This is a genomic window from Rubellimicrobium arenae, from assembly GCF_017916275.1.
Classification (GTDB): Bacteria; Pseudomonadota; Alphaproteobacteria; order Rhodobacterales; family Rhodobacteraceae; genus Rubellimicrobium; species Rubellimicrobium arenae.
Map to the genome: position 1 here is coordinate 1 of NZ_JAFMST010000002.1, position 115,343 is coordinate 115,343.

Here is a 115,343-nt window from a genome sequence, read left to right on the forward strand (position 1 = left end):
GGCCGGGACATGGGACCGCAGTCGAAGGGGACACCGTTCGCATCACCCTGCCACCCCACTCCTGGCAGATGCTGAGGGTCAGCGTCTGATCTGTCATGAGGAGGTTGACCGGCGCGTGACGCGTCGGTCAACCGCAGTCGTTTCGGGCGCTGGTGGCTGCCGGTCTCTGCGCCGCTTGGATCAGGGTGCTTTGATACAGAACCAGTTCGCACTCCCATCAGGCGAATGCGAACTCGTCGCTGATCCGGCGCAGAGGTCACCATGTCCGGTGACGGCGCCCCGGCGAGCATCCGAAACAAGCTCCAGGATCTGGAGAGCAATAAGATTCGGCTCGGGGTCGAGTTGGCCGGCATTGATGCGGCCGCTACCTGGCCGAGTCGATGCCAACCCGGTGTGGCCGGTCTCCACTGCCCCCAAAATGACCAGTCTCGCCTTCTCGCAGATGGAGAATGATAGTCCTACTCAGGCAACGAACATCGACCGCAACCCCATCGATCGCAGCAGGGTCGGCCCCGCTGGGCGACGAGGTAGGCCCGTGCATGGTGACGCTCATCGGCGCTCTGGCTTCAGTGCTCGTCTTCGTGCCCGGACACAAGGGCAGACAAGGCACAAGGGCACTGTCGGAGGAAACAGATCAGGCCGCCCCTTGTCGCCCTGCCCTTCTTTCGTCTGGGCACAGGATCAATGTCATGCGCGCGAGGGTAGCGGGTCCCTGCCCCGCTCAACACGTCCTTCTGACACCGCCTAGACAAGTTCTTTTGTGCAGCATCGCCGCCTGCGCCACCATGTCACTGATGATCGTATCGATCTCCTCGGGTGAGAACGGGAGTTATGACGACACGCTCGTCCTCGACCGCATATTCGCGAAGTCCAGCAAAGGAGATGCCGTTCCGATCCAATAGCTCCAGCGCCCCCGCGGCCATACCCCTCGGGACATAGACAAACAGGTTCTTTACCCCGGTCTCGTTCATGGTGTCAGCGGCGGCGGCGCATGCTGCCCATCGGGTGACGGCGGCCTCGCTCAGGTCCGTCTCGACCTCGCCAAATCGGCAAGGCTGGCCCTTCTCGTTGAGAATCACGATATCGGGCCAGTGTGGCCCGTCCGTCCCTTCAATGCTGTGAAGCTGCCTGTCCCCGTTGACCAGGGTGACGTACCCTACCGGCCAGTCCGTCTGCCCGGGAAAGGGGAAGCGGTTCTCCGCAATGAAGCGGATGACGCGCTGATGATCCTGATCGGTCATTGTTTCAGCCTCCAATGCTCGCGGTGCCTCGGCAGTCACACGGAGTCCCGGATGAGTGGCGCCGTCGAGCAATGCGGACCGCCTCCCCCAGAGCACATCAGGTCGTATGGGATCGGGATGACCTCGACGCCCCGAGCCGTCAGCCGATCGAGGGTGTAGTTCGACGCACCTTCCGTGATGATGACCCGTCGCGGCGCGACCGCCAGACCGTTGATGATCCAGGGATTGTCCTCGTGATGGACTTCGATGGTCTCGATTCCGAGAGCCTTCAGCTTTTCCAGAAAGGGGAAGGGTAGCTGCGCAGGGTTGATCAGGGCGAGATTAGGAGCAATCATCAGGAAGATGCCATCGATGTGCAGCCGATACCCGGTCAGGTGGATCCGTATCAGTTCCACGCCCTGGCTGCGCAGAACCTCCTCGATCTGCCGAGCGCCTTCCTCGTTGCCGCGTGAGGACAAGGCGAAGACCGCCGTTCTCTCGTTCAGCCAAGCGAAGCTGCCTCCCTCCGCCACAGCGGTCCCCGACAGCGTCCTGAGGATGGGGCAGCCAAGCCGGGCCAAGGTCCGACTGGCCTGCGCTTCCTCGCCGCGCCGGATCCGCGGTCCAAGGCGCGTGAGTATCACGCCACCCCCGACGCCGATCACGGCGTCACGGGTGTAGCAGGACTTCATCCGGTCCGGGCCAACCTGGTCCAGCCTCACGATCTCGACGCCTTCCGCCTCGAGAGCGGCGGCATAGGCGTCGTGCTGGGCCTGCATACCCGCGAGGTCGGGGCCTTCGGCACCACGCCAGTACCAGCCTTTCTGGATGTCGCCGAACGCCCCCATCTCCAAGCGCTTGGACGTATCGACGGTTTCGATCTCCGGCCCTGGTCGGTGCATCAACACGGCACGCAGCTTGCCGACGTCATTCCGGCAGCCCCAGGGCCTGCCCCACCAGCGCGTCAGAAGATCTTCGTCCTCGAAGGACGGCTCGGCCTCGGACGGAAAGATCTTGATCAGCTGGTTGTAGCGCCATTCATTCTCGGTCATCGCAGACATCGCACGCACCCCAAGCTTGGAAAGTCAGATTCCGACGATCGGATCGCCGCCATTGGGACAAAGAACCTGCCCCGTCATGTAACCACCGCGCGGTCCAACCAGAAACGCTATCCAGTCCGCCATCTCCTCCGGCTCAGCCCAGCGCTTGACGAGATTCTGCTGAGCCTCTTCGGCCAGGGCCGCCTCGCCATACCGGAGCGTCATCCCACTCCTCACCACCCCTGGCGCCAGGGCATTGACCAGGATGCCATGGGGCGCGAACTCACGCGCCCAGGACTTGGCCAAGCCGATCACGGCCGCCTTGGCGGCCCCGTAATGGCTGGAGCGTTCGAACCCCACCTGCCCCCGGTTCGAGGCGATGTTCACGATACGGCCGAATTGCCGTGCCTTCATCTCGGGCAGAACCGCGCGAGTTGCGGCGAAGGTTCCCCATACATGAACCTCGAACAGCCGCTCGTAGGCCGTTCGGTCGATGTCCTCGATCACGGCATTGTAGCCGGGCACGCCGGCGTTGTTGACGAGGATGTCGACCCCGCCGCAGTCGACCACAGTCTGTCGAATGGCCCCCTCATCGGCGACACTGCAGACCGATGCCGTCGCCGTGCCGCCCTGACGATTGATGACCTCGACCACCTCCGCGACAGCGTCACCCGCAACGTCCTGGACGACGACATGCGCGCCATCCTGGGCAAACCGAGTTGCAGTGGCACGCCCGATCCCGCTGCCGGCGCCGGTCACGAGGGCCGTTCGCCCGGAAAGATCACCCATTCGCTGTTCCTTCGCACATGTGCCTCGGGTCGATCCGTAGTTGCCCCGGCGCCGGCCTGCGGGGCGACCGCTCCGCCGGGGTCTGCCGGTCGTGACGCCCGGCGACAGATCGCTTGAGCCACGGCACTTCGGTGTGCCGTGCCGCCCTACCCGCCCCGCCCACGCCTTTCCCCTCTGCATAGCTCTCGGCAGCCATCATACCCGCCCCTTATCTGGAGTCTACTTTATATATAGCCTTGACTCCGATAAAGCTCAGGTGAAGTCTGGCGGTGGCCGCAGGCGCGAACCACTGACGGGATGGACTGCGGCTCCAGCTTGAAGGCTGCAATTGACCCGAGCGCCCGAACCTTCCTTGGAACTGCCGTTTCCTTCGCCACCCCCGGAGGCGCAGTCGTGCCGGAGACGGGACGGCGCCCCCGAGGGTTCCGATACGGGATCCGGATCCGCGCTCTTGGCGCCGGCAGCGCCAGTCATCCCTGCCGGAACGGCTGTCGCCTTCCATTCGGGCAAGCGAACAAACACCTGAGCAACTCGGCCACAAGGAGAATTCCATGCTGTCTTCGCTCATCCGTAACCCGCCACCCTGGCCGGGGGGAGCACGTTGCGCCGTCTGCTTCTCCTTTGATCTGGATGCCGAGAGCCTGCTCCATCTCTATCATCGTGAGGCGGCGCCATCGCGACTCGCAACCTCCTCGGCCCTTCGCTACGGGCCGTTCATTGCGGTCCCTCGCCTGGTCGATATCTTCCGTCACTACGGCCTCAAGCAGACCTTCTTCGTTCCTGGCTGGTGCATCGAAACCTACCCTCGGGCGATCGAGGCCCTGGTCGAGGCCGGCCATGAGATCGGCCATCACGGCTGGCTGCATGAACGTCCGAATACGCTTTCTGCCGCCGACGAGGCGCGCGTCCTCGACCGGGCGCTGCAGGCCTTCGACACCGTGGTCGGGTCTCGGCCGACGGGATACCGCGCGCCCGCCTACGCTCTCTCCGAATACACGCCCGATCTTCTGGTGGAACGCGGCTTCACCTACGACGCCTCGCTTGTCGGCGACGATATTCCCTATCTCCTGCAGTCGCAGAAGGGATCCCTTGTCGAGCTCCCTTCCGATTACGCGCTGGATGACTGGGTGCAGTACGTGAACATGAAAGAGTTCGGCTTTATGATGCCCATCCAGTCCCCCGACCGGGCCATGGAGGTGTTTCGCGCCGAGTTCGATGCCGCCTGGGCCCATGGCGGGCTGTGGATATCGGTCTGGCACCCCTTCGTGTCCGGGCGGCTGGCGAGAGCGGCGGCGATGACCGGACTCATTGAGCACATGATGGATAAAGGCGACGTGTGGTTCGCGCCGATGACGGAGATTGCCGCTCACATACGTGCTCTCGTGAGTAGCGGCTCTTGGAGCCCACGCACCGACGAGGTGCCGTTCTGGACGGATGCGATCGATCACCTCGTAAGCTCCAGCCGTGGATGATGCCATTCGGTCCGATAGAGGCGTTGCCGGTCCTGTCGGCACGGTTGCTTGCAGAATCGAGAGAGCCAAGGCGACCTGAGGTTTCCGCAGCGGAACCTGCCGCCCTGGCGCGGATCAGGGCTCTGGCGATTCCCTTAATGTCACTGCTGTCGAGCGGGGCGCTCCCGGGGCGACACGACTTCCGGCAAGGTCTCGAGGCAAAGGCCGCTGGAAGCGCTCGGCAGCATTTCAGCCGTGCAGATGAACCCAGGTAGTCATTGTGGGAGCAGGGTCATCGGGCCTCTGGGGCGTGCCGCCAGTTCGGAGGTTTGGCACGACAATTGAGCAGTCGCGATGCCGAGACGTCCGAATGTCGGGTGGCCACTATCATTGGAGTTGACAGCAAGAACGGGCGATCGAAGATGACAGCATGACCACGCGCCGTGGCCGGAGAGGAACGATAGTTGGCGCGCCCCCCGTTGTCCGCCGTCCATATCGGATGGGTGAACCCACGGAACGACCAACCCTCGCCTGACCGTCCGTGGGGCGCGTGAGCCAACATCTAGCAGCCGGGATAACCGGCTCTTGCCAGCACAACAGGGGAATCCAGATGAAGTTCGCCGTCTCCACACTCCTCTCGGCCGCGGCCTGCCTCGCGGGCACGACGATCAGCGCTCAGACCTTGCCAGATCGCATCTCCGAAGCCGGGGTGGTGCGGATCGCACTTGAGATACCCTACGTCCCCATGGAGTACCCTGACCCCGAGACCGGCGAGCTCACAGGGTTTGACATCGAACTCGCCGCCGCAATGGCCGAGATCCTGGGGGTCAAGGTCGAATATGAGGTGGGGGCCTTCGAGGCGCTCACCACCAATCTGCAGAGTGGGCGCGTCGATCTCATCATGAGCGGCTTCTACGACCGCCCCGCACGGCGAGAGTACTTCGACTTCGTTCACTACCTGCGGGCGGGCGGTCAGTTCTTCGCTCTGGATAGTCGAGAGGACCTGCAGGCTCCGGCGGACCTTTGCGGCCTCACCGTGTCCACCATCCGCGCGACCAGCTATCCCGAAACCATCAAGGCGGTCTCGGACGAGCTTTGCGTTTCGGCCGGGCTCGACCCGATCACCGTGATGGAGGACACTGATGCGTCGCAGCTGCTCATCAACCTGAAGACAGGCCGCGCCGACGCAGCAATGCAGGGCTTGGAATCGATTCCTACCTACATGACCAACGATCCCGGCGTCTTCAGACCGCTGGGGGAACCGGTCGGCAGCGCGCTCATGGGAATGGCCTTCAACAAGACGGACACCGAGCTGCGCGACGCCTTCGTCCATGCTCTGACCCAGGTGATCGAAGACGGCACCTATGCCGAGCTGATCGATAAGTACCAGCTCGACCTGAGCGCCTATACCGACGTGACGGTCGGCACGGAGTTTGAGGGCTGATCGCATCCGAGCCTGCAGCGTCGGGCGGCAGCCGGGCGGAGCCGCGGATGGCCCAGCCGCAGCTCCCGCCTCCTGCGCGTCCAGCTGATCGGAAAAAGGTCCTGCCGTCGGCTCGCGGGCGGCGGGCCTTAGGCAGATGTCCGTGCAGGGGCAGGTTCCCGATCTTCAGTGTACCGCCTGGAGTTGCATGGGACCGAGATCGTGCCGGATTCCTGCGAGAACGATTTCCTGGGCGCGCCGGGCTCCTTTGCTCGGCCGCGCTGCAAACCTGGGACACGATCGGACATGGATAGCACTGACCAAGGCTGGACTGCCGCGCAGACGGATGCGCTCACCTTCCTTGAAGAACGCCGTTCGGCGTTCTCCAAGGATCATATGACGATCTGGAACCTCCATGAGCCCTCCTGGCGCGAGTACCGGTCGTCGCGCTGGTATGCGGACCGGCTCGAGGCCGAAGGCTTCGCCGTGGAACGGGGCACGGCCGGGATGCCGACCGCATTCCGCGCGCGCTGGTCGAACGGGCCCGGCCCCGTGCTTGCGGGATATGCGGAATACGATGCTGTGCCAGGACAGTCGCAGGCGCCCGTCCCCTACCGCGCGCCCCGTCCCGGCGCCAGCCCCCGCGCGGCTGGCCACACCGATCCTCATTCCGCGCTCGGCATGGGGTCGCTCGCGGGGTTCCTGGCCGCCAAACATGCCATGGAGAGGCATGGGATCACCGGCACCCTCGTCTATTTCGGGGAGCCTGCCGAAAAGATGTGCGGCTCAAAGCCGGTCCATGCCGCGCACGGATACTATGATGGCCTGGACGCCGCCCTCAGCTTCCACCCGCATTCCTTTCCGGCCCTGACCAACGGCTGCTTCTGGGAAACGACCTCGGCCCCCTATTGGAGCAGGATCTACACCTTCCATTGCGACGACCCCCATACTTGGCAGAGCGAGGCCTCGGGCGGGACCGTGGCGCATGTTCACGCCATGGCTCGCGCGCCGGGCGCGATCGACGCTGTCTGCCTGATGTACACGAACTCGAAGATGATGAAGGAATCCATGCTGCCCCACAGCGGCAGCTGGACCCTTAACGAGTTCATCCCCATCGCCGGTCAGGCCACGGCCGACAACATCGCGCCGGGGATCGGGCAGATCCAATACTCCATGCGAGCCCCGACTCTCGCGATGTGCGAAGCCGTCTTCGACGTACTCGACCGGAACGCCGAGCATATCGCCGCGATGACCCATTGCCGCGTCGAGAAGGCCTGGATCACCCGAACGCGCCCGGGCCTGCCGAACAAGGCCTTTGCCAAGCTGACCTTCGCGAACTTTGCCCGCCTTGGCCCGCCGGTCTGGTCGGACGAGGCCAAGGCCTTCGCGCGCGACATCCAGCGGTCCCTCGACCTCGACCCATTGGAGGAGCCCTTCCTCGAGGAGATGGAGAAGCTGACTCCTCCCTGGGAGGCCGAGGACGCGTTTCGACGCCAGCTTCCCGCCTGGCAGTTGAACTATGCAGCCGACGACTACGTCGACTACACTTGGCACGCGCCGACCGTACGGCTTTACGTCGCCAGACCCACGCTCAGGCCTCCGCACCCAGGCTTTCGGTATCACGAATGGACCCGAAACGCGATGGGCGGCGTGCCCGCCTGCATCGATCCGATGTGGAGCAAGGCCGCGCAGGTGATCGCGACCACGCTCCTGGACCTCCTGACCCGGCCCGAAGCCCTTGCGGAGATCCAGGCGGAGTTCCGGGAGCGCACCGGTGGTGGCGTCGGTGGAACGAACTGGCTCCCGCCCCTACTGCCGCCGGACTTCAAGGCCCCGATCAACTACCACTGGCCGGAGTACGTGGAGACGTCCCGCGGTTACGACTGGAGCATCCCCTGAGCCGCAGGCAGGCGGCACCATGGGCGGCGACTTTGGTGTCCGCAGTGGAACCTCGCCGGGCGGCTTTCGGACTCTGCCACGCCGACTTCGATCATCCGGAGAGCGTCCTCCGGACCGGGAGAGATGACGCAATGATTGATCATCCGGGATAGCCACGCATGAACACGATCCACATGACTGGTGGCGAGGCGGTCGTTGCCTCGCTCCGGGCCAATGATGTCACGACGCTCTATGGTCTGCCGGGTCTGCAACTCGATCACCTCTTCAACGCGCTGCACGGTGCCAGCGACTGGTTGCGGGTTGTCAGCGCGAGGCACGAGCAGGGCGCGGCCTACATGGCTCTGGGCCATGCGCAATCCACCGGTCGACCCGGGGTCTATGCCTGCGTGCCAGGGCCGGGATTTCTCAACACGACCGCAGCGCTTTCGACGGCCTACGCGGTCCATGCCCCGGTGGTGGCGCTGATCGGGCAGGTCGACAGCAGTGCAATAGGCATCGGCGGCGGCGAACTTCACGAACTGCCCGATCAGACCGCCATTGTCCGCGGCCTCACCCGCTGGCACGGCATCGCGCACCACGCCGACGAGGTCCTCCCGCTGATGGAGACCGCGTTTCGCAAGCTCGCCGTGGGGATCGCTCCTGTTGCCGTCGAACTGCCTGCCGACGTGCTCCGGAACCACACCTCAGCGACGGCAAAGGCAGCGGTGGCGCCCATGCAACGTCTGGCGCCCGCCGCGTCCGAAGTCGCTTTGGCCGTCGAGCTTCTGGCGACGGCAGGCACGCCACTGATCGTGGCGGGCGCCGGGGCCTACGGCGCCGAAGCGGCACTGGCCGAGATCGCGGAACGCCTTGGCGCGCCGGTGATGACCCATCTTCAGGGACGCGGTCTTTTGCCCAGCGCTCATCCCCTCGCCATCGGCCTGGCGGAGGGGCGCGAGCTTTGGTCACGCAGCGACGTGATCCTTGCCGTCGGCACCCGCCTGCACCGGCTGCCGGTGGAATGGGGCCTGCACCCCGACCAGAAGGTGATCCGGATCGACACGGATCCCCGCCGCTTCGGAATTCTGCCGCCTGCCGTCAGGCTGGCTGCGGACGGACCGCTCGCCCTGTCGGCCATCGCCGAGGGCCTGCGGGACCTACCGGCCCGAAACGAGACGCGCATTGCCGAGATTGCGCGACATGCGAAGGAGGTGGCCAGCCGGATCGCGGAGGAACTTGCACCGCAGATGGCCTACATCGGGGCGCTCGAACACGCGCTTCCCGACGACGCCCACCTCGTCGCGGACTATACGCAGATCGGTTACGTCGCCGCAGACCGCTTCCGCGTCAGCCGGACGCGACAGGTCCTCACACCCGGCTATCAGGGCACCCTGGGCTTTGCCTATTCGACGGCTCTCGGCGTGAAGTCCGCCAGCCCCGAGCGGGTGGTCGTGGCCCTGTGCGGAGACGGCGGGTTCCTGTTCACCGGCAACGAGATGGCGACCGCCGTGCATCACGGGATCGCAGCCATCGGCGTCGTTTTCGTCGATGGGGCCTTCGGGAACGTGCAGCGGATCCAGCGTCAGCAGTACGGCAAGGTCATCGCCTCGGATCTGACGAATCCCGACTTCGTGCGCTTCGCCGAAAGCTTCGGTGCCAAAGCCCGAGCGGTCGGCAACCCCAAGGACTTCGCCGAGGCCTTGCGTTGGGCCATGGCCGAGGCTGGCCCAACGCTGATCGCCGTCTCCGTTCCCGAGTTTCCGAGCCCGTGGGCCCTGATCGAGCCGTAGGAAGGAGCGACCCGGGCCGACGCCGCACTCTCATCACCCGCCCGGGGATCTGACGACCTGGGGCGGCGTGACCTGATGGTCATAGTCGTCGCCCGCCGTCACGAAGGGAATGACACCGACTTCACCCCTGGCACTGACGGTGAATCCGCGGACCCCGGCATAGGAGATGCCGTTCTCATCCAGGAGCCTCTGGGCTTTGGCTTCCTGCCCGGATGGAACATAGATGAAGAAGTGCTTGACGCGTGTGGACGTGTCATTGTCCGTCAGGGCAGATCCGGCCGCCAGGCAGGGAACGGCAGCTTCGTCGATGTCCATCTCCACCTCACCGATCTCGCGAATGACGCCAGCCTTGTCCGTGATGACGATATCGGGGAAGTGGGGCCCGACAGGCGTGTCGATGGAGACCGTTCGTTCGGGCACATTCGTGTTGGTCACGTAGCCCTCTGGCCAGGTCGTTTGGCCCGGAAACGGAAAGCGCGTTGCTGCAATCGTTCGGACGACAAGATCGTGCATCGACTCATTCATCTCAATTTCCCTTGTTGGGTTGATCGGTTCGTGCGCCGGAGGTTGGTGGCAGCGACGGGATTTCTGATCTTCGCCAGAGCCATCAAGTCCTGCAGCAGCGCGGGGCAGCCCAATGTATATTCGACTATGAACTTGATCTTGACTACAGGTTTCTCTCACCTCAAGACCAGCCATGGACGGCAGGAGAGAACATGACCTGGTTTCAGCGAGAGACTGTCGGCCCCGGCATCACCCGCCTCTGGGAGCCCGAGGTTCACCGCTTCTTTCGCGGCAACATCTTTCATGTGCGCGGACGCCGAGCCGACCTCGTGTTCGACTTCGGCCTCGGCCTCCAGCCACTTCGCCCAGCACTTGAGCTGACTCCTGGCCATCCGGTCATCGCCATCGCCAGCCATGCTCATGCTGACCATGTCGGCGGCTTTCACGAATTTCCGGAGCGGCTGGGCCACGAAGCCGAATCCGAAGCCTTCGCCACCATGCCTGACTCCGAAACCCTGGCTCATCGCTTTCGCGAAAGCGAGGTGCCGGTATCCACTCTGCCCGTGCCAGGCTGGGACATCTATGCCTATCGCCTGCTCGCGGCTCCGCTCACCCGGACGGTGGAAGAAGGGCAGGTCATCGATCTCGGCGACCGTTGCTTCGTGGCCCTCCATCTGCCCGGGCACTCCCCGGGGTCGATCGGCCTCCTGGACCGGGCTGGAGGCCGGCTCCTGGCCGGCGATGCGATCTATGCCGGCCAGATCGTCGACGACCTCCCGCATTCCAATCGCGGCGCCTATCGGGAGACGATGCGCCGTCTCGCCGCACTGGAGGTCGCCGAGGTCCACGGCGGACACAATGCCACCCTGTCCGGCGCCGAAATGCGCTCCATTGCCGAAAGCTATCTGGCCTGCGGATAGCAGGCGCGGCTCCGCCTCCATGGGGACCCCCGTCGACCGAAACTGGCGACGGCAGCGGCCCTGGACCGGACGGCGTGGCCGACTCCCTGCCCCGCCCCAGCTGAGTTGCGCTGGAAATCCAGCCGAACGAGCATCGATCATGCGGTCCGCTCGCTGGAGAAGACCTGGCGGGACGGAGGGATGACCCGGACACAACCGGTCCAGACGCGATGTCCTTGAGTGCTGCCTGCGCTCAGCGGCCGGTCCGGCGGGGCGCCTGCTCGAGGCGTGCCAGCGCGGCTTCGACCGCCGCCGCCGTCGCAAGGCTCCCGAATACGCCGCCCTCCACCGTCACCATGCGAAGCGCCGCCTCATGGTTCTGGAAGTCCCCGCTGGCGCAGGCGTCCAGAACGGTCAGGCACTGATAGTTGCGGTCCACCGCTTCGCGCAGCGTGGAGTGAACGCACACCTCGGTGGTCACACCCATGATGATGAGGTGCGTTATGCCTCGGGCGCCCAGGATGTGCTCGAGGTCCGTGTGAGTGAACGAGCCGTTGCATGTCTTGTCCACGACCACGTCCCCGCCCAGCACCTCAACATCGTCTTCGATCTCGAAGCCCGGGGAGCCGCGCAGCAGAGCGTCAGTGCCGTCCAGCCCGTTGCGCTGCCGTCTCCAGCGTTCGAACGGCGTCATGTCAGCCAGGTCTGCGCGGTAGCCCTGGCGTGTATGGATCACCAGCCCGCCGATGCCGCGGACGGCGCGGGTGACCCGGTTCACGGCGGGGATGATGGCCCGTAGCGGACCCGGATCGTATCCCAGACGCGCGAAGTAGCCCTGAGGGGATAGGAAGTCGCGTTGCAGATCGATGGCCAATGCGGCCAGACCAGTCGGATCGATCTGGCCATCATAGGGCCAGTCGTAAGGTTCAGCCTTGATCATGTCGTGCGCTCGATATCCGTGCCCTCCCACTCGGGCTTAACTCCTGCCGATCAAACGGACTTCCACTTGCTGCATTGTCGCGCCAATCTGGTGCTGACATGGACCAGCCGTCGAGGGGACGCCCGGACCGAGCATCGCGGCGCCAGCATCCAATATTCAGGCAGAGGCATGCTTCAGGCACGCGAAACCAGCCTGAGGAAGTTGCGCGTGCGCTCCTCCTTCGGACTGGTCATCACCTGACCTGCCGGGCCGGATTCGACCACACGACCCCGGTCCATGAAGACGACCCGATCCCCGACCTCGCGTGCAAAGGCCATCTCGTGCGTGACGACCAGCATGGTCATGCCGATGCCCGCGAGATCCCTCATCACGCTCAACACCTCGCCGACGAGTTCTGGGTCCAGGGCGGATGTCGGTTCATCGAACAACATGAGTTGCGGCTGCATCGCCAGCGCGCGCGCGATGGCGATACGCTGCTGCTGCCCACCCGAGAGTTCCGACGGATAGGCGCTGGCTTTTCCGGACAGCCCGACCCGTTTCAGAAGCTCCATCGCGGAGCTTTCAGCCCGGGCGCGATCCTGACGGAGCACGCGCACGGGCCCTTCCGTGATGTTCTGCAGGGCCGTCAGATGGGGAAACAGATTGAAGCGCTGGAATACCATTCCCGTCTTGCTGCGCTGCCGGGCAATGTCCCGCTCTGACAGCGGGCGCAGCGTATCGCCCATCTCCCGGTAGCCGAGCAGTTCTCCATCCAGCCAGATCGCACCCTTGTCGTACGTCTCCAGTTGGTTGATGCACCGAAGGAACGTCGTCTTGCCCGACCCGGAGGGTCCGATGATGCAGACAACCTCTCCCCGACTCACATCGATGCCGACATCGTCGAGCGCGATGGACCCGTGGAACGATTTTCCAACGCCCCGGGCGCGAACGAGAGGAATGGGATCGGACAAGGCACTCACCGCCGTACTCCACTCGCGAAGCCCCGTCCGAAGCGGGTTTCAAGCCTGTGCTGAAAGATGCTGAGGACAGTGACCACCACGAGATACCACACCGTCGCCACCATCAGCAGCTCGATGATGCGGGTATTGATGAAGTAGACGTTCTGCACGCTGCGCAGCAGGTCGGAGAAGCCGATGATCGAGGCGAGCGACGTCATCTTGATCAGGCTGATGAACTCATTGCCCAAAGGCGGCAGAACGGTGCGCATGGCCTGCGGAATGACGATGCGGCGCAGCGCGATGGAGTTCGTCATGCCGATTGCCTTGGCCGCTTCGAATTGACCGCGATCGACACCCAGTAGGCCAGCGCGGATGATCTCTGACGCATAGGCTCCGGCATTCAGGCCAAAGCCCAGGACCGCAGCCACCGCGGGCGTGATGACGTCGACCGTGCGTACCTCGAAGAGCCCGAACAGGCTCATGCGCGGAAAGATGAGCGCAAGGTTGAACCAGAGCAGCAGCTGCAGGATCAGGGGAGCCCCGCGAAAGAACCAAGTATAGAAGATCGAGGCCCCGCGCAGCACAGGATTGACCGAGTCCCGCGCCAAGGCGCAGGCGAGCCCGATGCCGATGCCTATCGACATGCAAAGAATCGATATCCAGATCGTGTTGACGAGGCCCAGCAGGATATTCGGCCAGAACATATACTGCCAGGTGACGGACCAGTCCACCTGACCTTCGGCGAAGGATTTGACGATAAAGGCAGCCGCAAGAAGAATCAGCGCGACCGCAAGATATCTCCCGTAGGGAATGGGTCGAACGACCCGCATGTGGGATATATCAATCCCGCGCTGCTCTACCGGGTGGAAGGAGGCCGACATGCTCATGTTCGAACCTGTCTCAGATCACGGAAAAATGGTCGCACGGGCTCCAGCGCGTATTCGCTGGCCATGACGGCAGGTTCACGGGCAATGCAGGCATGGTTTCCTTATCTTGAAGTGTGGTCACACTCTCTGAAGCGGCAAATTTCCAGCGCCCTCGAGGGGCAGATACATCTTCGCTGCGCTCGCAGCGCTTGGCACACTGCAGGGGCTCGGCGTTAATCCAGCCTAGCGGTTGCAATTCTTTCGTGTCAACGTTAAACATGGAGTCTGGCTCAAGGCCAAGGGTCATTCGACCTTCTGGTCGGCCTGACATCGGTGTGTTGGAGGTCGCTGGGATGGCGCGAGTGAGCCTTCGAGCGCTGCACAAGAAGCAGCGCTTCGAGCAAGTTCTTACTGCAGCATCGGACCTGTTCGGCCAGCACGGCTACGAGGGAACCCACATCGAAGCGATCGCAGAGCAGGCGCTGGTGGCGCCAGCCACGATCTACAACTATTTCTCGACCAAGCCCAATCTGCTCATGGAACTTGCGCTCCGGCACGTTCGCACCGCACTTCCTGAACGCCGGAAGCTGATGGAGGACCTTCCCGAAGACCCCGTCGATGCGATTCTGGCCTTCGAGGCGCTGCTCGCCCGTCAGAACATGCGCCACCTGTCGCGCGAATGCTGGCGTGTCATCATGTCGGCGCAGTACATCGAACCGGACGGCCCTGCCAGTCGCACCGGCCTCCGCCTGAACATGCTGATACGTCGCCAGTATGTACGACTATTTCGCGCCTATCAGCAGCGTGGCAAAATAAGGACTGATGTTGATCCCTTCCTGCTGTCGGATGTGATCGTGGATGTGACGACAGCGCATTTCGGCAATTTTGTGGCAAGCGAGACGGCCACTGTCTCCAGCATGCTGGAGCGGGGGGAGCGGCACATCCGCCTTATTATGGGACCGCTGCTGGTCAATTCCTAAATCGGTGCTGTCAGACGAATGCGAACTCGTCTTGCTTCATGGTCCTGACCCCGAGTTTGGGCCAGAGTTTATGCAAGGTTTCGGGCAAGGTGAGCTTGGTCTGCGTAGGCCCGAGGCGTCAAGCCGCCCAGGGCTGAGTGGGGTCGCTCGTCGTTGTACTCCCTTCTCCAGTGCTCGATCCGGTCCCGGGCGTCGGCCATCGACAGGAACCAGGACGTATTGAGGCACTCGGCTCGCAGGCGACCGTTGAAGGCCTCGATGTAGGCGTTGTCCGTGGGTTCTCCCGGCCGGGAGAAGTCCAACTCCACGCCGTTCAAATAGGCCCACTGGTCCAGGGCCCGGCCGGCGAACTCCGGCCAATAGCACATTCGGAAGCGATGCTCTGGGGGGGGCCATGGCCAGCTGCGAAGCCTTCACGCAGCGCAGCCGGCGGTCCTGGCCGGATGTCAGGTCTCTTACGGTGAAGTGGCCAAACGCCACCGGAGAGGAGACTGACCATGACCACCACGAAGCTTACGCCAGACAATGCCCTGCTGGTAGCAATCGACATTGCAAAGCACCGCAACGAGGTTCTGATCGAGGAGCCCGGAAGAGCGCGGCGCCGGCGGATGTCAGTCCTCAACACGAGATCTGAGCACGATCGGCTCATCGAAGCGCTCGGCCAGTATGGGCGTCCTGTCCTCGCCGGCTTTGAGGCGACCGGGAACTATCATCGCCCGCTGGCGCATCGCCTGTTGGAAGCCGGGTTCGAGGTGCGACTGATCTCGTCGCTCGCCCTCGCTCGGACGCGCCAGGCGCTCACCAATGGCTGGGACAAGAACGATCCGAAGGATGCCCAGATCATCCTGCACATGCTGCGTATCGGGGCCGTGCAGCACTACCATGATCCCTTGGCGCACGGTCTCGTCGACCTTCAGGAGCTGTCGAAGACGCACGAGGCGATCTCCAAGGCCAAGACTGAGCTCTGGCACCGGCTGCTGACCCATTACCTGCCGCTCTACTTCCCGGAGGCCGAGCGCTTCCGCGGCAACAGCCGCAGCGACTGGTTCCTGGCCTTCCTCGAGGCCTACCCGACGCCGGCCCTGATCACCGCACTGGACAAGGAAGCATTCGTCGCGGCCGCGTGGCAGCTCGTCGGGCGCAAGGTCTCAAAGGAGCGGCTGCTGTCAGACATTTACGAAACGGCGCGGGAGTCGATCGGGCTGCCCGTGGCGGCCGACTCCGATGCCGTCGCGCTCGTCGGGGGACGGCCCCACCGGGGCCGCCCCTGATCCTCCTTGCTCCGAATGGTGCTCGCCGAGGGCCGCAGTCTCGTCAGGCAGCGCAATGACATCGAGGCGCGCGCAGGGTGCTGTCAGACCAATGCGAACTCGTCTCGAATTCGGCAGGTGCGTGAAATCTCAGGCGGCGCAGAGCGCCCGCCACTCAGCCAGAGCGGCGGTGCGAGCCTGCTTATAGACTGGTCGACGAGAGAGGCTTCGTTCTGTGTTGAACAGGTTGTGGACGGATGAGTGGACGGCGGCGAACGTCTGCAAACTTCGCATGCGCCGGAACCGGAGCATCGCCCTCTCTCGCCTTCGGAATGGCTGGTGGGAGTTTTCGACCTGGTTGTTTTCCCACCGACCGATGACCTGCCGGTCCTGGACTCCGATCTCCTTGAGAGCTGCCCCGTAGGACTTGAGCCCATCAGTCACGAACTCCTCGGCTCTCCCGTGCCGCTTCATCAGCTTCTTGAGGAACTTCAGGGCTGCAGCCTTGTCCCGCGTCTTCGAGACGAAGGCTTCCAGCATTTGTCCCTCGTGGTCCACCGCGCGCCAGAGATAGTGCTGCACGCCGTTCACCTTCACGAACACCTCGTCGAGGTGCCAGCGCCAGCGTGAGGCGCGCATCCCGCTCACCCGTCTCTTTCGGATCTCGGCTGCGAACAACGGCCCAAAGCGCAACCACCAGAACCGCACCGTCTCATGGCTCACTTCGATGCCGCGCTCATGAAGCAGGTCCTCCACATTCCTGAGCGAGAGAGGGAACCGCACATACATCATCACCGCGAGACGGATCACCTCGGGTGAGGTCTTGAAGTACTTGAACGGGCTGCGCTGGGTCATCCGACCAGGCTAGGCAGAGCCCCTGCCCCGCTCAAGCCAAGTTCGTCTGACACTGCCGAGCCGGAGGGGATGGCGCGCTGGCGCATGGCTGGCCATCCCCCGCCAGCCCGCCCGCATGGCGCTCGCCTGTGCCGAGCCGGGCGCAGGCCCGTCCCGCGCTCCGGGGGCCAGCCGCCCCCGCCTTCGCGCTGCGCGATTCATTGTTTCTTTATGATGAGCCTGGTGCTAGAATTCCGGCAGGCATCACATGAACCTTCGTTCCAAGTCAGAGCAGCCCATTTCGAGGGACTGATCTGTAAGGTGTGGGAGGATGAAACGTGCCGGACTCCGAAAACCCGACTCCTGCGGCACGGCGGCTGCGTGTCTATGCTTTTGATCCGCAAGCCTCGATCGAGCTGGAAACCGCCGTCATCAACGATGCGGTGATCAGCCTCCCTTGGGAAACCGCGTGGGAGGATCCAGTGACAATCGGGCCGTGCAACGATTATTTGGAAGTGATCGACTACGACCCGGCCTGCGACCTCTTTTACGCCCCGATCGAGCTCAACGACGCGAGGCTGCTTGCACAGGATGGGCTGCCTCCTTCCGAAGGGCGTCCGCAGTTTCATCAGCAAATGGTCTTCGCGGTCGCGATGAAGACAATCCGGCTGTTCGAGCGAGCCCTGGGGCGCCCGGTGTTTTGGACCCGCGAGACCAAGAGGTCTCCCGGGGACGAATCAGACAATTCGCCTCAGACCTACGAACTTATCAAGCGCTTGCGCATCTACCCCCACGCGCTGCGGGAGGCCAACGCCTATTACAGCCCTGACAAGACGGCTCTGCTTTTCGGCTATTTCAAAAAGGGCGGTGGCGGGGACTTCGAGGATGGCGGCTGGGTATTCACCTGCCTGTCACAGGATATCATCGCCCACGAAACGACCCATGCCATTCTGCACGGCATGCGACGTCGTTCGATCGAGGCCAGCAACCCCGACTCCTTGGCCTTTCACGAGGGTTTTGCGGATCTCGTAGCGCTTTTTCTGCATTTCACCATGACCGACGTTGTGGCCCATCAGATCGCTCAGGCGCGCGGCTCGCTCCGGGCAAGCAACCTGTTGACGGGGCTCGCACGTCAGTTCGGACAGGCCCGAGGCCGCAATGGCCCACTCCGCTATGCCTTGGAGCTCATTGACGAGGAGCTCAAGGCGGCCGAGCGGACGGCGGAAGGTCAGCCGGACAGAGAGAGAACCGATCGTCCGCGCCGCACCCTAGCCGACACAGCCGAGGCTCATGACCGTGGCGGCTTCCTCGTGGCCGCCGTATTCGACGCCTTCGTGACCATCTACGAACGTCGCACTGCGGACCTGATGCGCCTCGCCATCGGTGGCTCGAGGCCCGACGGGCGGGAGTTGCCCCCCGACCTCGTCGCGCGCTTGGCGTCAGAAGCCTCCAAGGCGGCGGACCATGTTCTGCGGATGTGTGTGCGGGCGCTTGACTACCTGCCGCCGGTGGACGCGAACTTCGGCGACTACCTGCGCGCGATCGTGACCGCAGACGCCGACCTCGTGCCGGACGACCCCATGCGCTACCGCATCGCCCTGATTGAGGCGTTCCGCAAGCGGGGCATCTTTGTGCCAGGCTGCCTGTCGATGTCGCCGGACAGCCTCGCCTGGCCCTCGCCGGTGCTTGGGAGAAAGCTTGAAGAAGAGGAGCGCAAGCATGGCCTCTTTGCAAGCCTCCTCTCGGAATTGCGCCTGTCCAACATGTTCCAGCAGTCGGCCGCTCCCAAAGGGGGATTGCCCAGCCCGGCAAGCCGGGAGCGGCTCCTTGAACAACACCCGGCCAACCAGGTCCAGTACCGTAGCCAGGCCCCGCAGCGCCATCCGAATTACCGGGAAAGCGCTCTCAAGGTGATCGATTGGAACCAACGGGCCACCTGGTCCTGGTTCAACCGGCCCTCGCCGGCCAATCACGAAGACGAATGGGAAAGGCTCCTTGGGGTCAAGATGAAGGAGGGCGGAGCGCTGAGATCAATCCCGACCTCGTCCGAGATGAAGAAGATGATGGGCAGAGACCTCCCTGCGATCGAGGTGCACTCCGTCCGCATCGCGCGCCGCGCAGGCCCCAACGGGGAGGAACTGCAGCAACTCATCATTCAGATCACACAGCGTCGCCGGGCGTACTACGATCCCGAACGGCAGGCCCTGGCCGATAGCGGCGCTCTTGCGGAAAACGACAAAGAGCGCTGGGACCATCCGGACTTTTGGTTCCGAGGCGGGGCGACGCTGCTGATCGACATGCGCGACGGCCGGTTGCGCACGGTGATCCGCAACAGCATCGACGACGAAGTTCGGCTCGAACGGCAGCGCAAGTTCCGGGGCAGCGACGTCTTCGGCCTCGCCCTGTCTGGCCGCAACGGCAGGGCAGAGCCCTTTGCCTTCGTCCATGGTTGCTGAGGCATGGCCGCCGCCCTCCCCGAGACCGTGACGGTTCGCATGTACAAGGGCCTTCTCGGCGACTGCTTCCTTCTTCGCCTGGAAGACGGCGGGAAGCCCGCTCACATCCTGATCGACTGCGGGGTGCTCTACGGGGCTCCCGCTGCGAAGGAGACGATGCGCCGGGTGGCCGCGGACATCCTTGCCGAGCTGCGCAAGCACGTCTCTGAGGGGGACAAGCCGCGTCTTGATCTCCTGGTCCTGACCCATGAGCACTGGGACCACCTGTCGGGCTTTGCCCACGCCCACGACCTGCTGCTCGATGGCAGCCCGCTCGAGATCGGCGAGCTTTGGCTTGCCTGGACCGAGAAACCCGATGATCTCCAAGCCCAAGCGCTCAGACAGCGCTTCGGCCGGAGGCGGCGGGAGCTAGGCGACCTGGGGCTGGGCGCAGTCGACCAAGCTGACCCCAGCCGTCCTCTGGCGGCCTCTGACGCCGCAAGTGCCGGGGTCCTAGGCTTTCTCGGGCCGCTTCCTGGTCTTGGCGCCGCAGATGCCCTGACAACCGACCGCATCATCGAAGAGGTGCGGCAGCGTGCCCGGCAGATCCGTTATCTTGAGCCCGGGCAGGTCTTGAGCACCCCTGGTTCCACGCCACTGCGCACGTATGTGCTGGGACCACCCCGCGACGAAACGCGTCTCTTCAAGGACCGACCGTCTCAGGGTCCCGGACGCGAGACCTACCTGAACGGCGAGGGCCACGAAGCTCTTCCTGCCAACGACAAGGCCAACATCCGCGCACTTCAACGCCTCGCTGCGGCTGCGGCCGGCACCGGTGGGCAGGCGGAAGCGCCCGCGGAGTCGTCGCCCTTCGATCAAAGATACCGCAGCTTCACAGGGGCACAAGTTCGGGCTGGGACGGCGCGCCATCAGGACGGTCCGGAGCAGGAACGCCTCCGGTGGTGGTTGCATCAGCACTATGTGGCTGAACGCGCACCATGCCGTTACGAAGGCAGGAAACCTCCCAAGGGTCACAAGTGCCAGGACGACCAGCTTTGTCGCGCGCACCAGGCGGATCGCCGGATCGACGGTGACTGGGTCCGTGCCGCAGAATCGCTGGCACTCAAGCTCGACAGCGACACCAATAACACAAGCCTCGTACTCGCCTTTGAACTTCGCAACGGCGAGGTGCTGCTGTTCGCGGCTGACGCCCAGGTCGGGAACTGGGAGTCCTGGTATGACCGGACCTATGCCGGACCCCATGGCCCCGTGACGGTCGACGACCTCCTGGTGCGCACGACCCTTTACAAGGTCGGGCACCACGGAAGCCACAATGCCACCCTGAGCGGGAAAGGGCTGGAGCGGATGACGGATCGCCGGCTCGTGGCGCTCCTGTCCACCAACGAAGCTGTGGCGATGCGGCAGGGCGTTCGTGGCTGGAGGATGCCCTGGCCGGAGCTCAAGTACGCACTGGTGCGTCGAACTTCGGGGCGGCTGCTCCGTGGAGACGCCCCAAGGGGCCAGGACCGCGACGGAACAGTGCTGACGCAGGAGCCGGGCTTTTTGGCACGCGTCACAGAAGACCCAGGCGGGCTCTGGGTCGAATACCGGGCCGGCGGCGAGCTGGCCCCGGGTCCAGGGCAGGAAGGACCGTGAATCATGGCAGAAACGTCGAAGGCCCGAGAGTTCATCCGGCAGGCGCAGATCGCTGCAAAGCCTCCTCCCCTGGCTGCCACCACCAACGCGGTCCAGGTCGCCTTCGACAGCGCCAGGGACCAAGCCGTCGTGGTGGGCTCGGACGTCATCTCCTTTGTGAGCGGGGTTGACGAGGAGACACGCAAGGCGATCTCGAACTCCGCGCTGTTGGCACAGCTCGTGGCCGACAGACAGGTCGAAGACCACAGTGATATCCAGGCGTGGTTCGAGGCCTACTTCTCGGTGCTGCGCAACATCGGCTGGGTCGTCCAGCAGGACGAATTTGCCGAGTACAGCACACAGGATGTCGGCACCGACGTGCAAAAGGCCATCCTCGATGTCGCCGCGACCTTCCTCGGCGGCGTGCCTGGCGCCGTGGCCGTGGTAGAAGCCACGCTCAAGGCGCTCACCTCACTGGGCAACGACTCGGACTGGATCACCATCTTCAACCGTGAAAGCCAGCACGCCCGGACGGCGCAGTTTCAGATCGCCCTGGCGCGCCAGGACCCCGAGCAAGGCCTCCTGGTCGAGTCCATCGCCTTTGGCGTGGAGGCCACCGAGACGATCACGACGGTGATCTTCTTCAAGCTTCACGAGCAGCAGGCGACCCTTCGGCGCAGGACCGGCCGGGCCTCGATCAACACCGGCTCGCTCGACGACCTCGCGCCCGCGATCCGCGAAAAGGTGCGCGCCTTCCAGACCAGCTACATCACCGGGCTTCCCGACCTGGGTCCGGCCTTGGCCAGCCAAGAGAGGACGTAACATGCCGCAGTGCCCATTTGCCGAATGGAAGCCCATCACTGGCCCTTCCGGCGACCATATCAAGGACACCTATCGGATCGTCCATCACACGACGGAGGGCTCCTCGGCTGAAGGCGCCATGTCGGCGTACCGCAAGCATCGGGCCGATCCCCACTTCACGGTGGACGGCACGACGATCTACCAGCATGTCGACACGGCCAAGGGCGCGCGGGCCTTGCGCAACTCCAAGGGCGGTGTGCAGACGAACCGGCTCGGCGCCGTTCAGATCGAGGTTGTGGGTTTTGCGGGGCGTCGCAAGCCCAAGCAGACACTCATGAACCTTGCACGCCTTTGCCGCTGGATCGAGGAACAGCACGACGTTCCGCACAAGTGGCCAAATGGGCTGCCCAAGCCCGCGAAGGACGGCAAGGACCCTGGAGGGCACAACCGCGATGCCACGACCTGGGCCCGGGAGCGCGGCCATTATGGGCATTGCCATGTCCCGGAGAACACCCACTGGGACCCCGCCTATGACCAGATCGAGGCGGATTTCCTGATGGCCGCCCGCTTTGATGCAAAAGGCGAGATCAGCAACCCTGGCGACCCGGCGGTTCGGGCCTTCCTCGACCGGCCTGCCCTCCCCACCTTCGGCATCGACGAGCCCGATCCCATGCACGATCACTTCGACGTCGGCGACCCGGAGGCCGTTTCATGACCCCGAGCCCGGGGGGTGTGTTCCCGGCCGAACAACGTCGCCGCGGCCCTTGGCGGGCCTCTTTAGGCGCCCGCCGGGGGCCAGATGCCTTGAGGAGAGTTGAATCGTTCGGAGCGTTGGACGACCTGCCGGGGCCCTGAGATGTTCCACATCGGCGCACCAGACACTTGCTGCGACGAGACGAGGCATGTGCCCTCCCGCACCGATGCGTGTTCCGTGGCTTGTTCTCCGCATGTGCGCCGTCCGGGGCCAGAGCCGCAGGCCCAGGCAGGTGACCTTCGTGACAGCCGGCGCCGGGTCCCGATCAGGGTTCCTCGCGCCTCAGATCACCTCTTGGAACAGCAGACCGGCCCGACCCCAAGCCATCCCCTGTCAGAAACGGCCCTGAGCGACCCGGACCTTTCCGACACCGAACGACGCAAGTACGTCGCTTCCGCTACTGCGCCCTACATCGGCCTTCCCGAGGCCGTCCGCTCTCTCGAAGTCCCGGCATCCTGGGGGGCCGTTCCCAGCGCGCGGCACCTTGATGCGCCGGGCCTTAGGACGGCCGCTCTTAACGCCGACGTTGGCCCCAGGATCGTCTCCCGAGGCGGGATGGCTTTGGCGCCGGCCTTGATCCTCGAGTGGGTCAAGACGCCATCCTCCGGACAGGCGCGGGCGCAACGCACGGTCCTTTCCCACATGTCGGGTTCCTCCGGTCGCATCGAACACGGCGCTGGCGGCCTATGGTCGAAAGCATCCGGGACCAAACCCCGGCTCCGTTCGCGGGGGTTGGAGGAGGGTCAACCGTCTCGACGGGCCCGGCGCGTTGCGCCACCAGCGACCGGCACACCGATCACCCCCAGTCCAAGCAACGAGATGACGGCCGAGTGTACCGCCCGACAACGGCACTCCGCCCCCTTCGACCACCGGGCCCTGACCGCCGTCCTGGCGCGGCGCGCGCCTGCCCGATGGCACCGTCCTGCGCTACGGCAACGGATTGGTGGGGCCCGTTCTTGCGGCAACGCGCATCATACCCGTCTTACGGGTGATCGCCGCGGTCTGCAGGCCCCTCCGGCACGGCGATGGTCCTCGGATCTAGGCACTCGAGGCCTGGTTCAGGGCCGGACGGCCTGCCACGACCCTGCCCTTCCAGATCTGGGACGAGTGGAGGCAGGCGTGCCGGGGTTGGGGCTCCAATCAGATCCGGTCACTTCTGCCGATCCAGCGGAAGCCCTTCGTCTCCAGCATGTCGGCCGATTGCCCCGCTGGGCTGAACGGGGGCTGCGCTCCTGCTCGCCCGGCGGAGCACTGTGGCCGCAAGACCCGCCGCTCCTCATCGGCAGAGATGGAACCAGTTCCTCAGCCTGCCGGCGTCCTCATGCCCCCCGGGTCCGGAAGGAGTGCAGATGTCCAGCATCGACCAGCTTGCGGTAACCTCCGATGAGGCCCAAACGGTGGCTGATTTCCGCTGGCGGGGCGGGAAGCTCGAACAGGGGATCGGCCTCGCCCTCTCGGGGGGAGGCTACCGCGCCATGCTTTTCCACGCCGGCGCCCTGCTGCGGCTCAACGAGCTCGGTCTCCTCTCGCATGTTGATCGCATCTCAAGCGTGTCCGGCGGATCCATCGCCGCCGGTCATCTGGCGCTCGTCTGGCCCCAGCTGTCCCAAGATAGCAGCGGGCGATTCGAGCGGTTCTTCGACGCTGTCGTCCGCCCCTTGTACGAGTTCTCGCGCCGCAGCATCGACCTCATGGTCCTGCTCAGGAGCCTGCGACCAGGCACGTCCGCGGCTCAGCAGCTCGCCGGTCGCTACGACGCCGCGCTCTTCCGTGGCGCGACCCTGGCCGCCTTGCCGGACCGTCCGACCTTTGTGTTCTGCGCCACGAACCTCCAGACCGGGGCCCTGTGGCGCTTCACAAAGGCTTACTGCGGGGACTACGTCCTGGGTTATGTTCCCCCGGAGCGGAGGACGTTCCGCCTAGCCGAGGCCGTGGCGGCGTCCTCGGCGTTTCCCCCGGTCCTGTCGCCGATGGAGCTGCGGATCGACCCGGCAGACTTCCGCAGCTGGGGCGAAGGCCCAATCAAACCTTATGTCTCGACTAATCTGGCCGCCCTACGGGAACGGGTGCAGCTCACGGATGGCGGGATCTACGACAACCATGGACTTGAGCCCATCGCGAAACGCTACACGACGCTGCTCGTCAGCGATGGCGGAGCTCCGTTTGTTCGCCAGCCCCGGGTCGCCTCTGACTGGGTGCGGCAACTCCGGCGCATTCTTGATCTGACTGATAACCAAGTCCGAGCGCAGCGCCGCCGCGACCTCATCCAGCGGTTCCAACTTGGCGCGCGGGCTCTCGAGGAGGACCGCTTCACCAAGGAGCCGCCCCTGCCCTACGAGCGGCTCGGAGCCTATTGGGGCATCGACACGACGCCACCTGCGTTGTCCGGATCGGACACCTTGGCCTTCGACCCCTCGATGCCGGATCGGATGGCGATGATACCGACTCGGCTCGCGGACCAAGGCGTCGAAACTTCGATGCGCTTGGTGAACTGGGGGTACCTCGTCGCAGACCACTGCATTCGGCGCTACTGGACGGCTGGCCGAGCACTGGTGCCGACCCCGCCGTCTTGGCCCTACCGCGAGGTCCCGCTCGGGTGATTCTGGCGTCTTTGCGCTGGCGGCCTTCAGCGCCGGGGCTGGGCACGGAAACTTGGCGGCCCTGTCAAATCAACTGCCCCCGAGCGATCCAAGACGCGATCGCTTGTTGGGTCCGCCGATGCGACTATTGGCACCACTGCAACCCGCCTGCATTCGAGCCGCACCATCATGCCAAGTGGCGAGGCAGCCAAAACAGGTCCGTGTCATTGCCGCTTGCCGGCAAGCGTATCGAAATGCCTGCTCAGCTTTTCGTAGAGGCCATTGGAAAGTTTGCCGACCGTTTGGTCAAGAACCTCGATGACGGATTTTTGCTCGTCCTTGCTCAGATCGCCCTTCTCGTGCTCGCTTTCTGCTGCCTCCTTGAGCTTGTCCAAAATACCAAAGATCGACAGGTCGGCGTCGACCCGGATGACGATGCCGTTCTCCTCGTCGCCGATGATGACGCGTTTGGCGCCGATCTCCTCCCAAAGGGCGTCGAACCGCTGGTTCGCGGTCAGTGTCTCAGGCGGGCGTTCGGGCATGGTTCTGCCTCCATTAGACGTGTAGGCCGTCGACCGAGAGTTGGCCGAGCGTCAGATCTCCGAGTCGGACCCCCTGCAAGCTCACCGGCGTGCTCAGCTCCTTGATCCGCAACGCGCCGATGGAAGCATTCGCTCGGAGTTCGCTCAGCACAAGCTCGCCGATCTGAAGGTGCAGCACTGGCTCGACCACGAAATGCACCTTGAAGAACTCGCCGATCTTGAACACCGGCGCTTCGAAGGTTTCGGTCTGGATGTCCAGCAGCGTGACCGGCTCCGGTGAGCCTACGTCCGGGATCGCGACCTCGGGTATATCGATGTTGCCGATTGCTATGTCGGGCAAACGCAGGGGCGCCTCGGGCCTGAAACTGTCGATCGTCAGCTGGGCGCTGTCGGCATCCGGGAGCCCGAGATGCGAGATCTCGAAAGAGGCGAACCCGACGCCAGAGACCTGAAAGCCGCTCGATGGCAGACGCGTTCGCTCGATCGCGAGGCCGGTGAATCCGGCCGCGCCCAGCGCCACGTCGGTGACTGGAAGGACGCTGGCTGTGATGTCGGAAACCTCCACTGTCGGAACTTCCACCTCGATGTCCCGCAGGACCGGAATGCGGATTTCGTGCAGTGGTATGGTCTTCGCCTTGGAGCCGAGCCTTTTCACCCCCTGATCGCTGCCAAACCACTTGAGGTCGTAGGCCCATCGGGCCTCGAAATGCAGCTCAAGGATCGCGCGTACGTTGCGCAGCAGCGCAGACCCACAGGTGACCCGCGACGAGAAATGCTCGATGGTGACGTTTTCGATGCTGGCCTCGCCGACCTCGATCCGACCGACATGAACCGAGGCAGATCGTCCTCCGGCGACGGCGATGCTGTCGACGGTGATCCGCCGCCGCAGCGCCGCCTGAAGCTGCTGCACGAGTTGCGGATCAAGCGGGCGAGCGGCGACAAGTTGCGGGTCCGGCATGGCGTTGCTCCCATCAGATCAGGTTCGTGGACCTGGGCCGTCAGGTCCCAAGCCCGTCAGCTCGGCCTGGAGGGCGTCCGGCGGAACGGCGCCGAGGATCCGGGTGACGGTCTCTCCGCACCTCTTCAACTCGGCATGGTCCGCTTCTGCGATCAGCCCGCCGGCAAGGCAGGCCTCCGCGATCTGCTCGATCCATGCGCCGAGAGCGGCAGCCCTGTCGATGTCCTCGTCTTCGCCGGAATCCAGGTATTGGACCGGGGTCTCGCTCGCGAGCTTCCAGAGGGCCTCGAAGTTCGCCTTGGCCACGTCGCCTTCCTGCACGTTCGCCTCCTTAGACGGTGATCTGGTTGATGGTGACCTCGCGTAGTTCCAACTCGCCGAGCCGGAAGTCGTGGAGGGTCACCGGCGCCCTGATGTCTTCGATGGCGATCCGCTGCACGGACGAGAACGCCTCGATATCCTTGATGGTCAATGCGGATATCTCGATGTCCACGACTGGACGTAAGGACAGCCGGACGCTCAGAAGGATCAGGTCGAAGCCGACGCTCGTGCCGACGTCCACGGGCGTGATGCTCGGAATGGAGATCGGCGCGCCTGAAGACACATGCGGCACGTCCACGTCGGGAAGTTGAAGTCCGGCTAAGACCGTGTTCGGGAGGCGCAATGGCTGAACGGGCGCGAAGCTTCCGATCGAAAGGGATGAGGTAAAAGTGGCAGGAACGCTGACATCCCGCAGCATGACATTGCCAAGGGCGATTCCGTCGAGCCCAAATCCCGCTGCAGGCAGATGCGTGCCATCGATCCGCAGGTCGGTGAACTGGCCGCCGCCGAGGTCCAGGTTCAAGATCGGCTCGACGCCAATCCGGGCATCCGAAAGTGTCGCCGAGGGGATATTTACGTTGATGTTATCTAGGTTAGGTATGACGACATTCCCGATGCTGAACGGAAAACGGAACTCGGCAGATGCGGTGCGATCGGCAAGTAATACCCGGTAGGCCAGCGTAGCAATGATGCGGATCACTCCCCGCACCCCTTCGAGCTGCGTGCTGCCCGCCTCCAGCCTAGCGTTCACGCCTTGGATCGCGACCCGTTCGATCGTGGCCTGACCAAGTTCAATCCGGCCGACGCCGATGCTACCTGCCACGCCAGATTTCGCCAAGATCTGCGAAATATCCACACGCTTCAGGGCCGGCGCAATCGTCTTGGCAACAAGGGCGGACGTGGTAGCAGATACGTCTGCGGATTTGGTTCGGGAGTCTGCGATATCAGATGAGCTCATTGCTACCTCCCGTTGCCGGGCCGGCCCACGGAAGCCCGTAGACCCCGGTCCACGTTCTCTGTTGCAAACCAGATAAGCGTCCAGTGCGCCAATACGGCGACGTATCGGCGGGAGATCAGTTGACCACAGGACCTAGGGAATACTCTCATATTTTCGGACGCGAGTCTATCATCCTTATCGCGCAGAGTTCCTCCGTCGCTGGAACCGAGCGTCCAATAATGACGCGTTCGCAAACTGAATCATGAGCTTATGGACCAGGGTCGTCCTGCCGATTTGGGCTTCAGACCGCAGAACAAACAAAAATTGATTCGAGGCACCGCGTAGTGTAAGATGCAGGGCAGCTAGAGTGACCGATGCAGATCAGTCTTTCGAAGACTGTAGCCAATTTTGGCCTGAGTAGACGAATTCGCCACCTGCCAACTCGGCGAGCCGGTTAGATCTTCTTGGAGCCCTGCTTCATAGCCATCAAGTAAGAGGCCCTTCGATCTGCAGACCCTCTATTTCCTGCGGCGGACGATCGTCCCGCAGAGGAGCGTACTATGTGCAGCGGATGTGTAAGATCGCGCGAGAGTCCCGCGTTCCAGACCGGGGCGGCGGAGCGTCTGGCGCTGGTATCCCCTGACAACTCGCGCGGGGCCACCCGCCAGAGCGCTGACAAGACGGCGCGTGTTGCAGGTTCGCGCTTCAGTGGCGGGCGATGGGGTCTCAGGGGAACTGCGCGCCGTGGCTTCGTCGACCACGTATCGCATCTTGGGCTGTCGTTCCGTCACGCACTGCGCGCCTGCGAGCATAATGCCATCGTCGACATGCCCTGCACGTGCCACTCGAGAGTCGACGAGGAGGACGCATTCCAGAGGGCAAGGCTCATCAACGCCGCGATAATAGCCAGGATACATGCCGCCGGATGGGCGCGAGCGGTCTTGCCCGACGAAATGTTCTGCGACGCGATGAACGGGAACTGGTCCGGCCTGGTCGCCGACCTCTTGAGCAAAGGGGGGCGCAGTAAGGCACCGCACAACCTCGGAGGCACGCAGATCCATGATCGCGAGTTCGGTGGCACCATCGGAAACGACTGCCGCGACCACGGCGTAGCGTACAGTACGATCCAGGCGTTCATGCGGGTTCGCAGGCTCCACTCCTCGTTTCTGGATGACCTTGTCCTGCATGCGTTCAGGGCATCGAACGGGCAACGTGTCACGCTGGCCGAGACACGGTCGTGCAGTGTGGCTCGCCTGCGGCGCGACTTCGGCCGTGAGAGCACGGCCTTCTCGGCATGTCGAGCCCACGCCAGCCACCTGGCGCTCAACACCTGCGCGCCGACACTGATGCGGCCCTCCGTCCCCGAATGTCCCGTCACAGCACTCGCGCGCACCGACGTCCCGCGCGACTGCAAGGACGTCGTCCCGCACTCCAACAAGCTCCGGCGCGGGTGGGGATGCGGGAGTCCACGACCTGGACCGATTTCACCTACGATCCCGACCAAATCGCCGGCATGCAGCACGTCGACGAAAGGCCGGGTGCGAGTTGAAAGGCGGCGATCGACCGCGCCGGTCTGCTTGTGGCGATGCTGGGTTCGACCGGGCGTTCCTTTGACTACGAACTTCTCGAGGAGTCCTTCGCCCACAACGCCTCGCGACGGCCTAAGGGCGGCCCGCTCTACACGATTCACTATGACACGGGGCACGACACGCTGGCGGGACTCAACTGGGTGGATAGCGCAGACCCCAAGGGGGTTTTGCTGCGGCACTTCACCGGCCTTGCGGGGGCGGGCTTCAGCAATGCCGAGAAAACATTCGAGCCCAAGGACGTCGATCCCGCGATCCTGAGCGACAGGATACGGCATCCCTATGGCCAGGCGAAGCCGATCCGGTTGTCCAGTAACCGGCCCACCAACCACGAAAGCGTTTTGCATGGTCAGCGCTTACCCCCTCCTCCCTGACCCATCCCTCTTGGCCACCTGTGGCCGGCAAGCTGGTGGGGCCATTGCGTCGGCGCGGCCATTGGGCTCGACTCTGCTGGACGAGACTGGCGTTCTCGCGACCGAGCACGACGCGGCCTTGCGCATGGCCGGCTGTCGGGCGATCGCCGACCATGCTCTCCCGCTTCGCCTTGGGTCCGCTGCGCAGGGTCAGCGGCTCGCCGCGACGGCGGCTTGGTCGGTCCAGCAGTTGCAGCGGGCCGTCGCAGACCGGGAGACTCCGGACCATGGGATCCAACTCAGAACGCTTTACGGCAGGACTGCCGCGCGGTTCCGTGTGCCGACCGACCCCGCGCCGCTGCTCGTCCGCGGTCCATTCCAGTTGGCGGCTGACTGGCGCGCGATCGTCCGCTTTTCTCATTGGGCGGCCCAGTCGGATGCCAATTCTGTCCCAGACCAGCGAGCCGTCGGCGTTCGGATATTGGACGCCGGACGGGTGCAGAACCTTGGATTTGCCTCAGGCGCCGCCGGAGACGGTGCGCGCGATGCCCGCCAGTTCCTTTCAACGATGCAGGCGGTCGGTGACGGCACGATGGGCGGGCTCCGGGGGCGGTTCCTCGCCATGTCTGGGCTCCTCTGCCGCGAGGGAGGGCGGGTGACGTTGCACCTCGCCCGCGGCGGTCGCACACTCATCGACATCGAGGCCAGCCTCGCGCTGTCCTGCTCTAGCCCCTCGCCCATCAGGATGGACGAGAAGTTCGCGCATCTTGCCCTGCATCCTGCCGCCCCTCCCTGCGCGCGGGCCCGTGGACGAGGCATGAAACGGCCGGGACGGCTTCAACCGCGAGTTCACGCTGCGCCGCGCCTTCCGGGCAGTGTGCTTTTGCCCTGCCGCCCCCAAGGTGCCGACGCTCAAGGATCTGAGCCGACCGCCCCGGGGGCCTGGATCATCTTGGGCGGGATCGCTCTGCCCCGCCAGGATGCCCGCAACGTCGGGATGCTCAAAGTGGCGGCAGGCGTGCACGCCAAGATGGTGATGCATCCTCTGCGATCGCTGGGACGAGCGCAGCCTGCGGGCAAGGAGCGAACTCGATGAAATCCTTCGCCGCCCCGTCTAGCGCGCCTCGTCCAATGCCGCGGGCGTCAGGAGGATCCACCTTCGACCCCTCAGCTTGGCGCCTGACCCAGAGGCTGGAGGACCTTGTATCAAGGAGGAACGACAGTGGCCTATGATGTCGAACGGCTCATGCAGATGACCCAAGTAGAACTTGACGCGCTGTTCTCCAGCGTTCCCGCCGGAGACATTCCCGAAGGAGAGGCCGAGGGGACCGCCGTCGTCGCGCCTGGCACCGCCTTCACGCCGGTGATCTCGAAGCTGATCAATATGTTTGCCTGGCAAGGCAAGGTCTTCGACAGCCGCAAGGGCGTGCTGCGGAATCGAATCCTGCCATTCGGATTAAATGCGATCATCGCGACGGTCTACAAGGACAAGAGCTGGCTCGATGGCAAGGAATGCATCGTGCTTGATTACTCGGACACATCGCTCGTTGCGCATTGGATCCGCGATGAAATCCGCGCAATTGCGCCCGGGGTGTATCTTGGCAAGGTCTACTGGGACAACCAGCGCCTGATCGACTTTGTCCTCGAATTCAAGTCAAGGACGAACGCCGCAGCCACCTGAACAGGCGATCCGCTGGCACAGACATGACTCCGCAAACAACCTTTCTCATAATGGCTCCCGTCGGGGAGAACAAGGCAGAGGCGCTGCGGGCACTTCTCTCAACCATGGTGGGTGAGCCGGGACAGGCGGACCCAAACAATACGCTCATCCCGTTCGGCGCCTTTGACCGTCTGCATTTCGCGCGGCTCTTCTTGGTCGAAGTCAACACTTGGCGGGACATCCGGGCTCATGGCGTCCAACCGCGGCCATATCCGCCGCACTTGGTCTTCCTTGGTGACATCGATGGCGACAGGACGAGCTTCCTTGCAGAACTGGCCACACGGGCGCGGGACGGCCTCCGGCAGATCTTCTCGCATTGCAGCGGGTTTTCACCAACAGGGGACGAGCTGCTGACTTGGATGCAGGCCCGCAACGTCCAGGAGGCCGCGAATTACGTCAACACCCGCGGCCGCACGGTTCGCCAGATCCGCGAGGAAGCCGCGCTCAGGCGATCCCTGAGCGCGCGGCTGCCTTTGCTGGTGAGAACGCTCGGCTCGTCGGATGCGGGCGTGCTCTATGCGGCGCTTCAATCCTTCGCGTGGGAGGAACGCCGGGCTGGCCGGCTGTTCCTGACGCCACAGACGCCGACTCCGCTCCGCCGACGCGTCCGCGACCTCGCCGGGACATTGGGCGTACCGCTGGCCCTACTTCTCGCAGCGCCCGCTCTGGCGCTGGCGGCTCCCTTCCTGATCCTGCAACTCCGCCGCCTCGAGAGGTCGGATCCGGAGGTGCTGCCTCGCCCGGACGACACGCATGTGGCCTATGTTTCCACGATGGAGGATTACGACGTGACCAACGCGTTCTCCGCCGCAGGCGACCTCAAGCCGGGGCTGTTTCGGCGCTACGCTGCGACGCTTCTTCTCTTCCTGCTCGATTATGCAACGCACCACATATATGCCCGCGGCCACCTGGCTCGGGTGCAGACCATCCATTTCGCCCGTTGGGTGTTTTTCGACGATCGCCGAAGGATCCTGTTCTGCAGCAATTACGACGGCTCGCTCGAAAGTTACATGGATGATTTCATCAACAAGGTTGCCTGGGGCCTCAATCTCGTCTTTTCGAACGGCGTGGGCTATCCGTCCACACGGTTCCTGATCAAGGATGGGGCGCGGCAAGAGACCAAGTTCAAGCGTTTCCTGCGTAACCGACAGTTGCCTACGGATGTCTGGTACAAGGCCTATCCCGGCCTCACGGCACACGATCTTTCTGAAAACTCTTTCATCCGACGGGGCCTTGAATCCAGGCTTGACGGCGAGCGCGCGATCCGCCGCTGGCTCGCCGCGCTTTGAGGAGCTAGAACCATGGCCACGGTCGACTTCGCTGATATCCAAGGTCTCGTCCGGTTCGGCCATGGCAAGCTGAAAGCGGCAGAGTTCCTCCTCCTCGAGACGGCAAACGTTGCAGCCGCCCGGCAGTGGCTCGGCGCAGCCCAGGTGACGTCGGCCGAACGTCAGGACACCCCGCCACGAACCGCGCTTCAGATCGCCTTCACGGCCAGCGGGCTGCGCGCCCTGGGTCTCGAAGCTGAAATCCTGGCCCAGTTTCCAGAGGCCTTCCTTGGAGGGATGGCCGGCGAGGCGAACCGCTCTCGCCGGCTCGGCGACATGGCCGGAAACGACCCGGCGAACTGGTATTGGGGCCGCCCGGAGCCGCACGCGATCCTCATGCTGTACGCTGAGCCAGGGCAGCTCGAGGAATTGGAGCAGGCGGTCACTGGTCCCCTCTTTGCCCAAGCGTTCCGCGTCGTGCAGGTCTTGCCCACGAGCCTCAGCCGCAGCGTTGAACCCTTCGGCTTCGTCGACGGCGTCAGCCAGCCCGAGATCGACTGGGAGCAGAAGCTGACACGCCCTCCCCGTCGGCCCCTGCCCTACTCGAACGTTCTCGCCCTTGGAGAAGTGGTGCTCGGCTACGCCAACGAATACGGCGAGGTCTCCCCGCGTCCGCTCGTGCGATCAGGGACGCCCGGCGCCGACACTCTCCCGGTGGCGGCCGATGCCCCGGACTGGCGCGACTTCGGCAAGAATGGCACCTTCCTTGTGCTTCGCCAGTTGCATCAGGACGTGCACGGCTTCTGGAGCTTTCTCGACGGGGCAGCTGACAGGGATGCCCAACGTCGGGAAGCGCTGGCCGCCGCCATGGTGGGGCGTCACCGCGACGGCCGCACCCTCATGGCGGCGGATGGCTCGGCGGCTGCTGTCCAGGCTGGAAACGATTTCACCTATGACGGCGATCCCGACGGCTACATCTGCCCCGTGGGCGCACATATCCGTCGCGCCAATCCGCGAACCGGCGATCATCCGCCCGAGGTCGGCGGGGCCGGGTCACGGCTGATGAGTATGCTGGGCTTTCTGCGACGGCGGGATCGACTTCCAGGACGGCACGACCTTGTCGCCTCCACTCGCTTTCATCGGATTGTTCGGCGGGGGCGTGAATTCGGCGCCGACATGCAGCCCGAAGCGGCGCAGGGCGCCGGTGCCGCCCAAGGGCTGTACTTCATCTGTCTTTGTGCGAATCTTGTCCGCCAGTTCGAGTTCATCCAGAACGCTTGGCTCAGCACCGCAAAGTTCAACGGACTCTTCGCCGAGCAGGATCCGCTCCTTGGCAACCGGATGGCGGTCAACGGCGAGGTTCGCACCGACAGCTTCAGTCGTCCACGACGTCTCGGCGTGACCGAGCGGACCGAGGGGCTGCCCCCTTTCGTCACCGTGCAGGGTGGGGCCTACTTTTTCCTGCCAAGCCTCCGCGCCCTCCGTTTTCTCGCCGCTCACGACCCACAAGGGGAACCGCCATGATCGCCATCCTGATCGCGCTGCGCCGCCTGCTGCATCGGGTGCTCGAAGGCGGGCTCCATATCGAGCGACGGCTCGAGCCATTCTTCCGGCCGCAGCTGAACCGTCTCGCGCGCGAGCCGCTGGCCAGATCCGTCCAGAGACTGAAGACGCGGAACCGCCCGCATCAAGGCCTCCGACCTGCGGAGGAGACCTTCTTCGAATGGGAGGAGGCAAGCCTCGAGACGGTGGTCGACGAGATGCGCGAGCAGATGAACCGTCATTTCCAGCCGGGCGCCTTCGAGCGCGGAGGCAATACAAAGACCCATGGGCTCGTCCGAGCCACATTCACCGTTTACGACCACTTGCCGGAGCACCTGCGAAAGGGAATCTTCGCCGTTCAACGCAGCTATCCCGCCTACATCCGCTACGCAGGGCCTGGCCCCGACGTGCCCGAAGACATCCGCGACGTGGGCTTTGGCTCCATGTCAGTGAAGCTCATGGATGTCCCTGGACCCAAGCTCATGGACGAGGAAAAGCACACTCAGGACTGGCCGGCCGTTGTCACCCCCACCTTCGTGACGCCCGACGTCCGGGAGAACGCCAAGCTGCAATACTGGAGCACAATCGACGAGCCTCTCTGGTACTTCCTCAACCCCAAGGACAGCCACCTTCTGGACTTTATCATGCAGAGCCTGTGGAACGAAACTCAATATAATCCCCTCGGCCAGCCATACTACAGCTGCGTCCCCTACCTGTTGGGCGAGGGGCAGGCGATGCAATTCACATACGTTCCCCTCACCGAAGTCACGCGGAGGATCCGCGGCGTGCCTTTCGGACGCGTCCCCCCCAATTACCTGCGCGACAACATGGTCGAGACCCTTCGCGAGAAGGACGTGGAGTTCGAGATGCGCGTGCAGATCCAGACGGACCCGCACCTCATGCCGATCGAGGACGCGTCGATCCAATGGCCTGAGAGCCTGTCACCTTGGGTTCCTGTCGCACGCATTCACATCCCTCGCCAGCAGTTCGATACGCCCGCGCAGATGGCATTCGCGCGCAACCTGAGATTCAATCCGTGGCACACTCTTCCGGAACATCGGCCGCTGGGAAATCAGAGCCGGGCACGGCGGCGCCTTTACGCAGAACTTGCGACCCATCGCCAGCGGATGAACTGCGTGGCTCATACGGAACCTACGGGACGGGAAATGTTTGATCACGGGGTTGCAGTGGAGCCGCCTGATAAGGCGGCCCCCGGGAGCCACTGACAATGGTCACCAATGCTGATCCCTCTTGGGCCGCGTTCCCGTGCGCCCGGGACGCCACCAGATCCAACCTTGATGCCGGATGCCCTGGCGGTACTCTGGGTTTGGTATGATACAGCGCTGTCGGCTGGACTTCGTGCCAGGTCCTCCAGGATCACATCCGCGGCTTTCTCGGCTATCATATAGATTGAGCTCACGGGGAAGTACCCCGGCGTCCGCGGAAAGATCGACGCGTCGACGATGCGAAGGCCCGCCACCCCATAAACGCAGAAGCGGCTGTCGACGACCCCGTCCTCGAGTCTTGGTTTCATGGCGCAGGTGCCACATGCATGATGACCCCAGGCGTTATCGCGCACGTAGTTGCGAAGATCGTCATCGGACACGAGGAGGTGGCCCGGCTCTTCCTCCAGCTCCACTTGAGCCCCCATGCGATCAGCAACTTTCCGGACAAAGCGAATACCCGCGACGACCGCGTCCAGATCCTGCTCCGCACCCGGGCTGCCTTCCTCGAAGCAGTGAAACTCCACGCGAGGTTGATCGTCGGGGTTTGCCGAGCGTAGCCGGACAGTGCCCGCCGAGTTTGCCGTATAGGCCTTGAGGATGGCCCAGGTCATGTAATTCAGCTTCAGCAGCCGTTGAGCATACCCTCGGTGATAGCCGCGGAAGTCAGCCAGAAGCGCAAAGCAAAAGAGATCGGGGACCGTGACGGTCGAACTCGACTTGATCTCGGCCGCGACCACAAGGCCATTGCTCTTGTAATTGCCCCAGCGAAACTTGTTCCAGAGCCAGAAATTGCGATCCCGGCGCGCGTATGTGACGCCGCCCAATGCGGCCCATGGCCGTTTCATGCGATAGACGACTCCGACCTCATAACGGTCCTGGAGGTTACGTCCGACCCCGCGCAGATCATGCAGCGGTGTAATCCCGTTCTCCGACAGGTGGGCGGGGTCGCCGATACCTGACAGCATGAGGAGTTGTGGGGTCGCAAACACGCCGCCCGACAGCACTATGTCATGAACAGCTTGCGCGCGTCGCATCCGGCCGCCTTGTTCGTAAACCACGCCGGCTGCACGCCCGTCGCTGACCTCGACATGGAGGACCTTGGCGCGCAGCTGAAGACTCAGCCTGTCCGGATGGCGAGCCTCGACCTCGCGCAGGCGCTCGCGCGGGCCCGACCGGGCATGATTTCGGGTGGACATCGGGGGCAGGCGGATGCCCGGTGCTCGATCGTCCCTGCGGCGGCTTTCGTTGGGGTCAAGCCGCGTCGTTTCCCAGTCCAGGCCAGCCGCCTGATAGAGATCAGCTGCCGCCCGGATCGAACCCAGAATGTGCCACCGAAGTGCTCGGTCGCGGATCGTCCGCAGGGGCATGGCCCACTCGGTCGTGAGCCATCCGTTCCACCCGTGCCCGGTCGGGTTCCAGCCGGTCAACCGAGCCAGCCAGCGCCAGGGAGTCCATCGATGACGACAGCGTTCGATCCGCTCCCAATAGCGTTGCATGTTCGATGCACGCCAGGACGGGTCGCCCATCGTCTCGGCGATGCTGTTCCAGTCCTGGTTGTTGGGCCGCACGAAGATCATCGCGTGGTGCGCGGTGCATCCCCCCAGCCCACAGGCGCGGGGATAGAGGACACCGTCGCGATCCCGGTCATACCGCCAGTTCCGTTTCTGGCGCGCGTCATCGCTGTAGTATCGGACCCAAAGATCGCGCCGGAGCGCCGAGTGCTCGGAAGCGAAGGCGTGAAAGGCAGGCACCTGGTAATCGTCGCAGAGCGCACGGTCCGCATCCGGAGCGAGTCCCGGGTCGGCCGGGTCGGGACCAGCCTCCAAGACGAGGACCCGCTGCCCCTCCTCGGCGAGGCGCGCCGCAACGACGGCGCCGGCGGCCCCGGCACCGACAACGATCACGTCGTAAAGCCCTGCGTCCTCGTAAGGTTGATCAAAGGCGGAGGAGATAGGCAATCAGCGCCTCCTTGTCCTCGGCGCTGAGTTGAGCTCCAAAGGTATGACCGCGGTTGACGACGTAGTCCGGGCATTTGCTGAGCCCGACCAACGCGTCGACCAATCCACGTTCGCGCACGACGTTCTGGGCATGCTGAAGCACAGCGGGATCGGCGAGTTCGTCAGGAGAGCACTGGCCGCCCAAGTCGCTCAGCGCACCACGAATGGTCCAACCGGCCGAAAGCACCTTCCAGGCGTGCGCCCATGTCACGGACTCGTCGTTGTCAGGCAGGAGTTCACTGTTAGCGAGCGCATTAACAGGAAAGCCTTCGGGGAAAGGTCCGATTTCGATCCCGCCCTCGGGCGTCACGGCCCAAGGCGCCAGCCAACTGAGCACGCCACTCCACCGTCTGATCAACTCCGGCGCATAACCCGGCGGGACCATCAGGCAGGACGGTGCCGTCGTGCGGTAGATGTACCCGGGGACGGGCGCAGCCGTCCCGTCATCGGTCAGGCGCAACTCCGGCGAGAGCATTTGGCGTATCGAGTGCTGGAACGTAGAGACGCGGTTCTCGGTGCAAGGTAGGTACGGGTTGTTCGGATCCTCCGACGGGCAAGAAGCTGGGCCGTAGACTTGGTCTCCCCGATCGGCAGGAGAGCCGAGGGCATCTGTGACCTGGGCTCGGCCGTCAGCACCTGAACGTGGCTCGGAGCTTTCCGATGCATCTCCCTGTTCAAGGCTTGCGGTGGCGCCCTCCTGGCTGCCTGCGGCTCCATAGGAGGCCGGACCATCGTAGCGCGGGTCATGACCTACCGAGTTGTTGAGAAGGTAAGGCGCAGTCGACCAAAGGCTCACAAGAGAGGCGGGTCGGATGTAGCCGCGTCCATTCCCAAGCGACTGGAAATTGCTGGTGCTGCCCGACTCGGGGTGATGCACGACCACCTCCCCCGGCGGGGGCAGGGACTTGTAGGTCGACGAGGTGAAGTTGTCCCAGATGTCACCCTTGAGGCCGTTCGTCGCGATCGCGCTGCATGTATTGGTGCCAAGAACGTCAATGGGTACCCGGCGCTCTGTCGAGAGATAGTTCCCGTCCAGGAACGTTTCGCGGCCCGCAGCATCCGTTGCGCCCATGAGCGCCACCATATCCGCCTTGAAGCTGTCGGATTGCGCCCAGGTCCAGAACCGATCCCAGCACAGGCGGTAATTGGGACCTGATCCGCCCCCCTCACACTCGCCTTGGTCCACGCCAAAGGCGGGATCGGGCGCGGGTTGTTTGCTTGAATGACAAGCTGCGCAGTTCTCGGCGAAGACGATCTTGCCGCGCTCGGCCGCTTCCGCAGACGACTGTTCCGCCAAGATCTCGCGGCCCCCCGGCGCGTCCTCCAGGTGGTCGGCGCGAGCGGTAACGAGGAAGAAGATCGCCATGTCGATGGATTGGGCCTCGGTCGCCTGCCAGTACACCGAGTTCCGCTGGGCATCCTCGATCCGGATCGGAGAGATCCTTTGCCCACCGAAGAAGGCTCGGAAGTGCAACAGCCATTCCTCGCTAAACAGTCCGATGTTCAGGTAAACGCGGTTCAGAGCGCCGAGGGTGCCCACGCTGTCGGCGCCGTCCTTGAGAACCCGCATGGACGCAACCCGCCCTGTGTCCTCGTCGAACAGCGAGGTGAGCGCCGCGTTCTGCCTGAACTCCTCAAAGCTCCCGAACTGCAGGTTGGCACGCTCGTCACCCTGGAGCACCTCATGCCCGAGATGCCTCGCCAATTCGAGACGCGCAGCAACCTCGTAGACCGCGTTCATCGTACGGGGGTTGTTCATATAGTCCGACGAGACCAAGGAGGTGTCCAGCGAACCCGGCGGGTTGGTATGAAACAGCTGGTAAAGGAAGTTGCTCTCGTTCGGTGAAGGCACGTCGGGCTCAGAGCGTGGACGGGTGTTCCAGAAGAAGACGCGATCGACCCAGAAATACTGAGCGCCAGGGTTCGACGTCAGTTCGCGCCACTCTGGTGCTTCGATGTTGTCCGGTGGGTCGATCGGGTTTGGTCCGACATGACAAAAGGCGCAGGACATCCCTACACGGTACGGTCGCACAAGGTCGGCATCGTCATAGTAACTCGGATCCGTATAGTAGCGCTCAGGATCCCATGCCGCCGCCGCCTCGGCATCGAAGTCAGGGTTGGGGAACAGCCGCAAGCCCAGCACGCCGGTGGGTTCGCCGTAATATGACCCGACAGGCAGTGCGCCATCATCGGTTGACTCGGGATACTCCGCCGCGATGGGCGTCGGCTTACCGCGAGCCCCGATCCTCACACCCGGATAGGCTTCGGGGTCCGCGAAGGGGTCCGGTCCGCAAGTGGCATCACGTTGGTCCAGCCAAAGGCCAAAGCGCGCAGGGTCGGGTCCCTCAGGCGCGCCAAAGCAGGGCTCGTTGACGAGACCGAGATAGCGGAAACGGTTCTCGCGTCCGTAGGCCTGGCTGGGGTGAGACGAAATTATTTTGAGCAGGTCAAATGAGCCGAGCGCCTTGCGCGCCGCAAAGTCCCAAAACCGATCGTTGCCGCCCGTCCAGACCAACCACATGTTCTGGCCGCGGACAGCGCGGTCGCGCACCTCGTCGTTGGAAAGGCGAGTGAGGGTGGCGACTTCACGGATCTCCGAAGGCTCGTCTTGACCTCGCTCAGGGGCACGAAGAAGACCCTTGTCCATCTCGACGAAATAAGGGTCTGATGCACCGCGGAAGTCGTTGATGGACAGGCTGGCAAGCTTGGCCTCGTCCTCAACCGTGCCGAACTCGTCAGTCGGGGCCATGATAAGTGCGCGGACGGCCAACACCAGAAACAGCGCCACAAGGAACGCAAGCAAGCCGAGGCCGCTGACGATCCAAAATAGGATGCGCCCAACTCGGGTTATCAGCATAGCGTTTCCCTCCGCACCGTGGCATTCATGGGTGAGCGGAAGCTACGTTCTCCTCGACGGAACACAGGTCGGCGTCACGACGCGTTCGTTGCCAGCAGGTCGGAACCGCTTATCTGCGCTCTGGTTGGATTCTAGGCGTATGCATTTCCACTCCAGGTTGATGTTACCTGTAGTCAGCATTCGGACCTTAATGGACTCGGGAGGTTGCCTCCCATGACCGAACCCGATCCCTTGGTTCTCAGTATGACGCGGACCATGAAAAACTGCAACAATGTCTCGTTGAACTCAGCCGCCCTTCATCTTTGATGCCGCCGATGTGCTCAGACATCCCTGGGATCAACATTCGTAACGCCTTGGCCTTGCCGTCGACCCATTCCTAAGTTGTTCGGGGACTGCGGAAGGCGGCTTCGCTGAGTCTTTGACCCTGGCGGCCTTGCGATCAGTTACCCGAAAGACGCTCTCTGATTGGTCGAGCAGTAAGATTTGTCGTAGCCTGCTCACGATCGACCGGGAACTTTGGCCTGAGTTCCCACCTCTCAGGGAGGCGCAAGCTACACATCATTGAAAGGATCTCGCCTGCGGCGAGCCTTGAAAAGCCTCCTCGGTTTGCGGCGAAAGCAAGAACGGATCCGAACTCACCCGCCGAGACTGCCAGATTGTCCACAGCAGCGAGCATTGTAGCCTCCAGACGCACCACAGCAGCCAAGAAATGACGGCGGGGGCGGCGCGATGGCGAACAGGGAGAGGTCACCACAGCGGGGGGTGCGCAGGGCAACGCCACGCCGATCCTTCAGCCAAGCAAAGGCGTGTTCGATCCGGCAGCGCTTCTGGTAGAGCTTGCGGTTGTGGGGGGCGGGGCGCTTCCGTTTGCTGCGGGCGGGGAGACAGACCCGGACGCCACGGGCGTTCGGCTCATCCCGCAGCCAGTCGGCGTTATGGCCCTTGTCGCCCAGCAACCTCTTGGCGCGTGGCATCTGGGCCAGGCGCACCAGGGCGCCCTTGGCGTCGCTCATCTGACCAGGGCACAGGAAGAAAGTCAGCGGCCGCCCGCGTCCGTCGCCGACCCTGGGCAGCGTCGCGTCCAGGCCGCCCTTGGTGCGCCCGACCGCCCTCGGGCGGAGTCCCCTTGTCTCAGGCGTGCCGCCGTTCGGTGCGCCTTCAGGTGCGGGCTGTCCCTCATGAGGGTCTCCCCCTCTGCCCCGGGCTTGGCCAGGTCACGGAAGACGCGAGCGAACACCCCCAGACGGGACCACCGGACGAAGTGGCTATAGACGGTCTTATGTGGCCCATAGATGGCCGGAGCATCCTGCCAGCGCAGGCCATTGCGCAAGACGAACAGGATCCCACTCAAGACTCTCCGGTCGTCCACCCGCGGCTTGCCCCGGGACGTGGGAACGTGCAGCCGGAGCCGCTCCCCCTGCTGCTCGCTCAACCAGAACCGCCCGCTCATTACGCCCTCCGGAAGCCGGGCCGCGTCCATCAGCCAAGCCGCTGAAAGGCCAGAGCGGTTGCAGGTCCGGAGCCTAGGGTCCAGACCTTTAACCGGTCTGGCCTTTCAGCGGCTTGGCTGATTCACGCGGCCCGGCTTCCGGAGGGTGGCATGGGCGGTCAGTTCTGGTTGAGCGACGAACAGGTGGAGCGGCTGAGGCCGCACTTCCCGAAGGTGCGGGACAAGCCGCGGGTGGACGACCGCCGGGTGCTGAGCGGTATCCTTCATGTTCTGCGCAACGGCCTGCGCTGGCAGGATGCCCCGGCCGTCTACGGGCCGCACAAGACCCTGTACAACCGCTTTGCGCGCTGGTCGCGTCTCGGGGTGTTCGCCCGTATCTTCCGCGACCTGGCCAAGCCCGGCCCGGACGGTGACACGATCATGATCGACAGCACCCATCTGAAGGCCCACCGAACGGCGGCGAGCCTCAGAAAAGGGGGCTCTGCCCGAGGGCGATCGGCCGCACGAAGGGCGGCCTCAACTCCAAGCTCCACATGGTCAGTGACGGCAAAGGCCGGCCGCTGACCTTCTTCCTGTCCCCCGGCCAGATGAGCGACGCCACAGGTGCCCTGGTGCTCCTGGCGCAGCTTCCGCCCGCAAAGCGCCTGCTCGGCGACAAGGGCTACGACGCCGACTGGCTGCGCGATGAGCTGAAAGCCCGCGACCTGCGCGTCTGCATCCCCGGCCGGCGAGGACGCCTCCATCCCGCACGCCACAACAAGCGCCTCTACAGGACACGCTGCCGCATCGAGAACGCCTTTGCCCGCCTGAAGGACTGGCGCGGCATCGCCATGCGCTACACACGGTGCGGAGATCTCTTCCTCTCCGCCATCGCCCTCGCCGCCACCGTCATCTTCTGGTTGGCGTAACGAGTCTCGACCCTAGGGACCTGCCCGTCTCCAGCTAAATCCTTTGAAGGAACTCGACGCTGCGGTTTCAACCGGCTCGGCCGTCCTCGTTGCGCGTGTCGGCCTATTCGATGGGCTAATCGCACAGGCGATGTCACATGAGCACGGCTGCGCTGAGCGGAGTATCTGGATTTCCAGGATGGCCTGGCGCCTAGACCATTCAAAAAGCCTAAAACTTACTTCTATCCAGAAAGTCAAGATTGTGATACTCTATAATCACTGCGATCAACGAATCTTTCGGAGGATCGACATCATGGCCTCTTCCCTTCTAGTTCGGGCAGGCCTTTGCTTGGCGCTTATGTTTGCGCTGGCGGCGGCCTTGCTCCCCGTTGATGCCGGGGCGCAGCAGGCACCCTGCAATCCGGCGGTCCAGACCTGCACCTAATCCCTTAGCGCCCAGCACGGGACGACGGTAGGCACACATGCACGATTACGCCGTGGCCCTGCTCTTCGGAGCGGTAATTGTAGTCGTTTTTGCCTGGGATCAGTTCAACCGACCCTCCTACGAGACGTCGCGCGAGTTGACCCGGCTCGTGGAACTGCTGACGCCGTCACGGATGCGGCGGCGCACCGTCTACTGGCGGGCTTATTCGTTCTACGCCGGCATCCTCCTCGTCGTCTACGCGACGCTCTGTGCCTATGGCTCGCTACTCGCGCCGGCGCTTGGCCTCCAGTTGCCCGGACTTGGGAGCCCCCCCGAGATCGGGGCGAGCGAGTTGCCGCTGCTTAGCCGGGCCGCCGGCGAGGCTGCCGTCAGCGGTTATGATCCGGAAGCGGTCGTGGCGCAGCCACAGGTCCTGGGGCGCCAAGGGACAAGATCGGGCGTTAGCGGCAACCCAGCGGTGCCGCTCTTTGTCAGCCTTGTCATCGTGGGTCTTGCGCCAAGCGTGCCGATTCTTCAGCGCTTCGAAGAGAAGATCCGCTTCGGTGCGCATCGCCTATCGGGGATTCCGACGCGCCTTGTCCGCGGCGGTCGGCGCCTGCGAATGAAGCCGATGAATGTCGGAACAGCCGGGCTCCTGATCCCGCCCCGGGACTGGCAGCGCCTTGAGACCTATCCGTTGCGCGCGGCAGAGGCTGGTCTCTCGGAGGCCGCAGACTTTCGCGAGGACATGACGAAGGTTTTCGCTATACGCGCTTGGGTGCTTCAGGAGCGGCTCTCGCTCGGTGACAGCGTCGCACGCGAGAATTTGGCGCAACTCGAAGGCGAGCTCACCCACAGCATCAACCGGCTCGTCTTCACGCTCGACACCCTTTCCGGCTTCGAGGCAGCCCATGGGGCGGGGGCCGCGATCGAGCCCGAGAACCTCAGGGCTGCTTGGGAAGCCGCGACGAAGGAAGCCGCGCAGCTCTGCACTGACCTCTGCATGCTGGTTATGCTGTATGTCGAGCATGGCGTCCTTCCCACGGACGACGATGCAGAGCGGCTCGGCTGGGGCGCCGAGCCCGACGCCGGGGCCCCTGACGGCGCCCGACAGAAGGCGGAGGCGGAACGGCGGCTCATCCGCCTTCTCAGTGACGCGGCCCGGTATGTTGACCGTGAAAACGTCGGCATCGTGGTCTGGGTCCGCGCCACGGCAGCGGTTCTCCTTGTCGCCTTCCTGTACGGCGTGCTCGGCCGCCCCGAAAGTGCGTCAGCGACCGGGCCATCGCTCGCGGGGGGCAACCCACTGGCGCTCGGCTTCCTTTTGGCCATGTCGGCGATGCTCACCTACGCCCTCGCGCTCCTTGTCGCAATCAGCTGGCAGCAGAGCGCCTATCAGTCGGGCGCCTGGCCCAACCCGTTCACCGATCATTGGGTGCGCTGGCTGCCGCAACTCGCCGGCGTCTTCGTCATGTCGGGGCTAGCAGCCGCGGTGTGTGTGGTCGGCTACAACATATACGCGACCATTGCGACCGTCGGCTTGGAGAAGGTCCTCGCCAATTGGAGCGGCGTCCTGTTCTATGCGATCGCCTATGAGGGTCCACGCATCGTGCTTGGCCCGGCTCTCGGGATCAGCCTGTTGCTGCTCATCGACGCCTGGCGCGGCGGCGCGCGCGGCGAGGTCTGGCTGCCTCGCCTTCCTTACTTCATCGGCGCAGTGATGTTTGTGCTCGGTGCCGTTTCCCGACTGCTGGTCTCACAGGTCGCGGCGGGGAGCGCGACCGACTTCAGCCTTCTCAGCGTAGCGGTGCTCGGTCGGGCGCTCGCGGCGGGCATTGTCGCAGGGCTGATCGGACTTGCCGCCGCCATTTTCGTGCGCGCCACGCTCAGGGTCGAATTTGCTCGCGCCAAAGAGCCGCGCAGCGGCGACGGCGCCCTCCAGCCAGCGGAGTGACGCGATGCCATCCATTCTCCTGCTGGCGCTTCTTGCCCTCATCGGCTGGGTTTCCATCCCTGTTCGCGCGGAGGAGGCAAGCCCGATCGTAATGGGCGTGCGGATCGACACACCCCCATTCGCTTGGCGGGATGAAGCGAACGACAGCTATCTTGGCTTTCTCGTCGATCTCTGCGTGGATGCTGTGACGCGGGCGGGCTATCCGGCGACGCAGACGCCGATCACCCCCGCGGCTCGCGAGGCGTTCTTCCGCGGCGAGGGACCGGACCTAGACCTCCTCTGCGACCCAACCACGATCTCGCTCGCACGGATGCGCGACTTCGCCGCGCTGCCGGAGGAGCGCGGCCTCGAATTCACCCAGATCGTCTTCGTGGCGAATGGCGCCGTTCTTGAGCAGTCTGCCGCAACCGCCTGGGACGACTCGTGGCAAGACGGCTCCCTCAATGTGGATGGCTGCGTCCGGCCCGAGCCTGCATCCGATCAGGAAGATCCTGCCGGGGACGTTACGCCCGGGTCCGATCCTCTGCCACCAGGCGGGGATCCCGCGCCCAAGCGGTTCGGCGCAGGCTTCGTGAGGGGGACGACCGGCGGGGAGGTGCTCGCCGCCGCACTGCGCGCGGGGGCCGTGAAGGTGAGCGCCGAGACCTGCCCCGTCGAGTTCCCGACACACTGGGACGCCGGCCGGGCATTCTGCGAGGGCCATCTGAGTTTCTACTTCGGTGATCAGGATATCCTGAGGAGCGTGATCGAGATCTACCGCGACGGGCCACGCGGCTGTAAGTTCGAGGGCGCGATCGCGCCCCGTCCGCTGAGCTACGAGCCATATGCCTTCGTCGTCTCAGGGAAGACGCGCGGCTTTCGGCAGGCCTTCGTGCGTGCGCTCTATGAGGTCTTCCACCACGATACGGTCACCGGACGCTTCCATGGAAATTTCGAGGGACAGGCGATGTCCCGGTTCCTGGAGACGCTGTTCCGGATCAACCAGATCCCGGCCGGGGTCCCACTCAGCCCCGACGACCAAGCGCCGGACGCGGCAACAGTTGCTTCTGGACCCAACGACGCGCCTTCCGCAGCCCAATGAGCGGCGGAACGTCCGCGCAGCGCCGGCCCCCATGCGGCTTACACCCAGGCGCTCCGGGTTAAGCGCCTCACTCGGGGCACAGGCGAAGTAGGGCGCGCGCTGAGGTCCTACAGGACTCCGGAGGGTCTACGAATGGGGTCGTCCGACGGGCCAATGACCTGCGTCAGCCAGTCCGTCGACTGCTTGATCTGCAATTGCCGGTTCACCTGTTTCAGGCCAGCAGCCTTTGCTATGCGGCCGCCCGCATCCGCTCGGGGTCGCCCAGCGGCCGACAGGTCAGGAGGTGGAGTGCCGGCCATCCTCCACCTCGCCGACCACCATCCGCGCCTTCATGCGACTGCCGAGCGATTTGATCCGCGCAGAGTCACGTCAGTCCCGCGCGCCGACGTGTCCGCCGGGGTTACCTGAGCCCACACGTAGGGTATGTGCCGTGCGACGCCCCGAGAGGCTGGTTGGAACGAGACCCTCAATCCAGATTAGCGCATCCTGAACTAAAGGGTCGGCCCCATCGAGGATGTTCGATGGCCCGTCCGCGACCGACGCGATCTCCCGTTGGGCACGCCTTATAGTGGCCTGCCCATACGACCAGTGCGCGCCGCCCCGTTCCGTGCAGTCCCGTGTAGGCAGCCACCCGAACCGGGCCGGGCTCTCGCGCCCTGGCCGCGAGGGCCCTCACGAGCCTCTCCGACGTCCTACCCGAAGATGCTGTCGATCCTTTAGCTGATGCAGCGCCCTTCCGCCCTGCCCTTCACCGGGAATGCGATCAGGCTCGCTAGATCATGGCCAATAGAAGCGTCAGGAGACCTGTCGTCCGACCAGGCCCCGAGCCTGCCAAGGCGGCTCTAATGGATTGGGCCCCGGCCAGCGGGTTGACGTCGACGCTGGCGCTGCGATCTGAGCATCGGCTTTAGCCGGTCAGCGGCATCTCCATTACCAGAGGAGAAGCCACTCCCCCACGCCCATTAGATGACGACATCCGCAGAACTGCCCAACGAATTCAGCAGCACTCACTGCCAACCGGGACGCTTCCGGATTCGGATAATTATTGTGTGGACAGGCGTTTTTGGCTAAACTGGTCAACAAGGATGTGCCGAACGCATCCGCCTCAGCCTCGCTTGGAGAGTCAGAGCCGCTGGGCCACGTCGAAGGACGTACTCTTGGAACCGCTGCAGACGGTCTCGACGCGCAGGTAAGGATCTTGTAGAACTGTAACGTCAGGCGGGTATCTACCGGCTGATCGGCGTGAGAAAACTCGGGCCATTTGACTGCCGAGCGAATGCGGCTCTGGCGAATACAATGGCCGCTTGAGCTGACCCGCATGGCGCCTGAAACCGAAGGTCACGTTAGCGCTGAAGTAAAGAGCCGCAGCAACTTGTCCAGATTGCCAGGAGACGGATCCTGTCCCTTGATATTCTGAGATCTGCCGTCCGACTTGCTGCGCCCGCCCCCGTGACAGGCCTTCCCCCAGACCTCTTGCGGATCTCGCTTGAGTACCCGGCCACGCCGGACCTCGCGGTGGAGCGCGCGAAGCTCGAGGCGCTACTCGGCGGGACGAACTTCGATCTGCAGCCACTCGATGCGTTGCTGCCCGAGTTTCTGGTGCTGCAATTCCCGGGCGTCGAGCGGCGTATCGCGCCCGACACGCTCTACGCGGCCGCCGATGCGCTGGTCGGCCCACTGCAACTGGTTTCGGCTGTGCCTGACGTCGGCGTCACGTTCATCGCCGCTCCCGAGGACCCGGACCGGCCGGAGAGTGTCGGCGACCTGTTCCTCTCGGCCACCTGCTGGGTCTCCGAGGACACAAGCGTCGACCGCGACTGGGCGGTCAAGGCGATCCGGGCCCCGCAGGCCTGGGCAAGAAGCATGGGGACCGGCGCGGTCGTCGCTCAGCCAGATACCGGCGTCGCACTCCATCAGGAATTGAACCAAGCGCTCGACCTGTCCAAGGCCTTCAACGTGCTCGACGGCTCTGCCGACCCCGCCGACCCCTTGCAGAGCTCGATGCAGAATCCAGGGCACGGCACCTCAACGGCGAGCGTGGTCGCAAGCCGGGCGGCGGGCGGGGTGTTCGGCTCGGCTCCCGGGGCGAAGGTTGCACCTGTGCGCTGTGTCAACTCGGTCATTCTTGGCCTCGACCCGACGCCCGTTGCGAAGGCGATCGTTCACGCCGTCAGCATCAACGCCGACGTGATCTCATTGAGTCTTGGCGGCGGGTTCTACTCGCCGGCTATTGGAAAGGCACTGTCCAAGGCAGCGAATGCCGGAATCATCATCGTGGCAGCCGGTGGCAACTGCGTGCAGCCTGTCGTCGTCTATCCGGCGTCCGATCCGAACTGCATCGCGATGGCCGGGGTGAATCGATTCGACCAGCCCTGGAAGGGATCGAGCCGCGGCCGCAGGATCGACGTAAGCGCACCGGCCGAGAACGTCTACGTCGCCGTGCGTCGTCCCGACGACGACGGGGCGACCAACCGCATCAAGCCGAGCCAGGGCACCTCCTTTGCCACAGCGCTGACCGCTGGGGTGGCGGCGCTCTGGGTGTCCCACTTCGGACGTGACGCGATCCGCGGCGAGGCCATGCGGAGGGGGATCACCGTCAACGACCTCTTCCGTGCGGCTCTAAAGGCCACGGCGCGTCCGCCCACCATTGGCGCTTGGGACGCGCAAAGGTTCGGCGCCGGGATCGTCGACGCCGAGCGCCTCCTTTCGCTGCGTCTTCCTGCGATCCCGGCCGCGGCGGCGCCGGAAAGCGCATCTGGGCCAGGGGAGGACGCCATCGCGGCGGCGATCAGCAGCGCCCGGGACCAGATTGCCGCTGGCGCCGGTGACTGGAACCGAGTTGGGGCCGAGGCGATGTTCCTGCTCAATGATGCTTGGATGCGCGAGAACCGCGCAACAGGCGTGCCGATGGAAAGCGCGGCCAAGCCTCGTCCCAGTCCTGGGATGCAAGCGCGGATGCCAGCGGAAGTGGCCGCGGGCCTCGCGGCGGCTCAGGCCTCGGCGCTTCCTGAGATGGAACCCCCAACCGCAGGCCCCGCCCCCGCCCTGACCTTCGCGCGAAAGCTCGCGGCCACCAACTCCCAGGGAGCCGAGTCGAGCACAGCCATCAGCCCGTCCGAGGCGCGCGAGCGGCTCAAGGGGACCGGAAAGGATCGGCTCCTCGCCCGCGCCGCCGCGGCCTTCGACCGCGTCCCCGGAGACCAGGCGGCCCAGCGCGTCGTGATCGAGGCGGCGAGCGGCGTCATCGACAGGGTCGCCAACGACGACATCACCGGTCTCGACATCAACCAGCGCGTGGCTCTCGAGGCACTCGTGCGGATCAATGACCGCCCCGCTTATCGGGTCGTGGATGGCACGATCGCGCCGGACGATCCGCTGTTCGGCGAGTGGGGCGGGCTCCTCAGCCTGATCGTGGACCTGCCTCGCTTGTCCGCCGCGGTGGGCCGTATCGACCTCGATGGGCAGCATATCGGCACTGGCTTCCTGATTGGACCGGGCCGAGTGATGACCAATCGCCATGTGCTCGAAGCCTGCTGCGACGAGATATTCGGCCCCGGAGGATCCGAGTGGTCCTTCGGGCGTGGGGATGTAGCGATCGACTTCTCTGACGCCGCCGATGGCACGGCCCGCTTCCCCCTGACCCGGGTTCTGGACGCTGGCAGGGACCCGATCCGCAATATCGAGTTCCTCGAGCATCTCGACTTGGCGATCCTAGGCATGTCGGACGGGAGCACCGGCGTCGACGCCATCCGCAGGCCTCTGCCGCTCGCGCGCCGGATCGAGCCTCAGGCCGATGTCATGGTCATCGGCTTCCCCGCCCCGCCCGGCACGTCCGCGATGGTCGACCCGAAGACAGGACTGGTCTCCTTGGAGATCGCGAAGCGCCTGCGCCAAGTCTTCGGCACTGATTACGGGCGGAAGTACGTCAGTCCCGGCCGGATCGTCGAGCTTCCGGGCGGCCTTGCACAGGACACCCGGTTGTGGGTTGTCGCCCACGACAGCACAACCCTCGGCGGCAGCTCCGGCTCCGCAATGATCCAGATCACCGCCAACCCTGCGGTGGCCGGCCTTCACTTTTCCGGCGCCCCGCTCACGGCCAACAAGGCCCATGTCCTCGCCAAGGTTGACACGAGCCCGGAGGGGCCAATCGCCGACGCAACCTGGGTCTGACAGGGAGGCGCGATGCTTCAGGTCGAACCCCACCGGATCCCCCCGCTCGCGCGGGAGATCCGTCTTCCCCGTGCCGGGTTTACCGCAGCCTACGATGTGTTCGCAGCCAGTTGGAAATCCAAGCGGTTCATCCAGATCGCAGAGGAGGAGAACCAAAGGGAGTGGATGCGCCCGGGAAGGGCGAAGGACGAGCGCGATTTCGCGGCCGCGCTACTTCTCGCCAACGAAGCCGGCTGGCTGGTGAGCTTCGTCTTCGACAAATTCGCCGAACTCTCCGCAGGTGCTCGCCCGGTCCTGCGAGCCGAGCTGCAATCCATTGTCAACCGCACGCAGCGGTTTGTCGACGCGAAGACCGTCGAGGCGGGCACCATTGGTGCCTCGCGCCGCAGTTGCCAGATCGTCTGCATGAGTTCAGCCAACGACCACCAGGGGCTCGGCTCCGGCTTCCTCATCGGTCCGCATCTCGTGATGACCAACTACCACGTGATCAGCAGCCTGGTGAACAATGAGGTCGACCGCCCCGGGGCTCGCTTCGATTACCATCACGGCGCCTCCCCTCTCGACGGACCGGAGGTGTTCAGTTGCGTCCGAAGCTGGCTGCGCACCTCCAGCCCTGCGCCGAAGGACGCGGCGGCGTCCCCGGAGGCGCTGCGGGACGCGCTTGACTATGCCGTGATCGAGCTCGAGGGCCTGCCCGGCTACGCGCGCGGTTGGTACGACCTCACGGCGGTCCAGCCTCCGCCGGCCGAGGGTGGATTGGTGGAGGTTTGGCAGTTCCCGAGCCGCCAGCCGATGAAGGTGCTTCCCGGCAACCGGGTTCCTGCACCCGCTGGCCTTGGCTACGAGGAACTGCCAGCCGACGCAGTTCCGCCGCGTATCCACTACATGCTGAACACCCTGCCGGGCTCTTCGGGGGGCCTCGTACTCGACAATGCCACCAAGGCGCCGGTCGCGATCCACGACGCGGGCTACGACACCCCGGACGCGACCGTGCCGAACCGCGGGATCCCGCTGTCGCTTATCGCGGCCCAAGCCGCCTCCTACCTCACCCAGGCGCTGCTCGACGTTCCTCCTGACATCGGCTGGCATCCGGGACAAGGGATCCCGATCATCGGCCGCAATGCCTTGCAGCGGCTGATCTTCCGTAGCCAGCGCGGCGATGTGCGCATTCTCGCCATCGTGTCGCCGCCCGACGAGGCTGGCCACCGCGTCGGGCGCCTCGGCCGAACCTTCACACGGATCATCCTTGAAGCATGCCTGCCCGCAACTGACCACCATCTCGTCGACATCAGCGCCGCCCGGATCGATCCCGACCCATTCTTGACGGCACAGCGCCTGGTGCAGACCATCGACCCGGGGCTCGTCGCCCATCTGCCGCCGCCCTCCGGCCAGACGACGCTCGACGCCGACCTCGCTGTGCTGGTGGAGGCGACAGTGAGGACGATGATCGGCGCCGTGCTAGGCAAGACACTGTGGCTGATGATCGACGACATCGACGCCCAACCGATCGGCACCCAGTGGGGCGCCGCTAGCTTCCTGATCGCGCTCTACCGGCGGGCGGCGCTGGAACCGCGGCTGCGCATCGTGCTTGTCGGCCTCCCACGCGAACTTGAGGGCCTCGCCGACCTCAAGGAAGCTGGCGTCCTGCTCATGGAGCGGCTCGACCAACCGCCGAACGAAGCTGAGCTCATCGCCTGGGTGCAGGCCCACCTCGGCAACCGTGAATGGCCGTCCCAGATAGGCCCACGGCTTGGACGTCTCATCACCTACGTGGCCACCGAGCGGAGCGGGCCGAAAACGTCGCACCTGACCGAGGAGATCGCAAGGCTGCTCGCCCAGCACGCCCGCCGCGCGTTCCGGGGGGAGAACGGCGGTGGATGACCTTCGCGGGAGGCTGATTGCACACGCCGCCCTGAGTGGGCCCTTCAGGCCAGCGCGCTTCAGATATCGCGACCGGTCCGAGCGTCGGTCCCGGCGCCAGGTTGGCGCCGCAGGCGGCAGAGCAACCGTCGTGAGCGACACGGAATGGTCCAGCGCTCTCGCCGAACTGGCGCCGCTGTGCGAGGAAGTGACGGCGAACGGGGCGCAGATGTGGATGATGCGCAGCGCCGAGCGCGGGCGGGAACTTGCTGCGTTGGCCGAACGCCCAGAGTTCGTCGCCCGGCTCTACCGGCAACGCCCGCCGCTGCGCCACGACGTCTTCGCGACGATACTGCAGCGCTGCCTGAGTTCGGGGCCGCTGCCAGTCGTTCAGGAGGTGTCCGCGGCGGACCTGCGCGAGGCGATCAGCGCAGCCATCTTTGCCGGGAGCATGGTCCTTGATCCCCGGCGCGATGCGATCAAGGCCTTCGAGCAGGCCCTTTATCGCCGCGTTGCTGCGGAATCGCAGGCGGCGCGCATGAAAGCGGTGTTGCCTCGCCCGCTCGTCGGCCGGGTCGAGGAACGGACGGCCCTGTTGGACTTCCTCCGGCACGGGCTGGTAAGAGCGCCTTTTCAGCAGATCGGCGACCCCGTTGACGGACGCCTGCTGCTGACGGGATCGCCCGGCATCGGCAAGTCGGCCTTCCTTGCCGACGTCCTGCAGACGCTCCGGAGCGATACGCCGAAGACCTACGCTGTCCACTTCGACTTCGACCAACTCACCCTGATGCGGGGCAGCGTCGTCGCATGGGCCGAGGAACTCACCCGTCAGATCGGATCGCAATGGGCCGACGCCGAACCTCTCCTATCCCGCGTGCGCGCGGAGCACTCCCGCCGCCGCCTCGGTCGGAGTGCCGCCTCGGTGGCGTCTTCGGCAGAGTCGGATGCGGCCGCCTTGGTCGAGGATGCGTGGAAGGCACTCTCGGGTATTCCCTTGGGGCCGATCGCCATCGTTGCCGATACGATCGAGGAGATCACGGCGCGCGACAGCCTCGAGCAGTTCGAGCACGCGCCTCAGGACACGCGTTTCAGCCAGCTTCTGGACTGGGTCCGGGCGCTGCGGGACATCTCGGTTCCGCCAGCCGGTCCCTTCTCTGCCGTGCGCCTGCTGGCCTCGGGCCGGACCGCCCCCCCGGTCGACCGCGCGACGCTCGCCCAATGGTTTGCCGCCGTACTCGACCTTCCGGATCTCGACGACGACGCGGCAGACGCGATGCTCACCGGCCGCGATGCCAGCCTCGAGGCCAGGAGCCGGGCGCGCATCATCGCGGCAGTGGGAGGACATCCCCTCCACTTGCTCATGGTGCAGCAGCACATCACGGGCTTGAGGCCGACGGACCGGGCTGCCCTCCTCGCCGAGTTGGAGGTGGAAGGGCTGCGAGGCGCGCTGCCGGAAACGGTGACCAGAACCCTCTATTCCCGTTTCATCGATCGCCTCCGCATCAGGGATCTGCCCGCCGGCCTCAAGGACGACGACATCCGCAAGCTCGCTCGGTCCGGGCTACTGCTTCGCGAGGTGACCGAACCACTGCTCGCCGAGGTGGTGGGCCTCGCAGCCAAGGTTGCGCTGTCAGGACCGGGGCTGGCAAAGGCGGCGCTGACGGCGCTGCGCGAGCAGGTGTGGCTGGTGGTGCCCGGCGAGCGCGGCAGCATTCGTCATCGGCCGGACGTGCGCCGCGTCATGTTGCCGATGGTGCTGAGCCGCCGAGACCCCGCAATACGCGCTTTGCTCGATGCCGCGGTGGCCTGGTTCGAGGATCGCCCCCTTGAGGTAGGCGCCATAGAGGAGGCAGGCTACCTGCGTGCCTTGCGCGGGGACCCTGAAGATGTTGCCGTTCTTGGCGATCCGTCCCGCGCGGCCTCGGTGCTTTCGCTTGCCGGCGGTGACTTGGCGGTTATGCCACTCGTCTCCCAGGCGATTCTGAAGTTCACCGCGCGGCCGGCCGAGCCGCTATCGGCAGCAGAACTCGCCGCTCTGCCGGAGCCGCGGCGGGTCGAGGCGCTCGCGCGTCAGGAGAGCGCGGCGCTGCGATCATTCGGCGGAACGAAGGCCCGACCGGGCGTGCAGGCGGCACCCGTTAGCCTGCCGGTGGACCAGCCCGGGCGGTCGAAGGAGCCCACGCGCATTCCCATCGCCTTTGAATGGTCGAACGTATCGAGCGATGCTTATGACGTGCTCAACAACCGCACCCTCCACGACGCGGTCGAGGTCGCCTTTCTCGAATCCGACTTCGGGCGCGTGGCAGAGCTCGGCTGGACGGCCATCCGCCATGTCTCGCGCTGGCCGGACCTGACCCGCCCGCTCAGTCTCAGCACACCCTTCGAGATGACCTGGCTTTGGCGCAGCATGCTCGCCTTCGCAGTGCGCCCGCCGTCATTTCACGAGGCCATGGAGACGCCGTTGATCACCGAGCTGCTCGCGGAGGAAAAGAAGCTTGAAGACCCTGACCATGACGTGCGCGCTTCGGCGCCGGATGAACCCTTCTTCTATGAAGCCAGATTCGATCTCCTTCCGCTCCTTCATCTGGCCAGCATCCCGCGCGAGTTGCGCCATGTGTCCGTTCCGCCCTGGCGCTCCTATGCGCGCCTGAATGACCTTCGCGAGCTGCGCCTCGCTGCGTCGATCCCGGGTCTGCGCCACGCGCTCGCCCACGAGCGCTTCGTTGCCGTCGGCGTGCCCAGTGCGCTGCCCTTGCTTGCCGAGCCACTCGTGGATCCTGTGGTCCGTAAGATCACTTCCGGTGCCGGAACCAACCTGCCTGCGATAGTGGAGCTCGTCCTAAGCGCCCCGTCCAATCCTCACCTTCTTGATGAGCTCTCCGACAGGCTGGACGACGTCTTCGATGTCAGGGATGTCCAAGTGTCGGTCTCGGTGAACCACGACGACCCCGTGGGCCGCCGGTCTCTCGCCGCCATGTTGCGCGGTACGACGCCTGAACTGCACGCCACGATCGTCGCGAGCCTCCTCCGCCTGCCTCCAACCGCCGTTATCGACACCGTCGAGGAGATCTCCCGGTCAGCGCGTTTCTGGCCGTCGGCATTGTCGCAGCTGGTGAGCACATCCAGCGAACTCGGCGGCCGCTCCCGCGCTCCCGTCCTCCGTCGCCTGGTTCGCTGGCTGGACCTTTGCAGACTGCTCGACGGTTTCCTCGCGGACCTTGCCGCCCGGATGCCGGCGCCCGAGGTTTCCGCGCAAATTGATCTTCTGCGCACGCTAGACCGTCTGTGGCAGTTGGAGCCAGGCATGTAGTTCCGGGAGTGCTGTCAGACGAATGCGAACTCGTCTTCGCTAATCGGGTTGCATGCGGCAAGTCCTTTGGACGGGAACACCACTTGGCGGATACTCGACCGGGCAGGCTTCACTCTTCGCTCCGTGGTCGGCGCCAGGGCCGCCACATGATGGGGCCAGACAGGGTCGGTGCATCAATCTCAGAGCTTGCGTGCTTTCTCCTGAGGATCGGGAAGCGACGACGAGTTCGACGATGTCACCGGGCCCTGCGTCCTGCCGGACGCATCCGCCGCGGCGGATCCTTGTTGGTCGGTAGCGTCTCTCCTCCTTGCTGCCTCAGGCTACAGAAAGCCTGCTGATCTCCTCGCGGCGGGCGCAGAACTCGGTGCCATCCACCCAGATGCGGTGCAGGATCACCGCCAGGCGGCGGGCCACCGCGACCTGAGCGCGCCGGGCGCCACGGCGCTGGGCTATCTGCACGCCCCAGCGCTTGAGCCAACTCCATCGCTGCACCCGGGCCAGCAGCACCATGGCGGCCTCGCAAAGGAGCGAGCGCGCCATCCGGTCCCCGCATCGGGTGATGTGCCCGTGCCGGTCGACCTCACCCGAGGCGTACTTGCGCGGGGTGAGCCCGAAGTGGGCGCCGAGGTGCGAGGACTTCCGGAACCGGCTGGGGTCCTCCACGGCGGTGCGGTAGGCCAGAGCCGTCAGCGGGCCGACACCCGGCACGCTCATCAGCCGCCGGCAGACCGGATCCGCCTTCGTAGTTGCTAGAACCAGTCGGTGCAGCTCCTCGATGCGCTCCACCACCTCCTGCCTCATGCGCAGAACCGCACGGACCGTCTGCTCCAGGACGCCCTCGCCCTCCACCAGCTCGAGCACACGATCGCCGAGGCGACCCACAGCCACCCGGCCTACCTTGCGGCCAAAGGGTGGTGTCAGACGGATGCGAACCAGTCTCTGTTTGGCTAGATGCGTCCGACCTCAGTCGGCGCAGAGCTGCCGCCACTCGGCGAGAGCGGCGGTACGTGCCTGCTTGTAGACGCTGCGTTTTGAGAGGCTCCGATCCGAACTGAAGTGGTTGCAAACTGAGGAATGGACCGCGGCGAACTTTTGTAAGGTATGCATCCTGCGGAACCGGAGCATCGCCCGCTCGCGTCGTCGGAACGGCTGGTGGGAGTTCTCGACCCGGTTGTTCTCCCAGCGACCGGTGACCTGCTTGTCCTCGGCTCCGACCTCCTTGAGAGCGGCGCCGTAGGAGCGCAGCCCATCTGTCACCAGCTCTTCGGCTCGGCCATGCCGCTTCATCAGCTTTCGCAGGAACTTTAGCGCTGCCTTCTTGTCCCGCCGATTGGAGACGAAGGCATCCAGCACCTCGCCTTCGTGGTCCACCGCACGCCAGAGATAGTGCTGGACGCCGTTGATCCTCACGAATACCTCGTCCAAGTGCCAGCGCCAACGCGAAGCTCTGAGGCCATCCACCCTCTTCCGCCGGATCTCGGCCGCGAACATCGGGCCGAACCGGTTCCACCAATGACGCACCGTCTCGTGGCTCACCTCGATGCCGCGCTCGTGGAGCAGGTCCTCCACGTTTCGGAGCGACAGAGGAAACCGGACGTACATCATCACAGCCAGCCGAATGATCTCAGGGCTAGTGCGGAAGTAGCGAAAGGGACTGCGCTTGGTCATCCACAGAAACTACGCAGACCCCCTGCCCCGCTCAAGCCGCATCCCCCTGACACTGCCCTCAGAGCCATTCTGCGCCCGCCTGTGACTCAGAGCCAGACATCGCCCCGGTCAAGGGCGCTGACCCCCTTGAGGTAGATCGCGAAGTCAGCCGCATTGTCGCCGGTCACGTCGGCGCGAAGGACCACGCCGTTCCCGCGCTCCTCCCACCAGACGGAATGTGCCGCCGCCGTTCGCCCCGACCAGGCGAAGACGTCGTTGCTCCCAACGTCGAGCCGGGCATCGAGGGGCCTGAGGTCGATCCGGTCAATGCCACGGGTGAACTCGTGCAGGACGTCGCGGGTCGGGCCCGGGCGGCTGTCGAAGCGGTCCTCGAACACGAAGACATCCTGATCCCTGTCCTTGCCGCCGAAGAGGTGATCGAGACCACCGTCGCCGACGAGGCGGTCCCGGCCGTCGCCCCCGCGCAGGACGTCATCCCCTCGTCCCCCGTAGAGCGTGTCGTTGCCGTTGCCCCCGTAAACGATGTCGTCACCACCATTCGCCTCGACCGTGTCGCTCCCGCCCCGACCGAAGAGGAGCTCATCATGGGCGCCGATATCGCCCCGGAAGCCGTCGGGTTTATCGGTTCCCGCGAACATATGGGTGTGCCGGCCCGCCTCGAAGGTCGTCTGCGTGAGGACGCGAGGCAGCGGATCCGCTTCCAGGAGATCTCGAAGGTGCTTGGCGTAGAGCGACATGTTATGCTCGCCGATGTTGAGCGGGACGTTGTCCCACGCGGTCGCGATGTCGTCCACGGGAACGGTGATCCGCTCCCCCGATTTGTGGAAGCCCGCGAGCCAGCCCAATTCGCCGGCGGTGGCCACGATGTCCTGGCTGTGCTCGACATGGAGCACCCGGTTGTCCTTGGTGGCCGTGCTGTTGGCGCCGGGCGAGCCGAAGGTGATGGCCCGGTAGGTCGCCCCCAGATAGTTGTCGGGGAACTCATCCATGAACAGCTGGGCGATGATGCCGCCCAGGCTGTGGCCGGCGAACACAACCCGGTCGATGTCGGTCTCCCCCAGCATGGTCTTGATGCCGCGCAGCAGACCGTCGAAGGCCGGCCAGTGGAAGTCGTCCACCTGCGGTCCCCACCCGGTGATCGCGTCCTTTGTCAGTCCCCCCACCGAGTCGGTGTTCGTCCCACGGATCGCCACCATAAGGGTGTGGTGGCCGTTGACCATGGCTTGGCCGACATGGGCCACGGCGGTTCCGTCCTTGTCGGCATAGACCCCATTCTCGAACGTCCAGGCGATGGGGGAGGGATCGGCCCCGTCGCTCCGCCGGCCCAGACCCATCTCATTGGCATGCACGGGCGTCCACAGCGTCCCGCCGGGCAGGAACTTGTCCTTGTAGGCCCCCTCCGCCGCCAGGGCGGATTCCATCAGGAGGTTCACCGTCCGGTTGGATTCTGCGAAGTTCTTCTCGAACCTCACGAGCTCCATGTCGCGGACCCGATCCACCTCTTTGCCTCCGTCACGGGTGATCTCGGTCCAGCCGCCCTCGGCGTCCTTGAACGTCCAGTCGGACCGGCGGCCCTCGAGATGGTAGATGTCACGGTCGGCCTCGGTCCCGCCTGTGCCCTTGGTGCCTCCGTCCAGGGTGTCGTTGCCGGCCTCTCCCCAGAAGGTGTCGTTACCCGCACCCCCGTTCAGGGTGTCGTTGCCGTCCCCACCGTGAAGGGCATCGTGGCTTCCCCCGCCGTGGAGGAAGTCGTTGCCTTTCCCGCCGTCGATCCCGTCGGGCTGCTTGCCGCCATTGATCCTGTCGTGTCCCTGGCCGGCCGAGAAGTTTCCTGACCCCCAGGTCCGCGAGGTCCCGGGGATCCGCATCGCGTCCGGCAGTGTGACCACGTCGTTTCCGTCCAGGGCGTGGAAGAGATCGGCCCCGCTGCTGACCGAATCTCTTTGGCTGGGGGTCAGGCTGTTGAAGTTGACCCGGTCTCCTCCCTCGGTGAACAGGGGATCAGAGAGAAGCTCGATGGCAACCCAGTCGTAATCCTTCCAGGCTAGGTCCCATCCGGGGTTGCCGCCATACGTGTCGAGGCGGGTGGTGAGCATCGGCTCGTTGCCGAAGTCGGCGGGCAGCTCGTAGGTGTAGCTCTCGTACTCGGCAATATAGTAGTGAAGCCGCACCTCCCTGCCTACGCCGACTGTCTCTGGGACCCCTGCGTCGGAATTGCGGAACCGCCATGTCCCGAAGGGATTGACCTCCCAGCCGGGATCATAGCCCACCGACCACTCCTTTCCCAAGAACGTTTGCTTGGTATGGTCGAGGAACGGATATTCCCCTGTGTTCGGATCAAGCTGGCTGTGATGCCGGATATCGAACTTCACGTAAACGGTAACCATCCAAACCCCTCAAGCTGCTCCACGGCAGGCGGACGGATCCTCGATCTAGGAAACGTAACTTGCCATCCCCTGCATGCCCCTTGAGGTTACCCGGCCGTAGTTTCCGAGCAAGAAACAAAACTGAGGATCACTAGGCCGTGAGCCAGCCTGGCGTGCCAAGATCTGGTTTCTGACGCCGGCAGTTGCTGGCTTGGCTTTTCCACACACCGGGCGCTGGCTGAAGCCTTTTGCCAGGATTGCTTCGATATACCAACGAAAGCCGTTCTTTTCCGATTCTGCCCGCGAGTGCGACCCTGAGCAGGCGATCTGCGGCACAAGCCTCTGTCATGCCGTGACAGCCATGACCCGCATTCCCGTCGAGGAGAGAGGACGCGGCACACTCATCGTATGAACACAGCTGTAGTACGAAGCAGCCTCACGGTTTGCAGGCATTCGCCGGCTGGTTAACGCATTGAGTTGCGTGGCAGGCGAGGTTGGACGAGCACGTCTCGCGGCACTCGGTGGCGGACTCGAACCAACGCTCGTGACCCTGACATGGACAATACGCGCCAAGTTTATCACTGGCACATGGCAGGTATGTCGCGCAGGTCCCGCAATTGTTCGAGCCTCGGCATTGGGCACACTCACATCGTGTCGGACTGGGGTTGTAACACAGGCTGTTGCAGGCGCTTACTCGATCCATCTCGCGCCAAGCCGTATCTGGGACCGGTGGCGTCTTGAAACCGACGATGTGATCCCAGCCGAGGGTGTGGAGCATTTCATGAAAGAGGATCGACTCGCGGCCCTTCGGGGTCGCGACGTTCCAATCAGCCAGGTCGATGTAAATGACGATCGGGCGCTGCGGATCGATGGCTGCGTCGTACTGGATGCCAGCCTTCCGATTCGGATTCATGTTCTCGCAAACCACTCGGAACTCCCGGCTCGCCACCGTGTGGGCAAGCGAGGCGGCCTCAGCATACATTGCGGACGACCGTAGGCAGCTTCCGCCGTTTGCAGCTGCGTCGACCAGCCTGCTCATCACCTCTGTCGTAAGACTGGACGGGCAAGGGACCGGGTTGACGAGCTGGATGTTGATGATCTCGAGAGGATCTGGCCATGAGGTGTGGCCCGCCTCGATGATCGAGGATGCGCTGTATTGGCTCACCACGCTGAGCGTCCCCGCACCCTCCTCCAGAGTGACTTGCATGGTGCCATCGTCGGGAAAGATGTAGGTGCGGCGCGTCGCCAAGACCTGCGCTGCCGGGTCGTATTCCGATATGCTGATCGTTGATCGCTCGCGTCGCGGGGCAATGAGGCTTCCTATGACGGCGGGTGACGTGACCTCGCGATCGATCCTGGCGCGCCACTCGTCGAAGCCATCCTGGTCGGCGTCGAGCCTGCCAGTCGAGAAGGAGCGTGCTGGTCCGGGCCAAGCCGTGGGGAGCGCCACGTGGTCCCACGCAACGACCGTCTGTCCTCCGAGCTTGACCTCCTCCTTGGTCAGGACAGGCACTCTCGGAAACAGGAGATTGAACGAACGCTGATACCGCATACAGCCGCCAGGACTCAGCGCCACGTCCGGGTCCCCGTTCGCGACGGCGACCCTGGCGGCGATCAGCGATGCTGACGTCGGGAGGTCCTGCGAGCACTGCGCCGATGCCAGTCCGGCGAACGTCCCCAAGATGAAAACGAGTAGAATGAAGGTGAGCGTGCCGGAGCACGGACCATCTGGTGGGTGATCATCGTCACGAGTGGCCATGACCGAGACCCGAACACCGCTTCGCCGTTCAGCCAGCGATCCTTTCGAGTTTGCGCCCATCTCCGAAACTCGTCAACTACTAGCTGCGATGAGGCACGTCCCAGAGCTTACTGTGCCAGATGCATCCAGAGGCCGTCTTGTCTGGAACCTGCTGCTCATCAATGCCGGCGGTGCGGGCCTGCGTGTAGGTGTCTCGGCTAGGGAGGATCCGATCGGCGTCGAAGTAGGTGTGCCCCGAGGAGGGGACGGCAGCGAACTTCTGTAAGCTTTGCATGCATCGAAACCGCAGCATGGCCCGCTCCCGTCGTCGGAAAAGTGCCAGCGCCAACGAGAGGAGCGCAGGCCGGCAACCCGCCTCTTCCGGATCTCGGCCGCGAACATGGGCCCAAACCTCAGCCCCCAGAACCGCACCGTCTCGTGGCTGACCTCGATGCCGCGCTCATGGAGAAGACCCTCGACATTGCGTAACGAGAGGGGGAACCGGACACACATCATCACGGCCAGCCGGATCACCTCGGGGCTGGTGCGCAAGTAGCGAAAGGGGCTGCGCTTGGTCATCCGGCGAGGCTAGGCCGACCCCCTGCCGCGCTCAAGCCGGATCGCTTTGACAGGGCCACAAGGACGCCTGCGCTTACGGCGGGCGGCTCCAGCCGCCCCCCGTCCCAATTACCGGGACGGGAACAGCCAAAACACGCCCGTTCGCGTCCAAAGAAGCAGGACATATCCACATTCTAGCCAGGGGCAGGTGCCTGGGGCAGAAGCAGACGCACAGCCTGCTCCTCTCTCCTGCATTAGACCAAGGTTAGGTCGTTGCGGCTGAGGCTGGCCCCGTCCTGAAGGTCGGCCACCAGCGTGAGCCCGCCCGCAAGGCTGCCGTTCTGGTCGAACCAGAGCTTGGTGGCGTCCTGCTCCCAGATGAACCGCACATCCCGCTCGGCCGTCCCGCGCAGGACGTTGTCGTCGGCCATCTGGAACTGGGACGCGAGCACCTGTGCGCCCGCCTTGAGCCCGCCTCCGAACGCTGCCGCGCGGATTTCCAGCCGGTCGTTGTCGCCTGAGATGTTGTGGAAGTCGGAGAGGACGTCCCCGGCCTCCGCCCGGCTTGCAAACACAAACACGTCGTTGCCCAAGCCCCCCGTCAGGCGGTCTACGCCTGCGCCACCATTCAGCACATCCTTCCCCTCCGCGCCGAAGATGACGTCGTCACCTGCCAGCCCGGACAGCGAGTTGGCCCCCTTGCTCCCAGTCAGGTTGTTCGCCAGACCATTGCCCGTTCCGTGAAAGGCCGACGAGCCTATCAGAACGAGATTCTCCACTTGGGCCGCCAGAGCCGTAACGTCGGTAGTGGATCGGATCTGATCCGTCCCGCCCGCCGCCTTCTCGATAACTGTGTCGCCTGGCTCACTCATGATGTAGGTGTCGTTACCTGCACCTCCCTCCAGGCGATCTGCACCTGGACCGCCGTTCAGCGTGTCATTTCCCGCCCAGCCCAGGAGCGTGTCATCCCCGCCCAGCCCTGAGAGCATGTTGTCGCCCCCGTTTCCGCTCAGACGGTTCCCAAGTTCGTTGCCAGTGCCGGTGAGGTTACCTGAGCCCGTGAGTTCGAGGCTCTCAGTTTCAGTTCCTAGCGTCCAATCCGAGGTCGACCGGACAAGGTCAGCGGTGCCACCGCCCACGGCTTCCTTCAGTACATCACCGCTTTGGACCACGTAGGTATCGTTACCAGCACCCCCTTCAATTACATCTGCGCCCGCGCCACCATCGAGCGTATCATTTCCATCCCCGCCCAGAAGCGTGTCGTCTCCATTGCCACCTGTCAGGAGGTCCCTACCCGAACCTCCGTCCAAGGTGTCGTTCCCTTCGCCACCCGAAGCGGTGTCGTTGTCCCGCCCGCCAGAAAGAACGTCGTCGTCGCCGAGTCCGTCCAAGTAGTCTCCTCCCGCACCTCCGAAGAAAGTATCAGCACTGTCGCTGCCGATTAGTCTCTCTCTTACTTTAATTACGGGGGTATCGGCGTGAGGAGCAGTTAGGAAAGGAGCATATTCGATGACGCTCGCGCGGCCCAACGAGTCGTTGCGGTCCAGAATAACTTGATCGATGTACTCAGACGAGTTGGTGCCGAAGTAGTTCTCAACTGCCCGGATCGCCGCCGAACTATAGCCGTCCTCCAACTCCAGAGCAGTTCCACCCGCAACATCAAAGGTGTTATGAACCACCGCCACCCGGTCTGCCCCGCCGTAGGCAGCCCACACCCTGACACTCGTGTCGATGAAGGCATTATTCTCAATAACGACTTCTGGCCGATCCGTGCCAATGCTTAGTGCTTCGCAGTTATTGAAGATGTTACCTTTGAAGCCGCTGGCAGAGGTCGGATACCAAATGTAGAAACCTTCGGTCCAGTTGAAATTTGAGTTGGAGACTTGAAAACTCCCGTAACTGGCATTACCAGTCGGCGGAAGAAAACTGCCCCCGTTGAAAATCGCGCCTTCAATATCCATCCGCCCTGGCGGATTATGAGATGATCCGAACGTTAGGTGGGCATTGTTGAAAACGACATTACTGCCCGTCGTCCCATTAACATCGAGATTACCCCAGACTTGGATGCCCCCACCGTTGACGGTCACACCATCCTCAATGGTCAAAGTGACACCTGGCGCGATTTGCACATCATTCTGCAAACTTATTGTAGTGCCGGCTGCCCAAGTCGTGTTCGTTGTGATTATCGTCGGCATCTCGCCTTCCGCCTGTATTGAAACCGCTTCCAGCCCGGAAAGGCACTCAATATCGTGGCGGTAGTGTGGCAGATGAAGGGCGGGCACGCGGGGCTGAACTCACGTAAGGGTTGAGTCCCGACTGGTCTGCCCCGGCGTTGTTGCACAACTCGATCTGAGGGCGAACTTGCCCCTTTCCCCTTCGGTTTAGCTGACGCGCACGATCTCAGCCCGGCCCAGGGCTGAGAAGCGGTTCATGAGGGCGATACGGGTGTGGGTCTCGGCGGTTTGGCGGTTGGGATCTCGGGAGGCGATGCGCTCGCCAAAGCTCTTGAGGCGGCGCATCTGGGCCTCCACCCGACTTCGGGCGTGGTAGCCTGTCAGCCGCTTCCAGAAGGCTCGCCCGAAATATCTGGAGGCGCGCAGGATCTCGTTCCTGGCCTTAGCGGCGGCACAGTCTTCCTTCCAAGGACGGCCGTTCTTTCGGATCGGGATGACAGCCGTGGCACCGCGCTCAGCGATGGCGGCATGGCACTTGCGGGTGTCGTAGGCGCCATCAGCCGTGACGGTGCCGATGGCTTGGTCGGCCGGGATCTGCGCGAGAAGGTCCAGGAGCACCGGGCTGTCGCCCTCGCGGCTGGGTGTAAACTCGACCGCGCGGATGTCCCCGGTGGCCGTGTCCATGGCCAGGTGGACCTTGCGCCATTGCCTGCGCCGGCCAAGGCCGTGCTTGCGCACCTGCCATTCGCCGTCACCCCGTATCTTCACCCCGGTGCTGTCGACCAGCAGGTTCAGGTTGCCGTCTGAGCGGCGGAACGGGATCTGAATGGTGACGGTCTTCTGCCGCCGGCAGAGCGTCGAGTAGTCCGGCACCGGCCAGTCAGCCAGGCCGGCCATCTTCAGCAGGCTTTCCACCATCCCGATGGTCTGCCGCAGGGCTAGGCCGAATAGGACCTTGATGCTCAGGCAGAACTGGATCGCTGAGTCAGAGTACGTCTCATTTCGCCCCGGACGGCCACTCGGAGCCGCCAGCCACTCCATCTCCCGGTCCAGCCAGACCAGCAGGGAACCACGCAGGCGCAGCGACGCGTTGTACTCGGGCCAGTTCGTCGTGCGGTAGCGGGCAGGTGACGGCTTGCTCATGCCCGCCCACATATGCGCCTCCTGTCCCTACACGAGCGAGCGCCACGAGGTTGTGCAACAACGCCTCGGCCATGCCGCGGATCCGGTGGTCGAGCGAGGCGAGCTCGGCCATCGTGCGGACGCCGGCGTCCTCCAGCTTCATCACCTGCCCGCGGGCGATGTTGGCCACGTTGAAGAGGCTGTCTTGCCTATCCCAAGTCTCCTGGCAGCGGTCCGCCCAGCCGCAGAGACCACAGTCCGAGCACGGGATGGGACGGGTCGGCCAAGGGTCGGCCACGAACCCCTCCAGCCGCCGCTGCGCCCGCCGGGCATAGGCGGCGTAATCGGCCAGGCGGATCGTGGCGCGTTTCCCGGTCCCGAGCTCGATATGCGCGAACTCCGGGGCGCGGCCTTGCACCCGCGCGAGAAGGTCCGAGTAGACTACGGGCTGAAGCACGTGCTTGGGCGTGATCTCCCGCTTCAGCTTGGTATCCGCTACCTCATAGCTGAAGGTACCGAGGGCAGACGGCCGGTCCACCCGCTCCAGAAAGTCGGCCCATCCGCCCCAGAGCCCCGCGTGAAGGGCGCCTTGGAAGACGTAGTCGATGCCGTCGGCGAGCGCCGCCCGCGTGGCGTGGGCGCAGTCCTGCATGGAGCCGCGGCGGATTTCCACGACAGGGCGGCCGGACTCTTTCAGCTTGGCGAGGTAGGCCTTCTCGTGGGCCAGGCCCTTGGCCTGCAGGATCCGGGCTTCCGCGTCATCCCCGGCCGGCAGCTCGCCTCCATCTCGGAGCAGCTGAAGGTCGTAGGCGGTGGCCTGGTGGCAGCCCGAAAAGCGCATGAGGTCGGAGGCCGACAGCAGGACTCGTCCACCCAACTCTCTCATCATACACCAAATCACTGGACCGCGCTCCGCGACTGAGATCGGCCGGCAGCGACCTGTCAACGTTCGTGAACAGCAGGCGGACTGGATTGATCAGAAACTGCGGCGCCAGGATCATCCTCTTGAGAGCAAAAAAAGAACTTCCGGCTAGCCTGCTCGTCGTGGCTCACCTCGTTCCTAAGCTCGTGGCACAAGCTCTCCACGCTCCGAAGCAGTAGGGGGAACAAGCAACGATCATCACGGCTAGCTGGACGATATCGAAGCTCGTGGGAAAGTCGCGGAAGGGGCTGAGTTGGGCTGACCAGAGCCGCATGGTCTCGACGCTATTCTCGCGAGGGTCCGCTCCTAAGCGGACGCCCTCAAGCCGCGTGCATCAGGGTTACGGGGCAATCCCCATTTGCGTAAGAGGCAGCTCGAGCGTGAAGGCTTCATGATAGCCCACGCAGCGGAAGTGGGTGCGCCCGTCTTGGTGGGCCCATGGGTGGTGCCAGTGTCCAAAGAGCCAAAGCGACGGCTGCAGGACCGCATGGACCTTGTCCAGAAACAGCCGGGTGCGCGAGGAGTGGGCAAGGCCTTGGCCAACCCCGTCGCCTGAGCTGCCAGTCTCACGCCAGAGCCGATCAGCGACATGCTGCGGGGCGTCGTGGCTGACGACCACATCAGGCATCTCAGCGGAAGCACTCAGACGTTTGAGCACTTCATCCATCTCGTCCTGTGCCATCTCCGTATCCTGCCGTGGCCGAAACGGCTGCCGTTGGGACTCTGCTCCCCCTAAGAAGAGAACGCGTCCGAGGATGATGCCATCCGGGAGATAGCCAGGCGCACGGATCACCTCCTCAGGTCGGTCGTGGTTACCCCGGATGAAGCGGTGCCGCCGATGCGCGAGATGGAAGGATCGCACATCACGCGCCTCCGCGTCCGAGCCGTTTCCAATGCCGTAGTCGCCCACTTGGATTGAAGGCAGAGGCCGGCCGGCCTTGGCCTCCTCTCGCCTAAGAAGCGCACGATAGGTGTCGAAACCGGCGTGGATGTCCCCCACGATGATCGTGGGTATGCGCTCGATGTCCTTTGGCCTGCTCAGATGATGTGTCATGTGTCGATTACCAGGGGCCGGTTGGCCACGACGAGTTCAACTAATTCGGGGCTGATGGCTTTGCAGTGCCAGTCGAACTGAGCGCAATCCTGCGCTCGATCCTACGGAAATTGCCCGCTGACGTACGGCGGGATACCCTGGGCCTGGAGGAGAAGCTTCTGAGCTTCGATTTCCTTCTCGCGTTAACGGCTTCCGACACCGCCCTCAATCAGCCCGCTTCGACTTGATCAGGAGAGAGAAACGAGTACCGCTCAAGTAGGTATGAATGATGGAGCAGGTCAACGGCCTCGCCCCCCGTCCCGAACAGGTCTTCCAGCGCGCAGCTCCGAAACAGGGTCGGATCTACAAGCAGCTTGGGCCAGATCTCAGTAACAGTGCGGCCGTACGGGTTCAGGGCCTTCGAAGTGACTTTCTGGAAGGCAAGGTTCGCACGGGGTGCCAGATGCAGGACACCCACACGCTCCGACCCCTGCTCCTTCGCCTTTTGCATCCGCCAAGCCAGCATCTGCTGGCGAAGGAGTTGGTAGAAAGGCTCGAAGAAGAAATCCTCTAGCGTGAGCCCTAAGTCCGAGCGGATCGGCCCATCTGGCGCAAATGCCAGACGCTCGTATCTGCTCCGTCGTGTCGGGTTCCCAGCAGCCGGGAGCGGCGGGCCATAGGACTCGGTGTACTTCCACTCGATGAGCCAAACCTCGACGCGACCTTGCCGGCGTATGCGGACCACCGCGTCTGCGCTCGTGCAGTTGGCTCCGCGCGTGCGGCGCCCGCTTTTAGACGTTTCGCCGAGGTGGTCTCCACCAATCCACTCGAAACCGATATAGCTTTCCCCGGCATCCTGCGTGGGCAAGCCTTCGTCACCTTGGACTGGAAGCGCTTCGACCTCCTCGCCAAAGACACGCGACAGCAGACGCTCCAGTGCTCCCTTGTTGCCCGCGTAGGGCATCAGGAAGTTTAGGCAGCACACCTGGGAACTGAGGAGATGATGCCGCATCCGGTGCCACACGATCGAGCGGTCCTCGAAATACGCCGGAGCCAGTTCGCGAATGCTGGGATACAGGTTCTCTTGCCAGACCTCCGACTGAAGAAGGAACGGATAGGTCTTGCCGCGGTACTGCCCATGGGTGCGACCTGATTGCGACAATGTCTCTGACTCCTCCCTCCAACGCGACTGAGTCTCACGCTGCTGTGCTGAAAAGGAAGTCATCTTAACTCCGTTGGTCAACGATCATGGGCTTCTAAGCTCCTGACCTTGAGCGCGGATCTGGATCATTTTAAGGCAGCATGGGGATAGAACCTTCAAGCTGAGCAGGTGACCATCGCTCTGCTAGGAACTTCTAGTGGACCCACGCTGAAGGCCGGATCCGCGGGGCATGGGATCCTACGGTTTGCGACAGCCGCGATCGCCAGCCTGAGACTCGACGTGCATCCGGGGCACGAGCCCGACCCACGGTGCTACATCCTCATCGCTTGACGGAACGGCATCCTCATCGCTTGACGGAACGGCAGAGCGAAGGCACAGGAGCCATGGTCAGCAGGTTTGCTTGCTTGGCTGATGGTCAGGGCTGCCACTGAGCAGCTAAGCTCCGGGTGCCGTCATGTCTAGACGCTCCGAGGACTGCAAGTACTGATCTAGTGGCGTGACAATTTGGGCGGGGGCGGTCATGTCTCCGGCCTTTCCGTACGGTGCGACTGACCGCTGGCCTTTGTGAAGTCCGCAAACCAGGTCCCGATCAGACGGACGAGCTGACAGGCCCAGACATTACCACGGGGGTGTCCCAGTTGCGGGTCCGCTTGATCATCATCCTTCTATCTGCTCTTGCAGGTCGTGGCCGCGGCAGGTTTCTGCTGCGGATCTTGTCTCAGCTCACGCCAGCGCCGGACGCCGGTAGTTCCCGCCGCGCGCCAGCAGCGCCCAGGCGATGCGCGCGGTCTTGCCGGCCACGGGCACGGCGGTCAGGCGGGCGGGCTTGCGCTCCAGGAGCGAGCGGACCCAGGCACCCATTCGCGTCGGGCTGCTCCGAGTTAGAGGGGCGAGCTTTGCTCGTGCACAGGGTGGCAGACCCGCTGCCGCGCTCAAGCCGCATCGCCTTGACAGCGCCACATTGGATAAACTCTATCGCTCATAACGCTCTCGCAAGGGGCTTCGCCGTGACGCATCTTGTGATGACAGGAACCCGCACAAGATTGCGGCGCGGCTCCCACTACGTCATGGACGAAGAAGAAGCCGGGTCGCAAAATCTGCTGCAGCAAGGATTCACTATGATTGAGCCTATCATTGAATATCTCGAGATTGACCCTAAAGAAGGCGCAAAAGGCGGTAACTGGCAGCTTTTCGGGGTTGAGCACAACGAGTATTATAACAATCACTATTACGAGGAGGTTCGTAGGATTCTCCTCGAAAGCGCGGGGATATACATTTTTTACGACAGCATGGGGCGCGCAATCTACGTAGGTAAAACGGAGAGACAATCATTATGGCATGAAGCAATCGGCGCGTTCAACCGTCCGCGCGACGAGCACCAATCTATGTTCGCAGTCAATCACCCGCGCGCTAATGTCAAGAAGGTGATACGCAACCGGCAGATAGTGAGGCGACCATTTGTGCTGTATGATGTCGCGCGATATTTTAGTGCCTATAAGGTGGAAAAACAGCATATTGCTCAGATGGAAGCATTCCTTATTCGCGCCTTCGCAAACAATTTGATGAACAAGAGGATCGAGAAAATTCGCCTTGAAGTTCAGGATTAGGCTAAGACTTGTAACGACCCGCACCTTTCAGCGGCGCTGCCAGACCGAGCGCCATCATCTCCCTCCTGATCCCTCCGAGCGGGCTAGCCGGCCCCGATGGAGGCCGGCCTCTTCATCCGGCCTCAGGTCAGACGCCGTTTCATTTCCCGGACGACGCTTTCGCGCACACGGAGCTGGCTGTCGATCATCTCCTGGCGCGAGGCACCGCGATAGGCTTGGGCGAGAACCTGTTCGGCGGTGCGGATGACGTGAGCGCGCTTTTCGTTCTGGCTGCGCTCTTCGATCTTGCTGTGCTTCATCTTTATCGAGCCTCCATGGCATGTCGGCCCGCCGGTATAGCGAGCGCGAGCTGCTTTCAGAGGCGCAAGGAGAGTCACTGCATACTTGGGGTCTAAGCGAAGAGTCTGCACGGCTCAATAGCGCGAACATGGGCCTGCGACCGTCTCTGTCGCACCCTCCTGCTATGTGCCTGGGACCTTCATCATGGAGGTGCCCGATGCCCAGCCGCTACGCCGCCCGACTTGCCCTTGAAACCGCTCTCCGCCTCGGGCGCAACCTGCCTCGTACAGGACGTGGGCTGCGCGAACTCTCCGGATGGGCGGAGGAGTGCGAGCTGGGCCTCGGCTGGAAGCATCAGAGCGGGCGCGGCCGCTGGGACCGCGCACCTGCGCCTGATCGGGAGGCCCTTGTTACAGCCATCAAGCGGGTAGCCCAGACCTACGCACGGGCTCGCCGTGACGAGGTCGCCTGCAACCTCGACGTCCTTGCCGATTGGCTTGCCCTCGATCCGGTGGAGCGCGACTGCGTCGCCTTGATTGCCCGCGCTGAGCGGTCGGAGCCTCTCGCACCTCTCTTGGAGATCGTGACGGAGAAGAGCGGCATGAGCCACGATGAAAAGGGCTAGCGCTGATGACCGGTCACACGGCCGCAGAGGTGCGTCAGGCGGGTGGTATCAGACCGATGCGAACCAGTCTCGAATTCGGCAGGTCCGCTCGACGTCAGGTGGCAAAGAGGCCCCGCCAATCGGCGAGAGCGGCGGTGCGGGCCTGCTTGTAGACGCTGCGGCTGGAGACGCTTCGTTCGGTGTTGAACAGGTTGTGAACGGAGGAATGGACGGCGGCGAAAATCTGCAGACTTCGCATACGCCGCAACCGCAGCATCGCCCGCTCCCGCCTTCGGAACGGTTGGTGGGAGTTCTCGACGCGGTTGTTCTCCCTGCGGCCGGTCACCTGCCGGCCCTCGGCTCCGATGTCCTTGAGGGCAGCACCGCAGGACTTGAGCCCATCCGTCACGAACTCCTCGGCTCGCCCATGCCGCTTCATGAGTTTCCTCAGGAACTTCAGAGCTGCCTTCTTGTCCCGCTGCTTGGAAACAAAGGCCTCCAGCACTTCTCCTTCATGATCCACCGCGCGCCAGAGGTAGTGCTAGACGCCGTTGATCTTCACGAACACCTCGTCCAAATGCCAGCGTCATCGAGACGAGCGCATCCCGCTCACACGCTTGCGCCGGATCTCGGCTGCGAACAGCGGGCCAAAGCGCAACCGCCAGAACCGCACCGCCTCGTGGCTCACCTCGATCCCACGCTCATGCAGCAGGTCCTCGACGTTCCGAGGCGAAAGTGGGAAACGCACATAGAGCATCACCGCTAGGCGGATCACCTCGGGCGAGGTCTTGAAGGAGCGGAACGGGCTGCACTGGTTCATGCCGGCGAGGGCAACGGAGCCCCTGCCCGGCTCAAGCGAAGTTCTTCTGACGCCGCCTGTGCGCGGCAAGACCCCCCGATGCGGATCTTGCGACGGAGGGGCGCGCAGCTCCCTCGTCGCGCTCAAGCCGGCGCGACCGCGTTCTCCAGGAGCTTCTCGCTCACCGGCCCACGGCCACAGCACCGCGCCCCTCTACTCCACCCCGAGATCCCGCTAGCCCTGCGGCGGCGCTCGCCGCTAGACTAAGTCTCAGCTGGTGGCTCACTGTCCCGGTCGCAGGCCCCCTCTCGGGCCCTGGTGCGGAGGCGACCCTGGCCATGCGGGTGCACCAGTGCGCCTGGAGGTGATGGGCTGGTGACGTGGTGAATGGTTGGCGTGGCACAAGGCCCCGATGGGCCAGCCCTCCCTCAGAGCACCGACGCCCCTTGCCGATCGATCGAGCCCGCCCGGCGCAGCCCTTGCACCCACACCCTCGAACCGGGAGATCGCCATGGCTGTGGCCACCACTGGAACCTTGTCCACCAACAGATACGTCGATGCCGTTCTGGACGGCGGCGACAAATGGACCGGCGGGCTCACGCCCGATGGCCGAACCATCATCACCATGAACTTCATAGGCTTCGGCGCTGCCGAGCCGGACTGGACGGAGTTTTGGGAGGACGGCGCCTTCTTTGCGGCCGCGGTGGGCTTTGAGCGCGTCTGCAACATCGACCTCGTGCATACGATGGACACGGCCACGGCCGACATCCGAATCCAGACCGGCCCGTCCTCGATCGCAAGCCTGAGACTTCTGGACGCCTCGGGGCCAGCCTATGGCGTCTCTGACCTTCCGTCCTCGCAGCTGGGCCGGCCCGCCCCCGTCCAGCAGGTCCGGACCGCCTTCAACACGGACCCGTTCCTTGACCCCGGCGCCAACACCTCGCCCACCGGCTGGTCGCAGGACGGGGTGGCCAAGGGCGGCTTTGGCTACTGGACCATCATTCACGAGCTGGGCCACGCCCTGGGGCTCATGCACCCGTTCCCCGAAGGCTCGCCCGCCCCGACGAACCGCCCTCTGGCGGCCACCGATGTCGCAGAGGACAGCCTGCTCACCATGATGTCCTACAGCACCGGCGGGCTGAACCCGACCACGGGGTGGTACGACCTCACCCGCGATCAGACCTATGTCCGCGACACGGCCACCGGAGCCACGCTCCTGGGCCACGGCTATCTTGGCGGCCCTTCGGTCATCGACATCGCAGCACTCCAGGTGCTCTACGGCGCCAACCGGACCATCGCCGGCGGCAACGACACCTACCGGCTCACCGACGGGGGCACGGACGAGTTCTGGCAAACCCTTTGGGACACCGGCGGCGTCGACCAGATCGTCTATGGGGGAACACGGGCCTGCCGGATCTCCCTGGCGCCCGTCTCGCTCGAGGCCCCGATCACCACCGCGTCCGTGGCCAACACCATCAGTCAGGCCAAGGGGATCAACGGCGGCTTTCTCATCGCCGACGACCTCACCGATGCCCTCCCCGACAGGGGCAGGGTCCAAGGTGTCATCATCGAGAACGCCACCGGTGGGAGCGGCAACGACACCCTGCGCGGCAACGGCGTCGACAACATCCTGTCGGGCCGGAACGGGCAGGACAAGCTTTACGGCGGGCGGGGCAACGACACCCTGCTTGGAGGTAAGCTCAAGGACACGCTGGCCGGGTCCTTTGGGCAGGACACGCTCACGGGCGGGCTCGGGAACGACGTCTTTGTTCTCGCGCGCGGTCAGGGCAAGGATCAGGTCACGGACTTCCACAACAGTGCGGGCGACAACGACCGGCTGCATGTCAGCCTGGAGGGCCTGGGCGGCGGGCTCACGTCGGGCACGCTCGCCGCCTCGCAGTTCCGCAGCCGGGGCGACAACCACGCCCAGGACCTCAACGACCGCTTCATCTTCCGCACCAGCGACGCCACGCTCTGGTTTGACGCGAACGGCTCCTCCGCCGGCGGGCTCAGCCTTTTGGCCGATCTGCAAGGCGGCGCGCGCATGACCAGCGGGGATGTGCTTCTGATCTGAGGACGCGGGGGCGCCAAACAGAGGCGAGGCGGACCCACACGACTGCCAGCCTGCCAGCCTGAATCGGTCCGCAATTATCGCGGGATGGCATGAACAGTAGCGCGGCCCTGCCAGATGGTCTGTCTGCTGGCGGTTCTGTAATGGCCTACGACTCGGTTACAGATCAAATGCTACAATCGACCCTCGCCGCGACAGCTCATGGATCCGACGAAGCCGTGGGTAGCCAGAAGCGCACGGTGCTTCTCTGAGGCGGGTGCTGTTAGACGTATGCGAACTCGTCCCAGTTTCACTGGCGCAGAGGTGCCTCGGTGGTGGAGATAAGGGCGGGGATCTCGGTGGGCAGGGCATCGAGCTCGGCCATTGCTTCAACCTGCATGTAGCGGTGCTGGAGCCGCCACTCGTCGTTCGCTTCGAGCCGGACGCCCCGCACGTTGGCACTGGCCAGCGCCTCCCGTGTGCGTCGGGAGATAGCCTTGCTCTCCTACTGGGCCGCCAGTGCTTTGCAGCTCCACTGTGCTCGTTCCATCGCAGTGCATTCGGGCGTTCCCGGCCGTTCATATCCGATCCGAACCGCCCCCCAGCCAGTGGACATGGGTCGCGAGGACCAACGACGTTCATCCCGACCTCAAGGACGCGAAGTAGTCGTCGAGACCAGGAGATGCGGGCGGCGCCTCCCATGTGCCTGCGACACTCATGGCCATGGCCAGCGCCACCGCTCCATCGATGCGGCCGCGGGCTTGCCGCTTGTTCAACTTCCGATTGCCGGCCGGGTCCGACTGCACGACGGCGTTGTTCATGCACATGTTCAGAACCGGATGGCCGCCGTGCGCGATCTGTCGGTTGAGGATGGCGGCCTCTAAGCTCCGCAAGGCGGGGCTCATGGACTGCATCCCCTGCCCCATCGGCTCGAAGAGGGCGCCCTCGTCGTCCAGCTGGTCATCTCGGAACCCGGCCCGCGCAAGCCAGGGCCTGAGATGCCGCCAGTTCCAGCGGTCAAACGCGATCTTGCGGACATCGTAGCGGTCAAAGAGCGCCGCCAGGTGGTCGGCCACGAAGGCGTAATCCACCGTTCGCCCCGGGGTCGTCTGCAGAGCTCCCTCCCGTGCCCAGATGTCATAAGGCACCCGGTCGGCGCGGGCCTTCTCCGCCAGACCATCGCCGGGAAGCCAGAACGTCGGACGCACGTGCCAGACACCGCTGACTGGAGCGACCAGGACCAAGGCTGTAAGATCGGAGACCTCGGACAGGTCCAGCCCACCGAAGACCGGCAAGCCTCTGAGGTCCTCAACACCCGGCGTGGCGCAGGCCTCCCAGACGGCGCGGCTGACGAACGGGGCCGAGGGCTCCACCCGCTGGTTGAGGTGGAGGTTGCGGAAAGCCGCCTCCTGAGAGGGCAGCGACCGGGCCAGGTCCCGGGTACGCAGAACCTCGTCCTTGTTGAGGAAGTCGCCCCAGGCCGGGTTGCACGCCTGGAGGGTGTCTTCCGAGAATGGGTCCGCATCCATGGGCGCCGCATAGACCGACAGAACGGTGCGGGGATCCTCACCCCGGCCCGCGGCATCGATCAGCCGCGATAGCAGGTCGTTGTCGGTGGGCGCCTGGGTCGAGATGATGATGGACAACGGCTGCTCATGCGCGCCCATGCCGGTCTCCACGGCGTCGTAGAGCTCCGAGACCGGACCCTTCACCTGGCCAAGCTCGTCGTGCACCGCGAAGATGGGCGACTTGCCGTGCGCGGTGGACTTGTCGGCCGAGAGCGCCGCATAAAGCGTGCCCAGCTCGGGGCAGGCCAGTTCCTTGACCGTGTCGCGGACCACGACCACGGGGCGCAGCTCGGGCGACATGCGCACGATCCTGGCCGCCAGCTTGAACACCAGCGCCGCCTGTTCCTTGGACTGCGCCGACGAGTAAAGCTGCGAGTTGATCTTGGCCTCGGGGCCGCAAAGGTGCAGCAGCAGCAGGAACGCGATCAGGGCCGTTTTGCCGTTCTTGCGCGGGAACGACAGGATCGCCTGCCGCGTGCCGTGCGGGTTGTCGTAGATGCGGATGAGTTCGCGCTTCTGCCAGTCCCGCAGCCGCACGGGCCTGCGGGCATCCCGCCCCTCGGGGACGTAGCACACGGTCTCGATCCAGCGGATGTTGTGCTCCGCGCGGGTCTCCGCATCGGGGCGCGTCACAGCTCCCACGGCTTCACCCCCTTGGCCGCGTTCCGGGACGCCGTCGCGGCCGAGAGCGGGGTGTAGCGCGACTGATTGGTGAGCCGCAGCTTGGTGGCCTTGTCCGCCGCGGCCCGGGTTTCCAGGTCGCGCATCTTCAGGAGCCCATGATAGCGCTTGGCGCCTTCCGAGCTTTTCAGCCAGTCGGGCTTGAACACCCCGATCACCTCCGAGATGGCGTCCGCACTTGCACGGTGGCGGCAGTAGTCGGTGAGCAGAGCCCGCAGCGCCGGGGTGCTGAAGAAGTCGACCGGCTCTCCGCTCACTGTCTCGCGCCAGATGCTCGCCTCCTCGGTGTTCAGGTCAGCCGGAGGCTCGGGCCGCTGGCCGAAGCCGCCGGCGATCACCTCCACCGACGCCGCGTCCGCTGATGTCCTGCCCCGCTGCGCCATGTCAGCCCCCGTTGAAGACGCGCCGGATCGCATAGGAGCGCACCAGCGAGATGACCGTGAACACCACCGAGATGCCCAAAGCGTCGGCGGGGCTCACCGGGTACCCGAACACCGGGAGAACGAACACCGTTGCGGCGACCGAGATGAGATAGCCGACGGCCACGTTTGCGGCAGCTTCCACCACGCTCATGCGACGTGTCTGCACCGTTCGGCCTCCAGGTCCGCGAAGGGCTGGTTGTTCGCTTCCAGCCTCGCCTGCTGGCCCGTGAACTCCTGCCAGCGCTGGACGGCCACGTCGACATGGGGCGGGCTAAGCTCGATGGCATGGCAGATGCGGCCCGTCATCTCGGCCGCGATGATCGTGGTGCCTGACCCCGAGAACGGCTCATAGACGGCCTGTCCGGGAGAGGAGTTGTTCTCGATGGGACGCTTCATGCACGCCACGGGCTTCTGGGTGGAGTGGCCGGTCTCGGACTTCTGCGGTTTGTCGATCTGCCACAGCGTGGTCTGCTTGCGGTCGCCCGCATAATGGCCCGTCGCCTTCTCGCGCACGGCGTACCAGCAGGGCTCATGCTGCCAGTGGTAGTCGCCCCGGCCGATGGCGAAGGTCGACTTGGCCCAGATGATCTGCGAGCGCAGCCGGAAGCCCGTGCTCCTAAGGCTGTCGGCGACCACACCGGCAAATAGGCCGGCATGCCAGACGTAAGCCACGTCGCCTGGGAACAGCGCCCAGGCCTCGCGCCAGTCGGCGCGGTCGTCATTCAGGACCTTGCCTGTGGCACGGGCCGTCACCTTGGAGCCATCCGACCGATTCACCTGGTTGCGCCATTCAGGATCGTACTGCACCCCATAGGGCGGGTCCGTGACCATCAGATGCGGCCTGACACCATTCAGGGCCCGCTCCACGACGAGCGGGTCGGTGCTGTCGCCGCAGACGAGCCGGTGGCAGCCCAGGAGCCACACGTCGCCCAGCGCCGACACCGGATCCGCCGGGGGCTCGGGCACGGCGTCGGGATCGGTCAACCCCTCGTTCGTCCCGGCCAGCAGCCGGTCGATGTCGCTGAAGCCCATAAGATTGAGGTCGAACCCGGCGCCCTCCAGATCGCGCAACTCGTTGCCGAGCCTCTCCATGTCCCAATCGGCGTTCAGGGCCAGCTGGTTGTCGGCCAGGACATAGGCGCGCTTCTGCGCCTCGGTCCAGCCCTCGGCGACCATCACGGGGACATCAGTGAAGCCCAGAACGCGCGCGGCGAGGACCCGACCGTGGCCGGCGATGATGCCCCCGTCCGGGTCGATCAGCACGGGGTTGGTCCAGCCCCACTCGCGCATGGAGGCGGCGATCTGCGCGACCTGCTCGTCCGAGTGCGTCCGCGCGTTACGGGCGTAAGGCACCAGGCTCCCGATGGGCCGACGCTCCACCCGGTCCGCAGGCCAGGTCCCCATCAGAATGCCTCAATGTTATGGTTTATGGACGATCGCTGCCCCCACCGGTCCCGCCCCCCTAGGGCTCCAGACTTTGACCCGCCCCCCCGGGGGGCCCAGGGCTGGAGGGAGCCCCGCCGCCCGCGGTCACGATCTCGGCTGGGGGGGCCGATGTGGGCGGCAGGCGACCGGCGCGTTCGGCACGGACTCGCCAACCGCGAGGCACGCGGCCTTGGTTCATCGGAAAGGTGCAGTTCTCCGTGTGCGTATCCTGCCTGCGTCATGGCTGCCTCCGCGTGCGCCGGACCCACACCGGGGCAGGTCCTGTCCTGAGAATAACGCAGGCCTAAGCTCCTGTATCCATGACGTTTCTGCCCAGATTACGCCAATGTGCGCCATGTCGCGACACGGCCACGCCGCAGGACGCGTCAGGACAGATCGGGACAGGTCGAAAGCTAATCTCTTTCACGCGCGCACGTGAAGAAGATATCCCTTTCTTCTGTCCTGATCTGTCCCGGTCATCCCGGAGTCCATGGTGGGATCGCGCGGGCAGCGCCGGTCAGCGCCCGGTCTGCCGAGCAGCTTCGCTTTGCCTGGGGCATGATGAGGCCAGACGTCGCCCTCTGCGCTTCCAAGGGCTCGGCGCATACTGAATCCGTAACTCCCGGACCGCCTGCCGAGGAACTCCCTCTCCGAACGCGGCCCTGGCGTCCCGGAGATCATCATCCCGCGAAGGTATGCGGCCAGAGGATTGGCACTCCTTGACGTAATTGCAGTACCACTCGCGAAGGAGTTTCGCCGGGTACGCTTTACGTTTGGGCGAAGCAACAGGAGGCTGATCATCCTTCATCAGGAAGATCAGGATCTGCGTGATCGCGAGACCCGGTCCAGTTGCGCTGGAATGTCGAATGTCAAGCGTAAGGTCCCGCCATCGGTCCGCACCGATGACCACCCTAGGTCCATCGAGGGAGGAATGGCTCGAGTAGCCTCGTGCTTCCAGTTCCCCGGCCAGAAGCCTGGTAATGAGCTTGGATGTTAGGGTGGTGAGCAGGGCATGCCACACGGCGGATGCTCGCTCGAATTCCTTGCGCTCCCCCGGAAACCAGTACGGGTCAACGTATCCCCCGATCCCGTAGGCGACCCGCTCGGTGGTATAGAGTTCAACAGCCAGGTCCTTATCCGCAAAGTGGTACAGGGCATCCCATGCCTCCAGGCCTGACTGAGGGTTCAAGGTCTCCCATCGAAGGGTGTCGGTGTCCGGCTCGGGTTCCTTCTCTCCGTCGTTGTACTTCCAAGGCTCCAGCTGATCTGGCATCAGCTCTCCTTCATTTGAACATGTTGGACCGGCCAGACTCACCTTTTTGGCCGGAGTTCTCAAACCCTTCAGGAAACTGGCCAGAAAGAAATTGGCGGCTTCATGCCAATTTTTGCGGCCGTGACTCGCGGTGTCAAACTCTGACCAACGATGTCGCGAAGAGGTCATGCTGATCATGCGCCACGAAGACAATCACCCCTCGGCTCTGCTCTCGGAGCGGGACCTTGCCCGTCGCTGGCGGAGGTCCACCCGAACACTCCAGCGCTGGCGCTCGGCCGGCTACGGCGCCGCCTATCTGGTGATCGGCAGCAGCGTCTACTACCGCGTGGCCGACGTTCTGGCGTTCGAGGCGCGGCAGCGCCGGGATGCGGGGCAGCCCGGATGAGGGACTTGCCGATCGAAGCTGTGGCACCCAGGCCCGACCCGCTCGCCCCTGCCCTTAGCGAGGACGCCCTCGCGGCGGCCTTTGTGCAGGCTTATGGATCCACCTGGCGCTATGTGGCCGACTGGGGTTGCTGGCGCTTCTGGACTGGGACGCATTGGGCCCGAGACGAGGTCGGGGCCGTCCGTGAGTTGATCCGGCAGGTGTGTCGCTCGGCCGCCGTGGCCCATGATAAACCGGGTGAGGCCCGACGGATCGCCAGCGACAGGACCATTCGGGCCGTCGAGCGCATCGCGACCGCCGATCCCGCGATGGCCGCGCGCCCGTCTGATTGGGACACCTCGCCCATGGAGTTGAACACGCCGGCGGGTTTGGTCGATCTGGCGACCGGAGAGATCCGCCCGCACGACTCTAGCATGCTGGTGACCCGCCTCACTGGCGCGAGCCCTGGGACGGGCTGCCCGAAGTTCATGGCCTTTCTGGATCAGATCACAGGCAGTGACGCCAGACTTGTCGCCTACCTGGCCCGGTTCTTCGGCTATTGCCTCACCGGCTCCACGCGAGAGCAGGTCTTCGTCTTTCTCGAAGGGCCGGGGGCGAACGGCAAGTCCGTCCTGCTGCAAACCATCGCTGCGGTGATGGGGGACTACGCCGCGACCGCCCCCTTGGAGACCTTCATGGCTTCCCAATCGGATCGTCACTCGACGGATCTGGCAGGGCTGCAAGGCGCGCGCCTCGTGCTGGTGCCGGAGGTCGAGGCGGGTCGCGCCTGGTCCGAGGCGAGGATCAAGACGATCACCGGGGGCGAGGAGATCAAAGCCCGCTTCATGCATCGCGACTTCTTCCCGTTCCGCCCGCAGTTCAAGCTGGCGGTGGCTGGCAATCACAGGCCCAGCCTGGCGCGGGTTGGCGAGGCGATGCGGCGCAGGCTGCATCTCGTGCCCCTCACCGTGACGATCCCGCCCGAGCAGCGGGACAGGCAGCTGCCCGAGAAGCTCCGGGCCGAGCGCGACGGCATCCTGGGCTGGATGCTGGCGGGCTGTGCCGAGTGGCAACTGATGGGACTCGCGCCCCCTCCCGCCGTCTCGTCTGCGGTCGAAGACTACTTCGCCGCCGAGGATGTCTTTGGACAGTGGGTGGCCGAGGAGTGCCGCACCGGTCCGCCCCTCAGTGCCACGGCCAAGCACCTGTATGGCTCCTGGTCCATCTGGGCGAAGGCTCGCGGGCACGAAGTGGGTTCGACAAAAACCTTGGGCGAGTTGCTCCGGGAACGCGGCCTCGCCCCCAAGAAGATAGGACGCGATCGAGGCTGGTCGGGCATTGCGCCGGACCGGAGAGCGTCGTCGGGGGAGGACGTCTCATGAACCCCTACCCTGCCTCACGCATGAGCCCTGCCGAGCGCCGCACCGAGCTGTGCGCGATCCTGGCCACGGGGCTCAGGCGTCTGCGTCTCCGGGTCGTGCAGTCAAGCGTAGTATCCGACCTGACCGGAGAGAGTTCGCTTCACTCAGGCACCGACCAGAGCGGTCATGCAACCACGTCCAATCGGAGAGTCGCATGACCACAATCTCACCCTCGCCGTCCACCTCGCCCGATCCCATCCCGGCGCGCCTTGCGGCGCTCAGGACCACCCCCACACCCGAACTCAAGCGCCAGTGGCGCGAGCTCTTCGAGAGCGAGCCGCCGACCTTCAACCGCCGCTACCTCGAGAGCCGTCTTGCCTACCGCATCCAGGAGCTGGCCTACGGCGGCCTGAAGCCCGAGACGGTGCGGCGGTTAGAGGCGCTGGGCGAGCAGCTCGACGGCGGCAACGTCGTGACCCGCCGCATCCGGGCCGACCTGCGGCCCATCGCCGGCACGCGGCTCATCCGCGAGTGGCAGGGCGTGGAGCAGGTCGTGACCGTGCTCGCGGACGGCTTCGAGTGGCAGGGCCGGTCCTACCAGTCCCTCTCCGCCATCGCCCGCGCCATCACCGGCACCCGCTGGAACGGCTGGGTGTTCTTCGGGCTCAAGAACCACCGGAGGGCGGGATGAGGACGACAAGGACTAGCACGGCCTCGAAGACCAACGCCGCCCCGGCCTCTGGCCCTGCGCCTGTCACCAAGCCGCTCGTGCGCAAGCTCCGCTGCGCCGTCTACACCCGCAAGTCGTCCGAGGAAGGTCTCGAGCAGGAGTTCAACAGCCTCCATGCCCAGCGCGAAGCGTGCGAGGCCTACATCGCGAGCCAGCGCTCGGAGGGCTGGGTGCTGGTGCGGGACCAGTACGACGACGGCGGCATCTCGGGGGGCACGCTGGAGCGCCCGGCCCTGCAGCGGCTCCTCTCGGACATCGAGGACGGGCTCGTGGACGTGGTGGTGGTCTACAAGATCGACAGGCTCAGCCGCTCGCTCATGGACTTCTCCAAGCTCGTGGAGGTGTTCGACCGCAATGGCGTGACCTTCGTCTCTGTCACCCAGTCGTTCAACACCACGACCAGCATGGGGCGGCTCACGCTCAACATCCTGCTCAGCTTTGCCCAGTTCGAGCGGGAGGTCACAGCCGAGCGCATCCGCGACAAGGTGCGCGCCTCCCGCATGAAGGGCATCTGGATGGGTGGCGTCCCGCCCCTGGGCTACCGCGTGGAGAGCCGCAAGCTTGTTGCCGACCCGGAGCGGGCCCCGCACGTGCGCTGGATCTTCGAGCGCTTCGCGGAGGTGGGCTCGGGCACGGTACTCACCCGGGAGCTCCGGGCGCGCGGCGTCACCACCCGGTCGGGCGGGCCGATCTCCAAGAGCGTGCTCTACCGCCTTCTCAGCAACCGAACCTACCTGGGCGAGGCCGTCTACAAGGGCACGAGCTACCCCGGCGAGCACGAGGGGATCGTTGATCGGGCGCTCTGGGACAAGGTCCACGCCATCCTGCAGGACAGCCCCCGGCTGCGCGCCAACCGGACACGGGCGCAGACCCCGGCGCTTCTGAAGGGCCTGATCTTTGGACCCGACAGAGCCGCGTTCTCGCCCAGTCACACGCGCAAGGGCGGGCGGCTCTACCGCTACTACGTGAGCCAGACGGTGCTGAAGCAGGGCACCGGGTCGTGTCCGGTGGGCCGGGTGCCCGCGGGCGAGATAGAGGCAGCGGTTGTCGATCAGCTCCGCGCCGTGTTCCGCCAGCCCGAGATCGTGGTGGGCACCTGGCGCGCCGCGCACAAGGAGGACGCTGCCATCACCGAGGCCGAGTCCCGCGAGGCGCTCCACCAACTCGATCCCCTGTGGGACGAACTCTTTCCGGCTGAGCAGGCGCGCATCGTGCAGCTTCTGGTCGAGCGCATCGACCTCACTCCCGAGGGGCTGAACCTCGCCCTGCGCGTGGACGGGCTCACTGGCCTCGTGCAGGAGATGGCCATCGGACTGGAGCAGGCCGCCTGATGCGCACGACCACCTTGCCCGACAGCCTCACCCTGCATGTGCCGCTGCGGCTGGTCCGGCGCGGCGGGCGCAAGGCGGTGGTGCTGCCGCAGGACACCCCTGCCCCACGGCCGCGGCTGGACAACACCCTCGTCAAGGCACTGGCCCGGGCGTTCCGCTGGAAGCGCATGCTGGACGCAGGGGAGGTCGCCACCATCGCTGAGCTGGCCCAGCGGGAACGGATCGCGCCGTCTCACCTCTCAAGGGTTCTGCGGCTGACGCTGCTCGCCCCCGAGATCATCGAGGCGATCCTTGACGGCCGCCAGCCCCCCGGTCTGGTGCTGGAGATGCTGCGGGAGGCGTTCCCGCCGGAATGGCACCAGCAGCTTGAATGGCTTCGGCATCACGTAGGTTAGCCTCCCCTGCCCCGCCTTGCGCCACCCCGCTGCCATCCATTAGGCCTAGGCCGGGTCACGTGAAACTGAAAAAGAGCCAAGCCTCGAGTCTGCAGTCGGTCCGCGAGTTCTTTGCTGAGCACGCTCCGGAGATCGAGGTTCTCGTCACAGAGGAGAGCTCGGCCGCCGTGGCCCTTGCGGCCGTCGTCCATGACGTTGAACCGGCCCAGATCGCCAAGACCATCTGCGTGCGCGTGGGCGAGACCACGATGCTGGTGGTGGCCAGCGGCACCGCGCGGCTGGACAACCGCAAGTTCAAGGACCGCTTCGGCACCAAGCCCCGCATGCTGGAAGCAGAAGAAGTGCTGTCAGCGACCAGTCACCCAATGGGCGGCGTATGCCCGTTCGGCCTACCTGCCCTACTGCCCGTCTACTGTGAAGTCTCGCTGCGCGCCTTCGAGGAAGTTGTGCCGGCCGCCGACGCCATCAACGCCGCCGTGCGGCTCACACCAGAGCGCCTGGCAGAGTTCACGGCCGCGGAGTGGGTGGGCATCTGCAAGTAGCCCTTGTGGAGCATTCGGACGACGTTTGTCTCTCACGTGCTGACTCGCCCGACATTCACGGCGGACGGGCAACACCAGTGCCATCAACTCGCGCGGAAGTAGTGGGACTCGGCTTGCCCCCTGAGGTCCAGCAACTTAGCCTGTTCGCCGAAAGCACGGTGATGTCAGCTCAGTCCTAGGGCGCTCGGCAGGGCCGTCGCTGTCAGGGACGAGTAGGTTAGATGGAAACCGCCGAGCACATCATCCGCGATTCTGCTGTGAGCCGATCTCCTAGATGAGTCAGAGATATCTACGCTCGTAGGCTGGATAACCGCGATACCAAAATCGACAGAACATGACAGCAAAGAACACCCTCAAATGATCGCAGACCACCTGACCGGGATCGAACAGTTCGGCGCAGACCTCTGGAAGATGGCCGATGACCTGCGGGCCAACTCTGGTCTCGCGTCGAACGAGTACTTCATGCCCATCATGGGGCTCCTTTTCCTGCGGCAGGCCACGAACCGCTACTACGCAGCACTCGCCGCGATCGAGGCCGACAAAGCCGCCGGAAAGATGCCGGATCGTCCGCTGGTCGACGCAGACTTCCGCCGCCGCCGAGCAATGCTGCTGCCTGAGGCAGCCCGTTATGATATGATCCTCGATATGCCCAAGGGTGGTCGGCTTGGTGAGGCGCTTACCGCCGCCATGGAGGAGGTAGAAGAGCATTTCCCTCCGCTTGCAGGCCAACTACCCAAGGACTACGAGCGCTTCGACGACGACCTGCTTGAAAGCATGATGCGCAAGTTCGACACCGAAGCCCTGCGCAGCGCTTCGGGCGACGTCTTCGGCCGCATCTATGAATACTTCCTTGCCGAGTTCTCCAAGCAGGGCGCTCATGACAGCGGTGAATTCTTCACCCCGCCGTCCATCGTCCAAACCATCGTCAACGTGATCGAACCCGATCATGGCATCGTATTCGACCCGGCGTGCGGCTCGGGCGGCATGTTCGTGCAGTCCAGCCATTTCATCGAGGACGCGGGCCAGGACACGATGAAGCGCGTCACGTTCTACGGCCACGAAAAGAACGAGACGACCGCGAAGCTCGCCCAGATCAATCTGGCTGTTCACGGCCTTCAGGGCACGATCCGGGCCGGTAACGAAGCCATCACCTACTACAAGGACCCGCACGAGCTCGTTGGTAAGTGCGACTTCGTGATGGCCAATCCACCTTTCAACGTGGACGAGGTCGACGCTGACAAGATCAAGGGCGACAAGCGGCTGCCCTTCGGCCTGCCGGGCGTGAACAAGGCCAAGAAGGTCTCGAACGCCAACTACCTGTGGATGTCCTACTTCTACAGCTACCTGAACGAGAACGGTCGCGCCGGTGTCGTCATGTCCAGCCAGGCATCCAGCGCCGGGCGGGACGAAGCCGTCGTGCGCCAGAAGCTGGTCGAAACCGGCGCCGTCGACGTGATGATCGATATCCGTGGCAACTTCTTCTACACGCGCACTGTGCCCTGCCAGCTGTGGTTCTTCGACCGGGCGAAGGAACGTGACCCGGCACGCGCCGATCACGTCCTGATGCTGGATGCGCGCAACATCTACCGAAAGGTGTCGCGCGCCATCTACGACTTCGCGCCCGAGCAGCAGAAGAACATCGCCGCCATTGTCTGGCTTTATCGGGGCCAAGTGGACCGCTTTCTGCAACTTGTCGAAAGCTACGTTGCGCAGGCCATCAGCGCAGGCGAGGCAGCTGCGGAACCGTTGGCCGACTATGACGATACGCTCGGCAAGCTCGTCGATCTGGTGCAGCCCTTTGTCACCGAAAAGCGCGATCCGGATCCGCTGGCGGAGACCTGGGGCGAACTGACCCGCGCGCGGTCAACGCTGGGCGAAGATATCGCGGGGTTCGGCGCCACGGTGGCAGCGCGGGCAACGGCTTGGACCGACGCCGCGCGAGACAATGCCGGGCTGCATGCGGCGCGCACCGGGCTAAACCCCATGTCCGACCGCTGCCGTGACATGATCAAACAGATCGACTTGGCCGCCAAGCTAGCCGGGCGAGTTGTGGATACTGCTGTCAAGGAACTGGACTCCCGCGACCATGACCTCTGGCCCAATGCCGAGGTGACGCGCGCGCGCAAGGCGTTGGAGGCGGCGCGGGCCGCCGCGGTGGAAGCGTTGCGGGCTGCGCGGTACTTCGTGAAGCAGGCCGACTGGCTGCAGGAGCGCTTCCCAGATGCCGTCCTGCGCGATGTCGAAGGCTTGGTGAAACGGGTCAGCAGGGCCCACATCTCCGCCCATAACTACAGCCTGACGCCCGGACGCTATGTCGGCGTGGCGCCTGAGGAGGTGGACGAGGGTTTTGACTTCGAGGAGGCGCTACGGTCAATCCATATCGACCTAAAAGGGCTGAACGAGGAAGCGGCAGAGTTGGCGGGGCGGATTGCCAAGAACTTTGAGGAGTTGGGGGCATGATGCCGTCCCTGACTCCGCTCGGCGATGCAGTTCGCGATGATGGGGGTATTCTTCAGACAGGCCCTTTTGGCACTCAGTTGAAGCAGGCCGAGTATTCCGACGATGGTGTGCCTGTGATCATGCCGAAGGATATTCGAAACGGCGAGGTTGTAACAGAGACGGTCGCGCGGGTTCCTGAAGCGACGGCAGATCGCCTAGCCCGGCATCGCATCGCCGAGAATGGGATCGTCCTTCCCCGGCGAGGGGAAGTTACGAAACGTGCTTTCATCCGCTCCGAAGAAGCCGGCTGGCTTTGCGGGACAGGATGCTTGAAGATCGAGACCAAGGGAAACCGCATCTGGCCCAAATACCTCTACTACTACATGGGCACCCCCGCATCTGTTGACTGGCTTGAGAAGAACGCCGTAGGATCGACGATGCTGAATCTTAGCGCGGAGATTGTCTCTCGTTTTCCCATCCGACTGCCGTCGCTTAGAGAGCAGGAACGGATTGCCGACATCCTCTCCGCCTACGACGACCTGATCGAGACCAACCGGCGGAGGGTTGCGCTGTTGGAAGAGACTGCGCGGCTGCTCTACCGCGAGTGGTTCGTCCACTTCCGCTTCCCCGGCCACGAACACGTTCCCTTTACCGACGGCCTCCCCGAGGGGTGGGAGCGGCGAAAGCTGGGCGAAGTCATGGAGACTAACTGCGAAAGCTATCGCACAAAGGAACTACCCGATGAGATCGACTATATCGACATTTCGTCCGTAGCGCAGGGCCGCGTCGTCTCGAAAGCCCGTATGCCAGCGGCTGACGCACCAGGCCGCGCGCGTCGAAAGGTTCGGGACGGCGACGTGATTTGGTCGAACGTGAGGCCGAACTTGCGGGCATATGCTCTTATCCTCAATCCCGATGATCTCGATGTTGTCTCGACAGGGTTCACGGTGCTATCGGCCTCGTCCGTCCCGTTCACCTGGCTCTACATGTTCGTCACGACGGACGGTTTTGTAGGCCATCTCATCAACCATGCCACCGGCGCGGGCTATCCGGCGGTGCGCCCCGACGACTTCGAACGTGCAGAACTGGTTTTGCCCCCGAAGTCGCTTCTCGATTTCTTCCATGAGGCGACCGAGCCGAGCTTCCGACTCATCACGATTGTGGATCAACAGAACCGGAAGTTGGCTGAAGCCCGCGACCTCCTGCTACCGCGTCTGATGAACGGGGAGATCGCGGTGTGACCGACGACTGGGGTGATCTCGCAGGCGCTGGCTTTGAGAATTTCCGCCTAAGTCATAGGGATCGAGCGCTTGGATTCATAGAGAACCATCGAGACTTCGAGGCGCAACTCTTCGCGATCAAGGGTGCCTTGGAACGCAACAAGGAGGCTGAGCAACGCGCGTCGGACAACATCCAGCACATGCGCGAGCAAATCAACCTGCTTGCCCCCGAAGATCATCGCAACCGGGACCACTTGGACGACTACCTCACTGACATGTTCCATGACAGTGTCTATTCCGACGCGGCACACTCTATGGCCGCAGTGGGTATGCTAGCACCGTATTTTGAGTCTTTATTCGTTGCCCTCTTTGATGCCATTGGTAAGAAAGTGGGGAGTGACCTCGGCTCGGGAAAGCGAGCGAAGGCATTCCAAGAAATCTACTGGAATCCGCAGGTTGTCATAAGAGACAAGCGCATGGGGGACGATCTGGTAGTCGGCATCATGGAACTCGCAACGGAAGTCGGGCTCCTCACCTATCTGCCTCAGGATTTGGATAAGACTCTCAAAGCGCTATTCGCGTATCGCAATAACATGTTCCACAATGGGTTCGAATGGCCGCTTGAAACGCGCCAGAGATTCCAGAACCGTAGCGCAAACCAGCATTGGCCCAAAGACTGGTTTGAGCAATCCACATCGGGCGACGATCCGTGGATCTTCTATATGAGCGAGAAGTTCATCACTCGCTGTCTAGCCACAATTGACGAGGTGCTGGACGGCGTGGGGAGATTTCTCAAAGAGCGAAATGACGGATGAGTTAGTTGCATGGCAGTAACGAGTATCAACAGCGAGGACAGGCTGGTCCAGAAGACCTTCGCCGCCCACTTAGAACAGATGCTGGGCTGGGAGAGCGTGTATGCCTGGAACCAGGAAACCTTCGGCCCGGATGGCACGCTGGGCCGCAAGGACACCAAGGACACTGTGCTGACCCGTGACCTAAGCGCCGCTCTCGCCCGCCTTAACCCCGACCTACCCGAGAAGGCAATTGAGGAAGCCGTCCGCGCGCTGACTGTATATGACGTCAGCCGGTCGATGGTGCAGCACAACCGGGACTTCCACCGCCTGATCCGCGGCGGCGTGCCCGTCACCTATCGCGACGCCCAGGGCCGACAGAAATCCGCACGCGCCCGCGTGATCGACTTCGACAACGCCCCCGGCGCCAATCGCTTCCTTGCTGTGCGCGAGTTGAAGCTGACTGGAATCCGGACACCCAACTACAACCGCCGCGCCGATCTGGTCTGCTTCGTGAATGGCCTGCCGATGGTCTTCATCGAGTTGAAGGCCGTCTATAAGAATATCCGGGCTGGATTCGAGGGCAACCTGCGCGACTACGTGGACGAGAATGTCATCGCGCATGCGTTTCATCACAACGCCTTCCTGATCGTCTCAAACGGTGACAGCGCCCGCTATGGTTCGATTACGAGTGAATGGGAGCATTTCTACGAATGGAAGCGGCTGGATGAGGGGGACGAGGGCAGCGTTGATGCCGAGCGACTTCTCAACGGCATGCTGGCGCATGACCGGCTGCTCGATCTCGTCGAGAACTTTCTCCTGTTCGACGAGAGCAAGGCGGGAGCCGTGCGCAAGGTGGTAGCGAGAAACCACCAGGTCCTGGGCGTGAACCGCGCGGTAACATCAGTCGCACGGCAAGAAGCAATAAAGGCAAGTATCCCGGCCGGAGAGCGTCTACGGCACCGCGTGGTGGAGTTGCCGCTGGAGCCCAAGGCACCGGCGAAGCGCAGCAGGGGCGACCAAGCCCTTGTCTCGGCGGAGACAGCGCTGCCGTCCTTCGTCCCCGAGGGTCCCGTCGAGATCATCGAGCGGGCGCACCCCGATTTAGGCCGGCTGGGCGTGTTCTGGCATACGCAGGGCAGCGGAAAATCCTATTCCATGGCCTTCTTCGCCGAAAAGGTGCGGCGCAAGGTGCCGGGCAATTTTACCTTCCTGCTGATGACCGATCGAAACGATCTGGACAGCCAGATCTACAAGACCTTCGTGGGCTGCGGCGTTGCCGGAAACGAGACTCCGCGCGCCACGTCCGGCGATGATCTCGAACGGATCCTAAAGGACAATAACCAATATGTCTTTAGCCTGATCCACAAGTTCAACAAGGATGTCGACCCGAAGAAGCCCTACAGCCAGCGTGACGACATCATCGTGATCTCGGACGAGGCGCACCGCACCCAGGCGGGGCGGCTGGCCCGCAACATGCGTCTGTCGCTCCCCAATGCCGCCTTCATTGGCTTCACTGGCACGCCGCTGTTCAAGCAGGACGAGATCACCAAGCGCATCTTCGGCGAATATGTCTCGCGCTACGATTTCAAGCGGTCCGAGGAAGACGGGGCCACCGTCAAGCTGGTCTACGAAAACCGGGGCGAGAAGCTGGGCGTCGCCAAGACAGACCTGAACGAACAGATTGCTGAGAAGATAGAGGAGGCAGAGCTCGACCCCGATCAGGCGGCGCTTCTCGATAAGCTGCTCGGGAAGGACTACGAGGTCATCACCGCCGATGAGCGGCTCGACAAGATCGCAGCCGACTTCGTGGAGCACTGCGCGACGAGGTGGGAGTCCGGAAAAAGCCTCTTTGTGTGCATCGACAAGATTACCTGCGCCCGAATGCACCAGATGATTATCCCCCGATGGCGGGCGAAGGCGGCCGAAGTCAGGTTGGCAGCCGAAGCCAAGCAAACCGAAGCGGATGCAACTGTTGATGAGTCCCTGCGCGCTGTCCTCGCGGAGGAGGCGCAAGAGTTAGCTGAGCAGGCTACGTGGCTTGAGGAAACTATCGTCGAGATCATCATCAGCGAAGCGCAGAACGAGGTCGCGGACTTCAAAAAATGGGGGTTCGACATCATCCCGCACCGCGCCTTGATGAAGCAGGGCTTCGATACCGGGAATGGCGAACGGATTGATGTCGAGACAGCCTTCAAGAACCCCAAGCACCCGTTCCGCGTCGCAATCGTCTGCGCGATGTGGTTGACCGGTTTCGACGTGGAATGCTTGTCGACGCTCTACATCGACAAGCCGATGAAGGCACACACGCTGATGCAGGCCATCGCGCGGGCAAACAGGGTGTATCCTGGCAAGGACTTCGGCCTGATCGTCGACTACAACGGGATGCTCGCCAGCCTACGAGCCGCGCTCGCCCAGTACGCGCTCGGTGATGATGGCACAGGTGGAGAAGAGATCATCGCACCCATCGAGGAGAGGGTGCAGGCCCTTCTCGAAGCTATCGAGGCAACCGAGGCCCATCTGCGCGGCCTTGGCTTCGACCCGACCGTGCTGCTCGGCTCGAAGGGCTTTGTGCGCATCAAGGGACTGAAGGACGCCGTAGAAGCGGTCTATTCGACGGACGAATCCAAGCGGCGCTTCGAGATTCTCGCACGGCAGGTATTCATTCGCTTCAAGGCGCTGCTGATGGAGCCCAGCGCGTGGGCACACGCCGAACGACACGACAACATCGAAGCGATCTACAAGAAGCTGACCGAGCGGCGCGACACGGCTGACGTGACTGGGCTGTTGAAGGAGTTGCACCGGATCGTCAACGAGGCCATCCGAACGCAGGTGCCAGGAGACGACCAAGCCGAAGGGTTGACCTTCGACCTCAGTCAAATCGATCTTGAGAAGTTGCGCGATGAATTCCCTAAGGGAGTCAGGCGCAAAGCGACCGCGCTTCAGGACATCCGCGACATCGTCGAACAGAAACTCGCCGAGATGCTGGCGCGCAATCCAGCCAGGATGGACTATCAGGTGAAGTATGAGGCGATCATCGCCGACTACAATCGGGAGAAAGACAGAACCACCATCGAGGAGACGTTCCGCCGATTGGTAGAGTTCGTCAACAGTCTGGACGAGGAACAGAAGCGCGCGACGAAGGAGGGGCTCGGCGAAGATGAACTCGCGCTCTTCGACCTGCTGCTCAAGGATAATCTAGACAAAACGTCTCGTGAGCGCGTGAAGCAGGCGAGCCGCGACCTCTTTGGCTCCATAAAGGCGCGCTTGGCCGAACTCGATCGCTTCTGGGAGAAGGAGCAGACCAAGGCTGATATCGAGGTCTTCATCTTGGACGAGGTATTCGCGAGCTTACCGTCACCGCCCTTTACGTCCGACGAAAAGGAAGCGCTTGCTGCAAGCGTCTACGCACATGTGTGGCAGCAGGCCGTGAATGGTGGCTTCGCACAGGCGGCATAGGGCGCCTCGCTGATCGTTCGATCTCGGTTCCATCAGCTTGGCGAAAGGCACTGCGAACTGTGGCCAGTGCATGTCCAGAACGAACTGCACGATTTCAACAAGATCATGCTCTGAACCGCATTGCGCGCGGTCAACAGGTCCGGAGAAAATTGGCTCAGAGAGATAGCTTTCGGCCCTCATGGCGCCGGAGCCGGTGAACAGCCCCACCCGCATAACGCCCAAAAACAGCAAGAAATTCCAGCCGCAGCCGAACCGGGAGACACGTTTCGCCAAGGCAGGTGGCGGAGGAGGTGGGATTCGAACCCACGGGAGGCTTGCACCTCCGGCGGTTTTCAAGACCGCAGCAATCGACCGCTCTGCCACTCCTCCATCGCGCCCTGATACGGTGGTCTCGCCGCCTTGGGAAGCGGTATCACGATGGCGGGAGGGACCGGGGTCCGGATGTCGTCGGCTTTCCATCCTGTGCCCTCAGGGCTATTCTCGCACGCGACCGTGGCGGACCCGCTCCGTTCACATGTCATGGATCGAGGCAGCGGCCGTTCATGGCCCAACCGGCGGCGCCGGACGAAGTCGAGGGGCGGAGAATGTCGGCCAATCCGAACGCAGGCAGTCGGGCGAAGCGATGGCACCTTGCGCCCATCCTGCTGGCGTCCCTTGGGCTTGCAGCATGTGCGGAGAGCCCGGGCGCCGGGTCCGGCCCGAACGGCACCGAGGTCACGTCCTCGGCCGAGCCGATCGGACCGGAGGACGATGAGGCTCCGGAGGTATTTCACGTGGCCGAGCCCGGCCTATGGGACGGTCGCCCCTCGCTCGGGGGGATCTGGGTCGCGCATCCGGACGTGAACGAGCCCGAGCGGGTCCGTATCGCCAACGCCGACAACGGCCAGACCGTGATCGGCGCGCTGTTCCGCCGGGAGCGTGATCTGCCCGGCCCTGCGCTCCAGGTCTCGTCGGATGCGGCAACGGTCTTGGGGATGCTCCCGGGGGCCCCCGCGAACCTCGAGGTCACGGCACTTCGCAGGGACAGCGCGGATGCCCCCTCTGACCCCGCGGACGGCGGCGAGGCGCAGGACACCACATCGGACGCCGGGACGCCCGGCGCCCCTGAACCCGACGACGCGCCGGCCAGGCGCGCCATGCCCGTTCAACCGGCAGCCCAGGCGGCTGCCGACCCCCATCTCGAAGCCCGTTGACCGGGAGGACCCCGATGAGCCGACTGATCGCCGCCCTTGCCATGCTCGTCGCCGGGGCCCTGCCCCTCGCCGCCCAGGAGTTCGAGACCGCGGCCCGCGCGGCCTGGGTCTATGACGACACCACGGGCACCGTGCTTCTGGAGAAGAACGCCGACCAGCCGATCCCCCCGGCATCGATGTCCAAGCTCATGACACTGTACATGACCTTCGACGCCCTCAAGCGCGGGCAGCTGACCGAGGACATGACCCTCCCCGTCTCCGAGCACGCGATGAGCTACGGCGGCTCATCCATGTTCCTCAACACCCTGGACCGGCCGACGGTGCACCAGCTGCTGCGCGGCGTGATCGTGCTGTCGGGCAACGACGCGACGGTGGTCCTGGCCGAGGCGCTCTCTCCCGACGGGACGGAGGCCGGGTTCGCGCGGCTGATGACCGAAAAGGCGCACGAACTCGGCATGGCGCAGTCGCATTTCGTCAACTCGAATGGCTGGCCCGCCGAGGGACAGGTCATGTCCGCCCACGATCTTGGCATCCTGGCCGAGCATCTGATCCAGGACTTCCCGGACTACTATCCCATCTTCGCGGAGCAGGAGTTCGAGTTCGATGGCCGCGTGCCCTCGAACTCGCAGAACCGGAACCCGATCCTGGGGCTCGGGATCGGGGCCGACGGCCTCAAGACCGGACATACCGAAGAGGCGGGCTACGGGCTTGTGGGGTCGGCCAAGCAGGGCGACCGCCGGGTGATCTTCGTCATCACCGGGCTGCCCTCCATGGACGCGCGGCGAACCGAGGGTGAGCGGATCATCAACTGGGCCTTCCGCCAGTTCGCCGTCAAGAACGTCGGCTCGGCCGGAACCCGCATCGCCGAGGCCGAGGTCTGGATGGGGGCCACGCCGCGCGTGGGACTCGTGCTGCCCGAGGATCTGAGCGTCCTCGTGCCCGCCATGGGCGACGACGCGGTGCAGGCTTCGGTGTCCTACGAAGGGCCGATCTCCGCCCCCGTCGCCAAGGGCCAGCAGATCGCGGAACTCGTCCTCGAGCGGGCGGGCCTGCCCGAGATGCGCCTGCCCCTCGTCGCCGAGGCCGATGTCCCCAAGGGCGGGTTCATGCCGCGCGTGCAGACGGCTTTGGGTGTCCTGATGGGCAAGGCGGGACTGAGTCCCGCCATGCTGGGCGCCCTCCCCTCCGTCCGGACCAGTCCAGCCGACACGCAGGAGGCGGCGCCCGCAACCGCTCCCGCCGAGGCTACGGACACGACGGCGGCGGCGCCGGCCGCCTCCGAGCCGCAGATGGCCCCGTCCACGGGCGCGGATGGCGAGGCGCTTGACGATGTCGAATGAGGCCGGCGGCCTCTTCCTCAGCTTCGAAGGGATCGACGGCAGCGGGAAGTCCACGCAGGCCCGGCTCCTGGCCGACAGGCTCCGGGCGCTGGGCCGCGAGGTCGTCCTCACGCGGGAGCCGGGCGGCAGCCCGGGCGCCGAGGAGATCCGGCGCCTCGTGCTGACCGGGGACCGGCAGCGTTGGTCCGCCGAGACCGAGATCCTGCTGTTCACCGCCGCCCGCCGCGACCACCTGGAGCGGACGATCCGCCCGGCGCTCGCCCGGGGGGCCGTCGTGATCACCGACCGCTTCGCGGATTCGACCCGGCTCTACCAGGGCACGACGCGGGGCGACCTGCGGGATGTCGTCGACCGGTTGCACGCGCTGGTCATCGGGGTCGAGCCCGACCTGACCGTCCTCATCGACATGGACCCGGCGCTGGCGCTGGCGCGGAGCCTGCGCCGGCTGGGCGGCGATACCGCCGAAGCCCTGCCCGAGGACCGGTTCGAGGCCTTCGGCCTGGGGTTCCAGCAGCGCCTGCGGCAAGGCTACCTGGCCCTTGCCGCGCAGGAGCCGGAACGCATCGCGGTGATCGACGGCGGGCGGCCCGCCGGGGAGATCGCGCAGGACGTGGCCCGCGTGGCGCTGAGCCGCCTGATGCCTGCCTGATGGCCCGCGCGCCCGCCTCCGACGAGCCGCTCCCCGAACCGGACCGCCGCGACGGGGCCCCGCACCCGCGCGACGCGACGGCCGTCTTTGGACATGCCGCAGCCGAGAACGACATCCTGGCCGCGCTCGGGTCGGGCAAGATGCATTCGGGCTGGCTCTTCACCGGACCGGAGGGCATCGGAAAGGCCACCCTGGCCTACCGCATGGCCGGAACGCTGCTGGCGCAGCGGCCGGGCGATCCGCTGCCCGCCCATCTGGGCCTGCCGCCCGAGCATCCCGACGCCCGCCTGATCCGGGCCGGCGCGCATCCCCGGTTGTTCGTGCTCCGGCGCGGGATCGACGACCGGGGCAACCTTCGATCGGTCATCACGGTCGAGGAGGCCCGCAAGCTCCGGGACTTCTTCGGCCTGTCCGCGGCGGACGGGGGACGGCGGGTCGTGATCGTGGATCCGGCCGACGAACTGAACCCCAACGCCGCGAACGCGATCCTCAAGCTGCTCGAGGAGCCTCCCGCCCGGGCGACGCTGATCCTCGTCGCCCATCAGCCCGCACGCCTTCTGCCGACCATCCGGTCCCGCTGCCGCCTGCTCCGGCTGTCGCCACTCGGGGCGGAGGACCTGGGCCGGGCCATGGAGGCGATCGGCCTGGCCACCGACGCCCCCGGTCCCCTGGCCGAACTGGCGGGCGGATCGGTCGGCAACGCGGTCCGGCTGGTGGCCGACGGGGGGCTCGAGCTTTACGGGGACCTCGTGGGCCTCTTGTCGGGAATCCCCCGCATGGACCGGTCCCGGGCCATCCGGCTGGCCGAGTCCTGCGCAGGCCGCGCCGAGGGGCGCTTCGGGCTCCTGGTCGACCTCCTGGACCTGCTCCTGACGCGGATGGCCCGCGCCGGGCTCCAGGGTCCGCCCCCCGAGGCCGCGCCCGGCGAGGCGACGCTCCTGGCCCGGATGGCCCCGCACGACCGGGCCGCCCGCGCCTGGGCCGAGCGTCAGGCGACGGCCTCGGCCCGCGCGCGCCAGGGACGGGCCGTCAATCTTGACCCTGCCGCCCTGGTGCTCGATATGCTCCTTCAGATCGAACAGACGGCGCGCACGGCCGCCGCAGCCTGAGGCGGCCCCCTGAGATGAGCCCTGACGCGTTCCCCCTCCCCGGCCTCGTGGACAGCCACTGCCACCTCGACTTTGCGGACCTGGTGGATGACCTGCCTGGCGTCATGGCCCGCGCCCGCGCTGCCGGGGTCGAACGGATGGTCACCATCTGCACCCGTCTCCGCCAGGAGCCGCGCGTCCGCGCCCTCGCCGAGGCGCATGACGGCGTCTTCTACGCCGCCGGCACCCACCCGATGAGCGCCGCCGAAGAGCCCATGGCCACGGTGGACGACCTCGTCCGGATCGCGGCCCATCCCCTGATGGTGGGCATCGGCGAGACGGGGCTGGACTACCACTACTCGGCCGACAGCGCGGAGGTTCAGAAGACCTCGCTCCGCATCCATATCGAGGCGGCGCAGGAAACGGGCCTGCCGCTCATCATCCATGCGCGCGACGCCGACGAGGACATGGCCCGCCTTCTGTCCGACGGCTACCTGATCAAGCCCTACGCCTGCGTCATGCACTGCTTCTCCTCCGGCGAGGGGCTGGCCCGGGCCGCGCTGGACCTGGGGTTCTACCTTTCGGTGTCGGGCATCGCCGCCTTCCCGAAAAGCGGGGAGCTGCGGGACATCTTCCGCCACGCCCCGGTCGACCGCGTCCTCGTCGAAACCGACAGCCCTTATCTGGCCCCGCCGCCGCATCGGGGCAAACGGAACGAGCCCGCCTACGTCGCCCACACCGCCCGCGCCGTCGCGCATCTTTGGGACATGACGCCCGAAGAGTTCGCGCAGGCGACCTCGCGCAACTTCGACCGCCTGTTCACCAAGGCGGCCCGGGCCCGGGCGGCGGCGTGAGCGGCACCTTCCGCATCCTGGGTTGCGGGTCGTCGGGCGGCGTTCCCCGCGTGGGCGGCGACTGGGGCGACTGCGACCCCACGGACCCGCGGAACGCCCGCCGCCGCTGCTCCGCCCTGGCCACGCGCAGGGGGCCGAACGGTGTCACGCGGGTCCTGATCGACACCTCGCCCGACCTTCGGACGCAGCTCCTCGACGCCCAGGTGGGCGTGCTGGACGCGGTGCTCTACACGCATCCGCATGCGGACCACGTGCATGGCATCGACGACCTCCGCATGGTGGTGTTCAACATGCGCGCGCGCCTGCCGGTCTGGGCGGACGAGCCCACCGCGCGCGAGCTGATGCTCCGCTTCGGCTACGCCTTCGAGACGCCGCCCGGCTCCGGCTATCCTCCCATCTGCGACCTCAAGCGGATCCAGGGCCCCGTCACCATCGACGGTCTCGGCGGCCCGCTGACCTTCACCGGCTTCACCGTGGAGCATGGCAGCATCCCGGCCCTCGGCTTCCGTGTCGGGGACCTGGCCTACCTCCCGGACGTGTCCTCCATCCCCGAGGACGCCTGGCCCAGCCTCATGGGGCTCGACTGCTTCGTCGTGGACGCGCTGCGCTACAAGCCGCACCCGACCCACGCGCATCTCGAACAGGCGCTGGAATGGATCGCGCGGGCCCGGCCCCGGAGGGGCGTGCTGACCAACATGCATGTCGACCTCGACTACGAGACCCTCTCCCGCGAGCTGCCGCCCGGCGTGATCCCGGCGCATGACGGGCTCGAGATCGACTTCACCCCGTGAGCATCCTCCTGTCCGTCATCCTGCCGGTCTTTCTCGTGATCGGGATGGGCTTCCTCGCCGCCAAGAGGGGGGCGATCTCGCCGGCCGGCATCGACGGGCTCATGCGCTTCTCGCAGGGGTTTGCGGTGCCGGTGCTGCTGTTCCAGGCCATCGCGACCCTGGACCTGCGCGAGAACTTCGACCTCCGGCTGGTCGGGGCCTTCTACACCGGGTCGTTCACCTGCTTCCTGATCGGGATGTTCGGGGCCCGCCACATCTTCCATCGCGACTGGGAGGATGCGGTCGCGATCGGGTTCATCGCGCTCTTCTCCAACTCGCTGCTGCTGGGCCTGCCCATCACCGAACGGGCCTTCGGGCCGGACTCGATCCGGTCGAACTTCGCCATCATCGCGGTCCATTCGCCGTTCTGCTACGCCGTGGGGATCACGGCCATGGAAATCGCGCGGGCGCACGGCCAGCCGCCACGCGCCATCCCGGCCAAGGTCCTGCGGGCGATCTTCTCGAACGCTCTGATTGTGGGCATCACGCTGGGGCTGATCGTCAACCTGACCGGACTGCCGATCCCGACCGTGGTGGATGACGGGCTCGACATGCTCGTCCGCGCCGCCCTGCCCTCGGCCCTGTTCGGCCTGGGGGGCGTGATCGCGCGCTACCGGATCGAGGGGGACCTGCCCACGATCCTGTTCACGCTGTCGCTGTCGCTGATCCTCCACCCCGCCATCGCCTGGGGGCTGGGCAGCCTCGTGGACCTGCCCGAGGACGCGTTCCGGTCCGCTGTCGTGACCGCGGCCATGGCCCCGGGCGCGAACGCCTACCTGTTCGCCGCGATGTACGGCCGCGCCACGCGGGTCGCGGCCTCCTCGGTCCTCCTGGGGACGGCGCTGTCCATCGTCACCGCCGCCATCTGGCTCGGGCTCTTGGTCTAGGCGGGGGACAGCCCCCGCAGACGCTCGCTCCGGCGGCGCAGCAGCTCGAGCGTCCCGAGCAGCAGCACCGACACCGCGATCAGCACGGTCGCTGCCGCCAGGATGGTGGGCGAGATCTGCTCGCGCAGGCCGGTGAACATCTGCCAGGGCAGCGTCTTCTGCCCCGCCGCCCCCATGAAGAGCACCACCACCACCTCATCGAAGGAGGTGATGAAGGCGAACAGCGCCCCCGACACCACCCCCGGCAGGATCAGCGGCATCTGCACCTTCCAGAAGGTCCGCATGGGTCCGGCGCCCAGGGACGCCGCCGCCCGGGTCAGCGACTTGTCGAAGCCCACCAGCGTCGCCGTCACCGTGATGATCACGAAGGGGATGCCCAGCGCCGCATGCGCCAGCACCACGCCCCAGTAGGTCCCCTGCAACCCGATGCGCGAATAGAAGAAGTACATCCCCGCCGCCGAGATGATGAGCGGCACGATCATGGGCGAGATCAGGATGGCCATGATCGCCCGCTTGAAGGGGACGTGGCCCTGCGACAGCCCGACCGCGGCCAGCGTGCCCAGCGCGACGGCGATCAGCGTCGCCACCGGCGCGATGGCCAGCGAGTTCCACAGCGGGCCCTGCCAGTCCGGGTTCGTGAAGAAGTCGCGGTAATGCTGCAGCGAGTAGCCCGCCGGGTCGAGCCGCAGCATCTCGGGGGTGAAGGTGAAGAAGTCCTGGGCGTTGAAGCTGAGCGGGATGACGACCAGCAGCGGCGCGATCAGATAGAAGAGGATCAGGCCGCAGATGGTGCGGAAGGTGTAGTGCCAGACGCGCTGACCGGTCGAGGCATAGGTCGGAAGCGCCATGTCTCAGCCCCCCAGCTTGACGTTGTCGATGCCGACCAGCCGGTCGTAGGCCCAGTACAGCAGCAGCACCACCGCGAGCAGGATGGTCCCCAGCGCAGCGGCAAGGCCCCAGTTGAGCGAATCCGAGATGTGGTAGGCGATGCGGTTCGAGATGAAGACGCCCTTGGTCCCACCGACCAGCTCGGGCGTGATGTAGTAGCCGATGGCCAGGATGAAGACGAGGATCGACCCCGCGCCGATCCCCGGGACCGACTGCGGGAAGTACACCCGCCAGAAGGCCGTCCAGTCGTTCGCGCCCAGCGACTTGGCGGCGCGGACATAGGAGGGCGGGATCCCCTTCATCACGGAATAGAGCGGCAGGATCATGAACGGGAGCAGGATGTGCGTCATCGCGATGATCGTCCCGGTCTGGTTGTTGATCATCACCAGCCGCCCGCTGTCCGACAGCACGCCCGCCCAGACCAGGAGGTCGTTGATGACGCCCTGCTGCTGGAGCAGCACCTTCCACGCGCTCGTCCGCACGAGGAGGGAGGTCCAGAACGGCAGCAGGACAAGGATCATCAGCAGGTTCGCCGAACGCATCGGCAGGCTCGCCAGGAGGAAGGCCACGGGATAGCCGAGCAGGATGCAGGTGGCCGTGATGGTGACCGACAGGATCAGCGTCCGGATGAAGAGCTGGATGTAGATGCGGTCGGAGCCTTCGCGCAACTCGATCCCCTGCGGGCCGATCTTCAGGTCGACGGCGTTCAGGTAATAGCCGGCCGTGAAGCGGGGCGAGAAGGTGCGGAGCGTGGTCCAGATCTCGGGCTCGCCCCATCCCTCGTCGTCGTCCACAAACTGCTGCTTGAGCGAGACGGCTTCGAAGCCGGACACGTCGACGGAGGGCAGGCCCGGCGGCTGCGCCCCGGCGGCAAGATCGCGGTAGAGCGCCGCATAGACAAAGTCGCCCAGGTCCTCCTCGGCCGGATCGTCGCCGTGGACGTCCACCGTGAACTTGGCCCAGGCGTCATAGGCATCGGTCGTCTGGGGCAGCGCGGCGCGCACTGCGTCGTCGGCCATCCAGGCGGCCCAGCGGCCCGGATCCGCGAAGGCCGGATTGGCGTCGCCGAACTGGTCGGCATAGACGTCGGTGTCGAACTTGCCGACATGGCGCCCAGCCCCCCGGAAGAGAGAGGACGCGCCGCCGAACTCGTAGTTCAGCCGCGTGCCGAGCTGGGTGTGGATCTTGTATTCCTCGGCGACCACGAGGTCGGTGTAGAGCGCGTCGAAGACCGCCTCGCCCGGCACTTCGGCCGGGTCGTCGCGCAGGGCCGCAACGGTGCGCGGCAGGGTTTCCGGGACGATGGCGTTCTCGACCGAACGGAACAGCATGTCCCCGATCGGCAGGACGAAGGTCACGAGGATGAACAGCAGGAGGGGCGCAATGAGCAGCAGCGCCCTCGCCTTCTGGCGCCGGAGCGACCGCGCGAGGCTGGCCCGCAGGAGCGTCCCATCGGCGGCCAGCATCGGCTCGGGAGAAGCGGGCCGCGCCTCGCGCCCCGTGGGCAGTCCGCCCGTGATCGTCGCGTCGGCCATGCCGTCACCTCCTTGGAAGGTCGGCGGGGCCCCGGAAGGCCCCGCCCGCCGTGCTTACTGGGCCAGCCAGTTCTGGAAGGTCGCCTCGACCTCGTCCTGATGGTCGGCCCACCATTCGATGTTGTTGACGAGGTAGTTCTTCATGTTCTCGGGGTTCGTCGGCATGTAGGGCGCCATCTCGATGCCCAGGTCGGCATGGGTCGAGACGAGCGGCTGCGACGAGGCCCGGGCCGGGCCATAGGCGATGTACTTGGCCTGATCGGCAAGGCGCTGGGTGTCGGTCGCGAAGCGCAGGAAATGCATCGTGCGGTTCATGCGGGCCTCGTCGAGCCCGGCGGGCACGATCCAGCCGTCGAAGTCGAAGTTCTGGTAGTCCCAGAGCATGGCGACCGGCTGCTTCTGCTCGGCGATGACCGAGAACAGGCGGCCGTTGTAGGTCGAGCCCATCACGACTTCCTTGTCGGCGAGCAGCTGGGGCGTCTCGGCGCCGGCGGTCCACCAGATCACGTCGCCCTTAATGGTGTCGAGCTTGGCCAGCGCGCGCTCGACGCCGCCATCCTCATCCAGGACGTCGTACACGTCCTCGGCCGGAACGCCGTCGCAGATCAGCGCCCATTCCAGGTTCTTCTTGGGCGAGGACTGGAGCGAGCGCTTGCCCGGGAAGGTCTCGGTGTCGAAGATGTCGCAGATGTCGTCCGGGGTCTGGCCGTTCCATTCGGCCACGTCGGTGCGGTAGCCGAAGGTGGTCGAGAAGTAGATCTGCGGGATGTAGCAGTCGTTGATGAGCGAATCGCCGAAGTCGTCGGACGGCTTGGAGCCGTCGTCGCCGGGGGCCAGGGCCTCATCGGCGTCGATCTCGACCGCGAGGCCTTCGTCGCAGGCGCGCTGCGAATCGGGGCCTTCCACGTCCACCAGGTCGAACGGCATGTTGCCGGCTTCCTGCGCGGCGCGGAGCTTGGCGATGGCCTCGTTCGAGGATTCGTCCCAGGTCACGGTGATGCCGGTCAGGGCCTCGTAGGGCTCGACATAGGCCTTGAGCTGCGAGTTCTGGTAGGCGCCGCCCCAGGACATGATGACCATGGAATCCGAGCAGTTGTCGCAGGGCGGCAGCTCGGTGCCGGCCTCCTGCGCAAGCGCGCCGCCGGCCATGGGCAGCAAGGCAAGCGCCGCCGAGCCCAGCAGTTTGGTGATCGTCATTACGGTTCTCCCTGTTTGGCTTTTATTGGTCGTCACGCCGCGTCGAGCGCGCGGCAGTCCTCGGGCAGCCAGCCGATCTCGATCTCCTGGCCGGGCTGGAGCCGGGTCTGGTCGGGGGCGTTCCGGGACTTGATGATGAACTCGTCGTTGCCCGCCACCGACAGCCGGGTGCGGAACATGTCGCCCATGTAGATGAACTCCTCGACCCGCGCGCGCAGCGTATGCGCGTCGGACCGGAGGCGGGCCTTGTTGAATTCGACCCGCTCGGGCCGGATCGAGACCTTGGTGCGGTCGCCCACACGGCTCACGTTCACGGGCTTGGCGTCGATCTCGTCGCCCGAATCGAGCCGCACCACGCAGCGCCCCTGGTCGATGGCGGTGACGACGCCCGTCAGGGTGTTGTTCTCGCCGATGAACTGGGCCACGAAACTGTTGAGCGGGGCCTCATAGAGCACGTCGGGCGGAGCGAGCTGCTGGATCCGCCCGTCGTTGAACACGGCCACGCGGTCCGACATGGTCAGCGCCTCGGTCTGGTCGTGGGTGACGTAGACCACCGTGATGCCGAGATTGTCCGAGATGTGCTTGATCTCGAACTGCATGTGTTCGCGCAGCTGCTTGTCGAGCGCGCCGAGCGGCTCGTCCATCAGCACCAGCTCGGGCTCGAACACGAGGGCGCGCGCCAGGGCGATCCGCTGCTGCTGGCCGCCCGACAGCTGCGCGGGCCGCCGGTTGGCGAACTTGCCCATCTGCACCATGTCCAGGGCGCGCTTGACCTTGGCCTCGCGCTCGGCCTGGCCCATCTTGCGGACCTCCAGCGGGAAGGCCAGGTTCTCGGCCACGCTCATGTGGGGGAACAGGGCGTAGTTCTGGAACACCATGCCGATGCCGCGCTTGTGGGGCGGGACGTCGTTGATGTTGCGCCCGGCCAGCCGGATCTCACCATGGGTGGCGGTCTCGAAACCCGCCAGCATCATGAGGCAGGTGGTCTTGCCGGAGCCCGACGGCCCCAGCATGGTCAGGAACTCGCCCTTGGGGATGGTGAGGTTCAGGTCCTTCACGACGAGGGTTTGGCCATCGTAGCTCTTTTGCACGCGCTCGAACTCGACGAACGCCGCGTCCCTCGAAGCTTGGACCAATGTCACACCCCCTCTTGCTGGCGGCCTGTGCCGCTCTAGATGTTGCGACTTAACCGGACGGGGCCCGGTCTGGCAACCTAAACGGTCCTGCCCCCCGCCCGGACCACACGCAGAAATGTCCAGCGTGGAGGCGGATGCCCAATTGATGGGCATTTGCGCATGGAGTCCGGCCAGAGCAGCCGGTCGCGTCCATGTCGCCCAAGGTTTCCCCCATGCCGCCATCTGGCCGGACGCACCCAAGGTCCTGACCCGCGACGGGCGCAAAGCAACAGACCGGCGACCAAAGCAAAAGGCCCGCCTGTTGGGCGGGCCTTTCAGCGCCTCCTCCCGAAAGAGGATTGGTGCGGTTGAGAGGACTCGAACCTCCACGGGTGTTACCCCACAGCGACCTCAACGCTGCGCGTCTACCAATTCCGCCACAACCGCATGTTCTGGCGAGGGGGCGTATAGACGAGGCTCTCGGGGGACCACAAGGGGGGCCGAAAAGATTTCCGGGTCTTTTCGTCCGCCGCCTTCTCGACCATCTGATTGGCATGGTGGAATGGCATCACAGCGAGGGGCTCGTCCCCTACCCCGAGGCTCTGGCCTTCATGGAATCGCGGGTCGAGGCCATCGCCGCGGGGACCGCGCCCGAGGCGATCTGGCTGCTCGAGCACCCGCCCCTCTACACGGCCGGCACCTCGGCCAAGCCACACGACCTCAAGGACCCCGGCCGATTCCCGGTCCACGAGGCGCGGCGCGGCGGGCAGTACACCTATCACGGACCGGGCCAGCGCGTCGCCTACGTGATGCTGGACCTGAATCGCCGCGGCCGGGACGTCCGGCGCTTCGTGGCCGATCTCGAGGGCTGGGTGATCGACTCGCTGACCGAGTTCGGCCTCAGGGGCGAGCGGCGCGAGGGACGGGTGGGCATCTGGATCCCGCGGCCGGACAAGGCCCCGAACCCCGACGGCTCTCTGCGCGAGGACAAGATCGCCGCGATCGGCGTGCGGCTGCGCCGCTGGGTGAGCTTCCACGGCATCTCGATCAACGTGGAGCCGGACCTGAGCCATTTCGACGGGATCGTGCCCTGCGGGATCAGCGAGCATGGCGTGACCAGCCTCGTGGACCTCGGGCTGCCGGTGACGATGGCCGACCTCGACGCGGCGCTGGTCCGCACCTTCGCCGCCCGCTTCCCCGACCTCGGGGATCCACGCTCCAGGACGTGAAAACTGCGACCGCCTGTCGGCTTGCCCGACCGGCCCAATCCTTCTAGAACGCCCGCTGTACGGGCCCGGCCTCCGCCGTTTGCCCTCACGATTCCTTTCGGGAGAGCCGCCGCAATGGCCGACGCTGCCATCCACACAGACCACCATGACGAGCGGGGCTTCTTCGCCCGCTGGTTCATGTCCACCAACCACAAGGACATCGGCATCCTTTACCTGCTCGTGTCGGGCGTCGCGGGCTTCATCGCGGTGCTCTTCACCGTGTACATGCGCATGGAGCTGATGGAGCCCGGCGTGCAGTTCATGTGCCTCGAGGGCGCGCGCTTCTGGCCCGCCTCCGATCCGGCCACCTGCACGCCCAACGGGCACCTTTGGAACGTGATGATCACCTACCACGGGGTGCTCATGATGTTCTTCGTCGTGATCCCCGCGCTGTTCGGCGGCTTCGGCAACTACCTGATGCCGCTGCAGATCGGCGCGCCGGACATGGCGTTCCCGCGCCTCAACAACCTGTCGTTCTGGATGTTCGTCGCGGGCGTTTCGCTCGGCGTGGCGTCGCTCCTGGCGCCCGGCGGCGACGGCCAGCGCGGCGCGGGCGTGGGCTGGGTGCTCTACCCGCCGCTCTCCACCTCGGACGGCGGCATGTCCATGGACCTCGCGATCTTCGCCGTGCACCTGTCGGGCGCGTCGTCGATCCTGGGCGCCATCAACATGATCACCACCTTCCTGAACATGCGCGCCCCGGGCATGACGCTCTTCAAGGTGCCGCTGTTCTCGTGGTCGATCTTCGTCACCGCCTGGCTGATCCTCCTGGCCCTGCCCGTGCTGGCCGGCGCGATCACCATGCTCCTGACGGACCGCAACTTCGGGACGACCTTCTTCCAGCCGTCCGGCGGCGGGGACCCGGTGCTCTACCAGCACATCCTGTGGTTCTTCGGCCACCCCGAGGTGTACATCATCATCCTTCCCGGCTTCGGGATCATCAGCCACGTCATCGCGACCTTCTCGCGCAAGCCGATCTTCGGCTACCTGCCGATGGTCTGGGCGCTGATCGCGATCGGCGTGCTGGGCTTCGTCGTGTGGGCGCACCACATGTACACCGCCGGCATGTCGCTGACGCAGCAGTCCTACTTCATGCTGGCCACCATGGTTATCGCGGTGCCCACCGGCGTGAAGGTCTTCTCCTGGATCGCCACGATGTGGGGCGGCTCGGTGGAGTTCAAGACGCCCATGCTCTGGGCCATGGGCTTCATCTTCCTGTTCACCGTCGGCGGCGTGACCGGCGTGGTGCTTTCGCAGGCCCCGATCGACCGCTACTATCACGACACCTACTACGTGGTGGCCCACTTCCACTACGTGATGTCGCTGGGCGCGGTCTTCGCGATCTTCGCGGGCATCTACTTCTACCTGCCCAAGTTCACCGGCAAGATGATGCCCGAATGGGTCGGCCGGGTACACTTCGCCCTGATGTTCATCGGCGCGAACGTCACCTTCTTCCCGCAGCACTTCCTGGGCCGCCAGGGCATGCCGCGCCGCTACATCGACTATCCGGAGGCCTTCGCCACCTGGAACTACGTGTCGTCGATCGGCGCCTTCATCGCCTTCGCCTCGTTCGTGTTCTTCATCGTGGCGCTGTTCTACGTGCTCGCCACCCAGAAGCGCACCGCCCCGGCGAACCCCTGGAACGAATGGGCCGACACGCTCGAATGGACCCTGCCCTCCCCGCCGCCGGAGCACACCTTCGAGATCCTGCCCAAGCCGTCGGACTGGAACCGCACCCACGCGCATGAGTAAGGGTGGCGCCAGCCCGGCCTCCTTACAGGAACGGTCCAGCCTCAGGCCTGAGGCCGTCCCAAGGGATCCGACATGACAAGGCCTGCCAGCGGCGACGTTGGCAGGCCTTCGTCGTTCCGGCCCAAGGAATGCCCGGACGGCGGTCCAAACGCCCCGGGTCCTTGAGGGACCCCCGGTTCAGCGCCAGCGGTCCGATCAGAGAGGCAAAGGCGGCCAGCAGGCCCGGCCATCGCCGACGCCGTCCCGGACCGGAACCCATGGCATCCGCCCGCGTCAGAGCAGCGCAACGGGCCTTGAACCCAGCGCGCCATGCCTATGTCCTTGCTGCCGAGACCCAAGCCCGACGTGCGGCCCAAGGAGACCGACACATCCGATGCCCTATCGCTGGACAGACCCTCTCCCCACCTCCGAGGCGGACAGCCCGCCGCCCGTTGCCCAGCTTCAGCTCTGGCCGCACAGGTCGCTGCCGCGCCGGGGTTTCGTCGGCTTCTTCGGGGCCACGGCCGTCCTGGCCGCCGTCCCCCTCCTGGCGGTCCTGGGCTCGCCGGTCCTCTGGGGGGTGCTGCCGTTCTTCCTCGTGACCTTCATGGCGCTCTGGATCGCGATCCAGGCGACCTATCGCACGGGCGAGGTGCGGGAGGAACTTCGGCTCTGGCCGGATCGCATCCTCCTGACCCGGCACGAGCCGCGCCGGCCTCCCCGCCGCTGGGAGGCCAACCCCCACTGGATCCGCACCGCCCTGCACGAGACGGGCGGCCCCGTGCCGAACTACCTGACCCTGACCGGCGCCGGCCGCACCGTCGAGCTCGGCGCCTTCCTGAGCGAGGAGGAGCGGATCGAGCTGAAGCCCGAGCTCGAGGACGTGCTCCGCCGGTTGCAGTAAGGGACCCGCGCCCCGGGCGGCGCGGCCGCTCAGTCGTCGAGCTTCTCGGGCAGCCCCTCGTGCCTGGTGGAGGCCAGCTCCTCGAGCTGGTCCTCCGTCATGTCGTCGAACATCTCGCGCGAGGCGCCCTGCAGGTCCTCGGGCTTGATCTCGCCGCGCTTGGCGGCCAGCGCGGCGCCTGCGGCGCGCTGCTGGGCCTTGGAATGGGCGGGCATGGGGGCCTCCCTGGTTGTGGCCCGGGGAAAACGCCCCCGCCCGGCCGCCGTTCCCGACTAGGACAGCCGGGCCTTGACCAGCGGTCCGACCTTGCCGAAATCCATCTGCCCGGCGTAGCGCGTCTTGAGCGCGTTCATGACACGACCCATATCGCGCAGGCCCGACGCCCCCTCGGCCGCGATGGTGGCCACGATGGCCTCCTCGGCCTCCTGCTCGGAGAGCTGCCGGGGCAGGAACTCCTCGATGACCGCGATCTCGGCCCGTTCCTTCGAGGCGAGGTCGTCGCGTCCCGCGTCGTCGTAGGCCTTGGCGCTCTCCTGCCGCTGCTTGACCATCCTGGCCAGCACGGCGATCACGCCTTCGTCCGGCACCGGCGAGGGCTGCCCTTCGCCGCGGGCGGCGATGTCACGGTCCTTCACCGCCGAATTCATCAGCCGCAGCACCCCGAGGCGCTCCGCCGCCTTGGCGCGCATCGCCTCCTTGAGAGCCTCGTTGATCCTCGCGCGCAGGTCCATGACCGTTCTCCTTGGTTCGTTGCAGGGCGACATATGTCCCGCGTCCGATTGGCGCAATCGGCTTGGGTTGACCCGACGCCCGCGCGCGCGTAACGGTCCGCCGGATCACAGAAGGGAAGCCCGCCATGCCGCAGTCGCCGCGCCCGACCGCTTGTCTCGCCTTGGCCGACGGGACGATCTTCTATGGACGAGGCTTCGGCGCGACCGGCACCACGGTGGCCGAGCTGGTCTTCAACACCGCGATGACCGGCTACCAGGAGATCATGACGGACCCCTCCTACGCGGGCCAGGTCGTGACCTTCACCTTCCCGCACATCGGCAATGTCGGCGCCAACGCCGAGGATGACGAGGCCGCCGACCCCGTCGCCGAAGGCATGGTCGTCAAGTGGGACCCGACCGAGCCGTCGAACTGGCGGGCCACCGAGTCGCTGGGCGACTGGCTGTCCAAGCGCGGCCGGATCGGCATCGGCGGCGTCGACACCCGCCGCCTGACCCGGGCCATCCGCCAGCAGGGCGCCCCCCATGTCGCGCTCTCGCACGACCCCGAGGGCAACTTCGACCTCGAATCGCTCGTCGCCCAGGCGCGGGCCTTCCGCGGCCTCGTGGGGCTCGACCTCGCCAAGGACGTCACCTGCGCCCAGAGCTACCGCTGGGACGAGATGCGCTGGGCCTGGCCCGAGGGGTACGGCCGCCAGACCGCGCCCAAGCACCGCGTGGTCGCGATCGACTACGGCGCCAAGCGCAACATCCTGCGCTCGCTGGCCTCGGTCGGCGCCGAGGTGACGGTCCTTCCCGCCACGGCCACCGCCGACGACGTGCTGGCGCTGGACCCGGACGGCGTGTTCCTGTCGAACGGCCCGGGCGACCCGGCCGCGACGGGCGCCTATGCCGTGCCGATGATCCGTGGCGTGCTGGACCGCTCGGACGTGCCGGTCTTCGGCATCTGCCTCGGGCACCAGATGCTCGCGCTCGCGCTGGGCGCGCGGACGGTCAAGATGAACCACGGCCATCACGGCGCGAACCACCCCGTCAAGGACCTCGAGACCGGCAAGGTCGAGATCACGTCCATGAACCACGGCTTCACCGTGGACAGCCAGACGCTGCCCGTCGGCGTCAAGGAAACCCATGTGAGCCTGTTCGACGGCTCGAACTGCGGCCTCCGGATGGCGGACCGGCCCGTGTTCAGCGTCCAGTATCACCCGGAGGCCAGCCCCGGCCCGCAGGACAGCGCCTATCTCTTCGACCGCTTCGCGCAGGCGATGGCCGATCGCCGCCAGGACTGACCATTCCCTGACGCAACGCGCGGGGCCTTAACCGCCCTTTAACCATGATCCGGGATCCTGCCCTTCTCAGTTTGGGGAGGATCCATGCCAGAACCGCTCATGCAAATCCGCTCGGTGGCGCCGGTCGCCGCCCCGGCCGTCGCCGGGCCGCGCAGGCTCACGGCGCGGCGGGCGCGGCTCGAGGGGTTCCGCTCCATCGATCCGGAGCGGCACCCCCCGGATCCGGCCCTGGTCTCCCGGCTGGCCCCCGTCCTCGCCCTTACCCAGGCCCTCCTGCCCTGGCGGAACCAGGGCGCCGCGACGGTGGTGCTGTGCGAGGATCCGCGCTGGGCGGTGCGTCATCGTCCCATGCTCGAATCGGCGCTTGGCCCAGTCCGCCTGGCCCATGCCGAGGCGGCGGTCCTTCGGCGCGCCCTCGCCCGGAGCGTCGGCGGTCCCCTGGCGCTTGGGGCCGAACAGCGCGTGCCCGCCATGGCAAGCTGCCGATCCCTTCCCGGCGCCCGCCTGGCCCGCTGGGGGCTGGCGGCCGCACTGCTCGCGGCGGCGCTGGCCCTGTTCGCCCCGCTCGCCACGCTCGAGGCGCTGGTGGGCGTCACCGTCCTGTGCCTCGTCGCCACGGCGGGGCTCAAGCTCGCCGCCGCGACGGCCAGCCTGCGCCGGAGTCCGCGGGACGACGGCGCCCAGGTGGTGCCCGCCCGCCTGCCCGTCATCTCGGTCCTGGTCCCGCTCTATCGCGAGCGCGAGATCGCCGGGACCCTGCTCCGCCGGATCGGACGGCTCGATTATCCGCGCGATCACCTGGACCTGTGCCTGATCGTGGAGGATGACGACGCCCTCACCCGCGACGCCCTGGAGGCCGTCCAGCTTCCGCCCTGGGCCCAGATCGTCGAGGTGCCGGAGGGGACGCTCCGCACCAAGCCGCGGGCTTTGAACTACGCCCTGACCTTCGCCCGGGGCACCATCGTCGGCATCTACGACGCCGAGGACATCCCCGGCCCGGATCACCTGCGCGAGGTCGCGCAACGGTTCGCCCGGCGCGGTCCGGCCACCGCCTGCCTGCAGGGGACACTGGATTACTTCAACTGCGACCGCAACTGGATCGCCCGCTGCTTCACGCTGGAATACGCGGGGTGGTTCCGGGTGCTGCTGCCAGGGCTCGAACGGCTGGCCTTCGCGCTGCCGCTCGGGGGCACGACCCTCTTCCTGCGGCGCGAGGCGATCGAGGCCGTCGGCGGCTGGGATGCCCACAACGTGACCGAGGACGCCGACCTGGGCCTGCGCCTCGCCCGCCACGGCTATCGGACCGAGATGATCCCCATCGTCACCCAGGAGGAGGCGAACGCCCGCCCCTGGCCCTGGATCCGGCAACGGTCGCGCTGGCTCAAGGGCTATGCGGTGACCTGGGCCGTCCACATGCGCGACCCCGTGGGCCTGTGGCGCGATCTTGGGCCGCGTCGGTTCTGGGGCGTGCAGGTGATGTTCCTGGGAACGCTGGTGCAGTTCGCCCTCGCCCCCCTGCTCTGGAGCTTCTGGCTCGTGCCGCTGGGGCTGCCCCATCCGCTGGCGCGGCTCCTTCCGCCCTCGCTGCTCGTGGCTCTGTCGATCCTGTTCCTGGCCACCTACGCGCTGGATGTGGCCTATGCCTGGATCGGGGCGCGCCGCGCGGGCAAGCCGCACCTCGCGCTCTGGGGGCCGAGCCTCGTGCTCTATTTCCCCCTCGCGACGGCCGCGATCTACAAGGCCCTGTGGGAGGCGGCGTGGCGCCCCTTCCATTGGGACAAGACGGCGCATGGCATCGACCTTCCCACGGTCGCGCCCGAGGCGGTTATTCCGCCGCCTGCACCTTTGCCGCATCCAGCTTCAGCCGTGTCATGAAGGCGCGCGAGATATGCTCGCGCAGCGCGGCATCGGCGGCGTCGCCGTCGCCCGCCTCGATGGCGCGGACGATGGCCTCATGCTCGTCCAGGGTGCCTCGGGACCGCCCCTCGGCCGAGAGCGAGGTCGAGGCCAGAAGCGCCATGGACCGATGCACAAGATCCAGCTGCTGCACCAGGAACCGGTTGTGCGAGGCCAGGTGGATCTGCCGGTGGAACCGCCGATTGGCCCGGCTCAGGGCCTGGGGGTCGTTCACCAGCGCCCGGTCCGCCTCCAGCATGTCGCGCAGGACCCGTACTTCCTCCCGCGTGGCGTGCCGGGCGGCAAGCCGGGCGGCCAGCCCCTCCAGCTCGCCCCGGACGACATAAAGCTCGGCCAGTTGGTTGTGGTCGAGAGAGGCCACAATGAGCGACCGCCCATCCCGGCTGAGAAGCGACTGCGTCTCCATGCGCTGGAGCGCTTCGCGGATCGGCGTGCGCGACACGCCGAAGCGTTCGGCCAGCTCGCTTTCCACCAGGCGATCTCCAGGCTTGTAGAGCCCGGAGTCGATGGCTTCCAGGATCAGGTCATACGCGTCGCGCTGGGATTTCGGGTCGGTCATTGCCCCTGATGTTACGCGCACGGACCGGGGGTTCAAGCCGGCATGGTTGCGAAGGGGCCGCGACATTCGTAGGGTCGGCCCCATGGTCGCCGCATCCTTTGCCCATGTCCGCGCCTGGGTCTTCGACCTGGACAACACCCTCTACCCCCCGTCCGCACGCCTTTTCGCGCAGATCGAGGTCCGGATGACGGCTTATGTGTCCCGGATCCTGGGCATCACCGAAGCCGAAGCCGATCGCCTGCGGGCGGATTACTGGGCGCTGTACGGCACGACCCTGGCGGGCCTGATGGCCGAGCATGACCTCGATCCCGGCCCCTACCTCAAGGATGTCCACGACATCGACTTCTCGGGGCTGGTTCCGGATCCGCTGCTGGCGGCCCGAATCACCGCCCTGCCCGGACGCAAGATCGTCTTCACCAATGGCGACGGGGTCTATGCGGCCAAGGTCCTCGCGGCCCGCGGCCTGAACAGCGCCTTCGATGCCGTCTATGGGGTCGAGCACGCCGGCTACCTGCCCAAGCCGGAGCAGGCGGCCTTCGAAGCGGTCTTCGCCCTCGACGGCCTTTCGCCCGCCGAAGGAGCGATGTTCGAGGACGACCCCCGCAACCTCATGGTGCCGCACCTGATGGGGATGCGGACCGTCCTCGTGGGACCCGAGGCGCTCGCGCAGGATCACATCCACCACCATGCCGAGGACCTTTCGGCCTTCCTTGCGCGGCTCGTCTGACCGGGCCTTCCCGCCGCCGGGAAAGCGGCCTATCTCAGCGGCATGGACAGCACGGACATTCTGATTGCCGGTGGTGGGACGGCGGGCCTGGCCGCGGCGGCGGCCTTCGGAAGCCGCGGGCTCCGCGTCACCTGCGTGGACCCGGCCCCGGCCCAGGCCCCCGATGGCCCGGACGCCGACCTTCGCACGACCGCGATCCTGTCGCCCGCCCGGGCGCTCCTCGATGGGGCGGGACTGTGGAGCCGGCTTGGGCCAGAGGCCACCCCGCTGCGGGTGATGCGGATCGTGGACGCACGCGGCACGCCGGTCCGGCGCGACTTCGACGCGGGGGACCTGGGCGACCAGCCCTTTGGCTGGAACATCCCGAACCGCGTCCTCAAGCAGGCCTTCGCGGAACGCCTGGCCGAGATGCCCAACGTGACCCTGCTGCGCGGAACCGGCTTCGCGGGCCGGGTCGCCCGCGTGGATGAGGTCACCTCCACCCTGTCGGACGGGCGAACGATCACCGCCCGGCTCTTGATCGGCGCGGACGGCCGGGATTCCGCCGTGCGCCGGGCCTGCGGCATCGGGGCCCGCACCACCCGCTATGGCCAGAAGGCGCTGGTCTTTGCCGTCACCCACGACGCGCCGCACGGCGGCGTCTCGACCGAGGTCCATGCCGCGGGCGGCCCCTTCACGCTCGTGCCCCTCCCCGATCATGACGGGCGCCCCTGCTCGGCCGTGGTCTGGATGACCGACGGGGCCGAGGCGCTCCGGCTTGCGGCGCTGCCCGCGGAGGAGTTCGCCCAGGCCGTGAACGCCCGTTCAGCGGACGTCATGGGGCCGCTCGTGCCGGTCGGCGGGCGGCAGGTCTGGCCGATCATCACCCAGGTCGCGGACCGCCTGACCGCGCGCCGGACGGCCCTGATGGCCGAGGCGGCCCATGTGGTTCCGCCCATCGGGGCGCAGGGGCTCAACATGTCGCTGGGCGACCTCCGGGTCCTCCTCGACCTGACCAGCGGACGACCGGACGACCTGGGGAGCGATGGGTGGCTCGCCGCCTATGCGCGCCTGCGGGAGCCGGACATCCGCCTCCGCGCCTTCGGCATCGACGCGCTCAATCGTGCCTCGATCGGCGGGCTCGGCCCGCTGCGGGCCTTTGGCCTGCGGGCCATGCACGACCTGCCGCCGGTGCGCCACGCCCTGATGCGCCTCGGGCTCGGGATGGGGCGCTAGAGAGGGCCGGGCCGGCGCTCCTCGCTCAGCAGGACATTCGCCTCGATGGTCCCGACACCGGGCAGCGCGGTGATGCGCCGCCGCAGGACACGCTCGAAGTCGGCGATGTCGCGGGCCACCACGCGCAAACGGTAGTCGTAAAGACCCAGGACATGTTCGACCGTCTGCACCTCGCGGATGGCGGTCACGGCGCGTTCGAACTCCTCGAGCCGCGCGCGGGCGGCCAGCTTGATGCCCAGGAAGACCGTGACGCCGAAGCCCAGCGCCTCGCGGTCGAGCACGAGGCGGCGCCCCTGGATCACCCCCTCGTCCCGCAGACGCCGCACGCGCCGCCAGGCGGCCGGTTGCGACAGCCCCACCCGCCGGCCCAGCGCCGCGGCCTCGACGGTGGCGTCCTGCTGCAAAGCCCGCAGGATCGCGCGGTCGGTGTCATCCAGATCGATCACAGCGGCAGCGCCTCGTTGTCCTGAAGGACGCTCAGGGTCATGAGCGCCTCGATGTCGCTGATGCGCGGCAGGGTCAGGATGCGGTCGCGGTAGATGGCGCGGTAATGCGCGAGGTCGCGGGCGATCAGCGACAGGCGCACGTCCACCTGCCCCAGGAAGGTCTGGATCTCGACCACCTCGGGCACGTCGCGGGCCGCAGCCAGGAACTCCTCGAAGGCGCGAGGGGCGCCCTTGTCCAGGGTCACCCGGAGCGAGACATGGACCTCATAGCCCAACCGGCGCCAGTCGATCACCGCCTCCTGCCCTCGGAGGATGCCGGCTTCGCGCAGCCGGTCGAGCCGCCGCGCCGCGCGGCCCGGGGTCAGGCCCGCGGCCTGCGCCAGGTCCGGCACCGGCTGGCCGGGATCCTCCTGCAGGAGGCGAAGAAGGCGGCGATCCAGATCGTCAAGCATGAGAAAAGCAATAATCGGATCTCCTGCGCATGACAACATTAGTCAAACTAACTGATACCGCGCGGCGCAATCTCGAAATGCCCAGATCCTGCTGTATGGTCCAAGCCAGCATTTCCAAGGAGGGACAAGCCATGCGCGTCTACTACGACCGCGACTGCGACGTGAACCTGATCAAGGACAAGAAGGTCGCCATTCTCGGCTACGGTTCGCAGGGCCACGCCCATGCGCTGAACCTGCGCGACTCGGGCGCCAAGAACGTCGTCGTCGCCCTGCGCGAAGGCTCGCCCTCCGCCAAGAAGGCCGAGGCCGAGGGCCTGAAGGTCATGGGCATCTCCGAGGCCGCCGCCTGGTGCGACCTCATCATGTTCACCATGCCCGACGAGCTGCAGGCCGACACCTACAAGCGCTTCGTGCACGACCACCTGCGCGAAGGCTCGGCCATCGCCTTCGCCCACGGCCTGAACATCCACTTCGGCCTGATCGAGCCCAAGAAGGGCGTGGACGTCATCATGATGGCGCCCAAGGGCCCGGGCCACACCGTGCGCGGCGAATACCTCAAGGGCGGCGGCGTGCCCTGCCTCGTGGCGGTCCACAACGACGCCTCGGGCAAGGCCATGGAGATCGGGCTGTCCTACTGCTCCGCCATCGGCGGCGGCCGCTCCGGCATCATCGAGACCAACTTCCGCCAGGAGTGCGAGACCGACCTCTTCGGTGAGCAGGCGGTCCTCTGCGGCGGCCTCGTGGAGCTCATCCGCATGGGCTTCGAGACGCTGGTCGAAGCCGGCTACGAGCCCGAGATGGCCTACTTCGAGTGCCTCCACGAGGTGAAGCTGATCGTGGACCTGATCTACGAGGGCGGTATCGCCAACATGAACTACTCGATCTCCAACACAGCCGAATACGGCGAGTACGTGTCGGGCCCGCGCATCCTCCCCTACGAGGAAACCAAGAAGCGCATGAAGGAGGTCCTCCGCGACATCCAGACCGGCAAGTTCGTCCGCG

General features: G+C 65.2%; 90 protein-coding genes, 2 tRNA genes and 6 pseudogenes (1 of these 98 running past the window's edge). 52 read left to right on the forward strand and 46 right to left on the reverse strand.

The genetic code is table 11. The features are described 5' to 3' along the window. Nucleotides 1–788: 788 nt before the first annotated feature. From J3P31_RS02700 to J3P31_RS02710, 3 genes are read right to left on the reverse strand one after another with little or no spacing between them, the layout of a single operon-like run. Nucleotides 789–1,241 (reverse strand): hypothetical protein, encoded by a 453-nt coding sequence (locus J3P31_RS02700; protein ID WP_210526876.1) that lies wholly within the window; start codon nucleotides 1,239–1,241, stop codon nucleotides 789–791. Nucleotides 1,242–1,276: 35 nt separating this feature from the next. Further along, nucleotides 1,277–2,272: a dimethylarginine dimethylaminohydrolase family protein gene (locus J3P31_RS02705; protein WP_210526877.1), complete on the reverse strand. Its 996-nt coding sequence runs from the start codon at nucleotides 2,270–2,272 to the stop codon at nucleotides 1,277–1,279. A 33-nt stretch (nucleotides 2,273–2,305) separates the two neighbouring features. Next, nucleotides 2,306–3,019 (reverse strand): SDR family NAD(P)-dependent oxidoreductase, encoded by a 714-nt coding sequence (locus tag J3P31_RS02710; protein WP_210526878.1) that lies wholly within the window; start codon nucleotides 3,017–3,019, stop codon nucleotides 2,306–2,308. Nucleotides 3,020–3,600: 581 nt separating this feature from the next. Between J3P31_RS02710 and J3P31_RS02715 the strand changes: the two genes are divergently transcribed. The 4 genes from J3P31_RS02715 (at nucleotide 3,601) to J3P31_RS02730 (ending at nucleotide 9,591) form a co-directional block, all read left to right on the forward strand. Beyond that, nucleotides 3,601–4,521 carry a polysaccharide deacetylase family protein gene (locus J3P31_RS02715; protein WP_210526879.1) on the forward strand — a complete coding sequence of 307 codons (921 nt, stop codon included), beginning with the start codon at nucleotides 3,601–3,603 and terminating at the stop codon, nucleotides 4,519–4,521. Nucleotides 4,522–5,110: 589 nt separating this feature from the next. Beyond that, complete coding sequence (locus tag J3P31_RS02720; RefSeq protein WP_210526880.1) at nucleotides 5,111–5,944, forward strand: ABC transporter substrate-binding protein; 834 nt, start codon at nucleotides 5,111–5,113, stop codon at nucleotides 5,942–5,944. A 285-nt stretch (nucleotides 5,945–6,229) separates the two neighbouring features. Beyond that, a complete protein-coding gene (locus tag J3P31_RS02725) occupies nucleotides 6,230–7,822 on the forward strand; it encodes a zinc-binding metallopeptidase family protein (RefSeq protein ID WP_210526881.1) in 1,593 nt (530 codons plus the stop codon). 158 nt (nucleotides 7,823–7,980) lie between these two features. Continuing rightward, entirely contained in the window at nucleotides 7,981–9,591 is a 1,611-nt protein-coding gene (locus J3P31_RS02730) for a thiamine pyrophosphate-dependent enzyme (protein ID WP_210526882.1), read from the forward strand. 33 nt (nucleotides 9,592–9,624) lie between these two features. On the opposite strand, the gene J3P31_RS02735 is transcribed toward J3P31_RS02730, so the two are convergent. Further along, a complete protein-coding gene (locus tag J3P31_RS02735; RefSeq protein ID WP_210526883.1) occupies nucleotides 9,625–10,116 on the reverse strand; it encodes a hypothetical protein in 492 nt (163 codons plus the stop codon). A gap of 191 nt (nucleotides 10,117–10,307) precedes the next feature. On the opposite strand from J3P31_RS02735, the gene J3P31_RS02740 reads away from it, so the two are divergent. Then, on the forward strand, nucleotides 10,308–11,015 hold the full coding sequence (locus tag J3P31_RS02740) for an MBL fold metallo-hydrolase (RefSeq protein WP_210526884.1): 708 nt from the start codon (nucleotides 10,308–10,310) through the stop codon (nucleotides 11,013–11,015). A 232-nt stretch (nucleotides 11,016–11,247) separates the two neighbouring features. Here the strand turns inward: J3P31_RS02740 and J3P31_RS02745 are convergent, their stop codons facing one another. From J3P31_RS02745 to J3P31_RS02760, 4 genes are all read right to left on the reverse strand, one after another. Next, on the reverse strand, nucleotides 11,248–11,934 hold the full coding sequence (locus J3P31_RS02745; protein WP_210526885.1) for a cysteine hydrolase family protein: 687 nt from the start codon (nucleotides 11,932–11,934) through the stop codon (nucleotides 11,248–11,250). Nucleotides 11,935–12,107: 173 nt separating this feature from the next. After that, entirely contained in the window at nucleotides 12,108–12,884 is a 777-nt protein-coding gene (locus J3P31_RS02750; RefSeq protein WP_210526886.1) for an amino acid ABC transporter ATP-binding protein, read from the reverse strand. A 5-nt stretch (nucleotides 12,885–12,889) separates the two neighbouring features. After that, nucleotides 12,890–13,759 (reverse strand): amino acid ABC transporter permease, encoded by an 870-nt coding sequence (locus J3P31_RS02755; protein ID WP_210526887.1) that lies wholly within the window; start codon nucleotides 13,757–13,759, stop codon nucleotides 12,890–12,892. 13 nt (nucleotides 13,760–13,772) lie between these two features. Further along, nucleotides 13,773–14,045 (reverse strand): hypothetical protein, encoded by a 273-nt coding sequence (locus J3P31_RS02760; RefSeq protein ID WP_210526888.1) that lies wholly within the window; start codon nucleotides 14,043–14,045, stop codon nucleotides 13,773–13,775. A gap of 55 nt (nucleotides 14,046–14,100) precedes the next feature. Between J3P31_RS02760 and J3P31_RS02765 the strand changes: the two genes are divergently transcribed. After that, a complete protein-coding gene (locus J3P31_RS02765; protein WP_210526889.1) occupies nucleotides 14,101–14,718 on the forward strand; it encodes a TetR/AcrR family transcriptional regulator in 618 nt (205 codons plus the stop codon). Between the two features lie 68 nt (nucleotides 14,719–14,786). Here J3P31_RS02765 and J3P31_RS02770 read toward each other — a convergent pair. After that, nucleotides 14,787–15,074: pseudogene (locus J3P31_RS02770) on the reverse strand (integrase core domain-containing protein); the annotation flags it as partial. Nucleotides 15,075–15,215: 141 nt separating this feature from the next. Between J3P31_RS02770 and J3P31_RS02775 the strand changes: the two are divergent. Then, nucleotides 15,216–16,064 (forward strand): annotated as a pseudogene (locus tag J3P31_RS02775) (IS110 family transposase); the annotation flags it as partial. Between the two features lie 54 nt (nucleotides 16,065–16,118). Here the strand turns inward: J3P31_RS02775 and J3P31_RS02780 are convergent. Then, a complete protein-coding gene (locus tag J3P31_RS02780; RefSeq protein ID WP_210526890.1) occupies nucleotides 16,119–16,823 on the reverse strand; it encodes an IS6 family transposase in 705 nt (234 codons plus the stop codon). A 317-nt stretch (nucleotides 16,824–17,140) separates the two neighbouring features. On the opposite strand from J3P31_RS02780, the gene J3P31_RS02785 reads away from it, so the two are divergent. The 5 genes from J3P31_RS02785 to J3P31_RS02805 all read left to right on the forward strand — a co-directional run bounded on the left by J3P31_RS02785 (nucleotide 17,141) and on the right by J3P31_RS02805 (nucleotide 25,027). Next, nucleotides 17,141–19,258 carry a gluzincin family metallopeptidase gene (locus tag J3P31_RS02785; RefSeq protein ID WP_210526891.1) on the forward strand — a complete coding sequence of 706 codons (2,118 nt, stop codon included), beginning with the start codon at nucleotides 17,141–17,143 and terminating at the stop codon, nucleotides 19,256–19,258. 165 nt (nucleotides 19,259–19,423) lie between these two features. Beyond that, nucleotides 19,424–20,893 carry a ComEC/Rec2 family competence protein gene (locus J3P31_RS02790; protein WP_210526892.1) on the forward strand — a complete coding sequence of 490 codons (1,470 nt, stop codon included), beginning with the start codon at nucleotides 19,424–19,426 and terminating at the stop codon, nucleotides 20,891–20,893. A gap of 3 nt (nucleotides 20,894–20,896) precedes the next feature. Next, nucleotides 20,897–21,694: a hypothetical protein gene (locus J3P31_RS02795; protein WP_210526893.1), complete on the forward strand. Its 798-nt coding sequence runs from the start codon at nucleotides 20,897–20,899 to the stop codon at nucleotides 21,692–21,694. A 1-nt stretch (nucleotide 21,695) separates the two neighbouring features. Beyond that, nucleotides 21,696–22,388, forward strand: coding sequence for a peptidoglycan recognition protein family protein (locus J3P31_RS02800; RefSeq protein ID WP_210526894.1), 693 nt, complete (start codon nucleotides 21,696–21,698; stop codon nucleotides 22,386–22,388). 1,388 nt (nucleotides 22,389–23,776) lie between these two features. Next, nucleotides 23,777–25,027 carry a patatin-like phospholipase family protein gene (locus J3P31_RS02805; protein ID WP_210526895.1) on the forward strand — a complete coding sequence of 417 codons (1,251 nt, stop codon included), beginning with the start codon at nucleotides 23,777–23,779 and terminating at the stop codon, nucleotides 25,025–25,027. A 203-nt stretch (nucleotides 25,028–25,230) separates the two neighbouring features. Here the strand turns inward: J3P31_RS02805 and J3P31_RS02810 are convergent, their stop codons facing one another. The 4 genes from J3P31_RS02810 to J3P31_RS02825 are packed head-to-tail and all read right to left on the reverse strand — an operon-like array spanning nucleotide 25,231 to nucleotide 27,785. Continuing rightward, a complete protein-coding gene (locus J3P31_RS02810; RefSeq protein ID WP_210526896.1) occupies nucleotides 25,231–25,548 on the reverse strand; it encodes a hypothetical protein in 318 nt (105 codons plus the stop codon). Between the two features lie 13 nt (nucleotides 25,549–25,561). Beyond that, nucleotides 25,562–26,506, reverse strand: coding sequence for a hypothetical protein (locus J3P31_RS02815; RefSeq protein ID WP_210526897.1), 945 nt, complete (start codon nucleotides 26,504–26,506; stop codon nucleotides 25,562–25,564). An 18-nt stretch (nucleotides 26,507–26,524) separates the two neighbouring features. Next, nucleotides 26,525–26,827, reverse strand: coding sequence for a hypothetical protein (locus tag J3P31_RS02820; RefSeq protein WP_210526898.1), 303 nt, complete (start codon nucleotides 26,825–26,827; stop codon nucleotides 26,525–26,527). 10 nt (nucleotides 26,828–26,837) lie between these two features. Next, entirely contained in the window at nucleotides 26,838–27,785 is a 948-nt protein-coding gene (locus tag J3P31_RS02825) for a hypothetical protein (RefSeq protein ID WP_210526899.1), read from the reverse strand. A gap of 539 nt (nucleotides 27,786–28,324) precedes the next feature. Between J3P31_RS02825 and J3P31_RS21805 the strand changes: the two are divergent. The 6 genes and pseudogenes from J3P31_RS21805 to J3P31_RS02850 all read left to right on the forward strand — a co-directional run. Continuing rightward, nucleotides 28,325–28,723 (forward strand): annotated as a pseudogene (locus J3P31_RS21805) (peroxidase family protein); the annotation flags it as partial. Nucleotides 28,724–29,349: 626 nt separating this feature from the next. Next, nucleotides 29,350–29,724 carry a hypothetical protein gene (locus J3P31_RS21210; RefSeq protein ID WP_246849245.1) on the forward strand — a complete coding sequence of 125 codons (375 nt, stop codon included), beginning with the start codon at nucleotides 29,350–29,352 and terminating at the stop codon, nucleotides 29,722–29,724. Nucleotides 29,725–30,925: 1,201 nt separating this feature from the next. Continuing rightward, nucleotides 30,926–31,384 carry a hypothetical protein gene (locus J3P31_RS02835; RefSeq protein ID WP_210526901.1) on the forward strand — a complete coding sequence of 153 codons (459 nt, stop codon included), beginning with the start codon at nucleotides 30,926–30,928 and terminating at the stop codon, nucleotides 31,382–31,384. Between the two features lie 23 nt (nucleotides 31,385–31,407). Continuing rightward, nucleotides 31,408–32,712 (forward strand): hypothetical protein, encoded by a 1,305-nt coding sequence (locus tag J3P31_RS02840; protein WP_210526902.1) that lies wholly within the window; start codon nucleotides 31,408–31,410, stop codon nucleotides 32,710–32,712. A 12-nt stretch (nucleotides 32,713–32,724) separates the two neighbouring features. Next, entirely contained in the window at nucleotides 32,725–34,215 is a 1,491-nt protein-coding gene (locus J3P31_RS02845) for a Dyp-type peroxidase (protein ID WP_210526903.1), read from the forward strand. Continuing rightward, complete coding sequence (locus tag J3P31_RS02850) at nucleotides 34,212–35,459, forward strand: catalase family protein (RefSeq protein WP_210526904.1); 1,248 nt, start codon at nucleotides 34,212–34,214, stop codon at nucleotides 35,457–35,459. The genes J3P31_RS02845 and J3P31_RS02850 overlap by 4 nt, the downstream gene beginning before the upstream one ends. Here the strand turns inward: J3P31_RS02850 and J3P31_RS21720 are convergent. The 3 genes and pseudogenes from J3P31_RS21720 to J3P31_RS02865 all read right to left on the reverse strand — a co-directional run. After that, the gene (locus J3P31_RS21720; RefSeq protein ID WP_210526905.1) at nucleotides 35,408–37,417 is read right to left on the reverse strand and encodes a GMC family oxidoreductase; all 2,010 of its coding nucleotides are present in this window, start codon (nucleotides 37,415–37,417) and stop codon (nucleotides 35,408–35,410) included. The genes J3P31_RS02850 and J3P31_RS21720 overlap by 52 nt on opposite strands. Beyond that, nucleotides 37,395–40,313: a hypothetical protein gene (locus tag J3P31_RS02860; RefSeq protein ID WP_210526906.1), complete on the reverse strand. Its 2,919-nt coding sequence runs from the start codon at nucleotides 40,311–40,313 to the stop codon at nucleotides 37,395–37,397. The genes J3P31_RS21720 and J3P31_RS02860 overlap by 23 nt, the downstream gene beginning before the upstream one ends. Before the next feature lie 699 nt (nucleotides 40,314–41,012). After that, nucleotides 41,013–41,763: pseudogene (locus tag J3P31_RS02865) on the reverse strand (IS5 family transposase); the annotation flags it as partial. Between the two features lie 150 nt (nucleotides 41,764–41,913). Here J3P31_RS02865 and J3P31_RS02870 point away from each other — a divergent pair. From J3P31_RS02870 to J3P31_RS02895, 6 genes are all read left to right on the forward strand, one after another. Then, a protein-coding gene (locus J3P31_RS02870) for an IS5 family transposase (RefSeq protein ID WP_210526907.1) occupies nucleotides 41,914–42,671 on the forward strand; the annotation gives its coding sequence in 2 pieces (ribosomal slippage) (nucleotides 41,914–42,249 and nucleotides 42,252–42,671; 756 coding nt in all). Between the two features lie 461 nt (nucleotides 42,672–43,132). After that, nucleotides 43,133–45,028, forward strand: a complete 1,896-nt coding sequence (locus tag J3P31_RS02875) for a hypothetical protein (RefSeq protein ID WP_210526908.1) — start codon at nucleotides 43,133–43,135, stop codon at nucleotides 45,026–45,028. 91 nt (nucleotides 45,029–45,119) lie between these two features. After that, entirely contained in the window at nucleotides 45,120–46,109 is a 990-nt protein-coding gene (locus tag J3P31_RS02880) for a type 2 periplasmic-binding domain-containing protein (protein WP_210526909.1), read from the forward strand. A gap of 1,473 nt (nucleotides 46,110–47,582) precedes the next feature. Further along, nucleotides 47,583–50,279: a S8 family serine peptidase gene (locus J3P31_RS02885; protein WP_210526910.1), complete on the forward strand. Its 2,697-nt coding sequence runs from the start codon at nucleotides 47,583–47,585 to the stop codon at nucleotides 50,277–50,279. A 12-nt stretch (nucleotides 50,280–50,291) separates the two neighbouring features. After that, nucleotides 50,292–52,160, forward strand: coding sequence for a trypsin-like serine peptidase (locus J3P31_RS02890; RefSeq protein WP_210526911.1), 1,869 nt, complete (start codon nucleotides 50,292–50,294; stop codon nucleotides 52,158–52,160). 130 nt (nucleotides 52,161–52,290) lie between these two features. Beyond that, nucleotides 52,291–55,449, forward strand: coding sequence for a thioesterase domain-containing protein (locus tag J3P31_RS02895; RefSeq protein WP_210526912.1), 3,159 nt, complete (start codon nucleotides 52,291–52,293; stop codon nucleotides 55,447–55,449). A gap of 315 nt (nucleotides 55,450–55,764) precedes the next feature. On the opposite strand, the gene J3P31_RS02900 is transcribed toward J3P31_RS02895, so the two are convergent. From J3P31_RS02900 to J3P31_RS02940, 11 genes and pseudogenes are all read right to left on the reverse strand, one after another. After that, a complete protein-coding gene (locus J3P31_RS02900) occupies nucleotides 55,765–56,385 on the reverse strand; it encodes an IS110 family RNA-guided transposase (protein WP_368373017.1) in 621 nt (206 codons plus the stop codon). A gap of 27 nt (nucleotides 56,386–56,412) precedes the next feature. Continuing rightward, on the reverse strand, nucleotides 56,413–57,117 hold the full coding sequence (locus J3P31_RS02905) for an IS6 family transposase (protein WP_210526914.1): 705 nt from the start codon (nucleotides 57,115–57,117) through the stop codon (nucleotides 56,413–56,415). Between the two features lie 86 nt (nucleotides 57,118–57,203). Continuing rightward, the gene (locus J3P31_RS21725; RefSeq protein ID WP_210526915.1) at nucleotides 57,204–59,504 is read right to left on the reverse strand and encodes a M10 family metallopeptidase C-terminal domain-containing protein; all 2,301 of its coding nucleotides are present in this window, start codon (nucleotides 59,502–59,504) and stop codon (nucleotides 57,204–57,206) included. 415 nt (nucleotides 59,505–59,919) lie between these two features. After that, nucleotides 59,920–61,242, reverse strand: coding sequence for a hypothetical protein (locus J3P31_RS02915; RefSeq protein WP_210526916.1), 1,323 nt, complete (start codon nucleotides 61,240–61,242; stop codon nucleotides 59,920–59,922). Between the two features lie 79 nt (nucleotides 61,243–61,321). Then, nucleotides 61,322–61,800 (reverse strand): annotated as a pseudogene (locus J3P31_RS21235) (hypothetical protein). Between the two features lie 233 nt (nucleotides 61,801–62,033). Further along, nucleotides 62,034–63,974: a calcium-binding protein gene (locus J3P31_RS21730; protein ID WP_210526917.1), complete on the reverse strand. Its 1,941-nt coding sequence runs from the start codon at nucleotides 63,972–63,974 to the stop codon at nucleotides 62,034–62,036. A 186-nt stretch (nucleotides 63,975–64,160) separates the two neighbouring features. After that, a complete protein-coding gene (locus J3P31_RS02925) occupies nucleotides 64,161–65,036 on the reverse strand; it encodes an IS5 family transposase (protein ID WP_246849273.1) in 876 nt (291 codons plus the stop codon). After that, nucleotides 64,951–65,952, reverse strand: coding sequence for a hypothetical protein (locus J3P31_RS21250; protein WP_246849246.1), 1,002 nt, complete (start codon nucleotides 65,950–65,952; stop codon nucleotides 64,951–64,953). Before J3P31_RS21250 ends, J3P31_RS02925 begins: the two co-directional genes overlap by 86 nt. A 385-nt stretch (nucleotides 65,953–66,337) precedes the next feature. After that, nucleotides 66,338–67,051 carry a metallophosphoesterase family protein gene (locus tag J3P31_RS02930; RefSeq protein WP_210526919.1) on the reverse strand — a complete coding sequence of 238 codons (714 nt, stop codon included), beginning with the start codon at nucleotides 67,049–67,051 and terminating at the stop codon, nucleotides 66,338–66,340. A 208-nt stretch (nucleotides 67,052–67,259) separates the two neighbouring features. After that, entirely contained in the window at nucleotides 67,260–68,255 is a 996-nt protein-coding gene (locus J3P31_RS02935; protein ID WP_210526920.1) for a PGN_0703 family putative restriction endonuclease, read from the reverse strand. A 660-nt stretch (nucleotides 68,256–68,915) separates the two neighbouring features. Next, entirely contained in the window at nucleotides 68,916–69,053 is a 138-nt protein-coding gene (locus J3P31_RS02940; RefSeq protein WP_438270261.1) for a hypothetical protein, read from the reverse strand. Between the two features lie 146 nt (nucleotides 69,054–69,199). Here J3P31_RS02940 and J3P31_RS02945 point away from each other — a divergent pair, with 146 nt between their 5' ends. After that, nucleotides 69,200–69,799 (forward strand): GIY-YIG nuclease family protein, encoded by a 600-nt coding sequence (locus tag J3P31_RS02945; RefSeq protein WP_210526921.1) that lies wholly within the window; start codon nucleotides 69,200–69,202, stop codon nucleotides 69,797–69,799. 122 nt (nucleotides 69,800–69,921) lie between these two features. On the opposite strand, the gene J3P31_RS02950 is transcribed toward J3P31_RS02945, so the two are convergent. Further along, complete coding sequence (locus J3P31_RS02950) at nucleotides 69,922–70,098, reverse strand: hypothetical protein (RefSeq protein ID WP_210526922.1); 177 nt, start codon at nucleotides 70,096–70,098, stop codon at nucleotides 69,922–69,924. Between the two features lie 197 nt (nucleotides 70,099–70,295). Here J3P31_RS02950 and J3P31_RS02955 point away from each other — a divergent pair, with 197 nt between their 5' ends. Further along, nucleotides 70,296–70,703: a hypothetical protein gene (locus J3P31_RS02955; RefSeq protein WP_210526923.1), complete on the forward strand. Its 408-nt coding sequence runs from the start codon at nucleotides 70,296–70,298 to the stop codon at nucleotides 70,701–70,703. Nucleotides 70,704–70,797: 94 nt separating this feature from the next. Here J3P31_RS02955 and J3P31_RS02960 read toward each other — a convergent pair. Beyond that, nucleotides 70,798–71,502: pseudogene (locus J3P31_RS02960) on the reverse strand (IS6 family transposase). A gap of 490 nt (nucleotides 71,503–71,992) precedes the next feature. On the opposite strand from J3P31_RS02960, the gene J3P31_RS21735 reads away from it, so the two are divergent. Continuing rightward, on the forward strand, nucleotides 71,993–73,555 hold the full coding sequence (locus J3P31_RS21735) for a M10 family metallopeptidase C-terminal domain-containing protein (RefSeq protein ID WP_303645121.1): 1,563 nt from the start codon (nucleotides 71,993–71,995) through the stop codon (nucleotides 73,553–73,555). Between the two features lie 614 nt (nucleotides 73,556–74,169). Here the strand turns inward: J3P31_RS21735 and J3P31_RS02970 are convergent. From J3P31_RS02970 to J3P31_RS02990, 5 genes are all read right to left on the reverse strand, one after another. Next, nucleotides 74,170–75,741, reverse strand: coding sequence for a terminase large subunit (locus tag J3P31_RS02970; protein ID WP_210526925.1), 1,572 nt, complete (start codon nucleotides 75,739–75,741; stop codon nucleotides 74,170–74,172). After that, nucleotides 75,729–76,163, reverse strand: coding sequence for a hypothetical protein (locus tag J3P31_RS02975; protein WP_210526926.1), 435 nt, complete (start codon nucleotides 76,161–76,163; stop codon nucleotides 75,729–75,731). The genes J3P31_RS02970 and J3P31_RS02975 overlap by 13 nt, the downstream gene beginning before the upstream one ends. Before the next feature lies 1 nt (nucleotide 76,164). Continuing rightward, complete coding sequence (locus tag J3P31_RS02980; protein WP_368373005.1) at nucleotides 76,165–76,368, reverse strand: DUF7220 family protein; 204 nt, start codon at nucleotides 76,366–76,368, stop codon at nucleotides 76,165–76,167. Continuing rightward, a complete protein-coding gene (locus J3P31_RS02985) occupies nucleotides 76,350–77,606 on the reverse strand; it encodes a site-specific DNA-methyltransferase (protein WP_210526927.1) in 1,257 nt (418 codons plus the stop codon). Before J3P31_RS02985 ends, J3P31_RS02980 begins: the two co-directional genes overlap by 19 nt. Before the next feature lie 538 nt (nucleotides 77,607–78,144). Beyond that, nucleotides 78,145–78,900, reverse strand: a complete 756-nt coding sequence (locus J3P31_RS02990; protein WP_210526928.1) for a hypothetical protein — start codon at nucleotides 78,898–78,900, stop codon at nucleotides 78,145–78,147. Nucleotides 78,901–79,066: 166 nt separating this feature from the next. Between J3P31_RS02990 and J3P31_RS02995 the strand changes: the two genes are divergently transcribed. The 10 genes from J3P31_RS02995 to J3P31_RS03040 all read left to right on the forward strand — a co-directional run bounded on the left by J3P31_RS02995 (nucleotide 79,067) and on the right by J3P31_RS03040 (nucleotide 91,532). Further along, a complete protein-coding gene (locus J3P31_RS02995; RefSeq protein ID WP_246849247.1) occupies nucleotides 79,067–79,285 on the forward strand; it encodes a helix-turn-helix domain-containing protein in 219 nt (72 codons plus the stop codon). A gap of 5 nt (nucleotides 79,286–79,290) precedes the next feature. Further along, on the forward strand, nucleotides 79,291–80,646 hold the full coding sequence (locus J3P31_RS03000; RefSeq protein ID WP_210526929.1) for a phage/plasmid primase, P4 family: 1,356 nt from the start codon (nucleotides 79,291–79,293) through the stop codon (nucleotides 80,644–80,646). Between the two features lie 193 nt (nucleotides 80,647–80,839). Continuing rightward, the gene (locus tag J3P31_RS03005; protein ID WP_210526930.1) at nucleotides 80,840–81,316 is read left to right on the forward strand and encodes a DUF2924 domain-containing protein; all 477 of its coding nucleotides are present in this window, start codon (nucleotides 80,840–80,842) and stop codon (nucleotides 81,314–81,316) included. Then, nucleotides 81,313–82,686 carry a recombinase family protein gene (locus tag J3P31_RS03010; RefSeq protein WP_210526931.1) on the forward strand — a complete coding sequence of 458 codons (1,374 nt, stop codon included), beginning with the start codon at nucleotides 81,313–81,315 and terminating at the stop codon, nucleotides 82,684–82,686. The genes J3P31_RS03005 and J3P31_RS03010 overlap by 4 nt, the downstream gene beginning before the upstream one ends. Beyond that, nucleotides 82,686–83,081, forward strand: a complete 396-nt coding sequence (locus J3P31_RS03015; protein ID WP_210526932.1) for a hypothetical protein — start codon at nucleotides 82,686–82,688, stop codon at nucleotides 83,079–83,081. The genes J3P31_RS03010 and J3P31_RS03015 overlap by 1 nt, the downstream gene beginning before the upstream one ends. 59 nt (nucleotides 83,082–83,140) lie before the next feature. Next, nucleotides 83,141–83,623, forward strand: coding sequence for a YbaK/EbsC family protein (locus tag J3P31_RS03020; RefSeq protein WP_368373006.1), 483 nt, complete (start codon nucleotides 83,141–83,143; stop codon nucleotides 83,621–83,623). Between the two features lie 357 nt (nucleotides 83,624–83,980). Next, the gene (locus J3P31_RS03025) at nucleotides 83,981–86,083 is read left to right on the forward strand and encodes a class I SAM-dependent DNA methyltransferase (protein WP_210526934.1); all 2,103 of its coding nucleotides are present in this window, start codon (nucleotides 83,981–83,983) and stop codon (nucleotides 86,081–86,083) included. Next, entirely contained in the window at nucleotides 86,080–87,303 is a 1,224-nt protein-coding gene (locus J3P31_RS03030; protein WP_210526935.1) for a restriction endonuclease subunit S, read from the forward strand. The genes J3P31_RS03025 and J3P31_RS03030 overlap by 4 nt, the downstream gene beginning before the upstream one ends. Continuing rightward, nucleotides 87,300–88,097 (forward strand): hypothetical protein, encoded by a 798-nt coding sequence (locus J3P31_RS03035; RefSeq protein WP_210526936.1) that lies wholly within the window; start codon nucleotides 87,300–87,302, stop codon nucleotides 88,095–88,097. Before J3P31_RS03030 ends, J3P31_RS03035 begins: the two co-directional genes overlap by 4 nt. A gap of 9 nt (nucleotides 88,098–88,106) precedes the next feature. Further along, entirely contained in the window at nucleotides 88,107–91,532 is a 3,426-nt protein-coding gene (locus J3P31_RS03040) for a type I restriction endonuclease subunit R (RefSeq protein WP_210526937.1), read from the forward strand. 279 nt (nucleotides 91,533–91,811) lie between these two features. Here J3P31_RS03040 and J3P31_RS03045 read toward each other — a convergent pair. After that, nucleotides 91,812–91,901, reverse strand: a tRNA-Ser gene (locus J3P31_RS03045). Nucleotides 91,902–92,116: 215 nt separating this feature from the next. Here J3P31_RS03045 and J3P31_RS03050 point away from each other — a divergent pair. The 7 genes from J3P31_RS03050 to J3P31_RS03080 are packed head-to-tail and all read left to right on the forward strand — an operon-like array spanning nucleotide 92,117 to nucleotide 98,373. Then, nucleotides 92,117–92,725 carry a hypothetical protein gene (locus J3P31_RS03050; RefSeq protein WP_210526938.1) on the forward strand — a complete coding sequence of 203 codons (609 nt, stop codon included), beginning with the start codon at nucleotides 92,117–92,119 and terminating at the stop codon, nucleotides 92,723–92,725. A gap of 14 nt (nucleotides 92,726–92,739) precedes the next feature. Then, the gene (locus tag J3P31_RS03055; protein ID WP_210526939.1) at nucleotides 92,740–94,065 is read left to right on the forward strand and encodes a D-alanyl-D-alanine carboxypeptidase family protein; all 1,326 of its coding nucleotides are present in this window, start codon (nucleotides 92,740–92,742) and stop codon (nucleotides 94,063–94,065) included. Beyond that, nucleotides 94,055–94,714 (forward strand): dTMP kinase, encoded by a 660-nt coding sequence (gene tmk, locus J3P31_RS03060; RefSeq protein WP_210526940.1) that lies wholly within the window; start codon nucleotides 94,055–94,057, stop codon nucleotides 94,712–94,714. The genes J3P31_RS03055 and tmk overlap by 11 nt, the downstream gene beginning before the upstream one ends. Continuing rightward, nucleotides 94,714–95,823, forward strand: a complete 1,110-nt coding sequence (locus tag J3P31_RS03065; protein WP_210526941.1) for a DNA polymerase III subunit delta' — start codon at nucleotides 94,714–94,716, stop codon at nucleotides 95,821–95,823. The genes tmk and J3P31_RS03065 overlap by 1 nt, the downstream gene beginning before the upstream one ends. Nucleotides 95,824–95,837: 14 nt before the next feature. Beyond that, nucleotides 95,838–96,656 carry a TatD family hydrolase gene (locus J3P31_RS03070; protein ID WP_210526942.1) on the forward strand — a complete coding sequence of 273 codons (819 nt, stop codon included), beginning with the start codon at nucleotides 95,838–95,840 and terminating at the stop codon, nucleotides 96,654–96,656. Further along, nucleotides 96,653–97,447 (forward strand): MBL fold metallo-hydrolase, encoded by a 795-nt coding sequence (locus J3P31_RS03075; RefSeq protein WP_210526943.1) that lies wholly within the window; start codon nucleotides 96,653–96,655, stop codon nucleotides 97,445–97,447. The genes J3P31_RS03070 and J3P31_RS03075 overlap by 4 nt, the downstream gene beginning before the upstream one ends. Further along, nucleotides 97,444–98,373 (forward strand): AEC family transporter, encoded by a 930-nt coding sequence (locus J3P31_RS03080; protein ID WP_210526944.1) that lies wholly within the window; start codon nucleotides 97,444–97,446, stop codon nucleotides 98,371–98,373. Before J3P31_RS03075 ends, J3P31_RS03080 begins: the two co-directional genes overlap by 4 nt. On the opposite strand, the gene J3P31_RS21260 is transcribed toward J3P31_RS03080, so the two are convergent. The 5 genes from J3P31_RS21260 to J3P31_RS03100 all read right to left on the reverse strand — a co-directional run bounded on the left by J3P31_RS21260 (nucleotide 98,370) and on the right by J3P31_RS03100 (nucleotide 103,555). Continuing rightward, on the reverse strand, nucleotides 98,370–99,221 hold the full coding sequence (locus J3P31_RS21260) for an ABC transporter permease (RefSeq protein ID WP_246849248.1): 852 nt from the start codon (nucleotides 99,219–99,221) through the stop codon (nucleotides 98,370–98,372). The two genes, J3P31_RS03080 and J3P31_RS21260, sit on opposite strands and share 4 nt — an antisense overlap. Before the next feature lie 3 nt (nucleotides 99,222–99,224). Further along, the gene (locus J3P31_RS21265) at nucleotides 99,225–100,796 is read right to left on the reverse strand and encodes an ABC transporter permease (RefSeq protein WP_438270263.1); all 1,572 of its coding nucleotides are present in this window, start codon (nucleotides 100,794–100,796) and stop codon (nucleotides 99,225–99,227) included. A gap of 54 nt (nucleotides 100,797–100,850) precedes the next feature. After that, nucleotides 100,851–101,993: an extracellular solute-binding protein gene (locus J3P31_RS03090; RefSeq protein ID WP_210526945.1), complete on the reverse strand. Its 1,143-nt coding sequence runs from the start codon at nucleotides 101,991–101,993 to the stop codon at nucleotides 100,851–100,853. A 32-nt stretch (nucleotides 101,994–102,025) separates the two neighbouring features. Then, nucleotides 102,026–103,129, reverse strand: coding sequence for an ABC transporter ATP-binding protein (locus J3P31_RS03095; RefSeq protein ID WP_246849279.1), 1,104 nt, complete (start codon nucleotides 103,127–103,129; stop codon nucleotides 102,026–102,028). A 339-nt stretch (nucleotides 103,130–103,468) separates the two neighbouring features. Further along, nucleotides 103,469–103,555, reverse strand: a tRNA-Leu gene (locus J3P31_RS03100). 107 nt (nucleotides 103,556–103,662) lie between these two features. Here J3P31_RS03100 and lipB point away from each other — a divergent pair. The 3 genes from lipB to J3P31_RS03115 all read left to right on the forward strand — a co-directional run bounded on the left by lipB (nucleotide 103,663) and on the right by J3P31_RS03115 (nucleotide 107,011). Then, complete coding sequence (gene lipB, locus J3P31_RS03105) at nucleotides 103,663–104,337, forward strand: lipoyl(octanoyl) transferase LipB (RefSeq protein ID WP_210526947.1); 675 nt, start codon at nucleotides 103,663–103,665, stop codon at nucleotides 104,335–104,337. A 114-nt stretch (nucleotides 104,338–104,451) separates the two neighbouring features. Next, a complete protein-coding gene (gene ctaD, locus J3P31_RS03110) occupies nucleotides 104,452–106,128 on the forward strand; it encodes a cytochrome c oxidase subunit I (RefSeq protein ID WP_210526948.1) in 1,677 nt (558 codons plus the stop codon). A 373-nt stretch (nucleotides 106,129–106,501) separates the two neighbouring features. Further along, nucleotides 106,502–107,011 carry a DUF2244 domain-containing protein gene (locus J3P31_RS03115; protein ID WP_210526949.1) on the forward strand — a complete coding sequence of 170 codons (510 nt, stop codon included), beginning with the start codon at nucleotides 106,502–106,504 and terminating at the stop codon, nucleotides 107,009–107,011. 29 nt (nucleotides 107,012–107,040) lie between these two features. On the opposite strand, the gene J3P31_RS03120 is transcribed toward J3P31_RS03115, so the two are convergent. Both J3P31_RS03120 and J3P31_RS03125 read right to left on the reverse strand, forming a co-directional pair. Next, nucleotides 107,041–107,226: a DUF3008 family protein gene (locus tag J3P31_RS03120; RefSeq protein WP_210526950.1), complete on the reverse strand. Its 186-nt coding sequence runs from the start codon at nucleotides 107,224–107,226 to the stop codon at nucleotides 107,041–107,043. A gap of 57 nt (nucleotides 107,227–107,283) precedes the next feature. Next, nucleotides 107,284–107,742 carry a GatB/YqeY domain-containing protein gene (locus J3P31_RS03125; protein ID WP_210526951.1) on the reverse strand — a complete coding sequence of 153 codons (459 nt, stop codon included), beginning with the start codon at nucleotides 107,740–107,742 and terminating at the stop codon, nucleotides 107,284–107,286. Between the two features lie 125 nt (nucleotides 107,743–107,867). Here J3P31_RS03125 and carA point away from each other — a divergent pair, with 125 nt between their 5' ends. Both carA and J3P31_RS03135 read left to right on the forward strand, forming a co-directional pair. Further along, the gene (gene carA, locus J3P31_RS03130; RefSeq protein ID WP_210526952.1) at nucleotides 107,868–109,025 is read left to right on the forward strand and encodes a glutamine-hydrolyzing carbamoyl-phosphate synthase small subunit; all 1,158 of its coding nucleotides are present in this window, start codon (nucleotides 107,868–107,870) and stop codon (nucleotides 109,023–109,025) included. Nucleotides 109,026–109,109: 84 nt separating this feature from the next. Next, nucleotides 109,110–110,900 (forward strand): glycosyltransferase, encoded by a 1,791-nt coding sequence (locus J3P31_RS03135; protein WP_210526953.1) that lies wholly within the window; start codon nucleotides 109,110–109,112, stop codon nucleotides 110,898–110,900. On the opposite strand, the gene J3P31_RS03140 is transcribed toward J3P31_RS03135, so the two are convergent. Beyond that, on the reverse strand, nucleotides 110,851–111,501 hold the full coding sequence (locus J3P31_RS03140; protein ID WP_210526954.1) for a GntR family transcriptional regulator: 651 nt from the start codon (nucleotides 111,499–111,501) through the stop codon (nucleotides 110,851–110,853). The two genes, J3P31_RS03135 and J3P31_RS03140, sit on opposite strands and share 50 nt — an antisense overlap. Before the next feature lie 82 nt (nucleotides 111,502–111,583). On the opposite strand from J3P31_RS03140, the gene J3P31_RS03145 reads away from it, so the two are divergent. Next, nucleotides 111,584–112,228, forward strand: a complete 645-nt coding sequence (locus J3P31_RS03145) for a pyrimidine 5'-nucleotidase (protein WP_210526955.1) — start codon at nucleotides 111,584–111,586, stop codon at nucleotides 112,226–112,228. A gap of 42 nt (nucleotides 112,229–112,270) precedes the next feature. Continuing rightward, the gene (locus J3P31_RS03150; RefSeq protein WP_210526956.1) at nucleotides 112,271–113,443 is read left to right on the forward strand and encodes an FAD-dependent monooxygenase; all 1,173 of its coding nucleotides are present in this window, start codon (nucleotides 112,271–112,273) and stop codon (nucleotides 113,441–113,443) included. Here the strand turns inward: J3P31_RS03150 and J3P31_RS03155 are convergent. Further along, nucleotides 113,440–113,889: an Lrp/AsnC family transcriptional regulator gene (locus J3P31_RS03155; RefSeq protein ID WP_210526957.1), complete on the reverse strand. Its 450-nt coding sequence runs from the start codon at nucleotides 113,887–113,889 to the stop codon at nucleotides 113,440–113,442. The genes J3P31_RS03150 and J3P31_RS03155 overlap by 4 nt on opposite strands. Next, on the reverse strand, nucleotides 113,886–114,341 hold the full coding sequence (locus tag J3P31_RS03160; protein WP_210526958.1) for an Lrp/AsnC family transcriptional regulator: 456 nt from the start codon (nucleotides 114,339–114,341) through the stop codon (nucleotides 113,886–113,888). The genes J3P31_RS03155 and J3P31_RS03160 overlap by 4 nt, the downstream gene beginning before the upstream one ends. A 131-nt stretch (nucleotides 114,342–114,472) precedes the next feature. Between J3P31_RS03160 and ilvC the strand changes: the two genes are divergently transcribed. Beyond that, nucleotides 114,473–115,343, forward strand: the 5' portion of a protein-coding gene (gene ilvC, locus J3P31_RS03165; RefSeq protein WP_210526959.1) for a ketol-acid reductoisomerase. The gene runs 152 nt beyond the window's last position; the window shows 871 of its 1,023 coding nt (coding positions 1–871); the start codon lies at nucleotides 114,473–114,475; the stop codon falls past the right edge of the window.

What these genes read in the sequence shown, in the direction of transcription:
- J3P31_RS02725 (WP_210526881.1), top strand. Translation starts at nt 6,230, where the DNA reads ATGGATAGCACTGACCAAGGCTGGACTGCCGCGCAGACGGATGCGCTC.
- J3P31_RS02880 (WP_210526909.1), top strand. Translation starts at nt 45,120, where the DNA reads ATGGGCGTGCGGATCGACACACCCCCATTCGCTTGGCGGGATGAAGCG.
- J3P31_RS21210 (WP_246849245.1), top strand. Translation starts at nt 29,350, where the DNA reads ATGCTGGGTTCGACCGGGCGTTCCTTTGACTACGAACTTCTCGAGGAG.
- J3P31_RS02905 (WP_210526914.1), bottom strand. Translation starts at nt 57,117, where the DNA reads ATGACCAAGCGCAGTCCCTTTCGCTACTTCCGCACTAGCCCTGAGATC.
- J3P31_RS03050 (WP_210526938.1), top strand. Translation starts at nt 92,117, where the DNA reads ATGTCGGCCAATCCGAACGCAGGCAGTCGGGCGAAGCGATGGCACCTT.
- J3P31_RS03055 (WP_210526939.1), top strand. Translation starts at nt 92,740, where the DNA reads ATGAGCCGACTGATCGCCGCCCTTGCCATGCTCGTCGCCGGGGCCCTG.
- J3P31_RS02800 (WP_210526894.1), top strand. Translation starts at nt 21,696, where the DNA reads ATGCCGCAGTGCCCATTTGCCGAATGGAAGCCCATCACTGGCCCTTCC.
- J3P31_RS02955 (WP_210526923.1), top strand. Translation starts at nt 70,296, where the DNA reads ATGCCCAGCCGCTACGCCGCCCGACTTGCCCTTGAAACCGCTCTCCGC.
- J3P31_RS02755 (WP_210526887.1), bottom strand. Translation starts at nt 13,759, where the DNA reads ATGAGCATGTCGGCCTCCTTCCACCCGGTAGAGCAGCGCGGGATTGAT.
- J3P31_RS03145 (WP_210526955.1), top strand. Translation starts at nt 111,584, where the DNA reads ATGGTCGCCGCATCCTTTGCCCATGTCCGCGCCTGGGTCTTCGACCTG.
- J3P31_RS03005 (WP_210526930.1), top strand. Translation starts at nt 80,840, where the DNA reads ATGACCACAATCTCACCCTCGCCGTCCACCTCGCCCGATCCCATCCCG.
- J3P31_RS03030 (WP_210526935.1), top strand. Translation starts at nt 86,080, where the DNA reads ATGATGCCGTCCCTGACTCCGCTCGGCGATGCAGTTCGCGATGATGGG.
- J3P31_RS03140 (WP_210526954.1), bottom strand. Translation starts at nt 111,501, where the DNA reads ATGACCGACCCGAAATCCCAGCGCGACGCGTATGACCTGATCCTGGAA.
- J3P31_RS02700 (WP_210526876.1), bottom strand. Translation starts at nt 1,241, where the DNA reads ATGACCGATCAGGATCATCAGCGCGTCATCCGCTTCATTGCGGAGAAC.
- J3P31_RS03025 (WP_210526934.1), top strand. Translation starts at nt 83,981, where the DNA reads ATGATCGCAGACCACCTGACCGGGATCGAACAGTTCGGCGCAGACCTC.
- J3P31_RS02940 (WP_438270261.1), bottom strand. Translation starts at nt 69,053, where the DNA reads ATGGGTGCCTGGGTCCGCTCGCTCCTGGAGCGCAAGCCCGCCCGCCTG.
- lipB (WP_210526947.1), top strand. Translation starts at nt 103,663, where the DNA reads ATGGTGGAATGGCATCACAGCGAGGGGCTCGTCCCCTACCCCGAGGCT.
- J3P31_RS02795 (WP_210526893.1), top strand. Translation starts at nt 20,897, where the DNA reads ATGGCAGAAACGTCGAAGGCCCGAGAGTTCATCCGGCAGGCGCAGATC.
- J3P31_RS02745 (WP_210526885.1), bottom strand. Translation starts at nt 11,934, where the DNA reads ATGATCAAGGCTGAACCTTACGACTGGCCCTATGATGGCCAGATCGAT.
- J3P31_RS02850 (WP_210526904.1), top strand. Translation starts at nt 34,212, where the DNA reads ATGATCGCCATCCTGATCGCGCTGCGCCGCCTGCTGCATCGGGTGCTC.
- J3P31_RS02815 (WP_210526897.1), bottom strand. Translation starts at nt 26,506, where the DNA reads ATGCCGGACCCGCAACTTGTCGCCGCTCGCCCGCTTGATCCGCAACTC.
- J3P31_RS21725 (WP_210526915.1), bottom strand. Translation starts at nt 59,504, where the DNA reads ATGGTTACCGTTTACGTGAAGTTCGATATCCGGCATCACAGCCAGCTT.
- J3P31_RS02890 (WP_210526911.1), top strand. Translation starts at nt 50,292, where the DNA reads ATGCTTCAGGTCGAACCCCACCGGATCCCCCCGCTCGCGCGGGAGATC.
- J3P31_RS03070 (WP_210526942.1), top strand. Translation starts at nt 95,838, where the DNA reads ATGAGCCCTGACGCGTTCCCCCTCCCCGGCCTCGTGGACAGCCACTGC.
- J3P31_RS02780 (WP_210526890.1), bottom strand. Translation starts at nt 16,823, where the DNA reads ATGACCCAGCGCAGCCCGTTCAAGTACTTCAAGACCTCACCCGAGGTG.
- J3P31_RS02715 (WP_210526879.1), top strand. Translation starts at nt 3,601, where the DNA reads ATGCTGTCTTCGCTCATCCGTAACCCGCCACCCTGGCCGGGGGGAGCA.
- J3P31_RS02840 (WP_210526902.1), top strand. Translation starts at nt 31,408, where the DNA reads ATGACTCCGCAAACAACCTTTCTCATAATGGCTCCCGTCGGGGAGAAC.
- J3P31_RS02990 (WP_210526928.1), bottom strand. Translation starts at nt 78,900, where the DNA reads ATGCCAGATCAGCTGGAGCCTTGGAAGTACAACGACGGAGAGAAGGAA.
- J3P31_RS03010 (WP_210526931.1), top strand. Translation starts at nt 81,313, where the DNA reads ATGAGGACGACAAGGACTAGCACGGCCTCGAAGACCAACGCCGCCCCG.
- J3P31_RS21260 (WP_246849248.1), bottom strand. Translation starts at nt 99,221, where the DNA reads ATGGCGCTTCCGACCTATGCCTCGACCGGTCAGCGCGTCTGGCACTAC.
- tmk (WP_210526940.1), top strand. Translation starts at nt 94,055, where the DNA reads ATGTCGAATGAGGCCGGCGGCCTCTTCCTCAGCTTCGAAGGGATCGAC.
- J3P31_RS02875 (WP_210526908.1), top strand. Translation starts at nt 43,133, where the DNA reads ATGCACGATTACGCCGTGGCCCTGCTCTTCGGAGCGGTAATTGTAGTC.
- J3P31_RS02975 (WP_210526926.1), bottom strand. Translation starts at nt 76,163, where the DNA reads ATGGCGCAGCGGGGCAGGACATCAGCGGACGCGGCGTCGGTGGAGGTG.
- J3P31_RS03150 (WP_210526956.1), top strand. Translation starts at nt 112,271, where the DNA reads ATGGACAGCACGGACATTCTGATTGCCGGTGGTGGGACGGCGGGCCTG.
- J3P31_RS02935 (WP_210526920.1), bottom strand. Translation starts at nt 68,255, where the DNA reads ATGACTTCCTTTTCAGCACAGCAGCGTGAGACTCAGTCGCGTTGGAGG.
- J3P31_RS03125 (WP_210526951.1), bottom strand. Translation starts at nt 107,742, where the DNA reads ATGGACCTGCGCGCGAGGATCAACGAGGCTCTCAAGGAGGCGATGCGC.
- J3P31_RS02810 (WP_210526896.1), bottom strand. Translation starts at nt 25,548, where the DNA reads ATGCCCGAACGCCCGCCTGAGACACTGACCGCGAACCAGCGGTTCGAC.
- J3P31_RS02915 (WP_210526916.1), bottom strand. Translation starts at nt 61,242, where the DNA reads ATGGCCACTCGTGACGATGATCACCCACCAGATGGTCCGTGCTCCGGC.
- J3P31_RS03040 (WP_210526937.1), top strand. Translation starts at nt 88,107, where the DNA reads ATGGCAGTAACGAGTATCAACAGCGAGGACAGGCTGGTCCAGAAGACC.
- J3P31_RS02995 (WP_246849247.1), top strand. Translation starts at nt 79,067, where the DNA reads ATGCTGATCATGCGCCACGAAGACAATCACCCCTCGGCTCTGCTCTCG.
- J3P31_RS02735 (WP_210526883.1), bottom strand. Translation starts at nt 10,116, where the DNA reads ATGAATGAGTCGATGCACGATCTTGTCGTCCGAACGATTGCAGCAACG.
- J3P31_RS02985 (WP_210526927.1), bottom strand. Translation starts at nt 77,606, where the DNA reads ATGGGGACCTGGCCTGCGGACCGGGTGGAGCGTCGGCCCATCGGGAGC.
- J3P31_RS03120 (WP_210526950.1), bottom strand. Translation starts at nt 107,226, where the DNA reads ATGCCCGCCCATTCCAAGGCCCAGCAGCGCGCCGCAGGCGCCGCGCTG.
- J3P31_RS21735 (WP_303645121.1), top strand. Translation starts at nt 71,993, where the DNA reads ATGGCTGTGGCCACCACTGGAACCTTGTCCACCAACAGATACGTCGAT.
- J3P31_RS03065 (WP_210526941.1), top strand. Translation starts at nt 94,714, where the DNA reads ATGGCCCGCGCGCCCGCCTCCGACGAGCCGCTCCCCGAACCGGACCGC.
- J3P31_RS03090 (WP_210526945.1), bottom strand. Translation starts at nt 101,993, where the DNA reads ATGACGATCACCAAACTGCTGGGCTCGGCGGCGCTTGCCTTGCTGCCC.
- J3P31_RS02930 (WP_210526919.1), bottom strand. Translation starts at nt 67,051, where the DNA reads ATGACACATCATCTGAGCAGGCCAAAGGACATCGAGCGCATACCCACG.
- J3P31_RS02845 (WP_210526903.1), top strand. Translation starts at nt 32,725, where the DNA reads ATGGCCACGGTCGACTTCGCTGATATCCAAGGTCTCGTCCGGTTCGGC.
- J3P31_RS03160 (WP_210526958.1), bottom strand. Translation starts at nt 114,341, where the DNA reads ATGCTTGACGATCTGGATCGCCGCCTTCTTCGCCTCCTGCAGGAGGAT.
- J3P31_RS03015 (WP_210526932.1), top strand. Translation starts at nt 82,686, where the DNA reads ATGCGCACGACCACCTTGCCCGACAGCCTCACCCTGCATGTGCCGCTG.
- J3P31_RS02720 (WP_210526880.1), top strand. Translation starts at nt 5,111, where the DNA reads ATGAAGTTCGCCGTCTCCACACTCCTCTCGGCCGCGGCCTGCCTCGCG.
- J3P31_RS02740 (WP_210526884.1), top strand. Translation starts at nt 10,308, where the DNA reads ATGACCTGGTTTCAGCGAGAGACTGTCGGCCCCGGCATCACCCGCCTC.
- J3P31_RS02760 (WP_210526888.1), bottom strand. Translation starts at nt 14,045, where the DNA reads ATGACCCTTGGCCTTGAGCCAGACTCCATGTTTAACGTTGACACGAAA.
- J3P31_RS21730 (WP_210526917.1), bottom strand. Translation starts at nt 63,974, where the DNA reads ATGCCGACGATAATCACAACGAACACGACTTGGGCAGCCGGCACTACA.
- J3P31_RS02860 (WP_210526906.1), bottom strand. Translation starts at nt 40,313, where the DNA reads ATGCTGATAACCCGAGTTGGGCGCATCCTATTTTGGATCGTCAGCGGC.
- J3P31_RS02730 (WP_210526882.1), top strand. Translation starts at nt 7,981, where the DNA reads ATGAACACGATCCACATGACTGGTGGCGAGGCGGTCGTTGCCTCGCTC.
- J3P31_RS02825 (WP_210526899.1), bottom strand. Translation starts at nt 27,785, where the DNA reads ATGAGCTCATCTGATATCGCAGACTCCCGAACCAAATCCGCAGACGTA.
- J3P31_RS03135 (WP_210526953.1), top strand. Translation starts at nt 109,110, where the DNA reads ATGCCAGAACCGCTCATGCAAATCCGCTCGGTGGCGCCGGTCGCCGCC.
- carA (WP_210526952.1), top strand. Translation starts at nt 107,868, where the DNA reads ATGCCGCAGTCGCCGCGCCCGACCGCTTGTCTCGCCTTGGCCGACGGG.
- ctaD (WP_210526948.1), top strand. Translation starts at nt 104,452, where the DNA reads ATGGCCGACGCTGCCATCCACACAGACCACCATGACGAGCGGGGCTTC.
- J3P31_RS02805 (WP_210526895.1), top strand. Translation starts at nt 23,777, where the DNA reads ATGTCCAGCATCGACCAGCTTGCGGTAACCTCCGATGAGGCCCAAACG.
- J3P31_RS02950 (WP_210526922.1), bottom strand. Translation starts at nt 70,098, where the DNA reads ATGAAGCACAGCAAGATCGAAGAGCGCAGCCAGAACGAAAAGCGCGCT.
- J3P31_RS03115 (WP_210526949.1), top strand. Translation starts at nt 106,502, where the DNA reads ATGCCCTATCGCTGGACAGACCCTCTCCCCACCTCCGAGGCGGACAGC.
- J3P31_RS21265 (WP_438270263.1), bottom strand. Translation starts at nt 100,796, where the DNA reads ATGGCCGACGCGACGATCACGGGCGGACTGCCCACGGGGCGCGAGGCG.
- J3P31_RS02705 (WP_210526877.1), bottom strand. Translation starts at nt 2,272, where the DNA reads ATGACCGAGAATGAATGGCGCTACAACCAGCTGATCAAGATCTTTCCG.